Origin of the sequence: Pseudomonas sp. MF5691, assembly GCF_016405645.1 — a bacterium.
Taxonomy (GTDB): domain Bacteria; phylum Pseudomonadota; class Gammaproteobacteria; order Pseudomonadales; family Pseudomonadaceae; genus Aquipseudomonas; species Aquipseudomonas shahriarae.
This window is the reverse complement of the sequence record NZ_JAEKDC010000007.1, coordinates 169,240-263,571: the sequence shown is the minus strand read 5'-3', so window position 1 is coordinate 263,571 and position 94,332 is coordinate 169,240. Positions and strand designations below refer to the sequence as shown.

General features: G+C 61.5%; 84 protein-coding genes and 1 riboswitch (1 of these 85 only partly in view). Of the genes, 34 read left to right on the top strand and 50 right to left on the bottom strand.

Going from position 1 to position 94,332, the window contains the following annotated elements:
* Positions 1-87 precede the first annotated feature (87 nt).
* Positions 88-1,650 (bottom strand): sigma-54-dependent transcriptional regulator, encoded by a 1,563-nt coding sequence (locus JFT44_RS13365; protein ID WP_186626317.1) that lies wholly within the window; start codon positions 1,648-1,650, stop codon positions 88-90.
* 277 nt (positions 1,651-1,927) lie between these two features.
* Between JFT44_RS13365 and phhA the strand changes: the two genes are divergently transcribed.
* From phhA to JFT44_RS13350, 3 genes are all read left to right on the top strand, one after another.
* Positions 1,928-2,719, top strand: a complete 792-nt coding sequence (phhA, locus tag JFT44_RS13360; RefSeq protein WP_057444562.1) for a phenylalanine 4-monooxygenase — start codon at positions 1,928-1,930, stop codon at positions 2,717-2,719.
* A 105-nt stretch (positions 2,720-2,824) separates the two neighbouring features.
* Positions 2,825-3,181, top strand: a complete 357-nt coding sequence (locus JFT44_RS13355; RefSeq protein ID WP_115127653.1) for a 4a-hydroxytetrahydrobiopterin dehydratase — start codon at positions 2,825-2,827, stop codon at positions 3,179-3,181.
* The gene (locus JFT44_RS13350; protein ID WP_115127652.1) at positions 3,181-4,377 is read left to right on the top strand and encodes an amino acid aminotransferase; all 1,197 of its coding nucleotides are present in this window, start codon (positions 3,181-3,183) and stop codon (positions 4,375-4,377) included. The genes JFT44_RS13355 and JFT44_RS13350 overlap by 1 nt, the downstream gene beginning before the upstream one ends.
* A gap of 63 nt (positions 4,378-4,440) precedes the next feature.
* Here the strand turns inward: JFT44_RS13350 and JFT44_RS13345 are convergent, their stop codons facing one another.
* Entirely contained in the window at positions 4,441-5,250 is an 810-nt protein-coding gene (locus JFT44_RS13345; protein WP_057438785.1) for a UDP-2,3-diacylglucosamine diphosphatase, read from the bottom strand.
* Between the two features lie 134 nt (positions 5,251-5,384).
* On the opposite strand from JFT44_RS13345, the gene JFT44_RS13340 reads away from it, so the two are divergent.
* The 3 genes from JFT44_RS13340 to JFT44_RS13330 all read left to right on the top strand — a co-directional run bounded on the left by JFT44_RS13340 (position 5,385) and on the right by JFT44_RS13330 (position 7,528).
* On the top strand, positions 5,385-6,143 hold the full coding sequence (locus JFT44_RS13340; protein ID WP_198830792.1) for an AraC family transcriptional regulator: 759 nt from the start codon (positions 5,385-5,387) through the stop codon (positions 6,141-6,143).
* 93 nt (positions 6,144-6,236) lie between these two features.
* Positions 6,237-7,118, top strand: a complete 882-nt coding sequence (locus JFT44_RS13335; RefSeq protein ID WP_057958865.1) for a DMT family transporter — start codon at positions 6,237-6,239, stop codon at positions 7,116-7,118.
* A 128-nt stretch (positions 7,119-7,246) separates the two neighbouring features.
* Positions 7,247-7,528: a hypothetical protein gene (locus JFT44_RS13330; protein ID WP_120732214.1), complete on the top strand. Its 282-nt coding sequence runs from the start codon at positions 7,247-7,249 to the stop codon at positions 7,526-7,528.
* Between the two features lie 38 nt (positions 7,529-7,566).
* On the opposite strand, the gene JFT44_RS13325 is transcribed toward JFT44_RS13330, so the two are convergent.
* Complete coding sequence (locus tag JFT44_RS13325) at positions 7,567-7,854, bottom strand: SelT/SelW/SelH family protein (RefSeq protein WP_057438781.1); 288 nt, start codon at positions 7,852-7,854, stop codon at positions 7,567-7,569.
* 83 nt (positions 7,855-7,937) lie between these two features.
* On the opposite strand from JFT44_RS13325, the gene JFT44_RS13320 reads away from it, so the two are divergent.
* Positions 7,938-10,127 carry a patatin-like phospholipase family protein gene (locus JFT44_RS13320; protein ID WP_115127649.1) on the top strand — a complete coding sequence of 730 codons (2,190 nt, stop codon included), beginning with the start codon at positions 7,938-7,940 and terminating at the stop codon, positions 10,125-10,127.
* A gap of 145 nt (positions 10,128-10,272) precedes the next feature.
* On the opposite strand, the gene JFT44_RS13315 is transcribed toward JFT44_RS13320, so the two are convergent.
* On the bottom strand, positions 10,273-10,707 hold the full coding sequence (locus JFT44_RS13315; RefSeq protein ID WP_057438780.1) for a MarR family transcriptional regulator: 435 nt from the start codon (positions 10,705-10,707) through the stop codon (positions 10,273-10,275).
* Positions 10,708-10,828: 121 nt separating this feature from the next.
* Positions 10,829-12,958 (bottom strand): DNA helicase RecQ, encoded by a 2,130-nt coding sequence (recQ, locus tag JFT44_RS13310; RefSeq protein WP_057438779.1) that lies wholly within the window; start codon positions 12,956-12,958, stop codon positions 10,829-10,831.
* 274 nt (positions 12,959-13,232) lie between these two features.
* On the opposite strand from recQ, the gene JFT44_RS13305 reads away from it, so the two are divergent.
* The 3 genes from JFT44_RS13305 (at position 13,233) to JFT44_RS13295 (ending at position 17,805) form a co-directional block, all read left to right on the top strand.
* Positions 13,233-13,820: a YecA family protein gene (locus JFT44_RS13305; protein WP_057438778.1), complete on the top strand. Its 588-nt coding sequence runs from the start codon at positions 13,233-13,235 to the stop codon at positions 13,818-13,820.
* Between the two features lie 20 nt (positions 13,821-13,840).
* Positions 13,841-14,227 (top strand): YbaN family protein, encoded by a 387-nt coding sequence (locus JFT44_RS13300; RefSeq protein WP_057438777.1) that lies wholly within the window; start codon positions 13,841-13,843, stop codon positions 14,225-14,227.
* A 107-nt stretch (positions 14,228-14,334) separates the two neighbouring features.
* Positions 14,335-17,805 (top strand): PAS domain-containing hybrid sensor histidine kinase/response regulator, encoded by a 3,471-nt coding sequence (locus JFT44_RS13295; protein ID WP_115127648.1) that lies wholly within the window; start codon positions 14,335-14,337, stop codon positions 17,803-17,805.
* 463 nt (positions 17,806-18,268) lie between these two features.
* Here JFT44_RS13295 and rmuC read toward each other — a convergent pair whose 3' ends face one another.
* Together rmuC and JFT44_RS13285 are read right to left on the bottom strand one after the other, a co-directional pair.
* A complete protein-coding gene (rmuC, locus tag JFT44_RS13290) occupies positions 18,269-19,633 on the bottom strand; it encodes a DNA recombination protein RmuC (RefSeq protein WP_162947788.1) in 1,365 nt (454 codons plus the stop codon).
* A 175-nt stretch (positions 19,634-19,808) separates the two neighbouring features.
* Positions 19,809-20,132 (bottom strand): sel1 repeat family protein, encoded by a 324-nt coding sequence (locus tag JFT44_RS13285; RefSeq protein WP_057438775.1) that lies wholly within the window; start codon positions 20,130-20,132, stop codon positions 19,809-19,811.
* 879 nt (positions 20,133-21,011) lie between these two features.
* On the opposite strand from JFT44_RS13285, the gene JFT44_RS13280 reads away from it, so the two are divergent.
* The 3 genes from JFT44_RS13280 to JFT44_RS13270 all read left to right on the top strand — a co-directional run bounded on the left by JFT44_RS13280 (position 21,012) and on the right by JFT44_RS13270 (position 23,419).
* Positions 21,012-21,236, top strand: a complete 225-nt coding sequence (locus tag JFT44_RS13280) for a hypothetical protein (protein ID WP_007898912.1) — start codon at positions 21,012-21,014, stop codon at positions 21,234-21,236.
* A gap of 279 nt (positions 21,237-21,515) precedes the next feature.
* A complete protein-coding gene (locus JFT44_RS13275) occupies positions 21,516-21,998 on the top strand; it encodes a hypothetical protein (protein ID WP_057958860.1) in 483 nt (160 codons plus the stop codon).
* Between the two features lie 146 nt (positions 21,999-22,144).
* The gene (locus JFT44_RS13270) at positions 22,145-23,419 is read left to right on the top strand and encodes an OmpP1/FadL family transporter (protein ID WP_198792350.1); all 1,275 of its coding nucleotides are present in this window, start codon (positions 22,145-22,147) and stop codon (positions 23,417-23,419) included.
* A gap of 65 nt (positions 23,420-23,484) precedes the next feature.
* Here JFT44_RS13270 and JFT44_RS13265 read toward each other — a convergent pair whose 3' ends face one another.
* The 13 genes from JFT44_RS13265 to cobO all read right to left on the bottom strand — a co-directional run bounded on the left by JFT44_RS13265 (position 23,485) and on the right by cobO (position 34,734).
* Positions 23,485-24,036, bottom strand: a complete 552-nt coding sequence (locus tag JFT44_RS13265; protein WP_198830791.1) for a redoxin domain-containing protein — start codon at positions 24,034-24,036, stop codon at positions 23,485-23,487.
* A gap of 150 nt (positions 24,037-24,186) precedes the next feature.
* Positions 24,187-25,386, bottom strand: a complete 1,200-nt coding sequence (locus JFT44_RS13260; RefSeq protein ID WP_162947787.1) for an MFS transporter — start codon at positions 25,384-25,386, stop codon at positions 24,187-24,189.
* 61 nt (positions 25,387-25,447) lie between these two features.
* Complete coding sequence (locus JFT44_RS13255) at positions 25,448-25,852, bottom strand: MarR family winged helix-turn-helix transcriptional regulator (protein WP_057438770.1); 405 nt, start codon at positions 25,850-25,852, stop codon at positions 25,448-25,450.
* A 42-nt stretch (positions 25,853-25,894) separates the two neighbouring features.
* A complete protein-coding gene (locus tag JFT44_RS13250) occupies positions 25,895-26,623 on the bottom strand; it encodes an adenosylcobinamide-GDP ribazoletransferase (RefSeq protein ID WP_198818162.1) in 729 nt (242 codons plus the stop codon).
* Complete coding sequence (gene cobC / locus JFT44_RS13245) at positions 26,624-27,199, bottom strand: alpha-ribazole phosphatase family protein (RefSeq protein WP_057958856.1); 576 nt, start codon at positions 27,197-27,199, stop codon at positions 26,624-26,626.
* Positions 27,196-28,251, bottom strand: coding sequence for a nicotinate-nucleotide--dimethylbenzimidazole phosphoribosyltransferase (cobT, locus tag JFT44_RS13240; protein ID WP_120732201.1), 1,056 nt, complete (start codon positions 28,249-28,251; stop codon positions 27,196-27,198). The genes cobC and cobT overlap by 4 nt, the downstream gene beginning before the upstream one ends.
* A complete protein-coding gene (cobU, locus tag JFT44_RS13235; RefSeq protein ID WP_057958854.1) occupies positions 28,248-28,769 on the bottom strand; it encodes a bifunctional adenosylcobinamide kinase/adenosylcobinamide-phosphate guanylyltransferase in 522 nt (173 codons plus the stop codon). The genes cobT and cobU overlap by 4 nt, the downstream gene beginning before the upstream one ends.
* 10 nt (positions 28,770-28,779) lie before the next feature.
* Complete coding sequence (locus tag JFT44_RS13230; protein WP_057958853.1) at positions 28,780-30,231, bottom strand: cobyric acid synthase; 1,452 nt, start codon at positions 30,229-30,231, stop codon at positions 28,780-28,782.
* On the bottom strand, positions 30,228-31,217 hold the full coding sequence (gene cobD / locus JFT44_RS13225; RefSeq protein WP_057438765.1) for a threonine-phosphate decarboxylase CobD: 990 nt from the start codon (positions 31,215-31,217) through the stop codon (positions 30,228-30,230). The genes JFT44_RS13230 and cobD overlap by 4 nt, the downstream gene beginning before the upstream one ends.
* Positions 31,210-32,118: an adenosylcobinamide-phosphate synthase CbiB gene (gene cbiB / locus JFT44_RS13220; protein ID WP_057438764.1), complete on the bottom strand. Its 909-nt coding sequence runs from the start codon at positions 32,116-32,118 to the stop codon at positions 31,210-31,212. Before cbiB ends, cobD begins: the two co-directional genes overlap by 8 nt.
* Positions 32,115-32,765 carry a 5,6-dimethylbenzimidazole synthase gene (gene bluB / locus JFT44_RS13215; RefSeq protein ID WP_057438763.1) on the bottom strand — a complete coding sequence of 217 codons (651 nt, stop codon included), beginning with the start codon at positions 32,763-32,765 and terminating at the stop codon, positions 32,115-32,117. Before bluB ends, cbiB begins: the two co-directional genes overlap by 4 nt.
* Entirely contained in the window at positions 32,762-34,126 is a 1,365-nt protein-coding gene (locus tag JFT44_RS13210; RefSeq protein WP_198830790.1) for a cobyrinate a,c-diamide synthase, read from the bottom strand. The genes bluB and JFT44_RS13210 overlap by 4 nt, the downstream gene beginning before the upstream one ends.
* Complete coding sequence (gene cobO, locus JFT44_RS13205; protein ID WP_057438761.1) at positions 34,123-34,734, bottom strand: cob(I)yrinic acid a,c-diamide adenosyltransferase; 612 nt, start codon at positions 34,732-34,734, stop codon at positions 34,123-34,125. The genes JFT44_RS13210 and cobO overlap by 4 nt, the downstream gene beginning before the upstream one ends.
* A gap of 79 nt (positions 34,735-34,813) precedes the next feature.
* Positions 34,814-35,062, bottom strand: a riboswitch (cobalamin riboswitch).
* Between the two features lie 99 nt (positions 35,063-35,161).
* Between cobO and JFT44_RS13200 the strand changes: the two genes are divergently transcribed.
* Positions 35,162-36,475, top strand: a complete 1,314-nt coding sequence (locus JFT44_RS13200; protein ID WP_170045708.1) for a sorbosone dehydrogenase family protein — start codon at positions 35,162-35,164, stop codon at positions 36,473-36,475.
* Positions 36,476-36,607: 132 nt separating this feature from the next.
* Here the strand turns inward: JFT44_RS13200 and JFT44_RS13195 are convergent, their stop codons facing one another.
* From JFT44_RS13195 to JFT44_RS13175, 5 genes are all read right to left on the bottom strand, one after another.
* The gene (locus JFT44_RS13195) at positions 36,608-37,147 is read right to left on the bottom strand and encodes a C40 family peptidase (RefSeq protein WP_057444557.1); all 540 of its coding nucleotides are present in this window, start codon (positions 37,145-37,147) and stop codon (positions 36,608-36,610) included.
* A gap of 144 nt (positions 37,148-37,291) precedes the next feature.
* Positions 37,292-37,921 (bottom strand): C40 family peptidase, encoded by a 630-nt coding sequence (locus JFT44_RS13190; protein WP_057958849.1) that lies wholly within the window; start codon positions 37,919-37,921, stop codon positions 37,292-37,294.
* A gap of 213 nt (positions 37,922-38,134) precedes the next feature.
* Positions 38,135-38,839, bottom strand: coding sequence for a DnaA regulatory inactivator Hda (hda, locus tag JFT44_RS13185; RefSeq protein WP_032857040.1), 705 nt, complete (start codon positions 38,837-38,839; stop codon positions 38,135-38,137).
* Between the two features lie 215 nt (positions 38,840-39,054).
* Positions 39,055-40,128 (bottom strand): AI-2E family transporter, encoded by a 1,074-nt coding sequence (locus JFT44_RS13180; RefSeq protein WP_198830789.1) that lies wholly within the window; start codon positions 40,126-40,128, stop codon positions 39,055-39,057.
* A 43-nt stretch (positions 40,129-40,171) separates the two neighbouring features.
* Positions 40,172-41,230, bottom strand: coding sequence for a DUF2066 domain-containing protein (locus JFT44_RS13175; protein ID WP_057438757.1), 1,059 nt, complete (start codon positions 41,228-41,230; stop codon positions 40,172-40,174).
* A 355-nt stretch (positions 41,231-41,585) separates the two neighbouring features.
* On the opposite strand from JFT44_RS13175, the gene purM reads away from it, so the two are divergent.
* The 4 genes from purM to JFT44_RS13155 all read left to right on the top strand — a co-directional run bounded on the left by purM (position 41,586) and on the right by JFT44_RS13155 (position 44,574).
* Positions 41,586-42,644 (top strand): phosphoribosylformylglycinamidine cyclo-ligase, encoded by a 1,059-nt coding sequence (gene purM, locus JFT44_RS13170; RefSeq protein WP_032857036.1) that lies wholly within the window; start codon positions 41,586-41,588, stop codon positions 42,642-42,644.
* Positions 42,644-43,294, top strand: a complete 651-nt coding sequence (purN, locus tag JFT44_RS13165; RefSeq protein ID WP_057438756.1) for a phosphoribosylglycinamide formyltransferase — start codon at positions 42,644-42,646, stop codon at positions 43,292-43,294. Before purM ends, purN begins: the two co-directional genes overlap by 1 nt.
* An 8-nt stretch (positions 43,295-43,302) precedes the next feature.
* Positions 43,303-44,016 carry a DUF3108 domain-containing protein gene (locus JFT44_RS13160; protein ID WP_057444555.1) on the top strand — a complete coding sequence of 238 codons (714 nt, stop codon included), beginning with the start codon at positions 43,303-43,305 and terminating at the stop codon, positions 44,014-44,016.
* Positions 44,017-44,385: 369 nt separating this feature from the next.
* The gene (locus tag JFT44_RS13155) at positions 44,386-44,574 is read left to right on the top strand and encodes a hypothetical protein (protein WP_198830788.1); all 189 of its coding nucleotides are present in this window, start codon (positions 44,386-44,388) and stop codon (positions 44,572-44,574) included.
* 94 nt (positions 44,575-44,668) lie between these two features.
* On the opposite strand, the gene JFT44_RS13150 is transcribed toward JFT44_RS13155, so the two are convergent.
* The 6 genes from JFT44_RS13150 to JFT44_RS13125 all read right to left on the bottom strand — a co-directional run bounded on the left by JFT44_RS13150 (position 44,669) and on the right by JFT44_RS13125 (position 58,942).
* On the bottom strand, positions 44,669-45,214 hold the full coding sequence (locus JFT44_RS13150; protein ID WP_057958846.1) for a DUF2058 domain-containing protein: 546 nt from the start codon (positions 45,212-45,214) through the stop codon (positions 44,669-44,671).
* 25 nt (positions 45,215-45,239) lie between these two features.
* On the bottom strand, positions 45,240-46,073 hold the full coding sequence (gene mazG, locus JFT44_RS13145; protein ID WP_169989943.1) for a nucleoside triphosphate pyrophosphohydrolase: 834 nt from the start codon (positions 46,071-46,073) through the stop codon (positions 45,240-45,242).
* A 166-nt stretch (positions 46,074-46,239) separates the two neighbouring features.
* Positions 46,240-48,483, bottom strand: a complete 2,244-nt coding sequence (gene relA / locus JFT44_RS13140; RefSeq protein WP_099168065.1) for a GTP diphosphokinase — start codon at positions 48,481-48,483, stop codon at positions 46,240-46,242.
* Between the two features lie 120 nt (positions 48,484-48,603).
* On the bottom strand, positions 48,604-49,956 hold the full coding sequence (gene rlmD, locus JFT44_RS13135; RefSeq protein WP_198830787.1) for a 23S rRNA (uracil(1939)-C(5))-methyltransferase RlmD: 1,353 nt from the start codon (positions 49,954-49,956) through the stop codon (positions 48,604-48,606).
* Positions 49,956-50,858 carry a cysteine synthase CysM gene (gene cysM / locus JFT44_RS13130; RefSeq protein WP_057438752.1) on the bottom strand — a complete coding sequence of 301 codons (903 nt, stop codon included), beginning with the start codon at positions 50,856-50,858 and terminating at the stop codon, positions 49,956-49,958. The genes rlmD and cysM overlap by 1 nt, the downstream gene beginning before the upstream one ends.
* A 227-nt stretch (positions 50,859-51,085) precedes the next feature.
* Positions 51,086-58,942 (bottom strand): retention module-containing protein, encoded by a 7,857-nt coding sequence (locus JFT44_RS13125; RefSeq protein ID WP_198830786.1) that lies wholly within the window; start codon positions 58,940-58,942, stop codon positions 51,086-51,088.
* A 468-nt stretch (positions 58,943-59,410) separates the two neighbouring features.
* Here JFT44_RS13125 and JFT44_RS13120 point away from each other — a divergent pair, with 468 nt between their 5' ends.
* The 3 genes from JFT44_RS13120 to JFT44_RS13110 are packed head-to-tail and all read left to right on the top strand — an operon-like array spanning position 59,411 to position 64,317.
* Complete coding sequence (locus JFT44_RS13120; protein WP_120732185.1) at positions 59,411-60,769, top strand: TolC family outer membrane protein; 1,359 nt, start codon at positions 59,411-59,413, stop codon at positions 60,767-60,769.
* A 23-nt stretch (positions 60,770-60,792) separates the two neighbouring features.
* Positions 60,793-62,952, top strand: a complete 2,160-nt coding sequence (locus JFT44_RS13115; RefSeq protein ID WP_198830785.1) for a type I secretion system permease/ATPase — start codon at positions 60,793-60,795, stop codon at positions 62,950-62,952.
* A 9-nt stretch (positions 62,953-62,961) separates the two neighbouring features.
* A complete protein-coding gene (locus JFT44_RS13110) occupies positions 62,962-64,317 on the top strand; it encodes an HlyD family type I secretion periplasmic adaptor subunit (protein WP_057441200.1) in 1,356 nt (451 codons plus the stop codon).
* Positions 64,318-64,419: 102 nt separating this feature from the next.
* Here JFT44_RS13110 and JFT44_RS13105 read toward each other — a convergent pair whose 3' ends face one another.
* Together JFT44_RS13105 and JFT44_RS13100 are read right to left on the bottom strand one after the other, a co-directional pair.
* Positions 64,420-65,016: a tRNA-uridine aminocarboxypropyltransferase gene (locus JFT44_RS13105; protein WP_198799745.1), complete on the bottom strand. Its 597-nt coding sequence runs from the start codon at positions 65,014-65,016 to the stop codon at positions 64,420-64,422.
* 2 nt (positions 65,017-65,018) lie between these two features.
* The gene (locus JFT44_RS13100) at positions 65,019-65,912 is read right to left on the bottom strand and encodes a LysR family transcriptional regulator (protein ID WP_198830784.1); all 894 of its coding nucleotides are present in this window, start codon (positions 65,910-65,912) and stop codon (positions 65,019-65,021) included.
* Positions 65,913-66,088: 176 nt separating this feature from the next.
* On the opposite strand from JFT44_RS13100, the gene speB reads away from it, so the two are divergent.
* Entirely contained in the window at positions 66,089-67,039 is a 951-nt protein-coding gene (gene speB / locus JFT44_RS13095) for an agmatinase (RefSeq protein WP_120732183.1), read from the top strand.
* A gap of 53 nt (positions 67,040-67,092) precedes the next feature.
* Positions 67,093-68,475, top strand: coding sequence for a sodium:solute symporter (locus tag JFT44_RS13090; RefSeq protein WP_169989941.1), 1,383 nt, complete (start codon positions 67,093-67,095; stop codon positions 68,473-68,475).
* Positions 68,476-68,527: 52 nt separating this feature from the next.
* Here the strand turns inward: JFT44_RS13090 and JFT44_RS13085 are convergent, their stop codons facing one another.
* The 4 genes from JFT44_RS13085 to JFT44_RS13075 form a co-directional block, all read right to left on the bottom strand.
* Positions 68,528-68,908 carry a hypothetical protein gene (locus JFT44_RS13085; RefSeq protein ID WP_178112939.1) on the bottom strand — a complete coding sequence of 127 codons (381 nt, stop codon included), beginning with the start codon at positions 68,906-68,908 and terminating at the stop codon, positions 68,528-68,530.
* A complete protein-coding gene (locus tag JFT44_RS13080) occupies positions 68,905-69,483 on the bottom strand; it encodes an N-acetylmuramoyl-L-alanine amidase (protein WP_225923844.1) in 579 nt (192 codons plus the stop codon). Before JFT44_RS13080 ends, JFT44_RS13085 begins: the two co-directional genes overlap by 4 nt.
* Positions 69,484-69,764: 281 nt before the next feature.
* Entirely contained in the window at positions 69,765-69,887 is a 123-nt protein-coding gene (locus JFT44_RS28900; protein ID WP_003210728.1) for a PA1414 family protein, read from the bottom strand.
* Between the two features lie 139 nt (positions 69,888-70,026).
* On the bottom strand, positions 70,027-70,920 hold the full coding sequence (locus tag JFT44_RS13075) for a LysR family transcriptional regulator (protein WP_057441212.1): 894 nt from the start codon (positions 70,918-70,920) through the stop codon (positions 70,027-70,029).
* Positions 70,921-71,022: 102 nt separating this feature from the next.
* Between JFT44_RS13075 and JFT44_RS13070 the strand changes: the two genes are divergently transcribed.
* Positions 71,023-72,186, top strand: coding sequence for a YbfB/YjiJ family MFS transporter (locus JFT44_RS13070; RefSeq protein WP_198792358.1), 1,164 nt, complete (start codon positions 71,023-71,025; stop codon positions 72,184-72,186).
* On the opposite strand, the gene JFT44_RS13065 is transcribed toward JFT44_RS13070, so the two are convergent.
* Together JFT44_RS13065 and JFT44_RS13060 are read right to left on the bottom strand one after the other, a co-directional pair.
* Positions 72,176-72,583 carry a DUF2177 family protein gene (locus tag JFT44_RS13065; protein ID WP_120732179.1) on the bottom strand — a complete coding sequence of 136 codons (408 nt, stop codon included), beginning with the start codon at positions 72,581-72,583 and terminating at the stop codon, positions 72,176-72,178. The two genes, JFT44_RS13070 and JFT44_RS13065, sit on opposite strands and share 11 nt — an antisense overlap.
* A gap of 66 nt (positions 72,584-72,649) precedes the next feature.
* The gene (locus JFT44_RS13060) at positions 72,650-73,486 is read right to left on the bottom strand and encodes a S1 RNA-binding domain-containing protein (RefSeq protein ID WP_029292380.1); all 837 of its coding nucleotides are present in this window, start codon (positions 73,484-73,486) and stop codon (positions 72,650-72,652) included.
* A 334-nt stretch (positions 73,487-73,820) separates the two neighbouring features.
* Between JFT44_RS13060 and JFT44_RS13055 the strand changes: the two genes are divergently transcribed.
* The 3 genes from JFT44_RS13055 (at position 73,821) to JFT44_RS13045 (ending at position 75,874) form a co-directional block, all read left to right on the top strand.
* On the top strand, positions 73,821-74,000 hold the full coding sequence (locus tag JFT44_RS13055; protein WP_007946007.1) for a hypothetical protein: 180 nt from the start codon (positions 73,821-73,823) through the stop codon (positions 73,998-74,000).
* Between the two features lie 218 nt (positions 74,001-74,218).
* The gene (locus tag JFT44_RS13050; RefSeq protein ID WP_057958836.1) at positions 74,219-74,941 is read left to right on the top strand and encodes a TorF family putative porin; all 723 of its coding nucleotides are present in this window, start codon (positions 74,219-74,221) and stop codon (positions 74,939-74,941) included.
* A 66-nt stretch (positions 74,942-75,007) separates the two neighbouring features.
* The gene (locus tag JFT44_RS13045) at positions 75,008-75,874 is read left to right on the top strand and encodes a DUF6279 family lipoprotein (RefSeq protein WP_198830795.1); all 867 of its coding nucleotides are present in this window, start codon (positions 75,008-75,010) and stop codon (positions 75,872-75,874) included.
* Positions 75,875-76,039: 165 nt separating this feature from the next.
* On the opposite strand, the gene JFT44_RS13040 is transcribed toward JFT44_RS13045, so the two are convergent.
* On the bottom strand, positions 76,040-76,429 hold the full coding sequence (locus tag JFT44_RS13040; protein ID WP_057441218.1) for a hypothetical protein: 390 nt from the start codon (positions 76,427-76,429) through the stop codon (positions 76,040-76,042).
* Between the two features lie 155 nt (positions 76,430-76,584).
* Here JFT44_RS13040 and JFT44_RS13035 point away from each other — a divergent pair, with 155 nt between their 5' ends.
* Positions 76,585-76,860 (top strand): hypothetical protein, encoded by a 276-nt coding sequence (locus JFT44_RS13035; RefSeq protein WP_057441219.1) that lies wholly within the window; start codon positions 76,585-76,587, stop codon positions 76,858-76,860.
* A gap of 48 nt (positions 76,861-76,908) precedes the next feature.
* Here JFT44_RS13035 and JFT44_RS13030 read toward each other — a convergent pair whose 3' ends face one another.
* Positions 76,909-78,255 (bottom strand): DEAD/DEAH box helicase, encoded by a 1,347-nt coding sequence (locus tag JFT44_RS13030; protein WP_057441220.1) that lies wholly within the window; start codon positions 78,253-78,255, stop codon positions 76,909-76,911.
* Between the two features lie 193 nt (positions 78,256-78,448).
* Between JFT44_RS13030 and JFT44_RS13025 the strand changes: the two genes are divergently transcribed.
* Positions 78,449-79,747, top strand: coding sequence for a mechanosensitive ion channel family protein (locus JFT44_RS13025; RefSeq protein WP_057958828.1), 1,299 nt, complete (start codon positions 78,449-78,451; stop codon positions 79,745-79,747).
* 120 nt (positions 79,748-79,867) lie between these two features.
* On the opposite strand, the gene JFT44_RS13020 is transcribed toward JFT44_RS13025, so the two are convergent.
* From JFT44_RS13020 to JFT44_RS13010, 3 genes are all read right to left on the bottom strand, one after another.
* Positions 79,868-80,737: a carboxylate/amino acid/amine transporter gene (locus tag JFT44_RS13020; protein ID WP_057441227.1), complete on the bottom strand. Its 870-nt coding sequence runs from the start codon at positions 80,735-80,737 to the stop codon at positions 79,868-79,870.
* 203 nt (positions 80,738-80,940) lie between these two features.
* On the bottom strand, positions 80,941-81,540 hold the full coding sequence (locus tag JFT44_RS13015) for an FMN-dependent NADH-azoreductase (RefSeq protein WP_057444346.1): 600 nt from the start codon (positions 81,538-81,540) through the stop codon (positions 80,941-80,943).
* Between the two features lie 145 nt (positions 81,541-81,685).
* Positions 81,686-82,000 (bottom strand): hypothetical protein, encoded by a 315-nt coding sequence (locus tag JFT44_RS13010; protein WP_057441229.1) that lies wholly within the window; start codon positions 81,998-82,000, stop codon positions 81,686-81,688.
* Between the two features lie 49 nt (positions 82,001-82,049).
* On the opposite strand from JFT44_RS13010, the gene JFT44_RS13005 reads away from it, so the two are divergent.
* From JFT44_RS13005 to aqpZ, 5 genes are all read left to right on the top strand, one after another.
* On the top strand, positions 82,050-82,973 hold the full coding sequence (locus tag JFT44_RS13005; RefSeq protein ID WP_198830783.1) for a LysR family transcriptional regulator: 924 nt from the start codon (positions 82,050-82,052) through the stop codon (positions 82,971-82,973).
* Positions 82,974-82,987: 14 nt separating this feature from the next.
* A complete protein-coding gene (locus JFT44_RS13000; protein WP_057958826.1) occupies positions 82,988-83,791 on the top strand; it encodes an alpha/beta fold hydrolase in 804 nt (267 codons plus the stop codon).
* Between the two features lie 3 nt (positions 83,792-83,794).
* Entirely contained in the window at positions 83,795-84,358 is a 564-nt protein-coding gene (locus JFT44_RS12995) for a peptidylprolyl isomerase (protein WP_057441236.1), read from the top strand.
* 83 nt (positions 84,359-84,441) lie between these two features.
* Complete coding sequence (locus JFT44_RS12990) at positions 84,442-86,274, top strand: ABC transporter ATP-binding protein (protein WP_169989935.1); 1,833 nt, start codon at positions 84,442-84,444, stop codon at positions 86,272-86,274.
* A 164-nt stretch (positions 86,275-86,438) separates the two neighbouring features.
* Entirely contained in the window at positions 86,439-87,140 is a 702-nt protein-coding gene (gene aqpZ / locus JFT44_RS12985; RefSeq protein WP_057441240.1) for an aquaporin Z, read from the top strand.
* 102 nt (positions 87,141-87,242) lie between these two features.
* Here aqpZ and JFT44_RS12980 read toward each other — a convergent pair whose 3' ends face one another.
* The 6 genes from JFT44_RS12980 to hrpA all read right to left on the bottom strand — a co-directional run.
* Positions 87,243-88,367, bottom strand: coding sequence for a GNAT family N-acetyltransferase (locus tag JFT44_RS12980; protein ID WP_198830782.1), 1,125 nt, complete (start codon positions 88,365-88,367; stop codon positions 87,243-87,245).
* A gap of 165 nt (positions 88,368-88,532) precedes the next feature.
* Positions 88,533-89,867, bottom strand: coding sequence for an OprO/OprP family phosphate-selective porin (locus JFT44_RS12975; RefSeq protein WP_057958824.1), 1,335 nt, complete (start codon positions 89,865-89,867; stop codon positions 88,533-88,535).
* A 336-nt stretch (positions 89,868-90,203) separates the two neighbouring features.
* Entirely contained in the window at positions 90,204-90,437 is a 234-nt protein-coding gene (locus JFT44_RS12970; RefSeq protein WP_057441249.1) for an anti-sigma factor, read from the bottom strand.
* Entirely contained in the window at positions 90,431-91,045 is a 615-nt protein-coding gene (locus tag JFT44_RS12965; RefSeq protein WP_057441254.1) for an RNA polymerase sigma factor, read from the bottom strand. The genes JFT44_RS12970 and JFT44_RS12965 overlap by 7 nt, the downstream gene beginning before the upstream one ends.
* A gap of 43 nt (positions 91,046-91,088) precedes the next feature.
* Positions 91,089-92,210, bottom strand: a complete 1,122-nt coding sequence (locus tag JFT44_RS12960; protein ID WP_057958823.1) for a beta-ketoacyl-ACP synthase III — start codon at positions 92,208-92,210, stop codon at positions 91,089-91,091.
* Between the two features lie 226 nt (positions 92,211-92,436).
* A protein-coding gene (gene hrpA / locus JFT44_RS12955) for an ATP-dependent RNA helicase HrpA (RefSeq protein ID WP_057958822.1) crosses the window boundary here: on the bottom strand, positions 92,437-94,332 show its final stretch. The gene runs 2,016 nt beyond the window's last position; the window shows 1,896 of its 3,912 coding nt (coding positions 2,017-3,912); its start codon lies off the right edge, out of view; the stop codon is at positions 92,437-92,439.

Sequence of the window (94,332 nt, the reverse complement as noted above, 5' to 3'; positions counted from 1 at the left end):
AAATGTGTATAAGAGACAAGTATTGACTGATCCACCCCCTTCGCGAGCAAGCCCGCTCCCACATTTTTATCCCGCTGTGTCAGGGGCTTATTTGTCGGCCTTGAGCACTTCGTAATCGCGCAATTTATTGGCGATAGTGGTGTGGGACACGCCCAGGCGCTTACCCAGCAAGCGACTGCTGGGATGCTCGGCATACAGGCTTTCGAGCACGGCCTTTTCAAACCGCCCGACGATCTCCTCCAAGCCACCCTCCAGGGAAAAGTCGCCAAGCGGCTGACGCACGCCGTAGTCCGGCAAGCGAATATGTTCAGCCTTGATCGTGCCGCCCTCACACAGCGACACCGCCTGGAACAGCACGTTTTCCAACTGCCGCACATTGCCCGGCCAATGGTAGTGGCTGAGGCGCTCCATGGCCGCCGGCGCCAGCTTGGGCAGCGGGCAGCCAATCAGACGGCTGGCCTGGTCGATAAAGTGCTCGACCAGTGGCGGTAAACCGTCGAGGCATTCGCGCAGCGGCGGGATATGCAACGACAACACATTGAGCCGGTGATACAAGTCCTGGCGAAACTCGCTACGGGCACACAATTCCGATAAATCCACCTGGGTCGCGCAAATCACTCGCACATCCAGGTAAACCTCTTCATCACTGCCCACGCGCCGGAAGCAGCCGTCCTGCAGAAAGCGCAGCAATTTCACCTGCAATCGCGCGCTCATTTCACCCACGCCATCCAGAAACAACGTACCGCCCGCCGTCAGTTCCAGCAGCCCCAACTTGCCCTCCGCCCGCGCCCCTTCAAACGCGCCAGGGCCGTAGCCGAACAGCTCGGTCTCGGCCATCGACTCCGGTAACCCCGCGCAATTGAGTGCCATCAACGGCGACTGCCCACGTGGGCTGGCCAGGTGACAGGCGCGCGCCAACAATTCTTTACCGGTGCCGGTTTCGCCTTCTATTAATAGGGGCGCATCGAGGGGGGCCATGCGCCGGGCTTCACGCACCACCGCCGCCATCACTTTAGAGCTCTGGAAAATGCTGTCGAAGCCTCGCAGCTCCTGCTTGCGTACATTGTAGATGCGCTCACCGACCCGGTCGGCGCGGTGCAGAGTCAGTACGGCGCCGGCCATGGCTTCGCTGTCGTCATGTTCGGAGGATTGCAGCGGGGCGATGTCGGCGAGAAACACGTCGCCCTTGACCTTGACCCGCAGGCCATTGATCCGCGACTTGCTGGCACGCACCAACTCCGGCAGGTCGAAGTCCTCGGCGTAGCGTGACAGGGGAATCCCCGGCACTTCGTCCACCCGCACCCCGAGCAACTGCGCCGCCGCGCGGTTGGCCGCGACAATCGAGCCGCCCATGTCGATGGACAGCACCGGGAATTCCAACGCCCCCAGCAAGGCGTTGAGTTCCATGTGCCGACGCTCGCTGGGCATCAGCCCTACCCGCTTGACGCCAAACACCCCGGCAATCGCCTCGAACTGCGGGCGCAGGGCCTGGAATTGCATATTCACCAGGTTCGGGCAGTACAGGTAGATGGCATTGCCATGTTCGCCGCCAACCTCGCCCTTGGCCACGTTGACCCCGTACTCCACCAGCAGGTTGAGGATGTCCCGCAGGATGCCGATGCGGTTCTGGCAATGCACTTTGATACGCATGTAAAGGCCCGGTTTGTTGTAGGAGGGCTGATCGGGCTGCGTCTTTTTGTCACCGGACGCAGATAGTCGTCAAGATTATGTGACAGCCAGCGCCCTTTTCAAACCAGCAAAACGCAATGTAGCGTGCTCGACGACACAATCGTAACGAATACTTTACAAAAGACACCGACTTTTCCTACAGGCTTCCCTTAACAGCGGGTGGAATCCACGGCCAGGCGGAGTATCAATAAGCCCATAGCAGGACATAACAAGAACGAATGCCTAGCAGGAGAGCCGTATGAAACAGACGCACTACGTGGCCCGCGAGCCCGATGCGCAAGGTTTTATCCACTACCCGCCCGAAGAACACGCGGTGTGGAACACCCTGATCACCCGTCAACTGAAAGTGATCGAGGGTCGCGCCTGCCAGGAATACCTGGACGGCATCGACAAGCTCGGCCTGCCCCATGACCGTATTCCGCAACTCGCCGAAATCAACAAAGTGCTGGCCGAAACCACCGGCTGGCAAGTGGCGCGGGTGCCGGCGCTGATCCCCTTCCAGACCTTCTTTGAATTGCTCGCCAACAAGCAGTTTCCGGTGGCGACCTTTATTCGTACCCGCGAAGAGCTGGATTACCTGCAAGAGCCGGATATTTTCCACGAGATTTTCGGCCACTGCCCACTGCTGACCAACCCCTGGTTCGCCGAATTCACCCACACCTACGGCAAGCTCGGCCTGGCGGCCACCAAGGAGCAGCGCGTGTACCTGGCGCGCCTGTACTGGATGACCATCGAGTTTGGCCTGGTGGACACCCCCCAAGGCCGGCGCATCTACGGTGGCGGTATTTTGTCGTCACCGAAAGAGACGGTGTACTGCCTGTCGGATGAGCCCGAGCATCAGGCCTTCGACCCGCTGGAAGCCATGCGCACGCCGTATCGCATCGACATCCTGCAGCCGCTGTATTTCGCCCTGCCCAACCTCAAGCGCCTGTTCGAAGTGGCGCAGGAAGACATCATGGGCATGGTCGAACGCGGCATGCAGCTGGGGTTGCATGCACCAAAGTTTCCCCCCAAGCCCAAGGCGGCTTGAACTGATGCTTTAAAGGCCAGGTGAGTCTGTTCCCTGGCCGCGCGTTGCTTTAGGGTGACGCGACTGGCAACCGAATTCCACATACTCGATTTCAGGAACACCGTTATGACCACCTTGAACCAAGCCCATTGCGAAGCCTGCCGCGCCGATGCCCCACAAGTCAGCGACGCAGAACTGCCGGCGCTGATCAAGCAGATCCCCGACTGGAACATCGAAGTGCGCGACGGCGTGATGCAACTGGAAAAAGTATTCCTGTTCAAGAACTTCAAATTCGCCCTGGCCTTTACCAACGCCATGGGCGAAATCTCCGAGGCTGAAGGTCATCACCCTGGCCTGCTGACCGAATGGGGCAAAGTCACCGTGACCTGGTGGAGCCACTCCATCAAGGGCCTGCACCGCAACGACTTCATCATGGCCGCTCGCACTGACGAAGTGGCCAAGGACGCCGAGGGCCGCAAGTAATGCATTTCGCCGCGATTGGCCGGGTGCCCGGTGATCCGATCCTGGGGCTGATGGAGTCCTATGCCAAGGACACCAACCCGCAAAAGTTCGACCTGGGCGTGGGCGTCTATAAAGATGCCCAGGGCTTGACCCCGATCCTGCAGGCGGTCAAACGCGCCGAGCAGCGCCTGGTCGACCAGCAAACCACCAAGACTTACATCGGCGGGCATGGCGACCCGACTTTCGGCCGCCTGATCAGTGAATTGGTGCTGGGCGCCGATTCCGCGCTGCTCAAGGCACAACGCGCCGGCGCCACGCAAACCCCAGGTGGCACCGGCGCCCTGCGCCTGAGCGCCGATTTTATCGCCCACTGCCTGCCAGGCCGTGGCGTGTGGCTGAGCAACCCGACGTGGCCGATCCACGAAACCATCTTCGCCAAGGCCGGGCTCAAGGTCAGCCACTACCCCTATGTGGGCAGTGACAACCGCCTCGACGTACCAGCCATGCTCGCCACCCTGGCCACGGTGCCCGAGGGCGACGTGGTGCTGCTGCACGCCTGCTGCCACAACCCCACCGGTTTCGACCTGTCCCAGGACGACTGGCGCCAGGTCCTGCAGATCGTGCGCGAGCGCCAACTGCTGCCGCTGATCGACTTCGCCTATCAGGGTTTTGGCGATGGCCTGGAACAGGACGCGTGGGCGGTGCGCTTGTTTGCCGATGAACTGCCTGAGGTGCTGATCACCAGCTCCTGCTCGAAGAATTTCGGCTTGTACAGCGACCGCGTCGGCGCGCTGATTGTGTGTGCCAACGATGCCGAGAAACTGCTGGATGTGCGCAGCCAGCTGGCGTTTATCGCGCGCAACCTGTGGTCGACACCGCCGGATCATGGCGCTGCCGTAGTCGCGACCATCCTCGGTGATAGGGAGCTCAAACAGCTGTGGAGCAGCGAAGTCGAAGGCATGCGCTCGCGTATCGCGCAATTGCGTTCAGGCCTGGTCGAAGCGCTGGCGCCCCATGGGCTGTCTGAGCGTTTTGCCCATGTCGGCGTGCAGCGCGGGATGTTTTCCTATACCGGCCTGAGCGCCGAACAGGTGAAACAGCTGCGGGAAAAACACAGCGTGTACATGGTCAGTTCCGGGCGGGCCAACGTGGCCGGGATTGATGAGACGCGCCTGGGGTTGCTTGCCGATGCCATTGCGCACGTATGTAAACCCTAAGACAAAACGCTATCCAAATGTGGGAGCAAGCCCGCTCCCACATTTTTTTGACCGAGGCGATCTTCAGCCAGCAACCATTTCGGCCTTGACCTGCGCCTCCTTGGCCTGGGCATCCGCCAACCGATACAACTCGATATGCCCATCCCAGTGCTCGATCAATGCCGTGCACGACTCCACCCAATCCCCGCAATTGAGGTAGTCCACCTCGCCCACCTTGCGAATCTCCGCATGGTGGATATGCCCGCACACCACGCCGTGCAGCTCGCGCTTGGTCACTTCATGGGCGATGGCTTCCTCGAAATCGCTGATAAAGCTCACCGCTGTCTTCACCTTATGCTTGAGGTACGCCGACAGTGACCAGTAGCCATAGCCATAACGCGCCCGCCAGTGGTTCAGCCAGCGGTTGAGGGTCAGGGTGAACTCGTAGGCCGAATCGCCAAGAAACGCCAGCCAGCGGTGGTAGCGGGTGATCACGTCGAACTGGTCGCCGTGGATCACCAGCAAATGCCGGCCATCGGCAGTCACATGCACCGCTTCGTCCACCAGTTGGATATTGCCCAGGATCAGCTTTGAATAGCGGCGCAGGAACTCGTCGTGGTTGCCGGTGACGTAGATCACCTCGGTGCCACGCTTGCTCATGGTCAGCAGGCGGCGGATCACGTTGGTGTGGGCCTGGGGCCAGTACATGCCGCTGCGCAGTTTCCAGCCGTCGATGATATCGCCCACCAGGTACACCTTGTCGGCGTGGTAGCCCTTGAGGAACTGCGACAGATGTTCGGCCTGGCAGTCCCGGGTGCCCAGGTGCACGTCGGAGATCCACAGGGTACGAACCCGTTGCTTGCGGCTGGGTTTGGCGAGCTCGGCGCTGGTCATGGGCATACCTCAGGGGTGTTTTCGCCAGCTTGCGCCCGGGCAATTAATAGCCCATGACAGTCTTGCGTCAGTCAGATGACAGCGCCCGCCGCCCGTCGGGCGGTGTAAACTGCCGGCCTGCCCGGGAGATTGCGATGAGACCGACCCTCACGCTGCGCCATTACACCCACGACCTGATTGCCCATAGCCATGACCATGCGCAACTGGTGTTCGGCCTGGCCGGCCGCCTGGATTTCGAGGTGGAAGGCATCGGCGGCGAAATTTGCCCGCAAGGGGTGATGGTCCTGCCCTTCTCCGCCCATCACGCCTGCGGCAGCCCCCAGGGCAGCCACTGCCTGGTACTGGATGTGCCCGACGAACAGTGGATGGTGCAATCCTTGGGCGAGCACGCGGATGCCAGTCGCCGCCTGCTGGATCGGCCGGCGCGGGTGAGCCTGGATAGCCGCCAGGGCCAGTTGGTCAACTGGCTGGCGAGCGGCGCACTGGATGACCCCTTGATCGCCCAACAAGGTGCGGTGCTGCTACTGGCCACGCTCAATGGCCAGCCACCCGCCCACACCGGCGCACGACGCCTGCCCTATGGCGCCTTCAATGCCCATATCGACCAGCATGCGGCCTACCCGCTGCAGGTCGCGGATCTGGCACGGCTGGCGGATATGTCCGTCGCCCGCTTGCATGCACGCTTTGTCGCCGAATGCGGGTTGACCCCCATGGACTACATCCGCAATCGTCGCCTGCACATGGCCCGTGGCTTGCTGCGCGACAGCCACCTGCCGATTGGCGAGATCGCCGCGCGGGTTGGCTATGCCTCGCAAAGTGCGTTTTCCGCCGCCGTGTTGCGCGAGTTCGGCAGCTCGCCCGGAGCCTTGCGCCGACTCGACAACCGGCGCTAGTCCTGCGATAAAACCGGCGATTCCCACGACAGACACCCAGGCGCCAGGCGCTCTAGACTGGATGCCTGCCTGCCCACTGTTTTAAGGATTGTCATGACCCCGCGCACAGCCCTCGGCGCCCTGCACATCGGTGCATTAATGTTTGGCCTCACCGGCGTCTTCGGCAAACTCGCCGCCGCCTCGCCGAGCATTATCGTGTTTGGCCGCGCCGCCTTCGCCGTGCTAGCCCTGGCATTATTCGCCCGCTTCGCCAGCAACACCCCTTGGCACAAGCTGTACAGCGCCGACCTGCGGCGCCTGCTGCTCAGCGGCTTGCTGCTGGCCGGGCACTGGGTGAGTTTCTTTATTGCAGTGAAAGTGGCCGGCGTGGCGATTGCGACGCTGGGTTTCACCACGTTCCCGGCGTTTACGGTGATCCTCGAAGGGCTGATCTTTCGCGAGCGGATCCGCGCCAATGAAATGGTGCTGGTGCTGCTGGTCAGCGTCGGCCTGGTGCTGGTCACCCCGGACTTCGACCTCGCCAGCCAGGCCACCAGCGGCCTGGTCTGGGCCGTGGTCTCGGGCCTGCTGTTCTCGCTGCTGTCATTGAACAACCGGGCCAGCGCCAGCATCCCCCCCGTGCAGGCGGCCTTGTGCCAGAACGTGGTAGTCGCCCTGTGCCTGCTGCCCGTCGCGGCACCAGGCCTCGCAGAAGTACGCGCCCTGGACTGGTTGTGGATCGGCCTGTTGGGGGTGTTCTGTACCGGCCTGGCCCACAGCTTGTTTGTCGCCAGCCTCAAGGTGCTCAAGGCGCGCACCGCTGCTGTGGTATTCGCCATGGAGCCGGTGTATGGCATCACCGTGGCCTGGCTGCTGTTCAGCGAAACCCCGACCCTGCGCATGCTGCTGGGCGGTGTGCTGATTATTGCCGCCATAGTCGTCTCAGGCTTGATGAGCCGCCCTGTCAAGGCCAGACAACCGGCGGCCGCGACCTGATCTATACTTTTTGTATCCGCAACAGTCAGCTGTCGTTCAACGGATACAGACTCCTCGACGACAGCCGTGGTCCTTGAAGTTGCTGCATGCGAGTGGTCACTCCCCTAACGCTCTGCAGGAGTTTCACCATGGACATGTTTATCACCCTGATCATTCAGATCATCAGCGGCGCGGTCGGCGGCAATATCGCCGGCCTGAGCAAGCAAGGCCTGGGCTCCGGGCTCAACACCGTGGTCGGCGGCGTCGGCGGCCTGGTGCTGGGGCAGATCGTCTCGGCCATCAGCGGCATGCCGGCGGGCGGAGCCCTGGATGTTGCGGCGGTCGGCAGCAATATCGTTGGCGGTGGTGTGGGCGGCCTGGTGCTGACGTTTGTCGTCGGCTGGATCAAGAATAAAATGGCCGCCAAGTAAAGCACCCGACACTGCCGGCCAAGCGCCGGCAGTGCCGTTTACGAGGCGCGGTCGTTGTGCCCCAGGTCTCGCTGCGGATCAATCTGGTCGCGCACCCGCTGCTTGAGCACCTTGGCCTCCGGGAACCCGCCATCGGCCTTGCGCTCCCAGATCTGTACACCGTCGCACGTGATTCGAAATGCCCCGCCGGTCGCCGGCTCCAGCGCCACCTTGCCGAGGTCATCGGCAAAGGTGCTCAACAGTTCCTGGGCCAGCCACGCAGCGCGCAGCAGCCACTGGCATTGGGTGCAATAGGTGATGACAATCTCAGGCTTGGCAGTGGACATGAAATGACAGACTCCTGCATGACGGGACAGGTGAATCGGATGGCTATAATACCGGCCTTTATCGTCCAGCCCCGAGATTGATGATGCGCCGCCTGTTGTCCTGCCTGTTGCTGTGCCTACTCCCTGTCTTTGTCCACGCCGTGGAAGCCCCGCGCCCGAAAATCGGCCTGGTGCTCTCCGGCGGCGCTGCCCGCGGCCTGGCCCACATCGGTGTGCTCAAGGCCCTGGAAGAGCAAGGCATCCACATCGACGCGATTGCCGGCACCAGCATGGGCGCGGTGATTGGCGGGCTGTACGCATCAGGCTACAAGATCGATGAACTGGAAAAGCTCGCCCTGAGCATCGACTGGCAGTTGGCGCTGTCCGATGCCCCGCCCAGGGAAGATGTGCCGTTCCGGCGCAAACAGGATGACCGGGACTTCCTGATCAAGCAGAAACTGAGTTTTCGCGATGACGGCAGCCTGGGCCTGCCCCTGGGCGTGATCCAGGGCCAGAACCTGGCGCTGCTGCTGGAGAGCATGTTCGCCCACAGCAGCAACACCCGCGACTTCGACAAGCTGCCGATTCCATTCCGCGCCGTGGCCACCGATATCACCAGCGGCGAAAAAGTGGTGTTTCGCAAGGGCCATCTGCCCCAGGTGATTCGCGCCAGCATGTCGATCCCTGCGGTGTTCGCCCCGGTGGAGCTGGACGGCCGGCTGCTGGTGGATGGCGGCATGACCGACAACATCCCCCTGGATGTGGCGCGTGAGATGGGGGTCGATATCGCCATTGTGGTGGATATCGGCACGCCCTTGCGCAGCCGCAAGCAATTGACGACGGTGGTGGATGTGCTCAACCAGTCCATCACCCTGATGACCCGCCGAAATTCCGAAGAACAACTCAAGGCCCTGCACGCAGGCGATGTACTGATCCAGCCACCATTGGCCGCGTATGGCGTGACCGATTTTGGCCGCGCCAAGGACATGATCGACGCCGGCTACCGCGCCACCCGCGCGCTGGATACCCGCCTGGCACGCCTGCGCCCAACCGGGTCCGTGGACGCCGAACTGACCGCCGCCCGCACGCCGGGCCAGCGCAACCCGACGATTACCGCGATCAAGGTGGAGAACGACTCGAAAGTCGGCGACGACGTGATCCGCTACTACATCCGCCAACCCATTGGCGAGCCCCTGAACCTGGCGCGCCTGCAATCGGATATGGGCACCCTGTACGGCCTGGATTACTTCGAACAGGTGCAATACCGCGTGGTGAAAAAAGGCCCGGACAACACTCTGGTCATCAGCGCGCGCGGCAAACGCAGCGGCACCGACTACCTGCGCCTGGGGCTCAACCTGTCCGATGACATGCGCGGCGACAGCGCCTTCAACCTCGGCGCCAGCTACCGCATCAACGGCATCAACCGCCTCGGCGCCGAATGGCTGACCCGGGTGCAGATCGGTGATCGCCAGGAGCTGTACAGCGAGTTCTACCAGCCGATGGATACCGGCTCCCGCTATTTCGTCGCCCCCTATATCAGCGCCCAGGCGCAGAACGTCGAACTGATCCTGGATAACGACCCGATCTCCGAGTACCGCCTGGAGCGCTATGGTTTTGGCTTGAACGTCGGCCGGCAGATCGGCAACAGCGGCGAAATCCGCTTCGGTGTCGGCGAGGCCTGGGGCAAGGCCGATGTGCGCATTGGCGACCGCGACCTACCAAGCGTGAGCTTCAGCGAGGGCTTCTACGAACTGAAGTACTCGTTCGATTCCCTGGATAACGTGTACTTCCCCCATACCGGCGAAGACATTGGCCTGGCCTACCGCGAATTCGAACCCGGCCTGGGCTCCGACCAGCGCTACCGGCAATGGGAGTTCAAGCTGGACAAGGCCATGAGCCACGGCCCGGACACCCTGGTATTGGGCGGTCGCTACGGGCGCACTCTGGACAATTCAGACGTGGTGATTTCCAGCTTCCTGCTGGGCGGTGCGCGGCAACTGTCAGGGTTCCGCCAGGATGCGATTTCCGGGCAGAACATCAGCCTGATGCGCGCCGTCTACTACCGCCGCCTGACCCCACGCTCATACCTGCCGCTGGACTTCCCACTGTACCTGGGCGCCTCCCTGGAACGGGGCCGGGCGTGGAACAACGACAATGAATTCGACAGTGGCTATATCAATGCCGCGAGCATCTTCCTCGGGTTTGATACACCGCTGGGGCCGTTGAATTTCAGTTATGGGTTCAATGATGACAATCAGAAGGCGGTGTATCTGAATCTTGGGCAGACGTTCTAAGAAAAACACTTAGCCGAGGTGGAGCAGGCTTGTGTGGGAGCGGGCTTGCTCGCGAAAACAGTGGTTCAGTCACCGGATATATTGGCTGACACACCTCTTTCGCGAGCAAGCCCGCCCCCACATTTTGAGCAGCGGCGTAATCGGATCAGGTCTTTTCCAGGTTCGCCAGGATATGCCCATGCACCCGCATGCACACCCGCATATCCTCCTCATCGACCCCCACAAAAAGCTCCTGGCGCAAAGCCGTGGCAATAGTCTCGATCTGATCAATCAGCGGCCTTGCCGGATCACACAACACAATGCGCTTGGCGCGCCGGTCTTCTAGCACAGCCTGGCGTTGCACCAGGCCCTGGCTTTCCAGGCTGTCGAGCAGACGCGCCAATGTGGGCCCTTCCACCCCGACGCTCTGGGCCAACTCACGCTGGGTCGGCGCTTCTTCAAAGCGGGCCAGATGCAGCAGCACCAGCCAGCGGGCCTGGGACAGCCCAAGCCCTGCCAGACGGCGATCCAACTCGGCGCGCCAGCCACGGGACATTTGCGCCAACTGCATGCCAAAACGGTGTTGATCGGTTAACGGCATAAAAAACTCATGGGTTAGACTGAAAATAAAGTGTGGCTAATTATTAGTCAGCTAAGCATGACCTATGACAGTAGGCAAGGTTTGCAATGTACTGATTCGTTACATTGTCGTAATTGACGCATCAAATCTCGAATTCCGACTGCAAAGCGGCCCGTACACAGTACAAAACACCCTCAGGCACCCGCCCGGTGAACAGCGGTGCTATATCGGAAACAGGTGGCAACTCGCCTTCACCATCGAGAAACGCATCCTGGATTTCACCCAGCAAGTCTTCCGGCAGATCAAGGGCCTGTTCCAATGACAGCTGTTGCTTGCCAATGGACTCGGCCAGCAAGGTGTAGACGTTCTTTTCCGAGCACTGCAACTGCCCGGCGATCTGGATCGGGGTCATGCCGGCGCGGGCCAGGCTGATCAGTTCGTGGCGGATATCGGCGACTTCCTTCGGCGCCTCGGCCTGGCCGCCCAGGACTTCCAGGAAGGCCTGGCCATAACGCTCCAGCTTGCGCGCACCGACGCCACTGACCCGAGCCATTTCGGCCATGGTGGTGGGCTGCTCACGCAACATTTCCAGCAAGGTGGAGTCGGGGAAGATGACGTAGGGCGGCACGCTGTGCTCTTGCGCCAGCTTGCGGCGCAAGGCACGCAGGGCTTCCCACTGCTCGCGCTCTTCGCCACGCACCAGTTGGCTGGCCTGGCTGGTGCTGCTGGATTTGGCAGTGGTCTGCGGCTTGAGGTCGCGGCGCAGCTCCAGGCTGACCTCGCCTTTGAGCAGTGGCCGGCAACTGTCGTTCAAGCGCAGGCCGCCGTAGCCTTCCAGGTCGATATCCACCAGGCCACGGGCCACCATCTGGCGGAACAGCGAGCGCCATTCGCCTTCAGCCCGCGCCTTGCCCACGCCATACACCGACAGGTGCTGGTGGCCAAAGCTGCGGATTTTTTCGTTGTCCTTGCCCAGCAGCACATCCACCAGATGGCCGACGCCATAACGCTGGCCGGTACGGAAGATCGCCGACAGGCCCTGACGTGCTGGCTCAGTGGCATCCCAGGTCTGCACACCATCCACACAGTTGTCGCAATGCCCGCAGGGCTGGGGCATGTCTTCGTCGAAATAGGCGAGCAAGGTCTGGCGACGGCAGCGGGTTTCTTCACACAGCGACAGCATGGCGTCGAGCTTGTGCTGCTCCAGGCGCTTGTGGCGCTCATCGCCCTCGGAGTTCTGCAGCATCTGCTTGAGCATCACCACATCCTGCAGGCCGTAGACCATCCAGGCATCCGCCGGCAGGCCATCACGCCCGGCCCGCCCGGTTTCCTGGTAGTACGCTTCCAGGGATTTGGGCAAGTCCATATGGGCCACGAAGCGCACGTTGGACTTGTCGATGCCCATGCCAAACGCAATGGTCGCGACCATGATCAGGCCTTCCTCGTTGAGGAAGCGCTTCTGGTGGTAGGCCCGCAGTTCGTTGGGCAGGCCAGCGTGGTAAGGCAGCGCGGGGTAGCCCTGCTCGCACAGGAACGCCGCCACTTCATCGACCTTCTTGCGCGACAGGCAGTAGACAATCCCGGCATCGCTGCGCCGCTCCGAAAGGAACGCCAGCAACTGCTTGCGCGGCTGTTCCTTGGGCACGATGCGGTAAAAAATATTCGGACGGTCGAAGCTGGAGAGAAAACGCTCGGCGTTCTGCAGGTGCAGGCGCTCGACGATCTCTTCGCGGGTGCGCTTGTCGGCCGTGGCGGTCAGGGCGATGCGCGGCACGTTGGGGAACAGTTCGGCCAGTTGCCCCAATTGCAGGTATTCACGGCGGAAATCGTGGCCCCACTGGGATACACAGTGGGCCTCGTCGATTGCGAACAGGGAGATTTCCAGGCTCTGCAGGAACGCCAGCATCCGCGGCTGGACCAGACGCTCGGGCGCCAGGTAGAGCATTTTCACTTCGCCGCGGCGGATCCGCGCCGCCAGGTCGCGCTGCTGCTCGGCGCTCAGGGTAGAGTTCAACGCGGCGGCGGCGACGCCCAGTTCTTCCAGGGTGGCCACTTGATCGTCCATCAGCGCGATCAACGGCGAGACCACCACCGCCAGCCCTTCGCGCAACAATGCCGGCACTTGGAAGCACAACGACTTACCGCCGCCGGTAGGCATCAGGACCAGGGCATCACCGCCGCTGGCCACGCGCTCAATGATCGCACCCTGGCGGCCACGAAAGCTGTCGTAGCCGAAGATGTCCTTGAGGACGCGTTGAGCCTGTTCAAGCATGAAAAACTCCAAATTCCACCGAAATCCCTCTGTACAGGCTGGCTGAAAAAGCACGCCTGGCCGGAAAATAATCCGTAAGCGAACTTTTCCCGCAACCGCATCCGGCCTGCAGGGGCATCACAAAACGCGGCAGTATACCCGAGCACTCCCCGGCAAAGGGCGCCGCTGACGAATAGCGGCCCATCTGAAAACCTTGCAAATATGCCGTGCGGCTGGCCTGCACGCTCAAGAAAGCCTAGAATTCAGCATCGTATATTCCCAAGGTAGTCTTTCAATGTCCTTCGCTGAGCAACTAAACCGCCTGCAAGCCTTCCTCGATGCCGATGAGCTGCATGACGAGGCGCTGGACTACGTGGCCGCCCATGGCTACCTGACTGCGCTGTCGATCTGCTCCGAACCGGTTCCTGATCGTGAATGGATCGACGCCCTGTTCGCCGAAGAGCCACACTACAAGGATGAGGCCCAGCGCAGCGAGATCGAAGAAACCCTGATCCAGCTCAAGGCCCACATCTCCCGCCAACTGGCCTCCGATGAAGAGTTCGAGCTGCCCTGCGAGCTCGACCTCGGCGAAGAGCCGGACGACTCCGACCTGCGCGGCTGGTGCATTGGTTTCATGGAAGGTGTGTTCCTGCGTGAAGCCGCCTGGTTCGAAACCGCCGAGGAAGAAGTCAGCGAAATGCTGCTGCCGATCATGGTCGGTTCCGGCCTGTTCGACGACCAGCCTGAGTTCGCCGACATCGCCAGCGATGCCAACCTGATGGACGACATGATCGTACAGATCCCGGAAGCACTGACCGCCCTGTACCTGCTGTGCAACGCCCCCGACGAAAAACCGGCGATCCTCAAGCCTCGCCATCACTGAGTCCCCCGCCCGTGGCGCCCATGGGCAACCGCTCCCCGATTGTGCGCTACGTGCTGCTGGCCATTGGCTGGTTGAGCGTAGTGCTCGGGGTGATCGGAATCTTCCTGCCGGTCTTGCCGACCACCCCCTTCCTGCTATTGGCTGCCGGCTGCTTTGCCCGTAGTTCACCGCGCTTCTACGACTGGCTGGTCAACCATCCGCGCCTGGGCCCTTGGATTCGGGATTACCTCGATGGCAACGGCATCCCACTCAAGGGCAAAGTCTATGCAATCGGCCTGATGTGGCTGAGCATTGGCATCTCTTGCTACCTGGTGCCATTGCCCTGGGCACGCGGGTTCATGCTGACCAGCGCGGTGCTGGTGACGATCTACATCCTGCGCCAGAAGACCCTGCCGCCACGATCGTAGGAACTGCCCCCTACCCGACCTTCGTCGGCACTGACTAACCCCGGCCATCATGCGAGACTGTCGTCCCGGGCCTGGAATGCCTGGGCGTTTTTATGTCCGGAGTATTCATGACGCTGTCCAGCGGGCTGATCGCCGCCGTTGCCCTGGCCTATATGGCCATTATGTTTGCCATCGCCTTCTACGGTGACCGCCGCCGTGCGCCCCTGCCGCCGCGGGTGCGTGCGTGGGTGTATAGCCTGTCGCTGGCGGTGTACTGCACCAGTTGGACCTTCTTCGGCGCTGTAGGTCAGGCCGCCGAACAGTTGTGGGCATTTTTACCGATCTACCTGGGCCCCGTCCTGCTGTTGGTACTGGCGCCCTGGGTCCTGCAAAAGATGATTCTGATCAGCAAGCAGGAAAACATCACCTCCATCGCCGACTTTATCGCCGCGCGCTATGGCAAATCCCAGTCCCTGGCCGTGGTCGTGGCGCTGATCTGCCTGGTGGGCGTGCTGCCTTATATTGCCCTGCAACTCAAAGGCATCGTGCTGGGGGTCAACCTGCTGATTGGCGCCGGCGCCGATGCCACCGGCACGCGGGCCCAGGACACCGCCCTGATCGTGTCCCTGGTGCTGGCGCTGTTCACCATCGTGTTCGGCACGCGCAACCTCGACGCCACGGAGCACCACCGTGGCATGGTGCTGGCGATTGCCTTCGAGTCTCTGGTCAAGCTGTTCGCGTTTCTCGCCGTGGGTGCGTTTGTGACCTACGGCCTGTACGACGGTTTCAACGATCTGTTCAGCCAGGCGATGCTTGCGCCGAGATTGGAGGAGTACTGGAAAGAGACCGTCAACTGGCCCTCGATGGTGGTGCAGACCGGCGTGGCGATGATGGCGATCATCTGTCTACCCCGCCAGTTCCACGTCACTGTCGTGGAGAACATCGAGCCCCAGGACCTGCGCCTGGCCAAGTGGGTGTTCCCGGCGTATCTGGTGCTGGCCGCACTGTTTGTAGTGCCGATTGCCCTGGGCGGCAAGATGCTGCTGCCCAGCTCGGTACTGCCGGACTCCTACGTGATCAGCCTGCCTCTGGCCGAAGCCCATCCGGCCCTGGCACTGCTGGCGTTTATCGGCGGTGCTTCGGCGGCGACCGGCATGGTCATTGTGGCCAGTGTGGCGCTGTCGACCATGGTCTCCAACGATATGTTGCTGCCGTGGCTGCTGCGCCGGACCAACGCCGAGCGCCCGTTCGAAGTCTTCCGTCACTGGATGCTCTCGGTACGCCGGGTCAGTATCGTGATCATTCTGCTGCTGGCCTATGTCAGCTACCGCCTGCTCGGCTCCACCGCCAGCCTGGCGACCATCGGGCAGATTGCGTTTGCCGCCGTGACCCAGCTGGCACCGGCGATGCTCGGCGCGCTGTACTGGAAGCAAGCCAACCGGCGCGGCGTGTTTGCCGGCCTGGCGGCGGGCACTTTCCTGTGGTTCTACACCCTGGTGTTGCCAATTGCCGCCCATAGCCTGGGCTGGTCGCTGAATATCTTCCCGGGCCTGGCCTGGCTGCATGGCAACCCACTGGGGCTGCCGATCACCCCACTGACCCAGGGCGTGGTGCTGTCTTTGGCGGGTAACTTCACCCTGTTCGCCTGGGTCTCGGTGCTGTCGCGCACACGGGTCTCGGAGCATTGGCAGGCCGGGCGGTTCATCGGCCAGGAAACCAGCCAGCGCGCCAGCGCCCGCTCCATGCTCTCGGTGCAGATCAATGACCTGTTGAGCCTGGCCGCGCGTTTTGTCGGCGAAGAACGGGCGCAACAGAGCTTCATCCGCTTCGCCTACCGCCAAGGCAAGGGCTTTAACCCCAACCAGAATGCCGACAACGACTGGATCGCCCACACTGAACGGCTGCTGGCTGGCGTACTGGGTGCATCATCGACGCGGGCGGTGGTGAAAGCAGCGATTGAAGGCCGCGAAATGCAGCTGGAGGACGTAGTCCGTATCGCTGACGAAGCCTCCGAAGTGCTGCAGTTCAACCGGGCGCTGTTGCAGGGCGCGATCGAGAACATCACCCAGGGCATCAGCGTGGTGGATCAGTCCCTAAAGCTGGTGGCCTGGAACCGTCGTTACCTGGAGCTGTTCAACTACCCCGAGGGCCTGATCAGCGTCGGCCGGCCGATTGCCGACATTATTCGCTACAACGCCGAGCGCGGGCTATGCGGCCCGGGCGAGGCCGAAGTCCACGTGGCACGGCGCCTGCACTGGATGCGCCAGGGCCGGGCCCATACTTCGGAACGGCTGTTTCCCAATGGCCGGGTGATCGAGCTGATCGGCAACCCGATGCCGGGTGGCGGGTTCGTCATGAGTTTTACTGACATTACTGCCTTCCGCGAGGCCGAGCAGGCCCTGACCGAGGCCAACGAGGGCCTGGAGCAGCGGGTCACCGAGCGTACCCATGAACTGTCGCAACTGAACGTGGCCCTGACCGATGCCAAAGGTGTGGCCGAGTCGGCCAACCAGTCGAAAACCCGCTTCCTCGCCGCGGTCAGTCATGACCTGATGCAACCGCTGAACGCTGCGCGACTTTTCTCGGCCGCCCTCTCCCACCAGAGCGAAGGTTTGTCCGGAGAAGCCCGGCAACTGGTGCAGCACCTGGACAGTTCGTTGCGCTCGGCCGAAGACCTGATCAGCGACTTGCTGGATATCTCCCGCCTGGAAAACGGCAAGATCAACCCTCAGCGTCAGCCATTTGCCTTGAGTGAACTGTTCGACGCCCTGGGCGCGGAGTTCAAGGTGCTGGCCCAGGAGCAAGGCTTGCGTTTCCGCCTGCGCGGCAGTCGCTTGCGCGTCGACAGTGATATCAAACTGCTGCGGCGGATCCTGCAGAATTTCCTGACCAACGCCTTCCGCTATGCCCACGGCCCGGTGCTGCTGGGTGTACGACGGCGGCGTGGCGAACTGCGCCTGGAAGTGTGGGACCGTGGCCCGGGCATTCCGCTGGATAAACAGAAAGTCATCTTCGAAGAGTTCAAGCGCCTGGACAGCCACCAGACCCGTGCCGAGAAGGGCCTGGGCCTTGGCCTGGCCATTGCTGACGGCCTGTGCCGAGTGCTCGGCCACCGCTTGCGCGTGCGCTCATGGCCAGGCAAAGGCAGCGTGTTCAGCGTCAGCGTGCCGCTGGCCAAGGCGCAGACCAGCGTGCAGGTACAAGCCACACCGGAAAAGGGCCTGCCGTTGAGCGGCGCCCAGGTGCTGTGCGTGGACAACGAGGACAGCATCCTGATTGGCATGCGCAGCCTGTTGAGCCGCTGGGGCTGCCAGGTCTGGACCGCACGCGACCAGGCGCAATGCGCCGTGTTGCTGGCAGAAGGCATGCGCCCGCAATTGGCCCTGGTGGATTACCACCTGGACCACGGCGAGACGGGTACCGAATTGATGGGTTGGCTGCGCGCACAACTGGCGGAACCGATTCCGGGGGTGGTGATCAGCGCCGATGGCCGGCCGGAAATGGTGGCCGAGGTGCATGCGGCGGGGTTGGATTACCTGGCCAAACCGGTGAAACCGGCGGCGTTGCGGGCGCTGCTGAATCGGCATTTGCCGTTGTAACGTGTGGGAGTTGGTTTGCCTGCGATGGTCAACGGTATCTACACGACTCTTTCGTGGTTCTTGGGGTTGTGTACAGATCCATTGCTACGGTCACGGCGGCTATTGGTTCCGCCCTTACGGCGGGTCACTTTTGGAAAAGAGCCCGGAGTGCCGGCCCAGCCAAAAGTAACCAAAAGGGCTCCTGCCCCACCACTCGGCACCTCGCCTAGGCTCGGTGTGCCCGTCATCCGACATTGATTTGGGGGGCCGCCGCGATGGGCCATCCATGGCCCAGCGCGGCTAACCCGGCGTCCTGCCGGGTTACCCCCCAAATCAATATCGGATGACGGCCAGCGTGGTTTAACGGGGCGCCTGAGATCAAAATCACAAGCAAAGCGAGGCGGCCTTAGAGCCGACCTGATCATTGAAGCGTGCGCGTCCTCCGGCTCCCACAAAAGCCCACTCCCGCATTTCGGTTCTGCGTCTAGTCAGGTAGCTGGGCGACGCCATCTTCGTCGGTCATCGCTTTTTCCAACAGATCCGCAGGCAGACCTTTACTGGCGCGCGCGCCGAGCAGCTTCAATTGTTCCACCCGGCTGACCAGATTGCCGCGACCATCTGTGAGCTTGTTGCGCGCTGCACTGTAAGCCTTATCCAGCTGTTGTAGGCGATTACCCACTTCATCCAGGTCCTGGATAAACAATACGAACTTGTCGTACAGCCAGCCGGCGCGTTCGGCAATTTCCCGGGCGTTCTGGCTTTGCCGCTCCTGCTTCCACAGGCTGTCGATCACCCGCAGGGTCGCCAGCAAGGTGGTAGGGCTGACGATTACGATATGGCGGTCGAAGGCTTCCTGGAACAGGTTCGGCTCGGCCTGCAACGCAGCCGAAAACGCGGCCTCGATGGGCACGAACAACAACACGAAATCCAGGCTGTGCAAGCCTTCAAGACGCTTGTAGTCCTTGCCGGCCAAGCCTTTGACATGATTGCGCAGTGACAGCACGTGCTGCTTGAGGGCGGCTTGGCCGATCACCTCGTCATCGGCCGCCACGTACTGCTGATACGCAGTGAGGCTGACCTTGGAGTCCACCACTACCTGCCTGTCGCCCGGCAACATGATCAGCACGTCCGGCTGGAAACGCTCGCCATCGGGGCCCTTGAGGCTGACCTGGGTCTGGTACTCGCGGCCCTTCTCCAGGCCGGCATGTTCCAGCACCCGCTCCAGAATCAACTCACCCCAGTTGCCTTGGGTCTTCTGCCCCTTGAGGGCGCGGGTGAGGTTGGTGGCTTCGTCCGACAGGCGCAGGTTCAATTGCTGTAGGCGCTCCAGCTCCTTGCCCAGGGAAAATCGCTCCCGCGCCTCGTTCTGATAGCTTTCTTCCACGCGCTTTTCGAACGACTGGATGCGCTCCTTCAGCGGGTCAAGCAATTGCCCGAGGCGTTGCTGGCTGGTTTCGGCAAATCGCTGCTCGCGCTCGTCGAAGATCTTCCCGGCCAACTCGGCGAACTGCGCGCGCAGCTCATCCCGCGAGCCTTGCAGGTCGTTAAGGCGTTGTTGATGGCTGTCCTGCTGCTCGCGCAGTTCGGCACGCAGGGAGGCCGACAAGGCGTCCAGGCGGCGCAGCTCGCCTTCCTTGGCGGAGCGCTCGAGGTTCCAGGCGTGGGCCGCATCGCGGGCGTTGTCGCGATCGATCTGCAGCAGCTCGACTTCCCGGCGTACCGCCGCCAGGTCGGCCTGTTTGGCCGCATTGGCCTGGCTCAGGTCGCTGATCTCGTCACGGCTGGCGTCCAGTTGTGCGGCCAGCCCTTCCTGGGCCATCTGCGCGGTAGCCAGGCGCTCCTCCAACAGCTCCCAACCGGCGCTGCGAGCGTTCAGGCGACGCTGGATCTGCCAGCACAGGACCATCAGAGGCAACGCCGCAGCGGCGAGGCCCAGTGCCACACTGGTCCAGTCAAAAGCCATAGCCATTCCTGCCATTACGGTAAAAGAGGAAGGTTAACCAAGCAGGCGCTTCGTGGACAGCTCAGTCTTTGATCTGACCCAGTTCACGCTGGGCGCCAGGGTCGCCGGCACGGGCGGCCTGGCGCAGCAGGTCGTGGCCGATGCGGCGGTCCCGGGCATTGCCGCACTCACGGCACATCAACAGGCCCAGGCGACTCTGCGCCACGACCACCCCTTCACGGGCGGGCTGCTTGAGCAAACGCCCGGCGAAGTGCTTGATATTGGGGTTATCGCCAATGCGCGGGTTATCCAGCAGCCACAGCGCGACTTTCAAAGAAAAACGCTTGGGCGGGGTAACACTCGGAGGGTTGTCGGTAACAGCGGGTGATACTGAGCGAAACTTCATAAAGCACTGTAGGGCAGAACGGAAGGCGCGCCACTCTACTCCTTTTTTCGTACGGGTAAAGCTGAAAAAACCCGGCACGCCCGTTCTAGAGCAAGCGCTTGGGACAATCCACAGAAGCTGTGGATAACTCAGTGGACAACCGTGCTTTAACTCGCGCAAAGGCCCATGGAACGGGGGCCGCGCTTAAACTGACGATTTTTTCACCAATAAAAAAAAGCCAGATTTTTCATTGACTTAAATTTTCGATGCAGGCATTCGTGGGCTAATCCGACCACACGCCTTCCTGGTGACACACTGCGCAACCAATGTGCACAACTACCTGCCTAGTGGTTATATCGCCGCCGCTTTGTGGCCCAAAACGTTACAGGGGTGACACACAAGCGTGGGCTGTACCAGGGGCCCAAGTAAGGTATTTTTGCTAACACACTTGCTTTACCGGTTTCAAGCCATTACTATCCGCAGCGTTAGTACCAAGCTGAAAGTCAATTCTGGTCGAATAAATCCCCGCGACGTAGCTTCCCTAAAGAGAAGTTTTGTCAATCTTGATGGGATCGACCACCTCGATGGTTTCCAGGTATCACTTGCGACGACACTGCCTTTGAACAATGCAAAGGGTGTCGCGAAGTTTCCATACTCTGACCGAACCAACCTGCAAATTGATCAGGATCTTCACCCTGGGCCCAGAACCTTTGCCCCTGTTGTGTTGCCTGCCCTCCTAAGTACCTACCTGCCAGCCCAAGCGCGCCAAATTATTCAGCGCTTCAAACTGGCTGCTTTGTTCCAGTCGGGTTCTTCGCATGATCAATGGTGATCAGCGTCACTGGAACGTTTTAACGTTGCACGGTTCTTATCCGTGTCATTTGTAGGAACACCAATAATATGTCCACTCAAATCCATACTCAGGATGCCATTCGCACCCTCACCAATGCTTTTGCTCCAATGAACTGCCTGATCATGGCCGCTCGCAAAGGCTGCTTCAGCTTCACCCTGGTCAACGAACACGGCATCGCTCGTCACAGCGAACGCCTGTACCCCGATCAATACTCCAGCGCAGAGCCGCTGCAGGCCGTGATCGAGCGTACCCGTCAGGCCCTGGTTGCCTGATTGACCCGACGCTGAACATCGAAAACCCTGCCCGCAAAGCAGGGTTTTTTATTGCCTGGAATTCGGTTTTTTGTCGGTTGGCTTTAGGTCAAACAGATATAACGCTTATAACCACCCACCGAAAATATTTTAAAAACAGACCTTTACGTCGTGAATCTGACACTACACTTCAACTCAGGCGGCATGATCCGCCTCCGGCGAGCCTGAGATCCGATCCACCGCTGCCAAGCCCCCTCTTCTCAGGCATCGCCGACCATTTTCAAGGGTTCCGAGGGTTCTATGGGCATTGCCGCCAGCGAATTGTGTCGTTATGTGATCCGACCCACGCTGATTTACCTGGGTCGCCACAGCCAAACCGCAGAATCCCTGCTGCTGGGGGTTGCCGCCAGCCAATCGGAACTGGGCTCGGCCCTGCATGACCGGCGCGGCCACGGCCTGTACCGCATTACCGAATCGCGCCACAGGGCCTTATGGGACAGCTACCTGGCCCTCGACCCGGAACGTGCCAGCCTGGTGCGCGGCCTCGCCAGCCAGCATGCCTTCCTCAGCGGGCCGCAGCTGGAACTGACGGTCAACCTGCGCTACGCCACCGCCATCGCCTGGTTGCTGGTGGAACAACATCGCCCCGAACTGCCCCAACCCGACGATCTGCTGGCAATGGCGCGTATCTGGAAAGAAATATTTCACCCTCAGGGTCGGCTGCGGGATTACACCCAGGCCTGGCAAACCTGTGTAAACCCAATGAATCAGGTCGCGTGCTGATCGGGCGCTTTGCAAGATTCGGCAAAAAGCGGCAATTTTGGTCGGATTGTCCTACAAAACCGCTCTATCTCCGGCATTACAGCCTATAGCGCTAAGTTAATTTTATTGATACTTTCCGCAGCGGTGATCACCCCGGAGTTCTAATAATGAAAAAAGTAATGCTCAAGACCACACTTAGCCTCGCCGTTGCCATGGCCTCCTCCCAACTGTTCGCAAGCGGCTTTGCCCTCAACGAACAAAGCGTCAGCGGGATGGGTACCGGGTTCGCGGGCCGTTCTTCTTCTGCCGATGATGCAAGCACTGTTTTTGGCAACCCTGCCGGTATGGCTCGCCTTGAAGGCCAGCAAGTCACGGGCGGTGTTGCGGCAATTGATGCTTCCACTGATATCAAAGATGTCAGCGGTCGCTCCAGCGGCACCAACAAAGGCGACATGGTCCCCTTCACGGCGGTACCGTTCGGCTTCTACACCAACAAACTCAGTGACCAGTGGGCAGTCGGCTTCGGTGTGTATGCACCGTTCGGCCTGATTACCGACTACGAGAGCAAATATCAGGGCCGTGGCTTTGGCAGCAAAAGTGAAGTTCAAGTCATCACTTTCCAGCCAACCGTCAGCTATGCCTTCAACGACAGGGTTTCCGTCGGTTTTGGTCCAACCTTCAACCGCATTGCCGGCACCCTGGAATCAGAACTGACACTGAACCCTGCTGCGCCTGACACCCGGATCAAGATCAAGGGCGACGATACTGCCATTGGCTTCAACGCCGGCGTGCTGGTCCAGGCAACCGATAGCACCCGCGTTGGCCTGACCTACCACTCGAAGGTCAAGTACAAGCTTGAAGGCCACACCGAAGTGAACGCCCCGGCCATCACCTCCGGCGCCCTGGCGACCGGTCGTTATGACGCCTCGCTGAAAATCGACACCCCTGAATCCTGGGATCTATCGGTTACCCAGGACATGAACGACGCCTGGAAGCTGTATGCCGGTGCCACCTGGACGCGCTGGAGCCGTCTGAAGGACATCACCGTCAACAACAAAGGCGTGACCACCGCCGGCGGCGGCTTCGCCCCAACGCTGGTAGGTACCATCAAGGAAGAACAGAACTGGCACGACACCTGGGCTTATGCCGTGGGTACCTCTTACCAGTTGACCAAGCAGGTTGTGCTGCGTACCGGCTTGACCTTCGACCAGTCGCCAACCAACAGCACTGATCGTTCGCCACGTATCCCTACCGGCGACCGGACCATCTTCAGCGTTGGCCTGGGCTACGCCGTCATGGATAACATGACCATCGACCTGGCCTACTCCTACCTCAAGGAAGAAGAAGTCAGCGTCAACCGCTCCAACCAGTTGGCCAGCTACAACGCCAAGTACAAAAACAGCGCCAACGGTTTCGGCCTGGGCATGACATACAAGTTCTGATCCAACGCTGCATAAAAAAGCCCCGCTCTCCTGCAAAGGAGGCGGGGCTTTTTAGTGGCTGATAATCAGGGTTTGGAAGCCAGTGCCTGCTCCACGGCCTTGATCAGATCCGGGCTATCCGGTTTGGTCAGGCTGGAGAAGCTGGCGATCACCTTGCCCTGGCGATCCACCACGTACTTGTAGAAATTCCATTTCGGCGCGTTGCTCTGCTCGGCCAGGACCTTGAACAGATGCGCCGCATCGGGGCCCCTGACCTTCTGTGGCTCGGTCATGGTGAACGTCACGCCGTAGTTCACATAGCAGACCTTGGCCGTCTCCTCGCCTGTCTCGGCTTCTTGCTTGAAGTCATCGGAGGGCACACCAATCACTTCCAGGCCGTCACCTTTGTAGCGCTGATACAACGCCTCCAGTCCCTTGAACTGCGGGGCGAACCCACAAAAACTGGCGGTATTGACGATCACCAGGGGCTTGCCGGCAAAGCGCTGGCACAGGTCGATGGACTCCTTGGCGCGCAATTTGGGCAACTGGCCCTCAAGCAACGTTGGGCAATCGGCGGCCATGGCGACACCACCAAGGCCCATCATCAGGGCGGGTACTGCAAGCCAACGCATTAACATGTCGGGTGTCCTTGGACAAAGTCAGGCAAACAACTTAACAGATCGACATACCCAGTTGCATCAACGCCAGCCCGCTGCGCTGCCAGCCCCACCAGGCCAGCAGCAACAGCGTCAGCAGGCCGGCTGCGCCAACCCAATACCCGATCGAGTTCATGCTACCCCCATCTGCGCTTGCAACCTGGCCACAGGCCGCTCACGCACGGGCCAATTAAGGGCGGCCGCGACCAGGCTCAAGACGATCGCCACCTGCCAGATCAAGTCGTAGTTACCGGTTCGATCATAGACCACGCCCCCCAGCCAGCCGCCGAGGAACGAGCCCAACTGATGGAACAGGAACACGATCCCACCCAGCATCGACAGGTTTCTTACACCAAACAAGGTCGCCACCGTACCGTTGGTCAGCGGCACGGTCGACAGCCATAAAAAGCCCATGGCCATGCCGAACAGGTAGGCACTCATTTGCGTCACCGGCGCCCACAGGAACAACACGATCACCACCGCCCGCAGCAGGTACAGCGCGGTGAGCAAACGCGGTTTGGACATCCGCCCGCCGAGCCAGCCCGCCGTGTAGGTGCCGAAGATATTGAACAGGCCGATCAGCGCCAACACCGTGGTGCCGACGGTCGCCGGCAGGTGCTGATCCACCAGGTAGGCCGGCAAGTGCACGCCGATAAACACCACTTGGAATCCGCAGACAAAAAAACCAAAGGCCAACAACCAGAAACCCGAATGGGAACAGGCTTCATGCAGCGCCTCGCGCAGGGTTTGCTGGCCAGCCATGACCGGCAGCGGGCGGTCCTTGATCATCGTCACCAGCGGCACGATCAGCGCCACCAGCAGACCCAGCACCAACAAGGCGGCGGACCAGCCCAGCCAACCGATCAGGCCGAGGGTGCCCGGCAACATGGCGAACTGGCCAAAGGAACCGGCGGCGCTGGCAATGCCCATGGCCATGCTGCGCTTTTCCGGGGCCACGGCACGTCCGACCACGCCGAGGATCACCGAGAATGAGGTGCCGGAAAGGCCGATACCGATCAACAAGCCGGCACTCAAGGACAGCGACCATGCCGAATCGGACAAGCCCATGAACACCAGGCCCAGGGCATACAGCACGCCACCGATCATCACCACTTTGGCCGCGCCAAAGCGGTCGGCCAGGGCTCCGGTAAACGGCTGCGCCAGGCCCCAGATCAGGTTTTGCAAGGCGATGGCAAAGGCAAAGGTTTCACGACCCCAGCCGAACTCGGCGCTCATGGGCGCCAGAAACAAACCAAAGCCATGCCGCACGCCCAGGGAAAGGGCCAGGATCAGCGCACTCCCGACAAGAATCCAACCACTGGTACGCCACATCGAGGTCATTATTATTCTCCGCTACGGGTATATACCCGCTTGTATTCGAACAAGCCCGCGTTTAAGCGAGTTCATCCAGCAAGGCCAACAGGGTTTCGCGTTTTTGCACGCCCAATTTATCGATCAGTTTCTGCTGCGCCGCTTCCCAGGCCGGCAATGCGGCCGCCAGGCGCTGTTTGCCTTGCTCCGTGAGCACCACCAGACGGTTGCGCAGGTCATCGCCTTCGACCAACCGCACCAGGCCTTCGCCCTCCAGCACCCGCAGGTTACGCCCCAGGGTGCTGCGGTCCAGGCCCATGGCATCGGCCAGGCTGGAAATACTCGGTTGATTCAGACGCTGCAGGTTACACAGCAAAGAATACTGGGCGACGTTGATTCCGAAGCCATCGAGGGCGCCGTCGTAGTGCCTGCTGACGCCACGGGCGGCACGACGCAGGTTGGTGCATAAACATTGGGAGGCAAGCATGGAACGTGTATATACCCGCGATTAAGGAAATGCAAGAAAGTGTTACAGAGCCAGGCCGATCAACACCGCCACTTCGAGCAGCTCCAGCAAGGCGCCGGCCGTGTCACCGGTGGTGCCGCCCAGCCGATTGATCATCAGCTGCCGCAAGCCCACAAAGCAGATGGCCGCCAGCAACACCGCAATCCCGCCGCTGAAACCGCCGATCAACACACACGCCAGGCCACTGAGGATCAGCACCTGCTGCCCGACAATCCGTGGCAAATGGTCAGCCAGCGCCTGGCCCAGGCCCCCGGCACGCACATAGCGGGTGGTGAGAAACAGTGCCAGCAACGAGCTGCGACCGATCAATGGGGCGAGGATCAAGGCGGCGCCATTGTGTTGCTCGATCAGCGCCACCAGCGCGGTGAATTTAAGCAGCAGCACCAAGCCCAGGGTCACGACAGCAATCGGGCCGCTGCGCGGGTCTTTCATGATAGTCAGGGTGCGTTCGCGGTCGCCAAAGCCACCCAGCCAGGCGTCGGCGCTGTCCGCTAGGCCATCCAGGTGCAGGCCGCCACTGAGCAACACCCACGCCGTCAGCAGCAAGGCCGCGTGCAACAGCAAGGGCGTGCCCATCAACAGCGTGTTCAAGCCCCACAGCAGCAACCCGAACAACAGCCCTACCAGCGGATAAAACAGCAGCGAGCGCCCCAGTTCCTGGGGTTGCGGCATGCCCGGCAGGCGAATCGGCAGGCTGCTGAGAAACTGCAAGGCAATCCAGAATGGCAACATTCAGGCGCCCTCGCTCAACACACCGTCGGCCTCGACCCGCAGGCTGAACAGGCCGCCGTGGCCCACCTCGACATTCAGCAACTGCTCACGGGGCAAGCCGCGGGCCTGGGCCAGCAGTAAACGCATGACGCCACCATGGCTGATCAGCAGCACCCGTTGGCCGGCATACAGCTGATGCAGACGTAGGACAGCGTCCCGTACACGCTGGGAAAACGCCTCGACAGGCTCGCCATCCGGCGGCGTAAAGCTATATGGATCGGCCCAGAAAAGCCCCAATGCCTCGGCATCGGTTTCCATCAATTGCACCGCGCTCTGCCCTTCCCAGGCGCCGAAGTGCAGTTCCTGCAGATCCTGTTCCAGGCTCACCGGCAGGTTCAGGCGTGCGCCCAACTCCTCAGCAAAACGCGCGCAGCGCTGCAGCGGCGAGCTGACCAGACGATCCCACGGCCCGCGCGCCAGCACCGCCTCGCGCATCTGTGCCCAGCCCTTGGCGGTCAGGGCATCATCCAGGCTGCCGCGCAAACCGCCGCCCAGTTCGGTCTCACCATGGCGTAGCAGGTCCAGGTGCAAGGTCATGCCGGGCGGTCCGCCACGGCCGCTTCTGCAAATGTCGCCATCTGCCCGTGTAACGCACAGGCCAGACGCAACAGCGGCACCGCCAGCGCCGCGCCGCTGCCCTCGCCCAGGCGCAGGCCCAGTTCCAGCAGTGGCTGGGCTTCAAGGCTATGCAACACATGGCGATGGCCCGGCTCGGCGCCCCGATGGCCGAACAACAGCCATGGCCGGCACGACGGGTTGAGGCGCGTGGCGACCAGCGCCGCGACGCTGCAGATAAACCCGTCGACCAGCACCACCACCCCCGCCTGGGCGCAGGCCAGATAGGCCCCCACCAACCCGGCGATCTCCAGGCCACCGAGATTGAACAAGGTCTGCAACGGGTCGCCCCGCTGCCCGGCATGCAATGCCAGGGCCCGCTCGATCACCGCCACTTTATGGCTCACGCCCTGGGCATTCAGGCCGGTGCCGGGACCGGTCAGGTCGCTGACTTGGCAATCGAGCAAGGCACAGGCCAGCGCACTGGCGGCAGTGGTGTTGCCGATGCCCATCTCACCGCCAATAAACAGCTGCGCACCGGCGTTGATCGCGCGCTGCACGCTGTCACGCCCCGCCGCCAGGGCCAACTGGCCCTGGGCCTCGGTCATGGCCGCGCCCAGCACAAAATTGGCCGTGCCCGGGGCGATATTCAGGTGGCGCACGCCCGGCAGGTCGAGCGACGGCTTCACGGTGCCCAGATCCACCACTTCCAGCTGTGCATCCAGTTGGCGGGCCAGCACACTGATCGCCGCGCCACCGCTGACAAAGTTATGCAGCATCTGCCCGGTGACTTCCTGGGGATAGGCCGAGACCCCTTCCGCGACCACTCCGTGATCGCCGGCAAAGATGGCGATCCACACCTGCTCGACCGTCGGTTTGACCCGGCCCTGCAAACCGGCCAGTTGCACCGCCAACGCTTCCAGTTGCCCCAGGGACCCGGCGGGCTTGGTCAGTTGTTGCTGGCGGGCCAGGGCTTGTTCATAAGCCGCAGCGTCCAGCGCCTTGCACGGGTCCAGCCACCAGGATGGGCTCATAACGCAGTACCTTTCAAAGTCAGGGGCAGGCCGGCAACGGTCAGCACTACACGCTGACACCGCTCGGCCAAGGCTTGATGCAGCCATCCGGCTTCATCCACATAGCGGCGAGTCAATTCGCCCAGCGGCACGACACCCAGACCGGTCTCGTTGCTGACAAAAATGATTTCGCCCGGCAGCGACGCCAGGCAGTCCAGCAGGGATTCACGCTCGACGCCCAGGCGCTGCGGGTCGTCCAGCAGCAACAGGTTGGTGAGCCACAGGGTCAGGCAATCGACCAGCAGGCAATGCCCAGGGGCCGCGTTTTCACGCAGAACCCGCGCCAATTCCAGCGGTTCCTCGATCAACCCCCACTGGCTGGGACGGCGCTGGCGATGCAGGGCCACGCGCGCATTCATCTCACCGTCCAGGGGTTGGCTGGTGGCGATATAGGTGACAGGCATGGCGCTGTCGCTGGCGAGTTTTTCCGCCAGGCGGCTTTTACCAGAGCGGGCGCCGCCGAGGATCAGTTGCAACATGGTCAAGCCCTCAAATCCCACATAGCTGACGCAGCAATCGGGTATCCAGATGCTGTTCCACCAGGTCCGCCAAGCGCTCGATATCGCGCTCGCGCAAGCCGTGGTAATCCACTTCCTGCACGTCCTGCAAACCGGCCCAGCGCAACACGGCGCTGCAGGCCGCCGGGGTTTCGAACAGGCCATGCAGATACGTGCCGAGGATTTGCCCGTCATCGCTGCAGGCACCGTCGCTGCGGCCGTCATCCAGGCGTACCGCTGGCTGCGCCAGGGCGGCACCTCGGGTCACGCCCGCATGGATCTCATACCCGCTGACCGACGCCTCTTCCAGCACCAGGCGGCCGTGCACATTGCGCAATTGTTTCTCGGCTTCCAGGGTGGTGCTGAACGCCAGGAGGCCCAGGCCATCACTGGAGCCCTCAGGCCCTTCCAGACCCAGTGGGTCGTGAACCTGCTCGCCCAGCATCTGCAGGCCACCGCAGATGCCCAGCACCTTGCCGCCGTAACGCAGGTGCCGGGCAATGGCGGTGTCCCAGCCATTGGCGCGCAGGTAGGCCAGGTCGCTGCGCACGCTTTTCGAGCCGGGCAGGATGATCAGGTCGGCGGCGGGGATTGCCTGGCCCGGGCCGACAAACTGCAAATCCACCTGGGGATGCAGGCGCAGCGGGTCAAAATCGGTGTGGTTGCTGATGCGCGGCAGCACAGGCACCACCACCTTGAGCACCTGCGCCGCCTTGTCGATCTGGCGCTGGTCGATGCCATCCTCGGCTTCCAGGTGCAGGTCCATCACATACGGCAGCACCCCCACCACCGGCTTGCCGGTGCGCGCCTCAAGCCAGTCGAGGCCCGGTTGCAGCAGGGCGATATCGCCGCGAAAGCGGTTGATGATAAAGCCCTTGACCCGCGCCTGTTCCGACGGCGACAACAGCTCCAGGGTGCCCACCAGATGGGCGAATACCCCGCCGCGATTGATATCGGCAATCAGCAACACCGGGCAATCCACCGCTTCGGCGAAGCCCATATTGGCAATGTCATTGGCCCGCAGGTTGATCTCGGCCGGCGAGCCTGCGCCTTCGACCATCACCACCGGGTAGGCCGCACTCAAACGCGCGTGGGAGGCCAGCACCGCCTGCATGGCGATGGCCTTGTAGTCGTGATAGGCCACGGCATTCATGCTGGTCACGGCGCGGCCATGGATGATGACCTGGGAGCCGGTGTCGCTATTGGGCTTGAGCAGCACCGGGTTCATATCGGTGTGCGGCGCCAGGTTGGCAGCCTGGGCCTGCACAGCCTGGGCGCGGCCGATTTCGCCACCTTCTGCTGTCACCGCGCTGTTGAGCGCCATGTTCTGCGGCTTGAAGGGCACCACCGGCACGCCCTGGCGCACGACCCAACGGCACAGTGCGGTCACCAGGGTGCTTTTGCCCGCGTCGGAGGTAGTGCCTTGCACCATCAGGGTGGTCATGAGGTTTGCTTCCAGGCAGTCAGGGCCTGTTCAAGGCGCAGCCAATCGGCATCAGTCCCGGGCAGGCCAAAACGCAGGCTGCTGTCGTGGACAAACAGGCGCAGCAGGATGCCGCGCTGGGCCATGAATTCATGCAACTGCTCGGCGTGATCGCTGATCAGCCACTGGAACAGCGCGCAGCCACCTTGCGGGCGCAGGCCATACTGCTCCAGCAGGCGGAACAGGCGCTGGCTGGCGTCTTCGCAGCGCTGGCGCTGGTAGGTATGGCCGGCGCTATCGCGCAGGCAGACCTGGCCCAACTCCCGGGTCGGCCCGCTCACTGCCCAAGGCCCGACCTGTTCGGCCAGCAGCTTGAGCAGTTTGCGTTCGGCCAGCACAAAACCCAGGCGCACCCCGGCCAGGCCGAAAAACTTGCCGAACGAGCGCAACACAATCAGCCCGACTTGATTGGCCTGGCTCGCCAGGCTCAAGTGCGGGGTGTTGTCCATAAAGGCCTCATCCACCACCAGCCAGCCACCGCGCTCGGCCAGGCGCGCATGCCAATCCAGCAGGCGCTGGGGCGTGAGGCTCAGGCCGGTGGGGTTGTTGGGATTGACCACCACCAACACGTCGAGGCTGTCGAGGAAGAAGTCGACTTCCTGCTCCAGCACCTCGCGCACGATGTAACCGGCGCGGCGCCAGGCTTCGGCATGCTCGGCATAGCACGGCGACAATACACCGACCTTGCCCGCCCGACGCAGGCGCGGCAGCAACTGGATAGCCGCCTGGGAGCCCGGTACCGGCAATACCTGGGCCGCACCGTAGTAATCACAGGCTGCTTGCTCCAGGCCATCATCGGTCTCTGGCAAGCGGGCCCAGGCCCGCAGCGGGATAGGCGGGATGGGCCAGGGCCAGGGCGCGAGGCCACTGGACAGGTCCAGCCAGTCTTCCTGGGCAATGCCGTACTGCAGCGCCGCCTTGCGCAGCCGTCCACCGTGTTCAAGCATAGAAATGCGCCCCCGCACACAGGATCAACACCCACAGCCACACGCCGCGCTGCACCAACTGCCAGCCACGCTCGATGGAATCGGCATCGGCCGGCGGCCCTTCGCCGAGGATCGGACGCTGGTGCAACTCACCGTGATAAATCGCTGCCCCGCCCAACTCGACGCCCAGGGCGCCAGCGCCCGCAGCCATCACCGGCCCGGCATTCGGGCTGTCCCAGGTCGGCCCCTGGCGGCGCCAGCATGTAAGTGCCAGGCGCGTCTTGCCGAGCACGGCGTAGGTCAACGCGACCAGCCGCGCAGGGATGTAATTCAGCAGGTCGTCAATCTTCGCCGCCGCCCAGCCAAAACGTTCAAAACGTTCATTGCGATAGCCCCACATGGCATCCAGGGTATTGCTCAGGCGGTACAGCACCACGCCGGGCACGCCGGCCACGACAAACCAGAACAGCGCGGCAAACACCGCGTCGCTGCCGTTTTCCAGCACCGACTCGGTGGCTGCGCGGGCCACTTCGGTGCTGTCCAGCTCACTGGTCTGCCGGCTGACCAGGTAACTCACGCGCGTGCGTGCTTCGTCCAGGTCGCCGCTGCGCAGGGCCTGGGCCACCGGCAACACGTGCTCACCCAGGCTGCGCATGCCCAGGGCCAGGTACAACGCGAGGATCTCGATCACCCAGCCGAAGTAAGGCGCCCAGGACAAGGCCGTGGCCAGCAAGGTCAGCGGTATCACCGTGATAAACCACGCGCTCACGCCATGGCTGCGCCAGCCGCGCCCCGCGGAGTTGAAACGCTGCTCGATGCGCCCGGCAAAATTGCCGAACGCCACCAGCGGATGCCAGCGCCTGGGCTCGCCCAGCAGCGCATCCAGCGCCACTGCAGCGACACTCAGCAAGGCCACACTCATTGACTCACTCCCCAATAATTCTCATACAGCATGTCACTCAGCGGACGCGGTTCGGTCCAGCCTTCGAGTTGCAACATCGGTGCCGGATAGAACTCCGTCACCGGGCCCAGGCACAGCACGGCCAGGGGCTTGGCACCGGGTGGCAGGCCCAGCAGGTCGGCCAGGTCCCGGGGTTCGAACAGTGACACCCAGCCCATGCCCAGGCCTTCGGCGCGGGACGCCAGCCATAGATTCTGGATCGCACAGGACAGCGAGGCCAGGTCCATTTCCGGCAAGGTCCGACGCCCGAAAATATGCCGTTCACGGTCATCCATCAACGCCGCCACCAGCACCTCGGCACAGTCGTGGATGCCTTCGACCTTGAGCCTCATAAAGTCGTCCGAGCGCTCGCCCAGGGCTTGCGCGGTGCGGATACGCTCGGCTTCCACCAACTGCTGGATCTGCCCGCGCAGGTTGCGGTCGCTGATGCGGATAAAGCGCCAGGGCTGCATCAGGCCGACGCTGGGCGCCTGGTGCGCGGCGTGCAGCAGGCGGTGCAACAACTCGGGGGCGACGGTGCCGCCACTGAAGTGGCGCATGTCGCGGCGTTCGGCAATGGCGCGGTAGATGGCGTCGCGCTCGGCCTGGGGGAAGGCGTTGTCGGTCATGACCCTATCGCGGGCAAGCCCGCGCCTACCGTTGCAATACAATCGCCTGCGTTGGCGGCGTCTCGATCCGGCGCAAACAGCGCGGCCACTGCAACCGGGTTCGACGGGAAATAAAAGTGCACATAGGAGGCCGTCATCCGCCCCTGGCGATACACCGCCTCGGCGCCGCGCCCGCCATTGGGGCTCAGGCCACGGGCAATCGGCTGCCACGGCGTGCTGGTCAGGGAATGATGGTAGGTGTGGCCGCGCAATTCGCCTTCCGGCAATTCGACCGTTTGCAGGGCCAGGGCCGCCAGGCGTTTCTGCATGACCGCATCGCCTTGCAGCAGCCCCAGCAGTTCGGCACGCGTGCCCTCGACATCGGTCAGGGAGTCGAGCAGGTAGAGCATGCCGCCGCATTCGGCCAGCAATGGTTTGCCGGCGCTGTGGTGGGCGCGGATCGCCTGCAGCATCGCGGTGTTTTGCGACAGCGCCTGATGATGCAACTCCGGGTAGCCACCGGGCAGATAGAGGCTGTCGGCGTCGGGCAGCACGCGGTCATGGATCGGCGAGAAGAAGTGCAACTGCGCGCCCATCGCCCGCAGTAAGTCGAGGCTGGCGCCATAGGTGAAGGCAAAGGCTTCGTCACGGGCCACTGCAATCCGCACCCCGGCCAGCAACGGCTGGGCCTCGATCACCTCCGGCGCAGCGAATTCCACCGGCGGTGGCAGCGCTACCTCGCAACTGCTGGCCAGGGCGGCGGCGGCAGCATCCAGGCGCAGGTCGAGGTCATTCAACTCGCTGGCCTGCACCAGGCCCAGGTGGCGGCTGGGCAGCTCGATCCCGGTTTCCCGGGACAGCGCGCCGTACCAGCGCAGGCCTTCGGTCAGGCTGCCTTCCAGCAACTGCGCATGGCGCACGGTGCCGACGCGGTTGGCCAGGACCCCGGCGAACGGCAGGTCCACCTGGTAACGCGCCAACCCCAGCGCCAGGGCGCCAAAGGTTTGGGCCATGGCGGTGCCGTCGATCACTGCCAGCACCGGCACGCCAAAGTGGCGCGCCAGGTCGGCGCTGGACGGTGTGCCGTCGAACAGGCCCATCACGCCCTCGATCAGGATCAGGTCCGCCTCCCCCGCGGCTTCCCACAACAGGCGACGACTTTCCTGCTCGCCGACCATCCACATGTCCAATTGATAGACCGGCGCACCACTGGCGCGCTCATGGATCATCGGGTCGAGAAAGTCCGGGCCGCACTTGAACACCCGGACCTTGCGCCCCAGGTTGCGATGCAAACGGGCCAGCGCGGCGGTGACAGTGGTCTTGCCCTGGCCTGACGCCGGCGCGGCGATCAGAACTGCTGGGCAATGGCGCGGCTGGTTCAAAGTTCGATGCCTTTCTGTGCCTTGATACCCGCCTGGAACGCGTGCTTGAGCATGCCCATTTCGGTGACGGTATCGGCCATTTCAATCAGTTCCGGTTTGGCCCCGCGCCCGGTGACCAGCACGTGCTGCATCGGAGGCCGGGCTTGCAGGTCGCTCAACACTTGGTCCAGGTCCAGATAGCCGTGCTTGAGCGCGATGTTCAGCTCATCCAGCACCACCAGGCCGATGGATGGATCCTGCAACATTTCCCGGGAGACCTTCCAGGCCGCTTCGGCGGCGGCGATATCGCGCTGGCGGTCCTGGGTCTCCCAGGTAAAGCCCTCGCCCATCACATGGAAGCGCACCTGCTCGGGGAAGCGGCGGAAGAACAGCTCTTCACCGGTGCTGTTACGGCCCTTGATGAACTGCACCACGCCACATTGCATACCGTGCCCCATGGCCCGGGCGAGCATGCCAAACGCCGAACTGCTCTTGCCTTTGCCGTTGCCGGTCAACACCAGCAGCAAACCGCATTCATTCGGTGAATTGGCAATGCGCTCGTCAATCACCGCTTTTTTGCGCAGCATGCGCGCCAGGTGGCGTTCGTCACGATCAGGGGTATCAGTCATGGCAGCTCTCCGTTGGGGCTGGACAAAAACGGCGGGCAGGAAAAGACAACTTAAATGAAGCCAAGCATCGCCCACCGTGATGCTGTTGGATGAATCAGGCCGGTCTCCGGGCTCATAAGTGGCGCCCGATTGACCAGGGCAAGCCGACGATGCGCCTTCCCATATCGCAGGCGATACAGTGGCAAAAGCAGCGTCTTGACTCATTTACCGTTGCGGGGGCAGCGCCGGGATCGTGGCCACACTGTAGAAAAGTGCGCGCACTCACCGGCTTCCCTGTTTCACTCGGTCGACGCGTACGCCACAGAGCACCTGAAACAAGCGGCGAAGGTTAGTGGGTTGGGGGTACAGCGTCAATTAAAGCCGGCCACGTACTTGAACCATCGCCGCGCGCCATACCTCTATGACTACAGGCATTGAGGAGAAAAACATGCACAAGACCCGACTCGCCCTACTGATCATGGCCGCAGGCGCACTCGCTGCCTGTGGCGAAAGCTCAACCTTGCAGGTATCCGATGGCACCGGGCCGTCGCCCAAGCTGCCGGAACCGAATAAAACCCTGATCCCCACCGTCAACATCGCCCCGGCGATTGGCTGGCCCGCCGGGGCCAAGCCCAAGGCCGCCGCCGGCACCCAGGTTGGCGCCTTCGCCGAAGGCCTGGATCACCCGCGCTGGCTGTATGTATTGCCCAATGGCGACGTGCTGGTGGCCGAGACCAATGCGCCGCCCAAGCCGGATGACTCCAAGGGCATTCGCGGCTGGGTCATGGAAAAGGTCATGGGCCGTGCCGGTGCCGGCGTACCCAGCCCGAACCGTATCACCCTGCTACGCGATGCCAACCATGATGGCGTGGCGGAGACCCGCACGGTGTTCCTGGAAAACCTCAACTCGCCGTTTGGCATGACCCTGGTGGGCAACGACCTGTATGTGGCCGACTCGGACAAGCTGCTGCGCTTCCCCTATCAACCGGGAGAAACCGCGATCAAGGCCCAGGGCACCAAGGTCATCGACCTGCCGGGCGGCCCGCTCAACCACCACTGGACGAAAAACGTGGTGGCCAGCAAGGACGGCAGCACGTTGTATGTGAGCGTGGGTTCCAACAGCAACGTCGGTGAAAACGGCCTGGAAGCCGAACAGGGGCGTGCGGCGATCTGGGAAGTCGACCGGGCCAGCGGCAAGCAGCGGATTTTTGCCTCCGGGCTGCGCAACCCCAATGGCATGGCCTGGGAGCCGCAAAGCGGCAAGCTGTGGACGGCAGTCAACGAGCGCGATGAAATCGGCAGCGACCTGGTGCCGGACTACATCACCTCGGTCAAGGATGGCGGCTTTTATGGCTGGCCGTTCAGCTATTACGGCCAGCATGTGGACGTGCGGGTCACACCGCAGGACCCGGACCTGGTGGCCAAGGCCATTGCGCCAGACTATGCCGTCGGCCCCCATACCGCGTCGCTGGGCCTGACCTTTGCCGAAGGCAACACCCTACCGGCGCAATTTGCCCATGGCGCTTTTATCGGCCAGCACGGTTCGTGGAATCGCAAGCCGCACAGTGGGTACAAGGTGATCTTTGTGCCATTTGCGGAGGGCAAGCCCAACGGCGCGCCGGTGGATGTGCTGACCGGCTTTCTCAACAGTGATGAGAAAGCCATGGGCCGGCCGGTGGGCGTGGTGATCGACCAGCAAGGCGGGTTGCTGGTGGCGGACGATGTGGGGAATAAGGTGTGGCGGGTGTCTTCAGCCAAATAAATGATTTGCGAGCACCCAAAACAACTGTGGGAGCGGGCTTGCCCGCGATGGCTGTGGATCAGTCAGGAATCTATCCACTGACACACTGCCATCGCGGGCAAGCCCGCTCCCACATTGGGTTTTATATTTGACTTAGGGATTACGCGCCAATTGCCCCGCCGGCAACACGCGCTTGGCGCTCAAATAGGCATTCTGCCAGTAGGCCTTGGACAAGGTATCAAGCTTCACCGTACCGCCGGTTTGCGGCGCATGCACGAAACGCCCTTCACCCACGTAGATACCGGCATGGCTGACCTGCGAGCCGCCGCCCGTGGCGAAGAACAGCAGGTCGCCGGTCTGCAGCGCATCTTCGCGCACGTCCTGGGCCCGCATCACAATCAGCTCGCGAGTGGTGCGCGGCAGCGAGATGCCCGCGGCGTCGCGGTAGACAAAACCAATCAAACCACTGCAATCAAACCCCGAATCCGGGGTGTTGCCGCCCCAGCGGTAAGGCGTGCCCACCAGGCCCAGGGCGCGAAACAGCACATCTTCGGCCACTGGCGAAAAGTTCTGGGTGGAATAGTTGAATACCGGCTTGGGCTTGACGGCCACAGGCGCAGGTGGAGGACGGCTGGCGCAGGCACTGAGCAGTGCGGCGCAAACAACAAGAATTAGGCGGGCCGAGGTCGACATGGGCAGAACAATCCTGATCTGGATGCGGCTTTCGCTGCCGAACGCTGAAAACTAGACCGCGCAAGCAAGCTTGCGCGGTCAGGTTCGCAACAATATCTCAGGATTCTAGCGCTTACGCGTCAAACTTCAAGTATCACTTTAACTTTACTTGCGAGCGGTAACGGTAGTCGGGGCCATCGCCAAAGCGCGCTTGGCTTCGATGAAGGTTTTGCTCCAGTAGCTGTCACCCAGTTTATCGACCCGCACCCCACCGCTACGGCGGCTGCTGGAGTGGATGAACTGGTCATCGCCCAGGTAGATACCGGCGTGACTGACGCGACCACGGCCGTTGGTACTGAAGAAAAGCAGATCGCCGGGCTTGAGGTTGTTTCGTGCGACCAACGGTGCATCCACGTTGATCATTTCGCGGGTGGAGCGCGGCAGGTTCATGCCGGCTTCTTCACGAAACAGGTAGCCGATAAAGCCACTGCAGTCGAAACCGGCTTCAGAGGTACCACCGAAACGGTAACGGGTACCGATCAGGGACATGCCGCGTTCGAGGATACTGTCGGCCAGCAGTGGCAGTTGATAAGGCTTGCTGTCGGCGAACTCAGCCAGTTCTTTTTCGGTCGCCACCTCTTCTTCATAAACAGAAGAAGACTGTGCTGCGACGAATTTGGCTTGATGCTGTTGTTGTGGCTTTTGCTGCTCGACCACCTGCTGGGGGTGGGTGGCGCAACCAAACAACAGGGTAACGAGTGCGAGAGGCACGAGGGGTGCGAAGCGATTTAGCATGGGCACGACCGTGGCTGATATGTAAAGAAGCCGAGACTATGCCTTCTATGACATCGATTTGCAAATTCAATCGTGATCTATGTGACTTCTTGTTTGACCCATGTCATCTAAGCCCTTAAACCCCATTTAGACCCTTTTGCGTGGACAGAGCGGCCCAAACGCAGGTTTTCTGACGCCTGTAATTTGCCAGAAGCCCCGGTTTTAAAGGGCTGGCTACCAGCCGAGGGTTTCTTTGAGGAAGGGAATGGTGAGCTTGCGCTGGGCCTGCAACGAGGCCTGGTCGAGTTGTTCGAGCAAGTCGAACAGCGCGCTCATGCTGCGGGTGCCACGGGTGAGGATGAAATGCCCGACTTCATCGGTCAGGTGCAGGCCACGACGCGAAGCGCGCAGTTGCAGGGCACGCAGCTTGTCTTCGTCGGACAGTGGGCGCATCTGGAAGATCAGCGCCAGGGTCAGCCGCGACTTGAGGTCTGCCAGCTTGACCGGCAATTCCCGCGGCGAGGTAGAGGCGGCAATCAACAGACGCCGGCCGCTGTCGCGCAGGCGGTTGAACAGATGGAACAGCGCTTCTTCCCAGTCCGCCCGGCCGGCAACGGCTTGCAGGTCATCCAGGCACACCAGTTCGTATTGCTCGAGGTTATCGAGGATGCCGATGCCACGGTCCAGCAGTTCGGCCAACGGCAAATACACCGCTGGCTCCCCCATCTGCTCAAAGCGCAGGCAGGCGGCCTGCAACAGGTGGGTACGCCCCACGCCGTCCTTGCCCCAGAGGTAGATCAGGCTTTCCGTCCACCCGGCGTCGGCTTCGCAGAGCCGCTCGACATAGCCGAGTGCAGCGGCATTGGCGCCTGGGTAGTAATTGATGAAGGTAGCGTCGTCACGCAGACGCACACCTAGGGGCAGCTGAATCGGTTTCATGCTGACTGAACGGTCCCAATCGAACCGTTAGTGGCCTCTGTGAAAAGTTTGCAAAGTTTATACCCGTGACGCCGGGCGCACAATGCAACAGACCACAAGCAAAATCAAAGGTTTGCGTTAACTCATTGGATTTTTTGGAGATTGTTTGGCGCGATGGCTAAATGCCAAGCCCCACAGACAACAAACCCGGCCTTGAGCCGGGTTTGTGATCAGTCTTACAACTGAGGGTCATCGGCGCCCGTATAGGCGCCCGAATCCTTGTACACATCGTGCACATGGCGCACCAGCACCATGATCACCGCCGCTACCGGCAGCGCCAGGAGGATGCCGGTAAAGCCGAACAGCTCGCCGCCCGCCAGGATCGCAAAGATCACCGCCACCGGGTGCAGGCCGATGCGATCGCCCACCAGCAACGGCGTCAGCACCATGCCTTCCAGGGCCTGGCCGGCCATGAACACCGCGACAATCCCCAGCATCGGGTACAAGTCACCGCCAAACTGGAACAGGCCAGCCACCAGCGCCGCACCAATCCCGATGACAAAGCCCATGTACGGCACAATCGCCGCCAGGCCGGCAATCATGCCGATCAACAGGCCCAGTTCCAGGCCGATCGCCATTAGCCCGCCAGCGTAGATAATCCCCAGCGCCACCATCACCAGCAACTGCCCACGGACAAAGGCGCCCAGCACCTCATGGCACTCCCCGGCCAGGGACACGATGCGCTCCTCGCGATCACGGGGCAGCAGGCTGCGGATCTTGGCCATCATGATGTCCCAGTCACGCAGCAGGTAGAACGCTACCACCGGGATCAATACCAGGTTGGTCAGCCAGCCAATCAATGCCAGGCTGGAGGCCGTGGCCTGACTGAGGATCACCCCGACGATATCGGTGGTCTGGCCCATATGCTCGCTGATCGCGGCCTTGACCTTGTCGAACTTCCAGAAGCCATCGGCCAGGCCGAGTTTGGACTGCACCCAGGGCATGGCCGTGTGCTGCAGCCAATCGAGCATTTGCGGCGCCAGTTCGTACAGGCGCAACAGTTGCTTGGCCAGCATCGGCACCAGCACCAGCAACAGCGCCATGACGATCAGGGTAAACAGCGCAAACACCGCCACCACGCCCCAGGTGCGCGACAGCCCGGCCTTTTCCAGGCGATCCACCACGGGATCGAACAGATAGGCCAGCAGCAACGCGACCAGGAACGGCGTCAGGATCGAATGCAGCAAGAACACCAAGACGCACAGCAGGACAATCCCGCCAAGCCACACCCAACGACGCGTATCCGCCATAAACCACTCCATCTGTTATTTGCTTCTATATAAGGAAGAACATTTACCAACGGAAACGCAGTTGCGGCTCAGGTTCGGCTTGCGGCACCGGCACCGGCTGCGCGCCTTCGGCCACGGGCGACGGCACAGGTTGTGGCGCGAGCGCCTCACCAGCCGGCACTTCCTGCAACTTGGCCAGGCTCAATTGGCTGCGCAACTGCTCGCTGCTGCCGTTGACCCGATAGACGATCCGGTCACCCTCCACCCGCTGCAACTGCGCACCAAACGGCTCCAGCAGATGACCGAGGGCGGCGTAGCGCTCCAGGGTCATGCCCTGCACTTGCAGCAACTGCTCGCTGGACACCCCGGCCTTTACAGCAAAACGGGGCGCCAGGCGCTCGCTGACGGCCAGCAGCACGGCATCGGCCAACGCCGCGGGATCGGCGCCCTGCACCGTGCCCTGCTCGGCTTTGTCACCCAGCCACAGGCGCCACTTGGCTTGCCATTGGCCCGCGTCTTCACGGGCATGCACCGCCAGCAAGGCGTCGGCGCCATAACGTTCGGAGGCCGCACGCAGAGGGGCCGGATCGGCACTTTCAAGAGTGGGTGCGGTGGCGACGATCTGCTCATCGAGATCGCCCAGCGGCAGGCGCAAAGGCAGGCCGCGATGCTGAGCCGCACGGCGCAGCGGCTCGGCAGCCGACTGGCCATCACCGACCAGGCTGCTGCCCTCAGTGGAATCGCTCAGCCACCAGCCGAGGATCGACGGCCGATTGTTGCCCCACAACGCCAGGCCGGCATCGCGCAGGGCGCGGTCGGTGCTGACCGGATCGAAATCCACTTGCAGGCTTTCCGGTGGGCCGGCGTCGTAACCGTACTGGCTGATGATCTGTTGCGGATCCTTGCGGATCGCCGCCAGGCCAGGGCCCTGGGCGGCCTTGGCGTCGCCGGTGAGGCGGGCTACCAGGGTCTGCAGGGCGCGCTGGGTAGCTTGTTCGCGCTCCTCCGGCGCCTGGCTGCTGACCGGCTCCAGCACTTGATAAAGACCATTAACGGTTTCGGCATGACTGGCCAGGCTGACCAACGACAAACAGCCAACAAAAAAGTATCTACTCAGACCCATGAAAAAAGATTCCCGAACGACAAAAAAGCGGCTGGAACAGGCCGCGTGAAGAAGGTTAAGCAAGGCTGTGACCACAGCGACCGGCAAAACATTCACAAGGCCCCGGTAAGTTTTCGTACTGTCATAACGATAGCGGGTTAAAGGCTATACCTTAATACAGGCGATCGCGGCGCCTATTAAGGTTTTTTTAGCACCATATGCCCCTGCCCGTCGGCCCGAGGATGGCCGCTGCCCCTCAAGCCTGATAAAATCGCGCGCCTTCGCAGACCGTCAACGGCTGGGCGTCCTGAAGTGTTCAGCTTCTGTGCCCACCGCATCGGTCGTTACCCCTGAATCCCCCCTAAAGGCCTGGATCATGAGCAAGCAACCCTCCCTGAGCTACAAGGACGCCGGTGTAGACATCGACGCCGGTGAAGCATTGGTCGAACGCATCAAGAGCGTCGCCAAGCGCACTGCGCGCCCCGAAGTCATGGGCGGCCTGGGCGGTTTCGGCGCCCTCTGCGAGATCCCGGCCGGCTACAAGCAGCCAGTGCTGGTCTCCGGCACCGACGGCGTGGGCACCAAGCTGCGCCTGGCCCTGAACCTGAACAAGCACGACACCATCGGCATCGACCTGGTGGCCATGTGCGTCAACGACCTGGTGGTATGCGGCGCCGAGCCGTTGTTCTTCCTCGACTACTACGCCACCGGCAAGCTCAACGTGGAGACCGCTGCACAAGTGGTCACCGGTATCGGCGCTGGCTGCGAACTGTCGGGTTGCTCCCTGGTCGGCGGCGAAACCGCTGAAATGCCAGGCATGTACGAAGGCGAAGACTACGACCTGGCCGGCTTCTGCGTCGGCGTCGTGGAAAAAGCCGAGATCATCGACGGCTCCAAGGTGGCTGCCGGTGACGCCCTGCTGGCTCTGCCATCGTCCGGCCCGCACTCCAACGGCTACTCGCTGATCCGCAAGATCATCGAAGTGTCCGGCGCCGACATCGAGAACACCCAGCTCGACGGCAAGCCTTTGACCGACCTGCTGATGGCCCCGACCCGCATCTACGTCAAGCCATTGCTCAAGCTGATCAAGGACACCGGCGCGGTCAAGGCCATGGCCCACATCACCGGTGGCGGCCTGCTGGACAACATCCCGCGCGTACTGCCAAAAGGCGCCCAGGCCATCGTCGACGTGGCCAGCTGGCAGCGCCCGGCGGTCTTCGACTGGCTGCAAGAGAAAGGCAACGTCAACGAGACCGAAATGCACCGCGTGCTGAACTGCGGCGTGGGCATGGTCATCTGCGTGGCTCAAGAGCACGTGGAAACCGCGCTGAACGTTCTGCGTGAAGCCGGCGAGCAGCCATGGGTGATCGGTCAGATCGCCACGGCTGCCGAAGGTGCTGCCCAGGTTGAACTGAAGAACCTCAAGGCTCACTGATGCCAGCAACCTGTGATGTCGTGGTGCTGCTCTCCGGCACCGGCAGTAACTTGCAGGCCCTGATCGACAGCACGCGCGCCGGCGACAGCCCGGTGCGCATCGCTGCGGTGATTTCCAACCGCAGCGACGCCTACGGCCTGCAACGCGCCCAGGACGCGGGTATCGACACCCGCGCCCTGGATCACAAGGCGTTCGACGGTCGCGAGGCCTTCGATGCAGCCTTGATCGAATTGATCGACGCCTTCAACCCCAAGCTCGTGGTCCTCGCCGGTTTCATGCGCATTCTCAGCGCTGATTTCGTGCGCCATTACCAGGGGCGCCTGCTGAATATCCACCCTTCCCTGCTGCCTAAATACAAAGGGTTACACACTCACCAACGGGCCCTTGAGGCCGGCGATACGGAGCACGGCTGCAGCGTGCACTTTGTCACCGAGGAACTCGATGGCGGGCCTCTGGTCGTACAGGCAGTAGTTCCGGTAGAGTCTGCGGACTCAGCGCAGAGCCTTGCGCAACGGGTTCACACCCAGGAACACAGGATTTACCCGCTGGCGGTTCGCTGGTTTGCCGAAGGCCGCTTGGTTCTCGGTGAACAGGGTGCATTGTTGGATGGCCAGTTACTTGCGGCCAGCGGCCACTTGATTCGTACCTAGGAGATTTTATGCGTCGCGCCCTGCTCTTCGCTTTTGCTCTGTTTGCCCTGCCTGCCGTGCACGCGGCAGACCTTCAGCCTTTCTCCGCCAGCTATACCGCCGACTGGAAGCAGTTGCCCATGAGCGGCACTGCGGAACGCAGCCTGGAAAAAAACGCCGACGGTACCTGGAAGCTCAGCTTCAAGGCCTCGATGATGATCGCCAGCCTGACCGAAACCAGCACCTTGACCCTGGACAAGGATACTTTGCTGCCACAGTCCTACCACTTTGAACGGGGTGGGCTGGGTAAAGCCAAGAAAGCCGACCTGGACTTCGATTGGACCGCCAAGATGGTCACCGGCACCGATCGCGGTGATGCGGTGAAGATCCCGCTGAACCGTGGCATGGTCGACAAATCCACTTACCAGTTGGCCCTGCAGCATGACGTGGCCGCCGGCAAGAAAACCATGAGCTACCAGGTGGTGGATGACGGCGAGGTCGACACCTATGACTTCCGCGTGCTGGGTGCCGAGAAAGTCGAGACCAAGGCCGGCAAGATCGACGCCATCAAGGTTGAGCGCGTGCGCGACCCGACGCAAAGCAAGCGCATTACTGTGATGTGGTTTGCCAAGGATTGGGATTACCTGCTGGTTCGCCTGCAACAAGTCGAAACCGACGGCAAGGAATACAACATCATGCTGTTGGACGGCACGGTCAACGGCAAGGCTGTGAAAGGCAGCTGATCGTTGAGTGTTTAAAAGAGCCTCGCTAAATGCGGGGCTTTTTTTCGCCTGGCGTTTGGAGTGAGGCGACTGGCGTTATCGCAGGCAAGCCAGCTCCCACAGGTGGTGCATTCCAAGGTGGGAGCTGGCTCGCCTGGGATAGCGGTGGAAGGCCTGGCACCCGGACAAAGCCTGACTCGAACATGAAGCTTTTGTCATAAAACCCCAGGCCCTGCGACGCAATGTCGCGGTTTACGTGGCCTGGAGCATTGTTGCGTTTGCTGCAATGAATTGTTGCGTGCAAAGTCAGTTTACTTAGCAAGCTAACAAAATATATAACAAAGGCCTGCGACGCCTTGCCGCAGATCAACCAGAGACTGGAGCAAGCAGATGACAGTAAAAGTAACGGAACGCGACGATGCCTATATGTCCCACGAGGCCCTGGCCCACGGGATTCATATCTGGGATGTGCATCAACAAGACCTGCTGGTCGGTATGTTTCACAACGAGTGCGACGCCCATAACTATAAAAACGAGCTCGAAACCCTCGAAATGAGACGCCAGGCATCAAGCGCCTGAAGCGCTGAGTTCCCATAGCCACCCGGCCCACGCAGCCGCAGTGCCTATAAACACAAACCCCGCCTTTTGAGCGGGGTTTGTTGTTTTTAACGCCTTACCACATCAGGTCGTCAGGGATCTGATAGGCGGCGTACGGATCATCCTCATCCGGCACCTGGGTCTCGGTGAGGATGTTCATCTGGACGATACGCTCAGGTGCGCGCTCCTGGATTTTCAGCGCGGCCTCCCGTGGAATCACTTCGTAACCGCCACCGTGATGGACAATCGCCAACGAGCCATTGCTCAGCTTGTTGCGCATCAAGGTGTTGACCGACAGGCGCTTGACCTTCTTGTCGTCCACGAAGTTGTAGTAGTCCTCGGTGGTCAACTTGGGCAGGCGCGAGGTCTCGATCAATTGCTTGACCTGCGCGGCACGGGCCTTGGCCTCGACCTTTTCCTGCTGCTGGCGGTTGAGCTCCTGGTCGCGCTTGACCTTCTCGGCCTGCGCTTCCAGGGCCAGGCGCTGCTGGGTGTCATCGGCCTGGGCCTGGCCTTTGTGAACCAGGCGCTGCTGCTTCTGCTTGTCTTTGCCGACCTGCTTGGCCTGCTTCTGATTGACCAGGCCTGCTTTGAGCAACTGGTCGCGAAGGGAAATGCTCATGGTGCTTACTCACTTAGGCAACTGCTCAACCGCAGTTGGACACATTCTTTTCCTGGCGTTTGGCTTCGCCCCAGAGGGCGTCCAACTCTTCGAGGGTGCAATCTTCCATGGGACGGTGGGTGTCGCGCAATGCCTGTTCGATAAATCGGAATCGCCTTTCGAATTTGGCATTGGCACCGCGCAGGGCGGTTTCCGGGTCCACCTTGAGGTGCCGGGCCAGGTTGACCGCTGCAAACAGCAGGTCACCGACTTCATCGGCAATCGCTGCCGGGTCATTGTCGGCCATGGCTTCGAGCACTTCATCGAGCTCTTCACGCACGTTATCCACCACCGGCAGCGCCGCTGGCCAGTCGAAGCCGACCTGGCTCGCGCGCTTTTGCAATTTGGCGGCGCGGGACAGGGACGGCAAGGCGTTGGGTACATCATCGAGCAGGGACAGTTGCTGTGGAGCGTCGGATTTTTCGGCGCGCTCCTCGGCCTTGATTTGCTCCCAGCGCGCCTTGACCTGCTCTTCGCTTAACTGAGGGATATCCAGCGGCGCATACAGGTCGCCGGTGGGGAACACATGGGGGTGCCGGCGAATCAGCTTGCGGGTGATGCTGTCGACCACGCCGGCGAACTCGAAGCGCCCTTCTTCCCGGGCCAGTTGGCTGTAATACACCACCTGGAACAACAGGTCGCCCAGCTCGCCTTGCAGATGCTCAAAATCCCCGCGCTCGATGGCGTCGGCGACTTCGTAGGCTTCTTCCAGGGTGTGAGGCACGATACTGGCGTAGGTTTGCCTGATGTCCCACGGGCAACCGTATTGCGGGTCGCGCAGACGGTTCATCAGGTGTAGCAGGTCTTCAAGTGAATACATCGTTCTCTATCCGATCAAGTGGGAAAACCACCGAGCAAATGTGGGAGCCGGGCTTGCCCGCGATGCAGGCATCTCGGTATCGGGTAGACCGAGGCGCCTGCATCGCAGGCAAGCCAGCTCCCACACAAGCCAGCTCCCACATTTCAGGCCGCACTCATCCAGCGATTCATGGCGTGCGGTTACGCCGGGTCTCGATGATGTTCGGCAGTTGGGAGATACGCCCCAGCAGCCGCCCCAACGCGTCCAGCCCCGGAATCTCGATGGTAAGGGACATCAACGCGGTGTTGTCCTCCTTGTTCGAGCGGGTGTTGACCGCCAGTACGTTGATCCGCTCGTTGAGCAGCACTTGCGAGACGTCACGCAGCAACCCCGAACGGTCGTAGGCGCGGATGATGATGTCCACCGGGTAGGTGAGCACCGGCACCGGGCCCCAGCTGACCTGGATGATCCGCTCCGGCTCGCGCCCGCCCAGTTGCAACACCGAGGCACAATCCTGGCGGTGAATGCTCACCCCACGGCCCTGGGTGATGTAGCCGACGATCGCGTCGCCCGGCAACGGCTGGCAGCAGCCGGCCATCTGGGTCATCAGGTTGCCCACGCCCTGGATCTGGATATCGCCGCGCTTGCCCGGCTTGTAGCCGGTGGCCTTGCGGGGAATCAGCTCCAGTTGTTCGCTGCCGCGCTCCGGCTCCACCAACTGCTGGGCCAGGTTGACCAGTTGCGCCAGGCGCAGGTCGCCGGCGCCGAGGGCGGCGAACATGTCTTCGGCAATCTTCATGTTGGCTTTTTCGGCCAACTTGTCGAAATCCACCTGAGGCAGGCCCAAGCGCCCCAGCTCGCGCTCGAGCAGGGTCTTGCCGGCGGCGACGTTCTGGTCCCGCGCCTGCAGCTTGAACCAGTGGACAATCTTCGCCCGCGCCCGCGACGTGGTGATGTAGCCCAGGTTCGGGTTCAGCCAGTCGCGGCTCGGGGTGCCGTGCTTGCTGGTGATGATCTCGACCTGTTCACCGGTCTGCAGGCTGTAGTTGAGCGGCACGATACGCCCGTTGATCTTGGCGCCACGGCAGTTGTGGCCGATCTCGGTGTGCACCCGGTAGGCGAAGTCCAGCGGTGTCGCGCCCTTGGGCAGGTCGATGGCGTGGCCGTCGGGGGTGAAGATATAGACCCGGTCTGGCTCGATATCCACACGCAACTGTTCGGCCAGGCCGCCGATATCGCCGAGTTCTTCGTGCCACTCCAGCACTTGGCGCAGCCAGGAGATTTTCTCTTCGTACTGGTTGGAGCCCGCCTTGACGTCGGTACCCTTGTAACGCCAGTGCGCGCAAACCCCCAGCTCGGCTTCTTCGTGCATGGCATGGGTGCGGATCTGCACTTCCAGCACCTTGCCCTCGGGGCCGATCACCGCCGTGTGCAGCGAGCGGTAGCCGTTTTCCTTGGGGTTGGCGATGTAGTCGTCGAACTCCTTGGGAATATGCCGCCACAGGGTGTGGACGATGCCCAGCGCGGTGTAGCAATCGCGCATTTCCGGCACCAGCACGCGTACGGCGCGCACGTCGTAGATCTGGCTGAAGGCCAGGCCCTTGCGCTGCATTTTGCGCCAGATCGAATAGATGTGTTTGGCGCGCCCGCTGATATCGGCTTCGACGCCGGTCGCCTGCAACTCCGAGCGCAACTGGCCCATCACATCGCTGATAAAGCGCTCACGGTCCAGCCGCCGCTCATGCAGCAGGGTGGCGATCTGTTTGTATTGATCGGGTTCGAGGTAGCGGAAGGACAGGTCCTCCAGCTCCCACTTGATATGGCCGATCCCCAGGCGGTGGGCCAGGGGCGCGTAGATATCGAAGACCTCGCGGGCGACACGGTTGCGCTTTTCGTCATCGGCGGTTTTCACCGCACGGATCGCGCAGGTACGTTCGGCCAGCTTGATCAGCGCCACGCGTACGTCGTCGACCATCGCCACCAGCATCTTGCGCAGGTTTTCCACCTGGCCCTGGGTGCCCAGCACCATCGACTGGCGCGGGCTGAGGCTGGCGCTGATCGCAGCCATGCGCAGCACGCCGTCGATCAGCTTGGCCACCACCGCGCCGAAACGCTGGCTGACCAAGGGCAACGCAATATGCCCCTCGCGCACGCCGCGATAGAGCACCGCGGCGATCAGCGAGTCCTGATCCAGCTTGAGGTCGGCGAGGATCTCGGCGATTTCAAGCCCGGTACGGAAACTGGAGGTTCCTTCGGCCCACAGATTCTTGGCCGCATTGTCTTGCTGTTCGGCCTCGCGAGCGAACTCGCAGGCGGTTTTCAAGGCTTCACGGTCCAGTGCCGGATCGACACTGACGGCATGATCCAGCCATGCCTCGAGATTGATACTGCCGTCGGTGTTGATCGGCTGGTGTGCTCTCACCTGTACCATCTTGCTTACCTTCCCTACGACGCGCCTGTAGCGCGTCAAAATCGCTGACCCTTGTAACGCGAACTCCCTGGCAGGTCACAGGCCCAGGAGAACGCAGGCCAGTCGGACTAAGCGAGCATCCTAGCTCGCTTCAAATAACGCCATCGCCTCGACATGCGCGGTTTGCGGAAACATATCGAGGATCCCGGCACGTTTTAGCCGGTAGCCTTGCTTGACCAACTCGACAGTGTCCCGCGCCAGCGTGGCTGGATTGCAGGACACATACACCAGGCGATCAGCCCCCAGAGTGGCGAGCTTGCGCACAACCTCCAGGGCACCATCGCGGGGTGGGTCCAAGAGTACCGCACAAAAGCCTGCTTTGACCCATTGCGCGTCACTCAAAGGCTGGGACAAATCGGCCTGAAAAAACTGCACATTATGCAAATTATTGCTGCCTGCGTTGAGGGCCGCGCGGTCCACCATGGCCTGCACGCCCTCTACCGCCACCACTTCACGCACCTGGCGGGCCAGGGGCAAGGCAAAGTTGCCCAGGCCACAAAACAGGTCCAGTACCCGTTCGTCGGAGCGCGGTGCCAGCCAGTCCAGCGCCTGGGCCACCATCGCTTCATTGACCCCGGCGTTGACCTGGACAAAATCCCCCGGCCGGTACGCCAGCTCCAGGTCCCACTGCTCCAGACGATAGCCCAGGGCCTGCCCGGCCGCGAACGGCTGCGGCTCGCCCTCTCCATGCAGCCACAACTGGGCGTCATGGAACGCGCAAAATTCCTGCAGCACCAGCAGGTCAGCGTCGGACAACGGCGCCATATGCCGCAGCAACACGGCAATCGACGAGCCGCTGAACAACTCGACATGCCCCAGGGCCTGAGGTTTGCTCAGGCGCCGCAACATATTGGGCAGACGCTGCATGATCGGTTGCAAGGCCTGTACCAGCACCGGGCAATCGTCGATGGCCACGATGTCCTGGCTGGCCACGGCGCGAAAACCCACGTCCAGGCGCTTGGCCTTGGCGTCCCAGCGCACCGCGACCCGGGCGCGGCGGCGATAGCCGAACTCGGGCCCGCTCAACGGCGCGGCCCATTCCTGGGGCTCGACCCCGGCGACACGGGACAATTGCTCGGCGAGCATGCGCTGTTTCAGGGCAAGCTGTTCGCCATGGGGCAAATGTTGCAGGCTGCAACCGCCGCAACGACCGGCATGGACGCACGGCGCCGGGCGGCGCAGTTCGCTGGCCTTGAACACCCGCTCGGTGCGGGCCTCGACCACTTTGCCGTGGGCGCCCAGCACCCGGGCCTCGACTTCCTCGCCGGCCAGGGCACCCACCACAAACCAGGTGCGGCCTTCGAAAAACACGATTCCCCGGCCATCATTGGCCAGGCGCTCAATGGTCAGGCGCTGCTTTTTGCCGACCGGTACTTGGGGCGCCCGGCTGCCACCCGTGGGCTGGAAGCGCAGGCCTCGCTCTTGCTTGGCCATCAGTTGGGCGCGTCGAAAATGCCGGTCGACAGGTAGCGGTCGCCTCGGTCACAGATGATCGCGACGATCACCGCGTTTTCCAGTTCTGCAGACAAACGCAACATCCCTGCCACCGCACCGCCGGAGGACACGCCGCAGAAGATGCCTTCTTCACGGGCCAGGCGACGGGTGGTGTCTTCGGCTTCACGCTGGGCCATGTCGATGATGCGATCGACGCGGGCGGCGTTGTAGATCTTGGGCAGGTACTCTTCGGGCCAACGGCGGATCCCCGGGATCGCCGCGCCTTCCATCGGTTGCAGGCCAACGATCTGGATCGCCGGGTTCTGCTCCTTGAGGTAGCGCGAGTTGCCCATGATGGTGCCGGTGGTGCCCATGGAGCTGACGAAATGGGTGATGGTGCCCTGGGTCTGGCGCCAGATCTCCGGGCCGGTGCTGGTGTAGTGCGCCTCGGGGTTGTCACCGTTGGCGAACTGGTCCAACACCTGGCCACGGCCTTCGGCGGCCATGCGCTCGGCGAGATCACGCGCGCCTTCCATGCCCTCTTCCTGGGTCACCAGGACCAGCTCGGCGCCATAGGCGGTCATCGCGGCCTTGCGCTCGGCGCTGCCGTTGTCGGGCATGATCAGGATCATTTTGTAGCCCTTGATCGCTGCGGCCATGGCCAGGGCAATCCCGGTATTACCGGAGGTGGCTTCGATCAGGGTGTCGCCGGGCTTGATCTGCCCGCGCTGCTCGGCACGGGCGATCATCGACAGCGCCGGACGGTCCTTGACCGAGCCCGCCGGGTTATTCCCCTCGAGCTTGAGCAGCAAGGTATTGCTGGTGTTACCCGCCATGCGCTGCAAGCGGACCAAAGGTGTGTTGCCGACGCAATCGGCGATGGTTGGGTATTGCAGGGTCATGGCGTATTCGCAATCCAGACTGCGGGGGCGCCTATCATACCGGCAAACGCTGGCGGGCCATATCACGCAAAGTATGGTGCTTATAACTCAATGAGCTAAAGCCACAGGCCAGTACCTGTCTGTGGCGAGAGACGTGGCGAGGGAGCTTGCTCCCGTCGGGGCGCGAAGCGGCCGTGAATGGGACTGCTACGCAGTCCAACGGGAGCAAGCTCCCTCGCCACAGAGGATTACACGGTATCCACCTTCAACGAATGGTCATTCAACATCCCATTGATGATCGTCGCCGTATCCGCCCCGCCCGCAATCAACCCGCCCGCGCCCGGCGTGACGCCGTATTGGGTCGCCAGGTTGACCCCGGCCAGGTCGATGGTCTGGTTCGGCGTGGCACCTGCAACGGCGCTGATGTCGATGGTGGTCGTACCGCCCACCACCTTGAAGTGCAGGTAGTCATCCAGGGACGCCGTCGTCGCATTCTCGCCTTGCAGCAATTGCGACAGGTCGAGCTTGTCGGTGCCCACCGCAAAGTCGGTGATGACATCGTGCCCGCTACCGCCGGTCAGGTACTGGAAGGTATCGGCGCCAGGGCCACCGGTCAGGGTGTTGTTACCCAGGCCGCCGATCAGGATGTCATCGCCCCCCTCGCCCTTGAGGGTGTCATTGCCCAGCCCGCCGGAGATCAGGTTGTTGTTGCCGTTGCCCGTGAGGAAGTCATTGAAGTTGGAGCCCACCAGGTTCTCCAGGGCCATCAATGTATCGGTTCCGGCGCCGCCAGTGATTTGCCCCGTCGCCAGGCCAAGGTTGACGGTCACGCCTGCCGTGGCATGGGCATAGCTGACGGTGTCGAGGCCCGCCCCGCCATCGAGCAGGTCATTGCCGGTGCCGCTGAACAGCAGGTCATTGCCATTGCCGCCGTGCATCTGGTTGTTGCCGGTGCCGGCGGTGAGCACGTCGTTGCCATCGCCGCCATTGAGGATGTTGTTGCCGGGCCCGGCCATGATGATGTCATCACCGTTGGTACCGGTGAGGGTCGTACCGGCCTGGTAGCTGATGTCTACCGCGGCGCTGTCGCTGCCGCCGTGGTTATCGCTGACCGAGTAGTTGCTGTGGTACTGCGGTGTGTAGTCCTGGGCGCCGGCGTAGTTGATCTTCATGTCCAACTGGTAGCTTTCTGTGCCATTGGGGTTGCCGCCTGTTGGATTGGAGGTGTTGGTAATGTGAATCTGATAGCTACCGTCCGCTAACGCAGTCAGCGTCGTGCCATCCGCAAGAGGGAGCTCGCTGCCACCGTTGATCGAATAGGCCATGACGATGTTACCGACCGGCCGGTTGTGATCCAGGCTGAGGGTCTCACCCGCCTTGAGCGTGACCGTTAAGCGATCGTCGGCCGTAGCGCCACCGACATTGCCGAGACTGCCGGTGATCAAAAGTGCTGCAGTGAGGTTCACCGCATCACCGGCAAACGAGGTACGTACATCCCCCACAGTTGTACCGGTGAGCGTTCTGGTCCCCGTCCCGGTAAAGGCCGCGCCTTTGGCCACCCAGCCGGTTGGAAAACTGGTGGGGATAGCCGTCAGGTTGTCATGGTTGGCATCGCTGTCATTGGCCAGCAGCAACTCGGCAGGCACCACAATATTGCTCGACAGGATATTGGTGATCACATGGTCATCACCCGCCACCGGCGCCACGTTCGGGTTGACCTTGACTACCAGGCTGGATGTCGCGAGATCGCCGTCGTTGTCGCTGACGGTCACGCCAAAGGTTTCGGTGACCAGCGAGTCGGTCAGCTTCGGCGGCGTGTAGCGGAACTCGCCGTTGTCCATGTCCACCACCAGCGTGCCGCCCTGGTTGGTGGTGATGGTGACACTGTTGCTGACGGTGTCGAACGTACCGTGGCCGCCTGGCAGGTTGGCACTCATCGAGCCCCCCGCCGCCGGGTTGTAGGTGTAGGTGATGCCATCCACCGTGAGGGCTTTGACGAAGCCACCGTCAGCGCCGAACGAGCCGTCCGTCAGCAGGCTGCCGGTGACCGGCGCGCCCTGTACCGTGCCGGCCAGCACCGCATCCAGGCCCGCCAGGTTGGCCACCACCACCGCGTTGGTGTTGGTGTGGGTGCTGCCGTCGTAGGCCACCGGGTCCAGGTAAATACTGTTGACCCCCGCCCCCAGGCCTATGGCATAGGCCTTGATGCCGTTGGCGTCGAGGAAGGCTCGCCATACGCCCTCTTCAGTAGCGTCGATCCCGTCGCCGTATTCCGGGTTGACCACGTTGCCGGGGTTGTTCGGATTATTGGTGTTGGACGTGGTGGGGTTACCGTCCGAAAAGAAATACGCCACGTTCTGCGCACCTTCCAGCTTGCCGGCAGTGCCATAGGCGGTCTGCGCGGTGCCGAGTGCCGAGTCGTAGTTGGTGCCGTTGAACGCCGTAAGGTTGTTGACCAGGGTCTTGGCCGTGGCGACGCTGACCCATTGGCTGCTCAATTGCTGGGAGCTGTCGTTGAAGGTCACGATCTGCACCTTCACATCGCCCATCTCATCGTAGCGGTTAAGCAACTCGGTGATGGACGCCTTGGCCAGGTCAAGCCGCGTGCCGCCGGCCCCCGAGGCGTCGTTCATGCTGCCGGAAATATCAATGATCAGCAGCAGGTTGGAGTCCACCTCCGTCGCCGTGACTTCACGCGCGCTGGACACCACTTTGGGCACATCATCGACAATGCTCACCACGATGCTGCTGGTGGTGGTGTTGCCCAACGGGTCGGTGGCCTTATAAGTGAAGGTCTCGGTCAATACATTCGGCCCGTCGTTGCTGTTGGGCAGGGTCTTGGGTGCCGAGGTCAGGGTGTAGGTGTAGGTGCCGTTGGGGTTGAGCAGGATCTGCCCATAAGTGCCGGTAGCGCTGCCGACCAGGCTGAAACTCAGCGGACCACTGCCGCCGGTTACCGAGTCTGCGAGGTTGCCGCTGGCGGTTTCCGTGGTGGCCGTCGGGTCGCTGCCGACCACGGTGCCAGGCGCCAGGTCCTGGCCGTCGAGGTTCAGGTCCAGGGCTTTCTCGTAGACCGTGACATCGCCGTCAACCACCGCCTTGAGGCCGCTGTCGGTCACTGTAATCGTCAGGGTGGTGGTGCTTAGGTCACCGTCGGCATCCCGCACGGTATAGACGAAGGTGTCCACCGCCCCCGGAGGGCTCACCGCGTTGGGGTTGCTGTGGTACACGGCGTTGCCGTTGGCATCCAGAGTCAGGTAACCATAGGTGCCGTTGATGTTAGCGCCCAGGCCGCCAGAGGCCGGGGTGCCGATGTTGCTGCCCGCCCGCACCCCGACTACCGCGCCAGCCAATGTGGGGCTATCGGCGCCGCCGACATCATTGCCCAACACATTGGCGCTGACCACACCGCCTTCTATCACCGAACGCACGTCGGGGTTGGCAGTGGGCAGGTCATCAATGATGTTGATGTCGATCGTACCCGTCGCAGTATTGGTGTCGTTATCGCTGGCCGTGACCGTGATCTGCTCCGACAGACTGTTATCGCCGCTGGCATTGGGGTGCGCTTCATTGTCGAGCAAGGTGTAGCGGTAGCTGACCACCCCGGTGCTGGCGTTGTAGCCAGTGATGGTCAGGGTGTTGCCGAAGCCGGTAGGTTCCGATTGTGGGAAGGTCGCGGCGACGCCGTTGGTGACGACGCTGATGCCGCCCACAGTCAGGTTTTTCAGGCCGTCCAAGGCGGTCACCGTGAAGGTACCGGTCTGGGTCAACAACGGGATGTTCGGGCTGGAACCATCGACCAGGTTTTTCTCATAGACGGTCAACTCGCCGCCAGTGACGTCCAGGCCGGTGAGCACGACCGGGTCGTTGTTGTTATGCACCTGTAGCACCAGGTTGGCGGTGCTGGTGTCGCCGTCGAGATCATTAAGCTGATAGGTGAAGGTTTCGGTGCCGTTGCCGCCGCCATTCAGGGCGATAAATTGCGGGTCAGTTTTGTCCAGGGTGTAGGTGTAGCTGCCATCCGCGAACAGCTGCAATGTGCCGTAGGTACCGACGATAGTGTTGGGCGTAACCGGGCCGGTGGCGATGCGGTCGGCGCCTTGTACGTCGTTGCCCAGCACGCTACCGCTCAGGGTCAGCAGGCTCTCGGAGGCGATACCTGCGGGATTGTCGTCGACGGCTTTTGGCACGTCGTCGACCACATTGACGTCCAATGAACCATTGTCGCTGCTGTTGTTGGTGTCAGTGGCAACCACCGTGAACGACTCGCTAATGCTATTGGCACCCGCGCCGGTTGGGTGGCTATCGGTGCCGTTGAGGGTGTAGCGGTAGCTGACCACCCCGGTGCTGGCGTTGTAGCCAGTGATGGTCAGGGTGTTACCGAAGCCGGTGGGTTCCGATTGTGGGAAGGTCGCGGCGACGCCGTTGGTGACGACGCTGATGCCGCCCACAGTCAAGTTTTTCAGGCCATCCAATGCCGTCACCGTGAAGGTGCCGGATTGGGTCAGAGCAGACCCATCGTTAGCGCTACCCAACGGCAGGTTTTTCTCGTAGACCGTAACTTCCCCGCCATTCACCTCAAGCCCCGTCAACACCACAGGGTCATCGTTGTTATGCACCTGCAACACTAGGTTAGCGGTGCTGGTATCGCCGTCGAGATCATTAAGCTGATAGGTGAAGGTTTCAGTACCGCTGCCACCGCCATTCAGGGCGACAAATTGCGGGTCGGTCTTGTCCAGGGTGTAGGTGTAGCTGCCATCCGCGAACAGCTGCAGAGTGCCGTAGGTGCCGACGATGGTGTTGGGCGTAACCGGGCCGGTGGCAATGCGGTCAGCACCTTGTACGTCATTACCCAAAACACTGCCGCTCAAGGTCAGCAGACTTTCCGAGGCCACTTGTGCATTGGCGTCATCAACTGCAGTAGGCACATCGTCGACCACATTGACGTCCAGCGAACCATTGTCGCTGCTGTTGTTGGTGTCAGTGGCAACCACCGCGAACGACTCACTGATGCTGTTAGTACCAGCGCCGGCTGGGTGGCTATCGGTGCCGTTGAGGGTGTAGCTGTAACTGATCACACCCGTGCTGGCGTTGTAACCGGTGATGGTCAGGGTGTTTCCGAAGCCAGTGGGTTCCGATTGTGGGAAGGTCGCGGCGACGCCGTTGGTGACGACGCTGATACCGCCCACAGTCAGGTCTTTCAGGCCGTCCAAGGCGGTCACCGTGAAGGTGCCGGATTGAGTCAGCGCAGGCCCATCGTTAGCGCTACCCAACGGCAGGTTTTTCTCGTAGACGGTGACTTCGCCACCATTGACGTTCAGGCCGGTCAACACCACTGGGTCGTCGTTGTTATGCACCTGCAACACCAGGTTGGCGGTGCTGGTATCACCGTCGAGATCGTTAAGCTGATAGGTGAAGGTTTCAGTGCCACTGCCGCCGCCATTCAGGGCCATGAACTGCGGGTCAGTCTTGTCGAGGGTGTAGGTGTAGCTGCCATCCGCGAACAGCTGCAGAGTGCCGTAGGTACCCACGATGGTAGTTGGCGTAACCGGCCCGGTCGCTATGCGGTCAGCACCTTGTACGTCATTACCCAAAACACTGCCGCTCAAAGTCAGCAGACTTTCCGAGGCCACTTGTACATTGGCGTCATCAACTGCAGTAGGCACATCGTCGACCACATTGACGTCCAGCGAACCATTGGCACTGCTGTTGTTACTGTCGGTGGCGACCACCGCGAACGACTCACTGATGCTGTTAGTACCAGCGCCGGTTGGGTGGCTATCGGTGCCGTTGAGGGTGTAGCTATAGCTGATCACCCCGGTGCTGGCGTTGTAACCGGTGATGGTCAGGGTGTTGCCGAAGCCGGTGGGTTCCGATTGCGGAAAAGTAGCGGCAACGCCGTTGGTGACGACGCTAATCCCGCCCACAGTCAGGTTTTTCAGGCCGTCCAAGGCGGTCACCGTGAAGGTGCCGGATTGAGTCAGCGCAGGCCCATCGTTAGCGCTACCCAACGGCAGGTTCTTCTCATAGACGGTGACTTCGCCACCATTGACGTTCAGGCCCGTCAACACCACCGGGTCGTCATTGTTATGCACCTGCAACACAAGGTTGGCGGTGCTGGTGTCGCCATCGGCATCCGTCAGGGTATAGGTAAAGGTTTCAGTCCCATTACCGCCGCCATTCAATGCCAGAAAATCGCTATCGGCGGTATTCAGCGTGTACACATACGTGCCATTCGCCGCCAACTCCAACGTGCCGTAAAGCCCCGTGAAGGAGCCCGGCGTAATCGGCCCGGACACGACCCGATCGGCGCCTTGCGCGTCATTGGTCAACACCGTGCCGCTCAGGGTCAGCAGGCTTTCGGAGGCCACTTGCGCATTGCCGTCATCGGCAGCGGTCGGTACATCGTCCACCACACTCACGTGCAGAGTGCCGGTGGCGGTGCTGTTGTTGGTGTCGTTGGCGATAACGCTGAAGCTCTCGGTCAGGTCATTCAACCCGCCCGCCGACGGATGCGCCTCGGTGCCCGTCAGGGTATAGCTGTAGCTGATCACCCCGGTGGCCGGGTCAAACCCGGTGATGGTCAGGGTATTGCCCAGGCCGGTGGCGATGGATTGCGGGAAGCCGGCGGCGACACCGCCGGACACCACGCTGATACCGCCCACCGACAGGTTCTGCAAGCCGTCCACGGCCGATACGGTCAGGCTGCCGGCGCGGGTCAGCGCGCCAGCGTCGGGGCTGCTGCCGTCCACCAGGTTTTTTTCATAGAGGGTCAGGTCGGCGCCATTTACGCTGATGCCGCCAATCACCACCGGGTCATCATTGTTGTGCACTTGCAGCACCAGGTTGGCGGTGCTGCTGTCGCCGTCGGCGTCGGTCAGGGTGTAGGTGAAGGTTTCGCTGCCATTGCCGCCGCCCTGCAGCGCGACAAAATCAGGGTCGGCAGTGTTCAGCGTGTAGGTGTAGCTGCCGTCAGCCGCCAGCACCAGGGTGCCGTATTGACCGCTGAACGTGCCGCCGGTGATCGGGCCGCTGGCGACGCGGTCGGCACCTTGGGTGTCGTTATCCAGGACGTTGCCGCTGAGGGTCAGCAGGCTTTCCGAAGCGCGACCCTCATGGCTGTCATCCAGCGCCTTGGGCACGTCGTCGATGAGGGTGATATCCAGCGAGCCGGTGGCGCTGTCGTTATCGCTATCGGTGGCGACCACCGCGAATTGCTCACCCAGGCTGTTGCTGCCGTTGCCCGACGGATGGGCCTCATTGCCGGTCAAGGTGTAGCTGTAGCTGATCACCCCGGTGGCTGCGTTGTAGCCGGTGATGCTCAGGGTGTTGCCCAGCCCGGTGGTGATAGTTTGCGGGAAGCTGCTGGCCACCCCGCCGCTGACCACGCTGATGCCGCCCACGGTCAGGCTTTGCAGGCCATCGGGCGCCGAGACGTTGAAGGTGCCGGTCTGCACCAGCGCCGCCGGATTGCTGGCCGAGCCTTGTGCAAGATTGGCCTCGTTGAGCGTCAACTCGCCGCCCTCGACCTCCAGCCCACCCAGGCTCACTGGGTTGTCGGGAGGCACCACCACGGGCTGGTCGTTGCCGGTATCGGGCTGGCCGGCGACCTGGAACAACGGAAACTCAGGAATCCCGCCAAACCCTGCCGTGGGAAAGCCGATGACCGGCTCCACCCGCCCGGCGACTTCGGTCAACAACACAAAGGAGTGCCCACCGCCCAGCTCACCTGCCGCCGTGCTGCCGGTTTGGCCGGCGGCCGTGGCTTCAGCGGTCTGGGTCGGATCGTCACCGGCGGCGATGGCTTTTTGCAGTTGCTGCACATCGGTCAACTGTGCCTGGCTCGGTGCAAGGTCTTCCGAGGCGTGAATCCGCGGCGCCTGGCCAGCCAGCAATTGCGGGGAAAGGCCCAGGCTGCTGTCGCGCCCCAGGGTCAGCTCCTGGCCGTTGGTCAGTTGCACCGCGACTGCACCGGCCGCACCGGTCTGCAGTTGCTCGCCGGCAAACAGTCGGTCGCCTTCGATCAGGCTTCGGCGACTGCCATCTCCTGCCACGGCAAAGACTTCCCCAACCACCTTGCTGACAACACCGATTAACTTGGCCATGCGCTTATCTCCCTGTCCGACCCCAGTAGTCGGCACCTCGGTTACGTGCACAAGTGCAGTGGATCGGGGGGGGCCGGAAGTGGCACAAAACTGATTCAAATCAGCCGCCAACCCGCGCTTCAACCCCGTTACAGAGAGCCTTTCAAAAAGAGAGAGAGTGACAAAAAACCGTCACCAAAAAACGCCCTTTTTTTCGCTACCCCATCACCTGCTCGCACTTGCGATTGAACTTTCCCCGAGCCGAAAAACACGCCACAGCGCACATAACTCAAGGCTTGTGCTTTGAACAATGTCTTGCTTCGCGCAGAACGCATAAGTTTTTTTGGACATAAACATTATGAGAAATCCTTCTTAGCTCCCCCCGCAAATGTTCTTAGCTGTGTTGTTACAAGCCTGAGACGGTTTGCCCCCTAAATTCGTCAAATAAATGGCGACAGACCAGTAACACTGACACCGGGAGATGTACCCATGCGCGCCTTTACCCCCCTCTGCAGCGCGATTCTGATCGCCATGGCCTGCACCAACACCCAAGCAATGTCGCTGACCCAAGCGATCCAAAGCACGCTGGACACTCACCCGGAACTGAATGCCAGCCGTAACAGCCGGCTTTCGGCCGATGAAGATGTGAAAGTCGCCAGAGGCGGCTTCTACCCCAGTCTCGACCTCAATGCCGCCTACGGCCGTGACTACAGCGACAACAGCACCACCCGCGCCCGTGGTGGCAATCACCACACCGAGACCGACAACTACACCCAGTCGGAACTGCGCCTGCGCCAGATGCTGTTCGACGGTTTCAACACCTCCAACGAAGTGCAGCGCACCGGGGCGGTGGTCAACTCCCGCGCCTATTACACCCGTGGCACCGCCGAGAGCCTGGCCCTGCGCACCGTCGAGGTGTACCTGGAAGTACTCAAGCGCCGCGACCTGCTGACATTGGCCAAGAACAACCTGCAGGCGCACCTGCGCGTCACCGACCAGATCGGCCTGCGCACCGAGCGCGGCATCGGCAGCACCGCCGACCGCGACCAGTCCACCGCCCGCCGGGCCCTGGCAGACAATAACTACCAGACCGCACTGGTCGACCTGCAAGACGCCGAATCGAACTTCTATAGCGTGGTCGGGCGCATGCCGGATGAACTGGAAAGCCCGGCCTCGATCAAGGGCGAGCTGCCCAGCGACCAACTCGGCGCCCGGCGCAGCATGCTGGAGAACAACCCCTATCTGAAGTCGGCCCAGTCCGATGTGATGGCCGCCGAGAGCCAGTACGAGGTGGCCAAGTCGCCGTTCTATCCACGCTTCGATGCCGAGGCGGCGGTGGGCGCCAATAACAATGTGCAGGGCGACCTGGGCCACGACAACGAATGGCGGGTGGGTGTGGTGATGAACTACAACCTGTTCCGTGGCGGCAGCGACAAGGCCCGCCTGGCGTCGGACTCGCACAAGATCAACCAGGCCATGGACATCCGCAACAACGCCCTGCGCATGCTCAACGAGAACCTCAACCTGGCCTGGCATGCCATGGACAACGCCCGCATCCAGACCCCCACCGCCCGCGAATATGCCGAAACCACCCAGCGCGTACGCGCGGCCTATCAGGACCAGTTCGGCCTGGGCCAACGCACCCTGCTGGACCTGCTGGACAGTGAAAACGAGCTGTACAACGCCAACCGGCGCTACACCGAAGTGCGCTACACCGAAGAGTTCTCCATGTACCGCGTGCTGGCCAATATGGGCGAGTTGCTGAACAAGGAGCGCGTGGTGGTGCCGGCCGAAGCCATTGCCCAGTCGGAAGTCAGAAGCGAAGCCCACCTGCCTGACCTGAAGTAGCCAACGACGTGGAGCAGATCGCCGTGAGCCAGATGGAACCGCTGAACCCGGGTGTCGACCCGCGCCAGAGCTTTGATGACCCGTTGCTCGACGGCCTGCTGATCCTCTGCAAGCTGCACGGCTGCAGCGTCAGCCGTAGCAGCCTGAGCGCCGGCCTGCCCTTGGCGCAACAACGCCTGAGCCTGAACTTGCTGCCACGGGCCGCGGCCCGGGCCAGCTTGCAGGCGCGGGTATTGCGCCGGGACTTGAAGGCCATCTCGGCGCTGAACCTGCCAGTGCTGTTGCTGCTCAACGAAGGCCGCTGCGCGGTGTTGCGGCGCTGGGGCGAGGATGGCCAGGCGCTGATCCTGCCCAGCGAAGCCGAAGGCGGCGAACAGTGGGTCAGCCGCGAAGAGCTCGACGCGGCCTACAGCGGCCAGGCCCTGTTTGCCCGGCCACGGCACGAAATCGAAGACCTGCGCGCGCCGCTGGTGCCAAGAGTCGAGGCGTGGTTTCGCGACACCTTGAAGCTGTCGCGCTGGCTGTACAGCGATGCAATTCTCGCCAGTTTGCTGATCAACCTGCTGGGCCTGATGGTGCCGCTGTTCGTGATGCAGACCTACGACCGCGTGGTGCCGAACCAGGCCACCTCGACCTTGTGGGTACTGGTGATCGGCCTGCTGATCGGCACGGCGTTCGAGCTGGTACTGCGGGTGGTGCGCGCCCATCTGCTGGACACCGCCGGCAAGAAGACCGATGTGATTTTGTCAGCGACCCTGTTCGAGCGCATCACCGGCATGTCGATGAAGGCGCGCCCCGCCACCATCGGCGGTTTTGCCCAAAGCATCCATGACTTTCAGGGCCTGCGCGAATTCCTCACCGCGGTGACCCTTACCAGCCTGATCGACCTGCCTTTCGCCGTGCTGATGCTGGTGGTGATCGGCCTGCTCGGCGGCTGGCTGGTGATCATCCCTTTGTGTGCGTTCCCGCTGACCATCGGCTTTGCAATGCTGATCCAGGTACGCCTGCGCGACACCGTGCAAAAAAGCCTGAGCCTGGGCGCCGAACGCCAGGCGCTGTTGATCGAAACCCTCAGCGGCCTGGAAACCCTCAAGGCCTGCAGCGCCGAAAGCGAGCGCCAGCACCAGTGGGAAAGCACCCACGGCGCCCTCACCCGCCTCGACAGCCATGCGCGCAACCTCTCGGCGCTGGCCACCAATGGCACGCTGTTCATCCAGCAGTTTTCCGGGATGGCGACCATTGTCGCCGGGGTCTACAGCATCATCGCCGGCAGCCTCAGTGTCGGCGCGCTGGTGGCCACCTACATGCTCGGCAGCCGGGTATTGGCGCCGCTGGGGCAGATCGCCGGGTTGATCACCCGCTACCAGCAGGCGCAATTGACCATGCGCAGCACCGACGCGCTGATGGCCCTGCCCCAGGAGCGCGACCCGCAGCAGCGCCCACTGGAGCGCACGCAACTGAGTGGCGCCCTGGAAGTCAGCCAGGTCACCTTCCGCTATGCCGGGCAGAACACCCCGGCCCTGAGCCAGGTCAGTTTCCAGCTCAAGGCCGGCGAGCGCGTAGGCATTATCGGCCGCAGCGGCTCGGGCAAAAGCACCCTGGGCCGCCTGGTGATGGGCTTCTACGCGCCAGAAGAAGGCCAGTTACTGCTCGATGGCCTCGACCTGCGCCAGCTGGATGTGGCCGACCTGCGCCAACAAGTGGGCTATGTGGCCCATGACCTGCCGCTGTTGGCCGGTAGCCTGCGCGATAACCTGACCCTGGGCGCGCGCTATATCAGCGATGTGCGGATGCTCGAAGTGGCCGAACTGACCGGCGTCAGCGAACTGGCCCGCCAGCACCCACAAGGCTTCGACCGGCCGGTGGGCGAGCGCGGGCAACTGCTGTCCGGCGGCCAGCGCCAGGCGGTGTTGCTGGCCCGCGCGTTGCTGCTCGACCCGCCGATCCTGCTGCTGGACGAACCCACCAGCGCCATGGACAACAGCAGCGAAGAAACCCTGCGCCAGCGCCTGGAGCTGTGGGTCAAGGGCAAGACACTGCTGTTGGTCACGCACCGTACCTCGATGCTCAGCCTGGTCGACCGCTTGATCGTGCTGGACAACGGCCGCATCGTTGCCGACGGCCCCAAAGAAAGTGTGATTGATGCACTGCGCAAGGGCCGTGTCGGCTCGGCCGCCGTCTAGGAGCCCACCATGTCAGCCACTCCCGCGCCACCGGGCTACTTCAAGAGCTTTGGCAAAACCGCCGACAGCGAATTCATGCCCGAACTGGCGGGTGCTTCGCTGCAGGACTCGCCGCGCCGTTCACGGATTATCGTGTGGCTGACCGCCGGCCTGATCATCTGCGCCCTGCTGTGGGCCAACTTTGCCGTTCTCGATGAAGTGACCATGGGCGAAGGCAAGGCCATCCCGTCGAGCAAGGTGCAAGTGATCCAGAACCTGGAAGGCGGCATCGTCACCCAGATCTACGTGCGCGAAGGGCAGATGGTGGACAAGGGCGACAAACTGCTGCAACTGGACGACACACGGTTCCGCTCGAACAAGGGCGAAAGCGAAGTCGACCGGTATGCCCTCACCGCCCAGGTCGAACGCCTGTCGGCCGAGGCCGAGGGGCGGCCGTTCAAATTGTCCGATGAAGTGATCGCCAAGGCCCCGCAAGTAGCCGAAGACGAACGCTCGCTGTTTGAACAACGCCAGCGGCGCTTGAGCAGCGAGCAACGGACCTTGAGTGAACAGTTGCGGCAGAAAACCCAGGAACTGGCGGAGTTTCGCTCCAAACAGGGCCAATTCAGCTCCAGCCTGGCTCTATTGCAACAAGAGATGAACATGTCCGCGCCCCTGGTAGGCACCGGTGCGGTATCGCCGGTGGAAATCCTGCGCCTCAAACGCAGCGCCGTGGAGATCCGTGGTTCGCTGAACGCCACCACCTTGGCGATCCCCCGGGCGGAATCGGCGATCAATGAGATCAAGAGCAAAATCGACGAATCGGTGCAGACCTTCCGCTCGGAAGCCGCCAAGGAACTCAACGAAAAACGCACCGACCTGTCAAAAATCACCGCCACGAGCATCGCCATTGATGACCGCGTCAGCCGCACCACCGTGGTCTCGCCGGTGCATGGGGTGATCAAGCAACTGAAGGTCAACACCATCGGCGGTGTCGTCCAGCCGGGCAGCGACATGGTGGAAATCGTCCCGCTGGAAGACAACCTGCTGATCGAGGCCAAAGTACGGCCCCAGGACGTGGCGTTCTTGCATCCGGGGCAGAAGGCGATGGTCAAGTTCAGTGCCTATGACTACACGATCTACGGCGGGCTGGCGGCGAAACTGGAACTGATCGGCGCCGATACGATTACCGACGACAAGGGCAACAGCTTCTACCTGATCCAGGTGCGCACCGATAAGAACCATCTGGGCGGGGATAAAAAACCGTTGCTGATCATCCCGGGGATGGTGGCAACGGTGGACATTATTACCGGGGAGAAAAGCGTGCTGGATTACTTGCTCAAGCCGGTGTTGAAGGCACGCACGGAGGCGATGCGCGAGCGTTAGCGGTGTTTGGGCAGGCGCCATCGCCGGCAAGCCAGCTCCTACATCGACCGCGTATGTCTTGAGCGGCGCGGTCAATGGGGGAGCTGGACCTGGGTGAACCGGCTAATCACCCCCATGATTGCGCTGAAACACCTCCTCCCCCATCGCTGCAATCTGCCCGTCGATCAACGCCTCAAACGGCCGCAACAACGGATCAAATGACTGCGGCGCCTCCAGCACCTGCAACGCCTGCACAATTGCCTCCACCGTCGACAACGCCCCCGGCCCCGGTGCCTTGCGCAATCGGTAGCGGGACACTGCGCCCGCCGCCAGCGTCACCCGTGGCAACGCCGCCAGCAGCGGGTTGAGGTGCAGCAACTTGCGCGCCTTGCGCCAGGTACCGTCGGGCACCACCAGCAGCAACGGCTCATCGGATGGGCCATAGGTCTGCAGCGACTGCGCCTCTTCGCCAGGAAACAGCAGCCGTGCCTGATAGCCCGGAGGGTTGAGCAAGGTCTGCAAGTCTTCAAATACTTCGCCCACTACCAACTGCGTATTCACCAGGCCCAACGCGGCGAGGCGCGCGGTGTTGAGCGCATGGTTGACCTCGCTGGGATGCTGCAACAGCAACACCCGGGTACGGCTGTGCAGGCTCGGGATCAGCGCGCACAGGCAGTGGGTGGTCGGCCGCAGGCAGCGGGGGCATTGGGGTCTGGACATATTCAGGCCTGATTGAGCTGTGCTTTGAGTAAATCGCGAAAGGTCTGGATCAACGGTTCGCGGCTGCGCCCGCGGCGCATGATCAGCGAAAACGGCGCCTGGTAGCCAAAGGTCGCCGGCAGCAGCACCCGCAAGTCGCCCTTGTCGGCCCAGGCCTGGGCGTAGTGCTCGGGCAAGTAGCCGATGTAGGCGCCGGACAACACCAGGATCAACTGCGCCTCCATACTTTCTACAGTGGCGGCGCTGTGTTTGAAGCCATGGCGCGCCAGTTCCGCCTGGCTCCAGTAACCGCGCCCGACCATGCGTTGCTGGGTAATCACCTGCTCCGGAATGCGTCGCTCGCTGAACAGCGGATGCCGCGAGCTGCAATAGGGCCAGTGTTGTTCGCGGTACAGCGGCATGTAGACCAAGCCGCTCATGCGGTTGGAGAAGGCGCCGATGGCCAGGTCCAGGCGATTGTCCTGCACCCCCAGTTGCAGCTCGTAGGGGCTCATCACCGATAAGTGCAGATGCACCGCCGGGTGCTCAAGGCTGTAGGCGCCGATGACTTCGGCAAATGGCAGGGCCTTGTCGCTGACGGTCGAATCAAGCACACCCAGTTTGAGCGTGCCGCGCAGTTCGCCCTTGAGCGCCGCCGCGTATTGCTCGAAGCCCTCCAGTTCGCCCAGCAGGCGCAAGGTTTCCTGGTGAAACAACTCGCCCTTGCTGGTCAGGCTGAACCCGCCACGCCCGCGATGGCACAGCACCAGGCCCAACGCGCCTTCCAGTTGGCTCATATAGGTGCTGATGGCCGACGTCGACAGGTTGAGCTCATGCTGGGCATTGGCAAACCCCTGGTGGCGCACGACGCTGACGAAGATGCGCAGCAATTTCAGGTCGGGCAAGGCATTGGCCATGGACGCTCCAGGCAAAAAGTCGGCGGACAGGGAACAGGTTTCGCAAACCGGTGGAGTCTACCCCAGGCATTAGTTCAGAAAAATCTGAACTAAGTATTTCCCCACAGCGATTCTTCCGTTGCCGGGCATTTCGCAGAATCGGCCTCTGATAACCACAACAACGATGAGGCACTGCCGTGGACAAGATCTTTCACCAACCACTGGGCGGCAACGAAATGCCGCGCTTTGCCGGCATCGCCACCATGATGCGCCTGCCCCACCTGCAAACCGCCGCCGGCCTGGATGCGGCCTTTGTCGGCGTGCCCCTGGATATCGGCACCTCGCTGCGCGCCGGCACCCGCTTCGGGCCGCGTGAAATCCGCGCTGAGTCGGTGATGATCCGCCCCTACAACATGGCCACCGGCGCTGCGCCGTTCGACTCGCTGTCGGTGGCCGACATCGGCGACGTGGCGATCAACACCTTTAACCTGCTGGACGCCGTGCGCATTATCGAAGAAGCCTACGATGAGATCCTCGGCCATAACGTAATCCCGCTGACCCTGGGCGGCGACCACACCATCACCCTGCCGATCCTGCGGGCGATCCACAAGAAGCACGGCAAGGTCGGGCTGGTGCATATCGATGCCCACGCCGACGTCAACGACCATATGTTCGGCGAGAAAATCGCCCACGGCACCACCTTCCGCCGGGCCGTCGAAGAGGGCCTGCTCGATTGCGACCGTGTGGTGCAAATCGGCCTGCGCGCCCAGGGCTATACCGCCGAAGACTTCAATTGGAGCCGCAAACAGGGGTTCCGCGTGGTCCAGGCCGAAGAATGCTGGCACCACTCCCTCGCGCCGTTGATGGCCGAAGTCCGGGAAAAGGTCGGCGGCGGCCCGGTGTACCTGAGTTTCGACATCGACGGCATCGACCCGGCCTGGGCGCCCGGCACCGGCACCCCGGAAATCGGCGGGCTGACCACCATACAGGCGATCGAGATCATCCGGGGCTGCCAGGGCCTGGACCTGATTGGTTGTGATCTGGTGGAGGTTTCGCCGCCCTACGACACCACCGGCAACACCTCGTTGCTGGGCGCCAACCTGCTGTACGAAATGCTCTGCGTGCTGCCTGGAGTCACGCACCGTTGATGTAGCGCGTCACCTGATTAGTCCATAAAAACAATAACTGGAGAGGCGCCACCATGGCTCTGGATCTATTCGTCGTACTTATCTACGCCGCCGGCATGCTCGTGCTCGGCTATTTCGGCATGCGCCGGGCCAAGACCCATGAAGACTATCTAGTCGCCGGGCGCAACCTGGGGCCGACCCTGTACATGGGCACCATGGCCGCAACGGTGCTGGGCGGCGCGTCCACAGTGGGCAGCGTGCGCCTGGGTTATGTGCATGGTATTTCCGGGTTCTGGCTCTGCGCGGCGCTGGGCACGGGGATCATTGCGCTGAACCTGTTTCTCGCAAAACCCTTGCTCAAGCTGAAAATCTTCACCGTGACCCAGGTCCTGGAGCAGCGCTACAACCCCACGGCCCGCCAGGCCAGCGGGCTGATCATGCTGGCCTATGCGCTGATGCTGGCGGTGACCTCGATCCTGGGGATCGGCACCGTATTGCAAGTGATGTTTGACCTGCCGTTCTGGGCCGCCATCCTGCTGGGTGGTGGCGTGGTGCTGGTGTATTCGACCATTGGCGGCATGTGGTCGCTGACGCTAACCGATATCGTGCAGTTTGTGATCAAGACCGTCGGCCTGATGTTTATCCTGCTGCCGATCTGCCTGTACCGCGTAGGCGGCTGGGATGAACTGGTGGCCAAACTGCCGGCGGCCAGTTTCAGCTTCACCAGCATCGGCTGGGACACCATCATCACCTACTTCATGATCTACTTTTTCGGCATCCTGATCGGCCAGGACATCTGGCAACGGGTGTTTACCGCCCGTGACGCAAAAGTCGCCCAGTACGCAGGAACCTTCGCCGGCTTCTACTGCATCCTCTACGGCCTGGCCTGCGCCCTGATCGGCATGGCCGCCCATGTGCTGATCCCGGACCTGGACAACGTCAACAACGCCTTCGCCGCCATCGTCAAACTGTCGTTGCCCGATGGCCTGCGCGGCCTGGTGATCGCGGCGGCCCTGGCGGCGATGATGTCCACCGCCAGCGCCGGCCTGCTCGCCGCGTCCACCGTGCTGACCGAAGACCTGCTGCCGCGCCTGCGCGGCGGCAAGCAGTCGAGCCTGAACATCAACCGCCTGTTCACCCTGCTGACTGGGGTGGCCGTGCTGGGTATCGCCTTGATAGTCACCGACGTGATCAGCGCACTGACCCTGGCCTATAACCTGCTGGTCGGCGGCATGCTGATCCCATTGATCGGGGCGATTTACTGGAAACGCGCTACGACGGCGGGCGCGATCAGCGCCATGGCATTGGGGTTTGTCACGTCACTGGTGTTTATGGTCAAGGATGGTTTGGAGGCAAACACGCCGATCTATTACAGCCTGGGCGTGAGTGTGGTGAGTTTTGTGCTGGTGAGTGTGCTGTCGCGTCGGCCAGAGGTGGCGACGGCCGACGCTGCCTGAGTGAAGCTGGCTTGAGCGGGTGCGATGTCGGTTGTCGCACCCACCCTCTTATTTACTGTTCAGGTCTTTCAAACAGATCACCACATTCGTCACAGGCAAAGTACTGCTCTTTCGCCGAACACCAGATGACCCCAGTAGCTCCCGCCCTAACCTGCCATGTGCAGATGTGCCCGTTGTACTTCAGGTTGCCCTCCAGATAACAAGGGGCCCACTCGTAACGGTCATGCAGGGTGCGGCTATCAATCTTCGAGGCGCGCTGGAAAAACGCCTGCACACGGTTTGGATCAAGGGGCACATCAGAAGGCCGGCAACTCTCAGGTTCTTGGGATTGGAAGCTGGAGACAACAATGCCTTCAAGGTCGGGCGTGTGCCGATCCGTACATCCCGCAAGAACGAGTAATGCGCCTATCGGCCATGCTTTGATCGGCATCATTCCCACACCGCACTACTGGCTTCACCCGGGTTTTTATAGGATATCTGCGGGTGCCTGTAGACATCACCCGAGGACAGGTTGAAATGAACATATAACTCGTTGACGAGCCATTGAAGGGATTGGTTCTGCAAGGGGGTAACGGACTCATACCGCGAGGTATCCAAGTGTTTGCCCACCAATTCGATGCCAATAGAGTCGGAGTTCACAGGATAGCGTTCAGGATAGCTTTTTGCTCGCTCATGTGCGTCCAACGCCTTGATCTGCGCAGTCCACGATAACGCTTGAATACGGGCCACCTGGGCGCTGTCACACGATTTTTTATCAATCGCCAGGCACTTCGAGCGTATGAGCTTTCCAACGTGGTAGCAGCGCTTTTTCAAGCTGGCCGTCTGGTAAACAAAGCCATTTTTATCAATCAGAAAGTGCGCACCACTGCCTTTTGCAAGGTAGCCGTTGAACGTATGTTGCGCAGTAGGTGCATCCGTCTGGTGGACAACTAAAGCATGTATACCGTGCAGATCCCCATGCTCAATCGCGTAAAACCGACGCAGTATCACCTTGGCGGAAACCAGCATTCCATCACTGTTAACACACGACATAGCCCTGTCTTCCTTCCTTGAAGAGAGCAGGAATATAAAGCGTCCAAACACGGAAGTGGTCGAGGGAGCAGACAAAAAGAAACGTCCGACCAGAATACTTCCAGGGTCAGACAAGGTGAGCGCAACTTAATTTAGGAGTCCGGACTTAGACTGGTACAAAGCAATCGCATACAACCGCACGCCCAATCTACTGTGCTTCAGGGACAGTGTGACGAGTGATCGCGCCCAAACACCAATGTCTGAGCGCTTTTCCGGACTTACCTGCGACGCGGGCGGCGCTGTTCGTCATCGGTGCGGATTGGCACCGGTTGCAGCGGTGGCTCGATCAAGCCGAGTGCGACGCCGAGGTCGTGCAGCCAGTTTTGCAGTTTTTCTTTCATGGTGCCCCCTTTGAGGGTAGTGCCGAGCAGCTGGAATTCTGTGGCTGCTTCCTACAGATAGTAGTACTAAGTCCCACGTAATGCTTGTCTGAAACCGCAACGAACCATTACTGAATTGATACAAATCCTGACGGGGCGGTCAGGCAATCGCCCGGGACTCTTGTACAGGCCGCGTCTTGCCCTCTTGCTGCAGGTCAATCCATGCATTGAGATTAGCCCCGAGCATGCCTTTGCGCCACATCAGCCAGGTGGTGGCGTGGGCAAATGGCTCGGCCAGGGGATGGATCGACACGCTGTCCTTGCCGGGCAGGCTGTCGAGCATCGACTCGGACATCAACGCAACCCCGGAACCGGCAATCACACATGCAAGCATGCCTTGATAGGACTCGATCTCGATGGCGCGACCCATGGCCACACGGTCGTGGGAAAACCACGCCTCCAGGCGCGCCCGATAGGAACAACTGCGTCGGAAGGTGAACACCGCGCGCCCGGCCACATCCTGCGGGCCGCGTACCGGTGGGTGGTCCGCCTCGCAGATCAGCAGCAGGCGCTCCTCACACAGCGGTACGCCGTCCAGGGTCGCCAGGGTCAACGGGCCATCCACCAGCGCCGCATCCAGGCGCCCGGTGATCAGGCCTTCGAGCAGTTCACCACTGGGCGCCGACTGCACTTGCAGGTTCACCATGGGGTAAGCCTTGTGATATTGCGCCAGCAGTTTCGGCAAATGGATCGCAGCGGTGCTGTACATGCTGCCCAGCACAAAATCCCCGGCCGGTTGGCCACCCTGCACGGCACCGTGCGCTTCATCATGCAGGGCCAAAAGGCGCGTGCTGTAGTCGAGCAGCACCTTGCCGGCAGGCGACAGTTGCAGGCGCTGGCGCTCGCGCACGAACAGCTCGACGCCCAGTTGCTCTTCCATTTGCTTGAGGCGGGTCGAGAGGTTCGATGGCACCCGGTGCAGACGCTCTGCAGCACGGGTGATGGAGCCCTCTTCGGCCACGGCCTGGAAAATACGCAGTTGGCTGAACTCCACGACCTTTCTCCTAAACTGAACAAGTTGCTCAGTATTATTCATTTTTACTGAACACTAATCCACCTTAGCCTGAGGTCATCGCTTCTTCCTGGAATTTGGCCCATGTCTCCCCTGATTCGTTTACTCGCCAGTTTTATCGCCCTGATGATGGCCATGGGCATTGGCCGCTTTGCTCTCACCCCGCAGATGCCGCACTTGCTCAGCGAAGGGCAAATCGACCTGACCGCCGCCGGGCTGATTGCCGCGGCCAACTACCTGGGCTATTTCGTGGGGGCCGTGGACTCGATGTTCGCGCGCAGTCATCACCACATACGCGGACGGTTGCTCGGCGGGTTGTGGTTGTGTGTGCTGCTGACCCTGGCGTCGTTCTGGGCCAACGGCTTCTGGTCGCACCTGTTGCTGCGCTTCGGCACGGGTGTGGCCAGCGCCTGGGTGCTGGTGATGATTACCGGCCTGAGCCAGCCGCTGGCGATTGCCGCCGGGCGCCCGCGGCTGGGGGCACTGGTGTTTGCCGGGCCTGGACTGGGGATCCTGCTGACGGGATTGTTGGCAATGGCCTCCAACCTGTTGGGCGAGGATTCGGCAACGCTGTGGCTGGTGTACGGCGTGGTCGCCCTGGGCATGTTGCTGGTGATCCTGCCGTTCCTACCCAAGCCGGACAAGGGGGCGCCGCAAAGCAGCGCCCCTGCCGGGCGCAACGGCAGCATCGCGCATCTGGGCTGGATTTACCTGCTGTATGGCCTGGGCTACATCATTCCGGCCACCTTCCTGTCGCAAATGGCCAGCGCGCAGTTCAAGGGCGCCTGGCAGGCAGACCTGTTCTGGCCATGCTTTGGCTTGGCGGCGGCCCTGGGCGTGTTGCTGGTCAGTCTGCGCAAGCCCAACCCCGACACCACACGCTACTGGTTGATGGCAACCCTGTGGATGCAAGCGATTGGCGTCTTCGCCTGTCTGTGGGGCAATGGCGTGGGATTGGTGCTGGGTGTCTTGCTCTGTGGGCTGCCATTTCTGGCCTGCATGCAATTGGTGATGCAACGTTCGCGGGAAGTTGCGCCCCACGGCGCGCAACGGAGCACCGGCCTGCTGACGGCATGTTTTGCCCTGGGCCAGTTAAGTGGCCCGCTGCTGGCGTCGTTGAGCAACCATTTTAGCGGCGGCTTGCAGCCGGCACTGACGTTAGCCGGCAGCGGCTTGATACTGGCCGGAGCGCTACTGCTACGCCCCGCCCAGGTAAAGGTTGATTGCCGGGCGCCGGTCAGCCGCTGACGCGCCGCGCCGCCCAGTATCCCAGCGAGCAGCAGGCAGCGGTGAGAAAGGTGCCCCACGCCATGTCCATCACTGCCAGCCCCGCAGACCAGCCTTGCAAGGTCGCCCAGTTGCTCAGGTCGTAGGTGCCATAGGCGACCAACCCAAGCAAGGCACCGAGGCGGGCAGCCCGTTGCCAGCCGCCACTGGCCAGCGCCGGCAACACTACAAAGGCCACGCAGCCGAACACATAAAGGCAGTAGAACAGCGCCGCCGGGAGCAATCGCGGTTGCTCAAGCATCAGCGGCCCGAGCAGGCCCTTGTAGGTCGGCCCCATCAATACCCCAAGCCAGAGGCCATCGAGCACTAAAAAAGCCAACAACGTACCGAGGTAAGCAAACACGACTTTTTTGCTCATGGCGATGACCCACTGCAGGAGCCGGCTGACCGGCGATAGCGACGCCTACACAAGAGCAGGTTGCAATCAGCTTAGTTCAATACGATCAGCGTGAATTACGATCTGCCCCTGCTTGTACAGCGCACCAATGGCCTTCTTGAAGTTGCCCTTGCTCACGCCAAACAAGTTGCTGATCACGGTCGGGTCACTCTTGTCGCTGACCGGCAGGCTGCCGTTGTTTTCACGCAACTTGGCGAGGATCTTCGAGTTCAGGCTGGACGCCGCTTGCTCGCCGACCGGCTGCAGGCTCAGGCTGATATTGCCGTCGGCGCGGATTTCCTTGATGAAGCCCTTCTCTTCCTTGCCCGGACGCAGGAACTTGAACACTTCGTTCTTGTGGATCAGGCCCCAGTGCTTGTTATTGATGATTGCCTTGAAGCCCATATCAGTGGCTTCGGCAACCAGCAAGTCGACTTCCTGGCCCACGGTGTAGTTGGCCGGCGTCTTGTCCAGGTAACGGTCCAGGCGCGCGGTGGCGGTGATGCGCTTGGTGTGTTTGTCGAGGTAGACGTGCACCACACAGTATTCACCGGCGGTCAGCTGGCGTTTTTCTTCGGAATACGGCAGCAGCAGGTCCTTGGGCAGGCCCCAGTCGAGGAACACCCCGATGCTGTTGACTTCAACCACTTTCAGGCTGGCGAACTCGCCCACCTGCACTTTTGGTTTTTCAGTGGTCGCGATAAGTTTGTCATCGCTGTCCAGATAAATAAAAACGTTAAGCCAGTCTTCATCTTCACTGGGAATATCTTTGGGAATATAACGATTGGGCAAGAGGATTTCGCCCTCTTGTTCACCGTCCAGATACAAACCAAAGTTAGTGTGTTTAACCACTTGCAAACTGTTGTAGCGCCCGACTAAAGCCATTTCCAATACCCTCATTGCGTGGGCGGCATTCTACCCGAGTTGAAGGCGGCGGTCCCGTGTCCAGGCGCGCAACCCTGAAAAATCGCGGGTTTGCCGGGCACTTGCCGACAATTGCCCCGCTCGTCAGGTCAAGCTGCCGCCGTGCAGCAATGGCCAGGTGCTATTTTTACCCACGGTTTCTATTTAAAACAGCGAGTTAGGGCCTTCGACCAAAGACCAACTTCGGGCTTCTATAATAGCGCAGCTTATTCCTGGGAGATATTTACCAAGCAATTGTCAAGCATTTCATGTACGATGCCTGGCCAAGTTAATTTTCTACAGGTTAGTGGCCGCCATGCGCGTAAAAGCATCCAACAGCAAAGCAAAGCCAGCTCCCGCCGTTGAAACCAGCGAATCGATCAACAACCAAATCGCCGCGTTCCTCAAGTCCGGTGGCGAAATCCAGCAGATCGCCAAGGGCGTGAGCGGCCAGACATTCGGCCCGTCCAAGCAGATCACCCTGGGTAAGAAGTAAGCGCGCAAGCCGCCTACGCACCCCACCTGGTCCCTAAGCGCCTTGCCTATCAAGGCGCTAGGACTAGAGCCAGCAACATCCCCCCGACACACATTCAACCACGCCAATCGACGAGCGGGTCTCAATACCTGACTTTCGCCGGTATGCTTGCACACGTCTAGAACGGGCATTTGCCCGATTTCTCCCGTTACTGCTCCTCGCTTTTCATGGAGTGAAGCGTGCTCAAACCCTGTATTTTTCTGGTCAGCGCCCTGCTTGCCAGCCCCCTCGCCGAAGCGCAGGTGTTCCAGCGTGAACTGGGCGACTTCGACTTGAAACTGGGCACCACGCCCGGCCGCAGCATGGCCCAGGGCCTGGTCAAACCCACCACACCGGGCAGCAACTCGTTTCACGGCGGCCTCGACCTGAGCCACGCCAGCGGCCTGTACTTCGGCCAGTTCTCTCCGAGCATGGGCCTGTCGCCCGCGAGCAAACTGGAAGTCGATTCCTACATGGGCTTCAAGCGCCCGTTCGACCAGACCCTGGGCTATGAACTGGGGATGATTCACTACAGCTACCCCAAGCTGAGCCCCCTCGACAGCCAGGAGTTCTACGGCGGCCTGAACCTGCTGGGCAATCGGTTTGGCGTGTCACTGGGCAACGACCCCGACCGTCGCGACAGCACCCTGTTTGCCGACCTGGGCGGCACCCAGCCGTTTGGCATTGGCGTGAGCATGAAGTACACCACTCATCAGTTGGGCGCCCCGGCCTCGGTGGAGGGCGGCTCGATCCGCAGTTTCAGCGACTGGTCGGTGAAATTCTCCCGACCGTGGATGGGCATGGACCTGGACCTGATCTACAGCGACTCCAACCTCAACGGCAGCGACTGCTCAGCCTACTCTGGACACAATTCGCAATGTGATGGCCTGTTGACCCTAAAGGCCGAGCGGTCGTTTTATTGATGGGCTGAACTGTCACGCCCCCGGCGGGTTCAGATGAACATCCCTGGTCTGCGCAAGGACTCGCCCATGCTGCGTCGGTTAAGAATCCTGGCTGCTTTACTGGTCCTGAGCGTCCTGCTTGCCGGCTGCAACCGCGTGGGCCTGGCCTATCGCAATCTCGACGTGATCATCCCCTGGACCCTCAACGACTACCTGGACATGAACGCCGGGCAGAAAAGCTGGTTCAACGACACGCTCAAGGAACACCTGGCCTGGCACTGCACCACCCAGCTACCTGGCTACCTGGACTGGCTCGACCGCCTGCAGCAGATGGTCGACAGCCACCAGGTCAGTGACGCCGCCCTGCAAGCCCACGCCCTTGAAGCCAAGCAAGCAATCGCCGACGTCGCCCGGCAAATCACCCCATCAGCCATCGAGTTGCTGCGCGGGCTGGATGAGCAGCAGGTGCGCGAGATGGATGCCGCGCTGACCAAGGACCTGGGCAAACGCCAGGACGAATACCTCAAGCCGCCCCTGGAGCAACAGATCAAGGAGCGTAGCGAGCGCATGAGCAAGCGCCTGGATGCCTGGCTAGGCCCATTGAGCGCCAGCCAGCAAGAGCGTGTGCTGGCCTGGTCCACTGCCCTCGGCGCGCAGAACCAGCAATGGATCGGCAACCGTGCCCATTGGCAGGCGCAGTTCATCGCCGCAGTCAATCAACGGGCCAGCAGCGACTTCCCACGCAAGATGGAGCAGTTGCTGGTGGACCGTGAAAGCCTGTGGACCGCGGACTATCGCCAGGCCTATGCCCAGACCGAAGCCGCAGCCCGCAGTCTGCTGGTGGACGTGATGGCCGAAAGCACGGTGCAACAACGCCAGAAGCTGGTGCAGAGAATCGCTAAGGTGCGCAGCGATTTCCAGGCACTCAAGTGCCTCAAGGGCAGCCCGGCCTAGACGTCTACACCGCCCTCAGAACCACAGGCGCACGCCCAGGATGGTCAGCTCGGTGCGCACTCTACCGGTGATATTGACTGCGGCCTGGCCGATAGACAGGTGCCCGAAAGCACACCCGGTTGCCCGGGGCTGTACAAGATTACCGATTTGACAGTTGCAGCCGGTTCAGGCGATTTGCGCCTTGGCCGCCACCATCTCGAACGTCGCCGGGTCCAGCGCGTCGGCCTGCTCGTCCAGCACCTGGCGCGGATGATCGTTACCCGGGATGGCGCTGTCGATCAATGCCAGCAACTGCGCGCCCAGGGGCGTCAAAATGAAATTCTCGCCGTTGCCGCCCTCGTCTTCAGGCCGGGACTCGATAAAGCCGCGCTTGAACAACAGCGCTTCGTAATCGGCGGCGGTCTTTTTCAACGCATCCAGATCGCCAGTGAACTCGCCGGCCGTGGCCTTATCGGCCGCTTCCTGTTCGGCATATTTGCGCGGGGCAAAGCTGCCCTCGCCGTTCTGTACTTCATGCAACAGACGTTCGATCAGATCCCAATTGTAAGTGCTCATCCTGAATCCTCCTGCAGGCACACCGACTGGGTGCCTTCAAAAGTTGTGACCTGTGGCGGCTGCGGGCGTTCAGCCGGGTAGACAGGCGTGATTGCACTGAACTTTTCACAGGCCAGCCCCCTCAACCGGGTATCACCGCCAAGGAGGTCTACCCCATGAAAACCCTGATGCAACTGGCTGTCGCAGCCGCCCTGTTGAGCGCCCTGCCCGCCTGGGCCTGTACCCCGGAAGAAGCCACGGAAAAACGCGAACAACTGGCCAAGGAAGTCAGCACCCTCACCCAGCAGAACCCGACCAAGGCCAAGGAAATCAACGACGAGCTGCAGCAGATGGACCTGGACACCGAAAGTGCGAAATTTCCCGACAAGTGCCAGTTGATCGAGGCGCGACTCAAGGAGTTGAAGGAAGCGGCGGCCAAGGCGAAAAACTGAGGGCATAAAAAAACCGGACATTGTCCGGTTTTTTAGTGCGCTGGCGTATTACTCGGCAGCCGGTGCTTCTGGCTTGCGGCGCTTGAGCGGCGCCATGCCGTCCTTGCTGACCAACGACAGGTTGTCGGTCTTCGGCCGGTTGGCGATCTTGCGCTTGGTCGGCGACTTGGCGCCGGTTTTCTTCTTGTCGCCCTTGGCGTCGACCTTTTTCTTCTTCACGCCCACGGCCTTGCCCGAAGCCTTGACCTTCTTCGGCCCGGTGTAGGTGCCTTTGACTTCCTTGATGGTGCGGCGCTCGAACGACTGCTTGAGGTAGCGCTCGATGCTCGACATCAGGTTCCAGTCGCCATGGCAGATCAGCGAGATGGCCAGGCCATCGTTGCCGGCACGCCCGGTACGGCCGATACGGTGCACATATTCGTCGCCGCTGCGCGGCATATCGAAGTTGATCACCATGTCCAGGCCTTCCACGTCCAGGCCGCGGGCGGCGACGTCGGTGGCTACCAGAATCTTCACGCCGCCCTGCTTGAGTCGGTCGATCGCCAGCTTGCGGTCCTTCTGGTCCTTCTCACCGTGCAATACAAACGCCTTGTACTCCTGCGCCACCAGGCGCCCGTAGATCCGGTCGGCCATGGCACGGGTGTTGGTGAACACGATGGCTTTCTGATAAGTCTCGTTGGCCAGCAGCCAGTTGAGAATCTGCTCTTTATGCACATTGTGGTCAGCGGTGACGATCTGCTGGCGGGTGGTGGAGTTCAGGTCGCTGACGTTATTGACCTGCAGGTGCTCAGGGTTGTTCAGGACCTTGGCGACCATCTCGCGCAGGGTCGAGCCGCCGGTGGTGGCGGAGAACAGCATGGTCTGCTGGCGGTTGACGCACTCTTCGACGAGGCGCTGCACGTCGTCGGCAAAGCCCATGTCGAGCATGCGGTCGGCTTCGTCCAGCACCAGCACTTCGACTTCCTTGAGGTCCAGGTTGCCGGCGTTCAGTTGCTCGATCATCCGCCCAGGGGTACCGATCAGGATATCCGGGACCTTGCGCAGCATGGCGGCCTGGACCTTGAAGTCTTCGCCCCCGGTGATCAGGCCGGACTTGATGAAGGTGAACTGCGAGAAGCGTTCCACTTCCTTCAAGGTCTGCTGGGCCAGCTCACGGGTAGGCAGCAGGATCAGGGTCTTGATGCTGACGCGGATCTTGGCCGGGCCGATCAGACGGTTGAGGATCGGCAGGACGAAAGCGGCGGTCTTGCCACTCCCGGTTTGAGCCGTCACCCGCAGGTCACGCCCTTCGAGCGCGAGCGGGATGGCCGCTGCTTGCACAGGCGTAGGCTCGACAAATTTAAGCTCGGCCACGGCTTTGAGCAGGCGTTCGTGCAGGGCGAATTGGGAAAACACGGGTGCTACCTCGAAGAAATACAAAAAATCAGCTGCATAGGGTAACGGTTTCGGGCGCTCAGGCCGAGTTTCTTTACGCGAAGTGGGCCAAACAGATGGTTTTTTGTCAGGTGATTTGTCTGCCTGCACAACTTTGCAGCACTTAAATGCTCTAATCGCCCCGTCATGTCTTACAGAAGAATCGCGTTAAACCATGGATATCAAACAGCTCTGGCTCAACGTCCAAGACCTCTGGGGTGCCCTGGACCAACATCCGCTACTGCATTCAAGCCTGGCTTTGCTGGTGCTGCTGGTGGTGGCCCTGCTGGTCGGACGGGTGGCACGCTACCTGATCCTGCATGCGGTCAAGTTGCTCGGCCGCCAACCTGCCCTGCATTGGCTCAATGACCTGCGCCATAACAAAGTCTTCCACCGCCTGGCCCAGATGACGCCGTCGCTGGTGATCCAGTTCGGCCTGCACCTGGTGCCGGAATTGAGCAAGACCAGCACGCTGTTTATCGGCAACGTGGCGCTGGCGTTCACCATTCTGTTCCAGGTATTGGCCATGAGCGCCCTGCTCAACGCCCTGCTGGATATCTACGCACGCACCGAACATGCCCGCACGCGCTCGATCAAGGGCTATGTGCAACTGGCGAAAATGGTGCTGTTCGTGTTTGGCGCGATCATCATCGTTGCAACCTTGATCGACCGCTCGCCGCTGTTGCTGCTGTCAGGGCTGGGTGCGATGTCGGCGGTGATCCTGTTGGTCTACAAGGACACGCTGCTGTCATTTGTCGCCAGTGTGCAATTGACCAGCAACGACATGCTGCGGGTCGGCGACTGGATCGAAATGCCCCAGGTCGGCGCCGATGGCGATGTGGTGGACATCACCTTGCATACGGTCAAGGTGCAGAACTTCGACAAGACCATCGTCTCGATCCCCACCTGGCGCCTGATGTCCGAATCGTTCAAGAACTGGCGCGGCATGCAGGCCTCGGGCGGGCGGCGGATCAAGCGCAGCCTGTTTATCGACGCGGCCGGCGTGCGTTTCCTGCGTGATGATGAAGAAGTGCGGATGACCCAGGTCCACCTGCTGACCGACTACATCAGCCGCAAACAGGCAGAATTGAAGGCCTGGAACGAAGCCCAGGGCCACAGCGCGCAGTTGTCGGCCAACCGCCGGCGCATGACCAACCTGGGCACCTTCCGCGCCTATGCCCTGGCTTATCTGAAGAGCCATCCGGATATCCAACCGAACATGACCTGCATGGTGCGCCAGATGCAGACCACCTCCCAGGGTGTGCCCCTGGAAATCTACTGCTTTACCCGCACCACGGCGTGGGCGGATTACGAGCGGATCCAGGGGGATATTTTTGACTACTTACTGGCGGTGCTGCCGGAGTTTGGTTTGAGCCTGTATCAGCAGCCGAGTGGTAATGACCTGCGGGCCGGAGTACTGCCGGCGGTGTTGGGTGCCAGTCATTTGCCGGTGCCGGAGAAGGCTACGCTCTAACCAGGCGCGAAGCAGCGCCTGGTTAGAGAGGGCTTGCCCGCGATAGCGGTGGGTCAGTCAACACATCTGTTACTGATCGTCCGCTATCGCGGGCAAGCCCGCCCCCACCTTTGGGAACGATCATTGCCGGCTGAGCGGCGCCGGGCGAATCCCCAACCGGCTGATCCACACCGCCGCCACAATCACCGCCCCGCCCAGGAACAGGCGCCCCAGCGGCTCATGCTGGTTCCAGATCAGCAGATTGAGCAGCAGCCCCACCGGCACATGCAGGTTGTTCATCACCGCCAGGGTGCCGCCGTTGACCAGGCAGGCGCCCTTGTTCCACCAGTACAGACCCAAGGCAGTGCTGACCAGGCCCAGAAACAGCAACACACCCCACTGCAACGGCGCTTCAGGCAGGAAGTTGGCCTTGCCGAACAGCAGGAACGCCGGCAACACCACGGCCAATGCCCCCAGGTAGAAATAGCCAAAGCGCCGGTAGTGCGGCAGGTCGCTCGGGTGTCGTGCCACCAGGCGCCGGTACAGCACCTGCCCGGCGGCGTAGGTGAAGTTGGCCAGTTGCAGCAACAAAAAGCCCATGAAGAAGTCCGGGTTGATCTGGTCAAAGCGGATCACCGCCGCCCCCGCCACCGCCACCAGCGCGGCAATCAGCGCCCAGGGGTTGAAGCGCCGGTTCAACGCGTCTTCGATCAAGGTCACATGCAATGGCGTGAGGATGGTGAACAGCAACACCTCCGGCACCGTCAACACGCGGAAGCTCAAATACAGACACACGTACGTCACGCCGAACTGCAACGCGCCGATCAGCAGCATGCCGCGCATGAACGCAGGCTCCACCGAGCGCCAGCGGGTCAGGGGGATAAACACCAGCCCGGCCAGCAGCACGCGCACCAGCACGGCGAAATAGCTGTCGACATGACCCGCCAGGTATTCGCCGATCAGGCTGAAGGAAAACGCCTGGATCAGCGTGACAATCAGTAAGTAGCCCATGTGCGCCTCATATTCGAATGGGCGCGACATTAGCGTCTTTCACGGCGGGGCGAAACTCGGCGCAAAAAAAACCCGACCTCGCTAAAGCGGCAGTCGGGCAGGAGCACTCAGGAGCAACAAGTGCAAAGGGAGGTTCGATACGCGTACTTGAAGGGTTGCGTGGAGCTATAAAAACATCGCGCGATTATCTGGCGATTAACGCGTCAGGCAACCTGTGCCAGCAGGGCCTTGGCGTGGTTCAAGCCCTTTTCCTGGAAGTCGCCACCCAGGTTCACCCCTTCGGCGTGGATAAAGGTCACATCATGGATCCCGATAAAACCCATGACCTGGCGCAGATACGGTTCCTGATGATCGCTGCTCGCGCCGGTGTGGATGCCACCACGGGCGGTCAGCACAAACGCGCGCTTGCCGGTCAACAGGCCCTGGGGACCGGTGGCGGTGTACTTGAAGGTCACGCCGGCCCGCAACACATGGTCAAGCCAGGCCTTGAGGGTGCTGGGGATGGCGAAGTTGTACATCGGCGCGGCCATCACCAGCACATCGGCGGCCAGCAGTTCGTCGGTCAGGTGGTTGGAGCGCTCCAGGGACGCCTGCTCATCCACGCTGCGCTGCTCGGCCGGCTTCATCCAGCCGCCCAACAGGTTGGCGTCCAGGTGCGGCACTGGGTTGACGGCCAGGTCGCGCACGGTGATCTGATCGGCCGGATGGGCCGCCTGCCATTGGCTGATGAACTGTTGGGTCAGTTGGCGGGAAATAGAATCCTGCTGGCGGGCGCTGCTTTCGATGATCAGAACGTTAGACATGGCTTTGTAAGCTCCATCGGTAATTGCTGTAAGTCGATGGAGTGAAGGTTAAACAGAGCCCATTCGATAAAAAAGCGCAAAAAACTGCTATAACCCATCTATAAAGTTGTTTATAAGCGGGGCATGGCCAAGGCCCCGCAGCGAATTATTTGGGTTCGCAGGTCAGTTTGATCCGCATCTTGATAATCGCGCGGCTGAACTTGACCGTAGTGTTGGTGCTTTTCCCGGCAGGGACCGTGACCTTGCGCACCCGCGCTGGCTCCGGGCCATTGGTAAACGCGACCGTACACGCAGCGTCATTGCTGCCGTAGTTACTGAGCTGGATGGAGCTGATATCACCGTCAACATCGGAAGCGTTGTAGTCGATGCTGACCCCCTTGATCGACTTTGACACATCGATCGGATAGGCGAACGCGCTCAACGGCAACAGTGCCAGCAATACACAACAGAATTTTCTCATTCGGCAGTCTCCAATAAGGACCGCCAGCTTAGGACAAGAGGAGCTCATCTTGAAAGCGCCCCGCGTGACCCTTGATCAATGGCGCACGTTGCAAGCCGTGGTTGACCATGGCGGCTTCGCCCAGGCAGCCGAAGTGCTGCACCGCTCGCAATCCTCGGTGAGCTACACCGTGGCCCGCATGCAAGACCAGTTGGGCGTGCCTCTATTGCGCATCGACGGGCGCAAGGCCGTGCTCACCGAGGCCGGCGAGGTGCTGTTGCGCCGCTCCCGGCAACTGGTCAAAAACGCCAGCCAGTTGGAAGACCTGGCCCATCATATGGAACAAGGCTGGGAGGCCGAAGTACGCCTGGTGGTCGATGCCGCCTACCCCAACGCCCGCCTGGTGCGCGCCCTCACCGCCTTTATGCCGCAAAGCCGGGGCTGCCGCGTGCGCCTGCGCGAAGAAGTGCTGTCGGGTGTCGAGGATCTGCTGATTGAAGGCGTGGCCGACCTGGCGATCAGCGGCTTCAGCATTCCCGGCTACCTGGGCACGGAAATGAGCGACGTGGAATTTGTCGCCGTGGCCCACCCTGAACACCCGTTGCACCGACTCAACCGCGAACTGAGCTTCCAGGACCTGGAAAGCCAGATGCAGGTGGTGATCCGCGACTCCGGTCGCCAGCAACCGCGGGACGTCGGCTGGCTCGGCGCCGAGCAGCGCTGGACCGTGGGCAGCCTGGCCACCGCCGCCGCCTTCGTCGGCAGCGGCCTGGGGTTTGCCTGGCTGCCCCGGCACATGATCGAGCGTGAGCTAAAGGAAGGCCTGCTCAAGCAACTGCCCCTGGAGCAAGGCGGCAGCCGCCACCCCACGTTCTACCTGTACTCGAACAAGGACAAGCCCCTGGGCCCGGCCACGCAGATTCTGGTCGAGCTGCTGCGCACCTTCGACACTGCACCGCTGGACGCACCCTTTGCCGCTCCCCGGCAAGCCTGACACGGAGTTCACCCATGGCCTATTTCGAACATGAAGGTTGCACCCTGCATTACGAGGAATATGGCCACGGCGTGCCACTGATCCTGATCCACGGCCTGGGCTCCAGTTGCCAGGATTGGGAACTGCAAATCCCCGTGTTGTCCCGGCATTACCGCCTGGTGCTGCTGGATGTGCGCGGTCACGGGCGCTCCGACAAACCCCGGGAGCGCTACAGCATCGCCGGCTTTACCGCAGACCTGGTGGCGTTGATCGAACACCTGCAACTGCCCGCTGCCCATGTGGTCGGCCTGTCGATGGGCGGGATGATCGCCTTTCAACTGGCGGTCGACCAACCGCAGTTGCTCAAAAGCCTGTGTATCGTCAACAGCGCGCCCGAGGTCAAGGTGCGCAGCGCCAATGACTATTGGCAATGGGCCAAGCGCTGGGGCCTGGCCCGCGTGCTCAGCTTGAATACCATCGGCAAGGCACTCGGCGACCGGTTGTTCCCCAAACCCGCACAGGCCGACCTGCGGCGCAAAATGCGCGAACGCTGGGCAAGAAACGACAAACGTGCTTACCTCGCCAGCTTCGATGCCATTGTGGGCTGGGGCGTACAGGAACGACTCTGCAGAATCGCCTGTCCAACCCTGGTCATCAGCGCCGACCACGACTACACCCCAGTGGCGCAAAAAGAAATCTATGTAAAACTGCTGCCTGATGCGCGGTTGGTGGTGATCGAGGATTCGCGTCACGCGACACCGCTGGACCAACCCGAAACCTTCAACACAACCCTGCTCGATTTTCTCAAGACAGTCGAAACCACTTCCCAGGATCACTGACCCATGCTGAAAAAAATCGCCGTTTTTGCCGGTTCTGTTCTGTTTGCTGCCAACCTGATGGCGGCCACGCCGGCCAAGGCACCACACGTATTGATCTCCACCACCAATGGCGACATCGAAATCGAACTGGATCCGGTCAAGGCGCCGATCAGTACCGAGAACTTCCTGTCCTACGTCGACAAGGGCTTCTACACCAACACCATTTTTCATCGGGTGATCCCGGGTTTTATGGTGCAAGGTGGCGGGTTCACCCAGCAGATGTCGCAAAAGCCTACTGAAGCGCCGATCAAGAACGAAGCCAGCAACGGCTTGCATAACGTGCGCGGCACCTTGTCCATGGCCCGCACCAGCAATCCGAACTCGGCCACCAGCCAGTTCTTTATCAACGTGGCCGACAACGCCTTCCTCGACCCAGGCCGCGATGCGGGCTACGCGGTGTTCGCCAAAGTGGTCAAGGGCATGGACGTGGTCGATATCATCGTCAACTCGCAAACCACTACCAAACAAGGCATGCAAAACGTGCCTATCGACCCTGTCCTGATCAAGTCGGCCAAGCGCATCGACTAAGGTTCACAGGGAGTTGCGCGCGCCGCCCACAAGGCCGCGCGCGTCTTTAACAAGGAGAGCCCGCCCGGCGGGCGTCAGACCTAATGCTCTATCGTCGTTTTGAACAACTGATCGACATCTTCCGCGACGCTCCCAGCGCGGCACCTCCGGATAAAGTCCTACCCTTCTACCTCTATTACCTGCGCCAGGTGTGGCCGTGTTTTGCCGCGCTGTTGGTGGTGGGCCTGATCGGCGCGCTGATTGAAGTGGCGCTGTTCAGCTACCTGAGCCGCATCATCGACCTGGCCCAAGGCACGCCGCCGGCCAACTTCTTCCAGATCCACGCCACCGAGTTGATCTGGATGGCCGTGGTTGCCTTGCTGCTGCGCCCGATCTTCGGTGCCCTGCACGATTTGCTGGTGCACCAGACCATCAGCCCCGGCATGACCAGCCTGATCCGCTGGCAGAACCACAGCTATGTGCTCAAGCAGAGCCTGAACTTCTTCCAGAACGACTTCGCCGGGCGTATTGCCCAGCGCATCATGCAGACCGGCAACTCGCTGCGCGACTCGGCCGTGGCCGCCGTCGATGCCATCTGGCACGTAGCAATCTACGCCATCAGCTCCCTGGTGCTGTTCGCCGAAGCCGACTGGCGCCTGATGATCCCGCTGGTCACCTGGATCATCGCCTACAGCCTGGCGCTGCGCTACTTCGTGCCACGGGTCAAGGAACGCTCGGTCATCTCGTCCGAGGCGCGCTCCAAATTGATGGGCCGCATCGTTGATGGCTACACCAATATCACCACCTTGAAGCTGTTCGCCCACACCCAGTCCGAACAGGAGTACGCCAAGGAAGCGATCATCGAGCAGACCGAAAAAACCCAGCTGGCCAGCCGCGTGGTCACCAGCATGGACGTGGTCATCACCACCATGAACGGCCTGCTGATCGTCACCACCACCGGCCTGGCCCTGTGGCTGTGGACGCAGTCGCTGATCTCGGTCGGTGCCATTGCCCTGGCCACCGGCCTGGTGATCCGCATCGTCAACATGTCCGGCTGGATCATGTGGGTGGTCAACGGCATTTTCGAGAACATCGGCATGGTCCAGGACGGCCTGAAAACCATCGCCCAACCGCTGGCGGTGATCGACCGCGAAAACGCCCCGCGCCTGAGCGTGCCCCACGGCGAAGTGCGCTTCGAACAGGTCGACTTCCACTATGGCAAGAGCAGCGGCATCATCGGTGGCCTGAACCTGGTCATCAACCCGGGGGAGAAGATCGGCCTGATTGGCCCGTCCGGTGCCGGCAAATCGACCCTGGTCAACCTGCTGCTGCGCCTCTACGACCTGCAAGGCGGACGCATCCTGATCGACGGCCAGAACATTGCCGAAGTGGCCCAGGAAAGCCTGCGCGAACGCATCGGCATGATTACCCAGGACACCTCGCTGCTGCACCGCTCGATCCGCGACAACTTGCTGTATGGCAAGCCCGATGCCACTGACCAAGAGCTCTGGGACGCGATCCGCAAGGCCCGCGCCGACGAATTTATCCCGCTGCTGTCGGACGCCGAGGGCCGGATTGGCCTGGATGCCCACGTCGGTGAGCGCGGGGTGAAACTCTCCGGCGGGCAACGCCAGCGCATCGCTATCGCCCGGGTCCTGCTCAAGGACGCACCGATCCTGATCATGGACGAAGCCACCTCGGCCCTGGACTCGGAAGTGGAAGCGGCCATCCAGGAAAGCCTGGAAACCCTGATGCAAGGCAAGACGGTGATCGCCATCGCTCACCGCCTGTCCACGATTGCCCGAATGGACAGGTTGGTGGTCCTGGAAAAAGGCCAGATCGCCGAGAGTGGCAGCCATGCCCAGTTGCTGGCACATGGCGGCCTGTACTCACGATTGTGGCAGCACCAGACCGGAGGTTTCGTAGGTATCGACTGATTTCGGACTACTAACGGCGCTATCAATTCCGAACAATTCTGACAGTTTTTTCTATCTTGCTGGCCGTGTATCACAATCCTGCTGTACTGCAATCAGGGTCCAGGAGGGCCCTGACATCAGACTGCAGGGAAGCATCACACCCGTTGATTTAGAAGGACGCGTTCATGTCTCTGTTCAGACGTTCCGTTACGGAAGGGTTGGGTACGTTTTGGCTGGTGTTGGGTGGCTGCGGGAGTGCCGTTCTGGCCGCAGCCTTCCCGGATGTCGGAATCGGCCTGTTGGGTGTATCGCTGGCCTTCGGGCTTACTGTGTTGACCATGGCATTTGCCATTGGCCATATCAGCGGCTGTCACCTCAACCCGGCGGTCACCGTGGGCTTGGTGGTCGGCGGCAGGTTTGCGGCCAAGGAGATGCCTGCGTATATCGTCGCGCAAGTCATTGGCGGCGTGGTGGCAGCGGCCTTGCTGTACTTCATTGCCAGCGGCAAACCGGGTTTCGAACTGGCGGCGGGGCTGGCATCCAATGGTTACGGTGAACATTCGCCGGGCGGCTATTCAATGGCGGCGGGGTTTGTCACTGAACTGGTGATGACCGCGATGTTCGTGCTGATCATCCTCGGCGCCACCGACCGTCGTGCACCGGCTGGCCTGGCGCCCATCGCCATTGGCCTGGGGCTGACGCTGATCCACCTGATCTCCATTCCGGTCACCAACACCTCGGTCAACCCGGCCCGCAGCACCGGCCCTGCGCTGATTGTCGGCGGGTGGGCAATCCAGCAACTGTGGCTGTTCTGGCTGGCGCCGATCCTTGGCGCGGTGATCGGTGGCATCACCTACCGTTGGCTGGGCAAGGAAGAAAAGGCCTGATCCAACCGCGATGCACCTTGTAGACGCTGGCTTGCCGGCGATAACGGACTAACTGCCAGCACATCATGGGCAGATACACCGTCATCGCCGGCAAGCTGGCCCCTACACCTGTCGATAAGGCAACGCCAAACGCGCCTCCTCGGCATACGCCAGAATCCCCACCCGCTCGCGTTCCAGGAAATCCGCCACAGCGGTTTTCAAGCCTGGATGGCGCAAGTAGTGCCAGGAATGGGTAATCACCGGCTCAAACCCACGAATCAACTTGTGCTCGCCCTGGGCCCCGGCGTCGAAACGCTGCAGGCTATTGGCGATCGCGTAGTCCATGCCTTGATAGAAGCAGGTCTCGAAATGCAGCCGGTCAAATTCGCCCAGGCAGCCCCAATAGCGGCCATATAGGCTGTCGCCTCCGACCAGGCTGAACGCCATGGCCACCGGCCGCGCCCCTTGCTTGGCCAGCACCACCCGTATCGCCTGCGGCATGCGTTCGGCCAGCAGGCTGAAAAACGCGCGAGTCAGGTATGGCGACTGCCGGCGCACGGCGTAGGTGTTGGCGTAGCAGGCGTAGACAAAATCCCACTGGGCCTCGCTCAGCTCATGACCTTGCAGCCACTCGAACTCGATGCCCTGCCCCGCGACCTGTTCGCGCTCCTTGCGCATCTGTTTGCGTTTGCGCGAACTCAGGGCGTCGAGGAAGTCCTGGAAGTCGCGATAACTGCGGTTCTGCCAGTGGAACTGGCAACCCAGACGCGCAAGCCAACCGGGTTGCAGGCCCAGGGCGGCATCGGCCAGGGCATCGGTGAAGTTGATATGGGCACTGGAAAGGCCTTCGATTTCCAGGTAACCAGGCAGGCTCTGGAGCAACTCCAGGCCGTCCGCACCATTGGCCACCAGCAAGCGCGGCCCGCTGACCGGGCTGAAAGGCACTGCTGTCAGCAGTTTGGGGTAGTACTCGATGCCCGCGCGTGCGCAAGCGTCAGCCCAGCCATGGTCGAACACGTATTCGCCATAGGAGTGCCATTTGCGGTAGCTGGGCAGCGCCGCCACCAGCCGCTCTCCCTCGTAATGCAGCAAGTGCTCCGGCTGCCAGCCAGAATGCCGGCCAAGGCTGGCACTGTCTTCCAGCGCACTGAGGAACGCATGGCGCAGAAACGGCTGATCCTCGGGGACCAACGCGTTCCATTCATCAGGCGATACTTCGGACAGGCTATTCAAACGTTTCAACGGCATGCCATTCCCCGACGGTAAACGCTCGCTCACAATATTCAGGCCATTCTGACAGAACCCGCCGCCCGCGCGGGCAGCAAAAAAAAACCCCGCCAATCGGCGGGGTAAAAAAGAGGATCGCGCTTTAACGGATGAAGAAAGAGCGCGTTGGAGCGGTATGACCGTTGCTTAGAACACGTACTGCACACGACCGACGATGGAATCACCGCTGTCATCGCCATTGGCGTTGGTGATCTTGTCGGTGCTGACCTTGCTGTAGTTCAGGGACAGCTTGACCGCTTCGTTGGCGTACCAGTTCACACCCAGGGTGTTGACGTTGGCCTTGGCATCGCCGGTTTCGCGGGTAGCGCTGCTGACGACGATGTTTTTGTCGTCAACCTTGATGTTGTCGTAGCGGTAGAACACTTCCCAGGCGCCGTACTGCTTGTTCTCAGGCTTGATGGCGTCGAACTTGCCGCCGTCGAGCTTGTAGGCACGGGATTCGCCGGTCAGGGTGTAGGCCAGTTGGCCGTAGAAACCGCTGGTTTTCACGTCCTGGTAGGCATTGCTGTCAGCTTTCATCTTGCGGCTCAGGGCTTCAGCCTGCACCGAGAATGGACCGCTGGCGAAGGCAAATTCACCCCCGAATACCGTGTCGGTATCGTAGGCGCCAACCGCCGTCAGGTTGCTGGCGTTCAGGCCCACACCACCGCCGAAAGTCGCGCGGTTGCCGTTGGAGCCGGCATCGTTACCACCGGTAGTTGCTACACCACGGGCGCCGAGACGCGGACGGATCCGCGAGTCGAAGGCGGCGTCGTTCAGGTCACGTGCCGCCAGGTTCAAGCCGAAGTGCAGGACGTTGCCGCCTTTGTTCATCGGTGCCAACACGATACGGCCGTTGAATTGCTTCACGCCCTTGCCGTCTTCGTCGTTGATGTCCTTGGAAGCCAGGCTGGCGGAGCCGTAGAACATATCAGCCGCAGTGCCGCTGACCTGGATGCCCATGCCGTTTTCGTGGGTGTTGACCCAGTCTGCAACCTCGTAAGCCGAGTTACGCTCCATGGCGGTGATCCACTTGGAGCTGGTGGCTTTTTCCAGACCGAAATCCGGGTCAAAGCGACCGACGCGGATGGTCACCGGCTTGAAGCCCACATAGGACATGGACGCTTCGTCGAAGTAACCGTCGTCGGAGTTACCCGAGTTGTGGGAGAAGTCGTAGCTGAGTTGGTATTTGAAATCCTTGTAGACGGTGCCACCCAGCTCCAGGAAGGCGCGACGGAAGTAAGCAGCGTCGCCCGAGTCACCGTTCTTGGTGTAGAAGCCGTCAAATGTGCCGTAATCGGCTTGCAAGCGACCACCCAGCTTGAAGCTGAAGTTCTGGTCGGTGGTAGCAACCTCAAGGCCGCCCTTGGTTTTGACAACGATATCGGCGCCGTCAGTAGTGACAGTACCAGCGAAAGCCTGGGCGGTAACGGCCAGGGCCAGGGCGCTGGCCGCGAAACCGGCGAAGTGCTTACGGATCATCGAAGAATTCCCCTAATTGGTGGTCTTTTGCGTTGGAAAACACACGGGTTCTGGCCCGCTGGTGTTGGGAGGGGATCTTGGCGAGGGGATATTTCAGACAAGTTGCCGCAAGATAAATATTTTATTACAAGGGAACTTTCTTACAACCACTGGGAATAAGCGCAACCCTACGGCCGGCGTGGGTTTGAGCAGAAAAAGTACGAGAAATGCCAGGTGAAAAAAAGGTGAAAAAAACTTACAAACCTGCAATGTTTTTCACCGAAAGGCTTTTCAAAGACGTAAAAAAGCCCACGACGATGACGTCGCAGGCCTTGGGAAGCGCAGACAGCTCTGGGGTCAGGAGTTGCGTTTACGCTCCGAAGCCAGGCGTTCAGCCAACGCCTCGGCATCGCTCACCGGCGGTTCGGGCAGGAGGCGCAAGGTGGCCTGCATCAGGCGCATCTGGCGAATGAAGCGCCGGCAATTGGCACAAAACATCAGGTGATGGCGCATCAACAGGCGCTCACGAAAGGTCAGTTGCCCATCGAGAAAATCGCTGGAGCGCGCCACTTGTTCTTTGCAGGTCAACATTCGCCGGTTTCCTCGAAATGCTCCACCGTAGCGAAGACTTTAAGCCGCGCCCGGTGCAGCAGTACACGCACATTGGAGAGCGAGATCTGCAGAAGATTACAAATCTCCTCCAGCTCCAGCCCCTGGCGCTCGCGCAACAGCAGCACGCTGCTTTGCAGCTCGGAAAGGCTCAGCAAGGTGTGCTCCAGACATTCACGCAGCTCGTTTTCGGTGAGCAGCGCCTCGGGAGTGTCCTGGTGCCAGGCAAAGGGCGCAATCAGCCAATGCTCATCACCGGCGGCAAAGCGCTCATCGCCGATGGTGCCGTGGGGCGACGGCAGGTCGTCCAGCAACACCTCGCGACGGTTCTGCTTGTAGCGCCCCTTGGCCGAGTTGGCGGTGATGGTCAGCAGCCAGGTCTTGAGGCTGGAACGCCCCTCAAACCGGGCAAGGCTGCGCACTACCGAGAGCCAGGCGTCCTGCACCACCTCGTCGGCATGGCGCTGGCCAACGATGGCGTAGGCCACCGCACGCATCGCGCTCTGGTAGGTGGTGACCAACTCCTTGTAGGCCTGCTGCTCACCCTTGAGCAGGCGTTCAAGCAGGTGCGCGTCGTCGGCTGCTGCCATTCAAAACCTCATTGTGCAAGACGTGACCGCAATTGCCTGGCTCTTAGCGCTTGCGCAGGATCACGCTGCCAATCGAATACCCGGCGCCAAACGAGCTGAGTACCGCCAGCGCGCCCTTGGGCAGGTCGTCCTGGTAGGTGTGGAACGCAATCACCGAACCTGCCGAACTGGTGTTGGCGTAGGTATCGAGAATCACCGGTGCTTCTTCGATCTCGGCTTCACGGCCCAGCAGCTTCTTGACGATCAGATGGTTCATGCTCAGGTTTGCCTGGTGCAGCCAGAAGCGTTTCACATCGGTAACGCTCAACTGGTTTTCCGTCAGGTGCTGGCCGATCAATTCGGCAACCATCGGGCAGACATCACGGAAGACTTTGCGGCCTTCTTGCACGAAAAGCTTGTCTGGTGCACCAATCCCCTCTTCCGCCGCGCGGTTGAGGAAGCCGAAATTGTTGCGAATGGTATTGGAAAACTTGGTCAGCAACTTGGTGCTCACCACGTCGAACTGGTGCTCGGACGTCGCCAGGTCGGCACGCTCCAGAATCACCGCAGTCGCCGCGTCGCCAAAGATGAAGTGGCTGTCACGGTCACGGAAGTTCAGGTGGCCGGTGCAGATCTCCGGGTTGACCATCAGGATCGCCCGGGCCTGGCCCAGCTGGATGCTGTTGCAGGCGTTCTGGATACCGAAAGTCGCCGAAGAACACGCCACGTTCATGTCAAAACCAAAACCCTGGATGCCCAGGGCTTCCTGGACTTCGATGGCAATGGCTGGATAGGCGCGTTGCAGGTTGGAGCAGGCGACGATCACCCCGTCGATATCGGCGGCGGTCTTGCCGGCACGCTGCAGGGCTTGCTCGGCGGCGCCCACGGCCATCTGGCAGAGGATCGACCACTCGTCGTTGGATCGCTCCGGCAGGCGGGGGGTCATGCGCTTGGGGTCGAGGATGCCGTCCTTGTCCATGACAAAACGGCTCTTGATACCCGAAGCCTTTTCGATAAAGGCGGCGCTGGATTCGGTCAACGCCTGAACGTCGCCCTGCTCGATGGCCACGGCGTTGTCGGCATTGAACTGTTGAACGTAAGCATTGAAAGACTGCACCAGCTCTTCGTTGGAGATGCTGTTGGCCGGGGTGTACAGGCCTGTGCCGCTGATGACGACGTTATGCACGGTCGTTCCTCTAAATCTGTTCAGGCAGAAGGGATTGGTACCTTCGTACCAAACCGTAAGTCGCTCTAGTCCGCCGCGCGGACATCAAACGGGGAAACGCTTTGTCCCGGCGCGTCGAGGCTGATACAGCCAATCTAGACGATCCCGGCATTTATAGCGGCGAAGTTTGCCATAAACCGGGGGGTTTGGCGCCTGTCACGCGCACACCCGCCCCCGGCACTACAGGTCAAGGTTCGACCTGGCTCCACTGTTTACTCAAGCGCTTATCGGAAATCGGTGCCTTGGTGCCCAACTGCTGGGCAAACAACGACACCCGGTATTCCTCCAGCCACCAGCGGTAAAGCGCCAGCTGCGGATCGCGCTTGCCTTCCTGGGTGTGCTTGTTCAGGCGCGTCTGGTACTGGCTCCACAGGCCACTCAACTCGCTGCTCCAGACCCGGTCCTTCTGCACTTGGCTGGGCAGTTTTTCCAGGCGTAGCTCGATGGCCTTGAGATAGCGCGGCAGTTCCTTGAACCACTGCGCCGGGGTTTCGCGCACAAAGCCCGGGTACACCAGGTTGCTTAGTTGCTGCTTGATATCGTTGAGTGCCACGGCCTGGGCCAGGTCGATCTTGCCCTTGAAACGTTTTTGCAGGCCATGCCACAGCTTCAATACTTCCAGGGTCAGGCGCGCCAGGCGTTCAGCGTGCTCGGTCCAGCTACCACGCTTGCGCTCGGCCAGGGCTGCCAGCCCCGCGCCATCCCGGGGCAGACTGGCCTCGCCTTCCAGCACGCAGGTGTCGAGGCTGGCCAGCAAAATGTCTTCCACCAGGGCGTCGATACGTCCCAGCTCGCGGTACATCAGCCCCAGCTCGGTAAGGCCCGGCAGCTTGCCGCGCAGGAATTTTGCCGGTTCGGCCAATTGCTGCATCAACAAGCGCTGCAAGGCGCGGCGATGCTGGAACTCGGCTTCGGCGGCCGTGGAGAAACGTCCTTCCTTGACCGTGCCGTTTTCTTCTACCAGCGCCGGATACACCGTCATCGACAGGCCCGCAATCTTCTGCTGGGTAGTCTCGGCAACCGCCGCGAAGACCTTGGCCTCCACCGGCTGCTGGCTTTTGGCAGTTTGCGGCACTGCCAGGGCGGCCTGGCTGGCTTCGACAAACCGCGCAGTCAGCGCTGCCAGGTCGCGGCCCTCACCGAGGAACTTGCCCTGGGCATCGACCACTTCCAGGTTCATCTTCAGGTGGTTTTCCACCTGCTGCGCGGCTTCGCTCCAGGCTTCGTCGCTGACCCGCGCGCCGGTCATGCGCAACAGCTCACGCCCCAGCGCCTGGGGCAGCGAGCCCTGGGCAAATTCGATCCGTTGCAGCGCGGCCTTGACGAAGTCCGGCACCGGCACGAAGTTCTTGCGCAGGGCCTTGGGCAGGTTGCGCACCAGGGCAATGCACTTGGCTTCGATCAGCCCGGGCACCAGCCACTCCAGGCGCTCGGCGGGCAAGGCCGGCAACAGCGGTGCGGGCACGCGCAAGGTCACACCGTCGCGCGGGTGGTTGGGTTCAAAGTGATAACTCAAGGCCAGGGCCAGGTCGCCCAGGTGCAAGGTGTCAGGGTAATGGGCGGCGGTGACTTCACTGGCTTCGCGGGCCAGCACGTCTTCTTCGCGCATGATCAGCAGTTGCGGGTCTTTCTGGCTGGTGATCTTGTACCAACTGTCGAAGGTCGCCGTCTGGTGGATCTCTGCCGGCAGGCGCGCGTCGTAGAAGGCGTACAGGGTTTCTTCGTCAGCCAGGATATCGCGGCGCCGGGCCTTGGCTTCCAGTTCGTCCAATTGCTCCAGCAGCTGTTGATTGGCAGTCAGGCACTTGGCCCGGGACTGGATCTCGCCACGCACCAGGCCTTCGCGGATAAACAGCTCGCGGGACACCACGGGGTCCACCGGCCCGTAATGCACGGGCCGGCGCCCCACCACAATCAGGCCGAACAGGGTGATCTGTTCAAAGGCCACGACCTGGCCGCGCTTCTTCTCCCAGTGGGGTTCGAAGTGGTTTTTCTTGATCAGGTGCCCGGCCAATGGCTCGATCCAGTCGGCATCAATCTTGGCCACCATGCGCGCATACAGCTTGGTGGTCTCCACCAGTTC

What these genes read in the sequence shown, in the direction of transcription:
- JFT44_RS13080 (WP_225923844.1), bottom strand. Translation starts at nt 69,483, where the DNA reads ATGCTGGTTTCCGCCAAGGTGATACTGCGTCGGTTTTACGCGATTGAG.
- purM (WP_032857036.1), top strand. Translation starts at nt 41,586, where the DNA reads ATGAGCAAGCAACCCTCCCTGAGCTACAAGGACGCCGGTGTAGACATC.
- JFT44_RS12980 (WP_198830782.1), bottom strand. Translation starts at nt 88,367, where the DNA reads ATGCCGTTGAAACGTTTGAATAGCCTGTCCGAAGTATCGCCTGATGAA.
- JFT44_RS13345 (WP_057438785.1), bottom strand. Translation starts at nt 5,250, where the DNA reads ATGACCAGCGCCGAGCTCGCCAAACCCAGCCGCAAGCAACGGGTTCGT.
- recQ (WP_057438779.1), bottom strand. Translation starts at nt 12,958, where the DNA reads ATGCTTGAACAGGCTCAACGCGTCCTCAAGGACATCTTCGGCTACGAC.
- purN (WP_057438756.1), top strand. Translation starts at nt 42,644, where the DNA reads ATGCCAGCAACCTGTGATGTCGTGGTGCTGCTCTCCGGCACCGGCAGT.
- JFT44_RS13060 (WP_029292380.1), bottom strand. Translation starts at nt 73,486, where the DNA reads ATGGCTTTAGTCGGGCGCTACAACAGTTTGCAAGTGGTTAAACACACT.
- bluB (WP_057438763.1), bottom strand. Translation starts at nt 32,765, where the DNA reads ATGACCGACAACGCCTTCCCCCAGGCCGAGCGCGACGCCATCTACCGC.
- JFT44_RS13035 (WP_057441219.1), top strand. Translation starts at nt 76,585, where the DNA reads ATGAAAACCCTGATGCAACTGGCTGTCGCAGCCGCCCTGTTGAGCGCC.
- phhA (WP_057444562.1), top strand. Translation starts at nt 1,928, where the DNA reads ATGAAACAGACGCACTACGTGGCCCGCGAGCCCGATGCGCAAGGTTTT.
- JFT44_RS13195 (WP_057444557.1), bottom strand. Translation starts at nt 37,147, where the DNA reads ATGTCGACCTCGGCCCGCCTAATTCTTGTTGTTTGCGCCGCACTGCTC.
- JFT44_RS13275 (WP_057958860.1), top strand. Translation starts at nt 21,516, where the DNA reads ATGGGCATTGCCGCCAGCGAATTGTGTCGTTATGTGATCCGACCCACG.
- JFT44_RS12990 (WP_169989935.1), top strand. Translation starts at nt 84,442, where the DNA reads ATGCTCTATCGTCGTTTTGAACAACTGATCGACATCTTCCGCGACGCT.
- JFT44_RS13230 (WP_057958853.1), bottom strand. Translation starts at nt 30,231, where the DNA reads ATGACCACCCTGATGGTGCAAGGCACTACCTCCGACGCGGGCAAAAGC.
- JFT44_RS13255 (WP_057438770.1), bottom strand. Translation starts at nt 25,852, where the DNA reads ATGCTTGCCTCCCAATGTTTATGCACCAACCTGCGTCGTGCCGCCCGT.
- JFT44_RS12975 (WP_057958824.1), bottom strand. Translation starts at nt 89,867, where the DNA reads ATGATCCGTAAGCACTTCGCCGGTTTCGCGGCCAGCGCCCTGGCCCTG.
- mazG (WP_169989943.1), bottom strand. Translation starts at nt 46,073, where the DNA reads ATGTATTCACTTGAAGACCTGCTACACCTGATGAACCGTCTGCGCGAC.
- rlmD (WP_198830787.1), bottom strand. Translation starts at nt 49,956, where the DNA reads ATGGCCAAGCAAGAGCGAGGCCTGCGCTTCCAGCCCACGGGTGGCAGC.
- hda (WP_032857040.1), bottom strand. Translation starts at nt 38,839, where the DNA reads ATGAAACCGATTCAGCTGCCCCTAGGTGTGCGTCTGCGTGACGACGCT.
- JFT44_RS13350 (WP_115127652.1), top strand. Translation starts at nt 3,181, where the DNA reads ATGCATTTCGCCGCGATTGGCCGGGTGCCCGGTGATCCGATCCTGGGG.
- JFT44_RS13160 (WP_057444555.1), top strand. Translation starts at nt 43,303, where the DNA reads ATGCGTCGCGCCCTGCTCTTCGCTTTTGCTCTGTTTGCCCTGCCTGCC.
- JFT44_RS13305 (WP_057438778.1), top strand. Translation starts at nt 13,233, where the DNA reads ATGTCCTTCGCTGAGCAACTAAACCGCCTGCAAGCCTTCCTCGATGCC.
- JFT44_RS13105 (WP_198799745.1), bottom strand. Translation starts at nt 65,016, where the DNA reads ATGTCCAGACCCCAATGCCCCCGCTGCCTGCGGCCGACCACCCACTGC.
- JFT44_RS13200 (WP_170045708.1), top strand. Translation starts at nt 35,162, where the DNA reads ATGCACAAGACCCGACTCGCCCTACTGATCATGGCCGCAGGCGCACTC.
- JFT44_RS13055 (WP_007946007.1), top strand. Translation starts at nt 73,821, where the DNA reads ATGCGCGTAAAAGCATCCAACAGCAAAGCAAAGCCAGCTCCCGCCGTT.
- JFT44_RS13000 (WP_057958826.1), top strand. Translation starts at nt 82,988, where the DNA reads ATGGCCTATTTCGAACATGAAGGTTGCACCCTGCATTACGAGGAATAT.
- JFT44_RS12995 (WP_057441236.1), top strand. Translation starts at nt 83,795, where the DNA reads ATGCTGAAAAAAATCGCCGTTTTTGCCGGTTCTGTTCTGTTTGCTGCC.
- JFT44_RS13180 (WP_198830789.1), bottom strand. Translation starts at nt 40,128, where the DNA reads ATGGCGGATACGCGTCGTTGGGTGTGGCTTGGCGGGATTGTCCTGCTG.
- JFT44_RS12965 (WP_057441254.1), bottom strand. Translation starts at nt 91,045, where the DNA reads ATGGCAGCAGCCGACGACGCGCACCTGCTTGAACGCCTGCTCAAGGGT.
- JFT44_RS13120 (WP_120732185.1), top strand. Translation starts at nt 59,411, where the DNA reads ATGCGCGCCTTTACCCCCCTCTGCAGCGCGATTCTGATCGCCATGGCC.
- relA (WP_099168065.1), bottom strand. Translation starts at nt 48,483, where the DNA reads ATGGTACAGGTGAGAGCACACCAGCCGATCAACACCGACGGCAGTATC.
- JFT44_RS13190 (WP_057958849.1), bottom strand. Translation starts at nt 37,921, where the DNA reads ATGCTAAATCGCTTCGCACCCCTCGTGCCTCTCGCACTCGTTACCCTG.
- cobT (WP_120732201.1), bottom strand. Translation starts at nt 28,251, where the DNA reads ATGAGCCCATCCTGGTGGCTGGACCCGTGCAAGGCGCTGGACGCTGCG.
- cobU (WP_057958854.1), bottom strand. Translation starts at nt 28,769, where the DNA reads ATGTTGCAACTGATCCTCGGCGGCGCCCGCTCTGGTAAAAGCCGCCTG.
- JFT44_RS13150 (WP_057958846.1), bottom strand. Translation starts at nt 45,214, where the DNA reads ATGAGCATTTCCCTTCGCGACCAGTTGCTCAAAGCAGGCCTGGTCAAT.
- cobC (WP_057958856.1), bottom strand. Translation starts at nt 27,199, where the DNA reads ATGACCTTGCACCTGGACCTGCTACGCCATGGTGAGACCGAACTGGGC.
- cysM (WP_057438752.1), bottom strand. Translation starts at nt 50,858, where the DNA reads ATGACCCTGCAATACCCAACCATCGCCGATTGCGTCGGCAACACACCT.
- JFT44_RS13320 (WP_115127649.1), top strand. Translation starts at nt 7,938, where the DNA reads ATGCGCCGCCTGTTGTCCTGCCTGTTGCTGTGCCTACTCCCTGTCTTT.
- cobO (WP_057438761.1), bottom strand. Translation starts at nt 34,734, where the DNA reads ATGACTGATACCCCTGATCGTGACGAACGCCACCTGGCGCGCATGCTG.
- JFT44_RS13315 (WP_057438780.1), bottom strand. Translation starts at nt 10,707, where the DNA reads ATGCCGTTAACCGATCAACACCGTTTTGGCATGCAGTTGGCGCAAATG.
- JFT44_RS13125 (WP_198830786.1), bottom strand. Translation starts at nt 58,942, where the DNA reads ATGGCCAAGTTAATCGGTGTTGTCAGCAAGGTGGTTGGGGAAGTCTTT.
- JFT44_RS13280 (WP_007898912.1), top strand. Translation starts at nt 21,012, where the DNA reads ATGTCCACTCAAATCCATACTCAGGATGCCATTCGCACCCTCACCAAT.
- JFT44_RS13070 (WP_198792358.1), top strand. Translation starts at nt 71,023, where the DNA reads ATGTCTCCCCTGATTCGTTTACTCGCCAGTTTTATCGCCCTGATGATG.
- JFT44_RS13010 (WP_057441229.1), bottom strand. Translation starts at nt 82,000, where the DNA reads ATGAGAAAATTCTGTTGTGTATTGCTGGCACTGTTGCCGTTGAGCGCG.
- JFT44_RS13045 (WP_198830795.1), top strand. Translation starts at nt 75,008, where the DNA reads ATGCTGCGTCGGTTAAGAATCCTGGCTGCTTTACTGGTCCTGAGCGTC.
- JFT44_RS12970 (WP_057441249.1), bottom strand. Translation starts at nt 90,437, where the DNA reads ATGTTGACCTGCAAAGAACAAGTGGCGCGCTCCAGCGATTTTCTCGAT.
- JFT44_RS13015 (WP_057444346.1), bottom strand. Translation starts at nt 81,540, where the DNA reads ATGTCTAACGTTCTGATCATCGAAAGCAGCGCCCGCCAGCAGGATTCT.
- JFT44_RS13260 (WP_162947787.1), bottom strand. Translation starts at nt 25,386, where the DNA reads ATGTGGCGTACCAGTGGTTGGATTCTTGTCGGGAGTGCGCTGATCCTG.
- JFT44_RS13065 (WP_120732179.1), bottom strand. Translation starts at nt 72,583, where the DNA reads ATGAGCAAAAAAGTCGTGTTTGCTTACCTCGGTACGTTGTTGGCTTTT.
- JFT44_RS13355 (WP_115127653.1), top strand. Translation starts at nt 2,825, where the DNA reads ATGACCACCTTGAACCAAGCCCATTGCGAAGCCTGCCGCGCCGATGCC.
- JFT44_RS13335 (WP_057958865.1), top strand. Translation starts at nt 6,237, where the DNA reads ATGACCCCGCGCACAGCCCTCGGCGCCCTGCACATCGGTGCATTAATG.
- JFT44_RS13175 (WP_057438757.1), bottom strand. Translation starts at nt 41,230, where the DNA reads ATGGGTCTGAGTAGATACTTTTTTGTTGGCTGTTTGTCGTTGGTCAGC.
- JFT44_RS13330 (WP_120732214.1), top strand. Translation starts at nt 7,247, where the DNA reads ATGGACATGTTTATCACCCTGATCATTCAGATCATCAGCGGCGCGGTC.
- JFT44_RS13285 (WP_057438775.1), bottom strand. Translation starts at nt 20,132, where the DNA reads ATGAAGTTTCGCTCAGTATCACCCGCTGTTACCGACAACCCTCCGAGT.
- JFT44_RS13300 (WP_057438777.1), top strand. Translation starts at nt 13,841, where the DNA reads ATGGGCAACCGCTCCCCGATTGTGCGCTACGTGCTGCTGGCCATTGGC.
- cbiB (WP_057438764.1), bottom strand. Translation starts at nt 32,118, where the DNA reads ATGAGTGTGGCCTTGCTGAGTGTCGCTGCAGTGGCGCTGGATGCGCTG.
- JFT44_RS13040 (WP_057441218.1), bottom strand. Translation starts at nt 76,429, where the DNA reads ATGAGCACTTACAATTGGGATCTGATCGAACGTCTGTTGCATGAAGTA.
- cobD (WP_057438765.1), bottom strand. Translation starts at nt 31,217, where the DNA reads ATGCTTGAACACGGTGGACGGCTGCGCAAGGCGGCGCTGCAGTACGGC.
- JFT44_RS13090 (WP_169989941.1), top strand. Translation starts at nt 67,093, where the DNA reads ATGGCTCTGGATCTATTCGTCGTACTTATCTACGCCGCCGGCATGCTC.
- JFT44_RS13085 (WP_178112939.1), bottom strand. Translation starts at nt 68,908, where the DNA reads ATGATGCCGATCAAAGCATGGCCGATAGGCGCATTACTCGTTCTTGCG.
- aqpZ (WP_057441240.1), top strand. Translation starts at nt 86,439, where the DNA reads ATGTCTCTGTTCAGACGTTCCGTTACGGAAGGGTTGGGTACGTTTTGG.
- JFT44_RS13270 (WP_198792350.1), top strand. Translation starts at nt 22,145, where the DNA reads ATGAAAAAAGTAATGCTCAAGACCACACTTAGCCTCGCCGTTGCCATG.
- JFT44_RS13295 (WP_115127648.1), top strand. Translation starts at nt 14,335, where the DNA reads ATGACGCTGTCCAGCGGGCTGATCGCCGCCGTTGCCCTGGCCTATATG.
- JFT44_RS13025 (WP_057958828.1), top strand. Translation starts at nt 78,449, where the DNA reads ATGGATATCAAACAGCTCTGGCTCAACGTCCAAGACCTCTGGGGTGCC.
- JFT44_RS28900 (WP_003210728.1), bottom strand. Translation starts at nt 69,887, where the DNA reads ATGAAAGAAAAACTGCAAAACTGGCTGCACGACCTCGGCGTCGCACTC.
- JFT44_RS13365 (WP_186626317.1), bottom strand. Translation starts at nt 1,650, where the DNA reads ATGCGTATCAAAGTGCATTGCCAGAACCGCATCGGCATCCTGCGGGAC.
- JFT44_RS13020 (WP_057441227.1), bottom strand. Translation starts at nt 80,737, where the DNA reads ATGGGCTACTTACTGATTGTCACGCTGATCCAGGCGTTTTCCTTCAGC.
- JFT44_RS13100 (WP_198830784.1), bottom strand. Translation starts at nt 65,912, where the DNA reads ATGGCCAATGCCTTGCCCGACCTGAAATTGCTGCGCATCTTCGTCAGC.
- JFT44_RS13250 (WP_198818162.1), bottom strand. Translation starts at nt 26,623, where the DNA reads ATGTTGCCATTCTGGATTGCCTTGCAGTTTCTCAGCAGCCTGCCGATT.
- JFT44_RS13110 (WP_057441200.1), top strand. Translation starts at nt 62,962, where the DNA reads ATGTCAGCCACTCCCGCGCCACCGGGCTACTTCAAGAGCTTTGGCAAA.
- JFT44_RS13325 (WP_057438781.1), bottom strand. Translation starts at nt 7,854, where the DNA reads ATGTCCACTGCCAAGCCTGAGATTGTCATCACCTATTGCACCCAATGC.
- JFT44_RS13155 (WP_198830788.1), top strand. Translation starts at nt 44,386, where the DNA reads ATGACAGTAAAAGTAACGGAACGCGACGATGCCTATATGTCCCACGAG.
- JFT44_RS13265 (WP_198830791.1), bottom strand. Translation starts at nt 24,036, where the DNA reads ATGTTAATGCGTTGGCTTGCAGTACCCGCCCTGATGATGGGCCTTGGT.
- JFT44_RS13340 (WP_198830792.1), top strand. Translation starts at nt 5,385, where the DNA reads ATGAGACCGACCCTCACGCTGCGCCATTACACCCACGACCTGATTGCC.